This window comes from Nitrosopumilus ureiphilus (assembly GCF_013407185.1).
GTDB classification, from domain to species: domain Archaea; phylum Thermoproteota; class Nitrososphaeria; order Nitrososphaerales; family Nitrosopumilaceae; genus Nitrosopumilus; species Nitrosopumilus ureiphilus.
Genome location: NZ_CP026995.1, coordinates 968,831 through 1,078,111, shown reverse-complemented (window position 1 = coordinate 1,078,111; position 109,281 = coordinate 968,831). Strand labels below are relative to the sequence as shown.

Here is a 109,281-nt window from a genome sequence, read left to right as displayed (position 1 = left end):
TGTCATTAAGCTCTATGGAATCTACAAAATTAGCAGGGAATGCAGCATTAAAAATGGCAAACCGAACCATTACAGATGTTGATGTTGCAGAAATTCATGATGCTTTTTCTGTTTGCGAGCCTATGGCATTAGAGTCATTGGGCTTTTCTAATTTAGGGAATGGTATCAATACAATAAAAGAACTACATGAGACAAATAATTTTAAAATAAATCCGAGAGGGGGATTACTTGGGTCAGGACACCCTCTTGGAGCCACTGGCATAGCTCAAACTATTGAAATCACTCAACAAATACAATCAAAAGCAAATAATCGACAGGTAGACAATGTCAATATAGGATTAGTTCACAATATGTCTGCTGCTGCTACATCCTCAACAGTGTTGGTTTTAGAAAAATGAATTTCGAATCAGAATTATCTCAAGGTGATTTTTACATTCCTGAATGTACTGAATGTATGAAAATTGTTTGGCCACCATCAGAATTTTGTAATCATTGTTTTGGAGAAGTGTTACTAAAAAAGAAGGTAATTGAAGGCAAAATTATTGAATTTTCAAGACAAGGTGATGCATATTTTTGCTTAGTTGAATTTGAAAAAGAGATTAGAGTAATGGCAAAAATATTAAAAATGCCAAAGATTGGTCAAAAGGTAAAAATTTCAGAATGTGGATTGATTAACAGAAATTATTTTTTTCATGTTGTTTGAATTTTGTATAGATGTAAGGAGTTTCAATTTTTTGATCAAAGGTCCAAACAGTTGGAAGTGAAACAGTATCTACCACATCAAGATTATGTTTTTCAATAAGCGTACTCCATCCGCCATTCCTTAGATTGCCAGACAGTTGTCTTTTGGAATGTGTGCCGGCAAATACTAAACCTGTGTTGTTTTTTAGATCAGAGATAGAGTTAATTTTATCAATGATATTGGTAGCTAAAACATCACCCCCCATTTGAGGTAGACCTCCAATGAAAAATATTGGATGGGTTAATTTGAATTGGGAATAATCAAAATCCAATGCATCTTCACATGTTGGATCAAAATTTTGATTTGTTGATTTACAGATAGTCTCTTGTAATTTTACTAATACATCATCAATTTCAATGCTGTGTGAAATTAATCCTAAAATATTTCCACAAAAAGCAATTCTGCCATCTCCTGAACCAATATCTATCAATTCCACATAGCCTAATTGTTTTGCAAAAAAAGACATTACATATGCAGACATTATCCATGTTGGATAAAATGGTTGACAACTTGTACCATGCTTGATGCTGTTTAACCAGTATTCGTTAATGTCTCCTTCATAAATAATGCATGATACCCCTCCAATTTCTTGTTCAAATGAATTAAAGTAAATTGGATTTTTTTTTGCAAAATTATGAAGTAAATTCAAATGATTGTCATCTATTGGGAATTCAGTAGACGATGATGAAGGGATTACCTCCTGAATGTGAGCGCTGCCGTTGTAATTTTTTGCAAACTCTTGTTTTATTAGAATCAAATTTGATACTATTTCACCTAACATTATTTTTGTAAAATTAAGGGGACAGATAAACTCATTGTAGCTTAGGAAGTTTTTTTTAGATAAAATTAATCGAATTTCATCTTCTACTTTTTTAATTCATTAATTGTGGTAATTTTCAATTTTTTATTTTGTTGAATTTCCTCATAAGTAGGATCCATTATTAATTGAAATTCTAAATGCTTGATGGTGTTTAAGTGAACTACCACCCAACAAGTTGGGTGGTCTCTTCCTGCTTCATCGAGCCTCAAAGTTACTTTCGCAGACATTTGTGGTTGTGGCTCTCACATCCCTTGGTCGGGAACTGCTGTTCTCACAGCTCAGGCCTTTGTATTTGATGGTTCCCGCAGTTCCTGCGGTACCACATGTCATTATACAATGTATGGCTTTACTCATATTTGAGAATGTGGTTAGTTTGCGATTCATCCACCGTACAAGTACGGTGGTCTTCTCACCATGTGATTATAAATCTAAAAAATACGTCTATTTATTGATTAGATGGTGTTTGATGACTTCAGAATCATCGAATTGACAATAGCCACCAAAATTCATTTCTGAATCATTCCTAATTATTCAATATTTTTTAAAAATGTTGATATGAAAATAACCTTGATCTGATATTTTATTGAGTTATTATGTAATTACCTTCTTTTCTATATCTATATTCAGAATCAAATGTCAATGAGAAGAAAAGTATCATCATTTACAATTACAAAGCAAAAAACTAATAGAAATACGATAACGAATAATCAAAAAGCTGCTAGAACACGAAGACAAAGAGGCTATCAATGGGAAGACACCATTGTAAAACGATTTAACAATACTGACAAATGGAAAGCCTTTCGACTTGGTTCTCCAAGTATTGCATTACCTGACGTATTAGCAGTAAATACTGATATCAGTACAATTTTCACAATAGAGGCAAAATCTGGAACTAGTACATCGCTTCCAGTACCTGCAGATCAAATTGAAAGATGCTTATCATGGATTAAAACTTTTGATATTTATGAAAAAAGGAATGTGCTTTTAGCATTCAAATTTCTATCAAAAAAAAGGATCGATATCGGCAAATATGAGAGTCGAGAATTAAGAGAGTTTTTCAAGATCTGGGATGAATCCTTAGAGATCACAGATTGTGTTTGTACTTATGATGGCAAATTTTTTGCAAAAATAGAGGGTAAAAGAAAAGAAGTATTCCTAAAAGAATGTCCTATGCCTTTTAAGACAAAACAAAGAACTAATGCCTAATTTCACATAATTACAAATCGTTTTTTAAGGATAAGATACAATTACACATGTTGACTGAAGAAAAAACTAATGTTGAATCAAAGGAGATTAGCTCAGAGGCATTACTTGAGACAGTATCTGATGCAGAAGTGAATTCACGTATTAGTTTTGAGGAGTTCACAGATGAGAGGACATTGATTAGTCATGATGCATTTGGAAATAAACAAATGAAAATAAAAGTTCTAGAAGTATCTGATGAGAATCCCCCATCAAAATGGAAATTCGGAGATCGTGTCAAAGTAACAAAAATTCTTGTTACTATCAAACATCTCACTACGCAACAAGTTGAAGAAGGAGAATTCGATATTGAGGCTATTGAAAGAGAATTAGCAGAAAAGAGACATTATTCTTCTACAAATAGATGGATACCTGCAAGTGATGTAAAAAATGGCTACGTGGTAGGATCAAAACACACTAGATTAATCAGTGATGCGGCAGCACTAGATTATATTGTATTTTGAATTTGAAATTTAATAAGAGATTAAGTTATTGATGTAAAATTCAAATGTGTGATTTACTATTTTAATTTATAATGAACACTTCGGATGTTTTTCGTAAACGAAATCTTACAAAAGTAAATTTTGATTATGAGGATTTGATTGGAAGAAACTTGTCTGATTCCAACATGAGTGGGGTTAATCTCAAAAATCGAGACATCCATAATGCGGACTTGAGTTGTACAGACCTTAGAGAATCTGACCTAAGTGAGTCCATTTTATTTTATGTAAAATTAAGAGGAGCAGACATGAGAGGTGTGAATCTTTCTAATGCAAAACTATGGGATGCAGAAATGTATGGAGTTGATCTTCGAGGCGCAGACATTAATGGTGCAGATTTGTTTTATACAGATTTAAGAAATGCAGATTTGAGTGATACGAATCTAAGCGGAGTAAATCTCAGACATACAAACTTCGAAGGGGCAATTTTTACATCAGCTGATTTCACTAATGCAAATTATGATGTACATACACTAGATACTATTTCAGGTAATGCAAAATCCGCATTAAAAAAGAAAGGCAGATTGTGGTAAAAATCATTTCAGAGTTATATCGTAATAGTATTTTCAGAATATTCAGGGGCATTGTTAGGTATATCAAAGATTTCTAGAGATTCCAAATGTTTTAGATGTTTTGAGATGGACTCTTCATTTCCAAGAGATATTAGAATTCGATCATTGTGTTGAAAGACATATTGAGTGATGTCAGAGGGATATTCCTCACCATTGACATAAAAAACCAACGATTGGTCTTGTTCAGCACAGAATTTTTTATTTTTGATACTAGATTCATTATTGTTTAAAATGATACAATCCGAAGTGAATTCCATTCCAAATGATGAAAAAAGCATATCTAGTGGAACATTTGTTGCATGTTTATGAATGAGATAGGAGTTATCATTTTCAAAGTGAATGTATTTGCTTGAGAGTTGAAACTGCGGAAGCCCAAAATTTAGTTTCGTGTTATCTACAATCACTGCAATTGCTGCATGTGCATGTTCACTTCCATAATCCCCCACACCATATTGATTTGCCAGTATTTGTTCAGGAGTCAAATTCAGAGTATTTTCAATAATTTGTGAATCAATATCAGTTTGATTCAAAAAATAAAACGAGTAGAATCCTGATGAAACAACGATAGAGAGCACCATAATTGATAAAAATACCCGAGTATGAGATTTTGGTTTGACAGATTCTGAATCACAAGTATCAGAATTGCTTTCCTCTAGGCGACCAGGTAAACTATAATCAGAATCAATATCTTTTGGAAGAATTTTGTCGTTATTATCAGTCAATTATTTATGATATGAATTAATTCTATAAATTTCCTAGACATTCCTATTTTTAGAATCTAACCATAATCAAAAAGTCTTGAGGAAAATTCAGAATCTTCATCTAGAATTTGAAGATGATGTAATATGGAATTTTTACAGGTCATCATCTTAATGATTTTAACTAATTTTTGTATTAATGGTGTTGTTTGTTCAAAAATTACTGATAATAGAAAGACGGATGTTTAAAGTTGATTTTTTTTGGCATTTTGTGTAAAATTTACAATGCAAGAGTGTAATGAACCAAAAAGTTCATAAAAAATATGGATGGTTCTGGATGCAATCATTATTGGACACCAATGGAACTTACTTTTGCATCCATTGTGGGAAAGATATACAAGAAAATAGATCATAATATTGATTCCAATCATAATTTTCAGTTTTGATCATCTGAAAAACATTATAAACAAAAGAATTTGAAAAACAGTATGAGTTCAAAAGAATTCGATGTGAATGGAACTGATTACAGAATTGTATTAACAGAACAAGTAATTGGCCATGTAAATAACCTCAAATCACTATATAATGCAGCATATGAAGATCCCGAAAGTTTTGAGGATGTAAGTGCTGAAATTTCAAGTACCATTAACGAGATTGCAAGTACTGTTGAACCACCAGCAGAAGACAGTGATCTTGATGGTCTTATTCAGGAGATCATCAAAGCCGTAGATAGTAAAGCAGATGAAATTAAAAAAGAATTAGAAGGTAAAGAAAAACCTGTAAAAAAATCAAAATCTAAAAAATAGTCTCATTTGACTATAAACTCATAAAAATTTGGGGGATAAATTATATTCTAAATGGGATAATTACTAGCATGTCAAAAAGTTGTGAATGTGGGATTTGTGATCATCATAGTGAATCAGAATGTCTTGAAAAAGAATGCAAGTGTTGTTTAAATTTTCATGAAAGATCAGGCCCTAAAAGAAAATAGCTTTTAAGACTAATTGATTTCTTTGTAACAACTACATTTTTTTGAAATGTGTCTTGAGCATCCAAACAATTTGTGATCTTTGCATCCACACAAGATGCATTTCTTTTCATCCATCATATTTTCTCAATTAAACTCTCCACGTCATATAGCATTTTTTTATCTTCCAACGCTTCCAATATTTTCAGTCTCATATTTTTTATTCTATGTGTATCATCAGAATATAATGGAATCATCGTTTCAATTTCTTGCTCAAAGGAATAATTTTGTAAATACTGCTGAAATTTGGATTTTAATGGTTTAAAATTAGATGATGGAATCTTCTCAACATCGATTTTATTTGTAATAACTTTTAGAAATCCGTTAATTTTTAGCATCTCTTTTTTGATATTAGCAAGATCCCCGGGTTTATCTTTAACTTCTTTGAGACAATTATAAGATTCAAGTATCTGAACTAGGATGTTTCTCAGATGATCGTTATAGGTTACCACGATTATTTTCTTGTTGTATCTAATCTAAAGTTTAGGAAAAATAGCTTGACCTAGTCTGAAAGTTACACATTTGCTTTAAATTATCATCTATTATTTGAAAGGACAATGCAAGGAGATGCATATCTAAAATGTATTGACCCACAATGTGGTTTAGAATATCCTATTGAGAGTAGAAATGTGCAGTGTACAGAGGGACATCTATTAGATGTAAAATACAAAAACAAACCTTCAACAGGTTTGAAAGAGGTATTTTACAAAAGACGTAATTCCGAAGGCAGTATCTTTAATGAAAGTGGAGTTTGGAGATTTAGAGAATTACTAAATTTTTGTCAGATAGATACTGAAAATCTCGAGGAATGTTCAAAATATTTAGTATCATTAGATGGCGCAGAAGGAAGACAATCAAAACCATATCAAATGTCAAAAGCTGCGGAATTCATAGGAATTTCAAATAAAAATTTGTGGTTGCAACCTGAAGGATACAATCCTAGTGGCTCTTTCAAAGATAACGGGATGGCAACAGCTGTTACACATGCAAAGATGGTAGGTGCAAAAAAAATCGTCTGTGCATCAACTGGGAACACATCTGCATCTGCAGGAATGTTTGCAGCAAATGAAGGGATTAATTGTGATGTATACATCCCTGCAGGACAAATAGCCCCAGGAAAACTAAGTCAGGCATATCAATTTGGAGCTCAAATTTTAGAAGTTGATGGAAATTTTGATGATGCATTAAAACAATCACTAGAAGATGCACAAAATCATGAAGGGTACACAGTAAACTCTGTAAATCCATTTAGAATTGAAGGACAAAAAACAATTCCATTTAGAGCATTAGAATATCTTAACTGGGAATCTCCTGATTGGATTGTTTATCCTGGGGGAGCTTTGGGAAATACTTCAAGTTGTGGAAAGGCACTCATGGAATTGTACGAATGGGGATGGATTAAAAAAATTCCAAGAATTGCTGTGATAAATTCTGAAGGTGCAAGCACATTATCGGATTTGTATAATGGAAAATTCGAGGGGGAAGAGCTCAGATGGAATAAAGGAAGTCCCAATACCGAACTAATTTCCAGATATTATGATCATTTAGATAAAGAAGGGATAAGACCAAAAACTAAAGCAACTGCAATTCAAATTGGCAGACCTGCAAATATTTTGAAAGGCTTACGTGCATTAGAATTCACAAATGGTGTGGCAACTACCGTTTCAGACTCTGAAATGCTTGATGGAATGTCAGTTGTTGGACTAAATGGATTTGATTGCGAGATGGCATCTGGAGCATCAGTTGTTGGAATAAAGAAGTTAATCAGTGAAGAAATTATCAAGAAAGACGATGTCGTTGTAGGAATTCTTACAGGCAGACAAAAAGATGCAATGTTGCCAGTTGAATATCATCAGAATCCCAAAAACATTTTTGCAATACCCCCAAAAAATTAAGCCTATTTTTAGGCTTAAAGATTAAGAATATTCTATAATATCTCAAGAGTTAAATCCATGCTTTGCAGAATTATTACAACCAAAAGATGGTGCAAAATAACTAAATGAGTAATAGAGGTATTTTTAACAAGTTTATGGAGTTGGTATCTTGGTAGAACTTTGGTTAGAGATTGCTGCATTAGCAGGATTAATTGGATTATCTGGGTTTTTTAGCGGATTAGAAGTATCATTGGTAGGTACAAGTCAGGCTACTGTAGAGCAACTAGTAAAAGAGAAAAGACGAGGTTCTAAAGCACTTCAAAAACTCAAATCAAATCCAGGTTGGATGATGTCAGCTGTGAACCTCGGGAATAATGTAGTGAATGTAGGTTCATCTGCGTTGGCAACGGTAGTTGCAATAAAATTATTTGGAGATAGTGGACTTGGAATTGCTATAGGAATTATGACTTTTTTAATTATTATTTTTGGGGAAGTCACCCCAAAAACATATTGTAATGCAAATGCCACTAAAGTTGCACTTGGTTCAAGTGGAATTCTACTAATGTTTAGTTATGCCACATATCCAGTAGTCTGGACATTGGAGAGAATTACTCGTGTAATGATCAAAATTACTGGAAGTGACTATCATCCACCAGCACTAACTGAAAAAGAGATCAAAGGAATTATTGATCAAGGTCATAGAGATGAAGCGTTAGAAAGTCAAGAGCGGGATTTAGTGCACAGAGCATTAGAATTTGACGACACAGTAATTCGTGCTGTTATGACCCCCAGAATGAAAATGCAAACACTTCCTGCAAAAATGTTGCTTTTTGAGGCACTTCCAATAATTAATCAAAACTCCCATTCCAGAATCCCTATTTATGGTGAAACACATGACGATATAGTAGGATTCGTTCATGTAAGAGATGTGCTAAGAGAGCTTGAATCAGATAACAAAATGAAGACGTTAGAACAAATTTCAAGAACTCCTGTTTTTGTATCTCAAGAAAAAATGGTTACTGCATTGCTAAGAGAGATGAAGGGTAGAAAAACACACATGGCAATTGTGATAGATGAACATGGTGGAGTTGAAGGATTAGTAACGTTAGAAGATCTAATTGAAGAAATTCTTGGAGAAATTGAAGATGAAACAGATTCTCCCCAATCAATCAAGTACCACTCCATAGATAAAGATACGATTGTTGCAACAGGGGATATCGAAATTGAAAAAATTAATGAAATTTTTAAATCAGAATTACCAGAAGGGGATGATTATAGTACACTTAATGGATTATTACATGAAAGGTTACAAGACATCCCACAAGAAGGCGATAAATTAGAATTAGGAAAAGTAAGAATAGTTGTTGAGAAAGTCGTAAAGAACCTCCCTGTGAAAATAAGAATAGAACGGATTAAAAAATAAAATTACTTTTTAGCAAAATATTCTTGTAGTTTTTCCTTTTTTTCTTTCATATGGAAAATTGATTCAGTGTGAGTAAATGCTTCTTCGTATGATTTTTCAAACAACATTGCTTGTAAAAGCATATGATTTTCAGGAATAACAATGCCTGTTTGGTCATCAGAATACATCATTTGAACGGTGTCACCAATTGATGTAGTCATGTTTGCATGAATGTGAATCATGTTTGTATCAGTAAAATTGAAGCCCATATTTTGTGCATAATCTCGAATATCTTTAGTTCCTTTAGCAGTCCAAACCTTTGCAACACCAAACTCATCTGTAAAAAGTTCGTGAATTTCAGATGGTTTTGGTGCAATACCTTTGAATCGTATATCCATAATATGCAAGTGCATTTGTCTTGTTGGTACTTTGATTGCTCTAACATAAAGTGGAGCATCCTTTCCAAAATACATCTTGACATCATCACCATGATGAGGCTTTTCAGACATTTCTATAGTATCAACAAGTTTTTTTTCCGTTTGCTCAATATCTGCCCATCTTCTAACAAGTGTGACATCAAAACGAATCAATTCATCACCAAACTTGTCACGTAATGGTTCTAAAATCCTGCCCATTCCAGTAACATTGCAGCTTCCTTGCATTACATGTCGTTTACCTAAGGCTTGAGCATAATTTGCTCGTGAATTAAACAATAAATCAGAAACAGCTTCAGACCCAATAACTGATTCGCCCCCTTGATAAATTGCAGGGATGTTTTTCGGTTCATATAGACTTACTTTGTTTTTATAACCATGACCGCCAGGAGCGGCATCAATCACTAAATCACAATTGTCAAGTGCAGATTCAATGGAACCGGCAATTTTGTAATTTGAAAAATCACCAATCTTTTTTTCTGGAACATATACGTCCAAACCTCGTGAATTTGCAATCTCTACTTTTTCATCAGGAGAATATTTGCCTATACCAATGACTGTTAGTTCAGGATCATCTTTTAGAAAAGAAGTAATTCTACTGCCAATGGAACCATATCCATTAACAAAGATTTTCTTCATAAATCCGGTATGTTTGACCCTTTTATTTAGATTAGTTCAGTTGAGAATTCCAATTATTTTCTAGGCCTTCTGCGTGGATTTTTTTCATAAAAACTTTCTATATTCTCATTCCATTGTTTAGTTTCAGGTAAGCGTGAACTAGGATGAGGTCTTTTCCCATTATTTGATAGAATTTCACTATGAGCTACATAGAATTTATCAATTTCATCAATCAAAACATCAAGGAATTTTAAAGCTTCTTTTGCCTCAATGCCTTTAGGATCTGTATGGCTGAGAATAGAATTAGATAATGTGTCAATTTTTGCTTTTTTTATTTTATATTCACTAAGAATTCGATATTCAAAAGAAATCATTACAAATTATAGTGTATTGCACTAGTGTATGTTCATTGCGGTTTGCAAGAATTATGGACATATTGAAAATACAAACATTGGTGTTTTAGTAATTAATGAAGACAATCAAGAGTTTTTCTTATGGCATTACAAATAAAAACGGTCTATTTGAAACAGAATTTTTGATTACAGAGAATTCCAAAAAAGAAACACTAACAGTTACAATAACTGCAGAAAATGAAAAATCAGAATCATCAAAAACATTACAAATATTTTATTTATGAGAATAATCAGATGATAGAAAGTCATCCCCATAATAGCACAAAAGACTAAATGTGTCAGAAAATTAATTTTATTATTGATACATGGACCATCACTTGGAATAGGTGCTGCTATTGCATCTATAGTCATAATAGTGGTATTTTTAGGATTTCAGGGAATCACTAATCAGTCAGAATTAACAATAGAGCCAATTCCTCAAATTCAAGAAACAGGGCCACCAAAAATTACCATGAACACATTTTTGGAAAATGGCTCACCTTTACTTGGAAATCCAAATGCACCGGTTACACTAGTAGAGTTTGGAGATTATCAATGTCATTTCTGTAACGTATTTTTTCACACAACTGAAGACAATATATTAAAAAATTATGTAGAAACGGGAAAAGTACGAATGATTTTCAAAGATTACAACATTATCGGTCCTGATTCAGTAACTGCATCACATGGTGCTCATTGTGCAGATGATCAAAAATTATTTTGGGAGTATCATGATATTTTGTATTCAAATTGGACTGGGGAAAATAATGGATGGGCATCATCAGAGAATCTTGTAAAGTTTGCACAAGAAATAGGATTAGATATGAATGAGTGGTCAGAATGCATGAATAGTCAAAAGCATTCACAAGTTATTCTTGCAAGTAATGAAGATGCAAGATCTCTTGAAATAACAGGCACTCCTGCATTTTTTGTCATTGGGCCTGATGGAAAAACCACTCGAATTTTTGGAGCTCAGCCTTTTGAAGTATTTGAAAATATTTTTGAAATAGAACTTGAAAAATCAAATTAGCGATCAAATTATTAATAAATAATTTAAAAAAATTAGGAAAATTTCCTTCCTAGTTAGTCAGAATTTACACAATAACCTTATTAATGAAATATCGGAGCGAAGCTTATGGTAGCTGGTATTGACGACATTGCAATATACATCCCACGATTGTATATTGATGCAGCTGATTTTGCAAAAGCTAGAGGCTTAGACCCAGTAAAATTACAAAAAGGTCTTGGCGTATCTCAGATGGCAATTGTTGATGCCAATCAAGACCCAGCATGTCTTGCAGCAAATGCATGTTTGAGAATCATGCAAAAAAACAAACTCTCTCCAGAAGACATTGGAAGATTGTATGTTTCAACAGAATCGGCATTTGATGAATCAAAGGCAATGAACTCATACGTTGTTGGAATGCTTGAACAAGTTTACGGTCAAGGTGCTTTTGAGCATTGTGGAGGAGTTGAAACTAAATTTGCATGTGTCAGTGGTTCATATGCGCTTTATGACAATACAAATTGGATTAGAGCAGGAGAAGCAGAGGGCAAACATGCCCTAGTTGTAGTATCAGACATTGCAAAATACGACATGGGTTCTAGTGGAGAGATGACTCAGGGTGCAGGAGCAGTAGTAATGTTGCTTAACGATAATCCACGGTTACTGGCATTTGATCCTAAAGTCACTGCTACATCAATTAAAGACGAATATGATTTTTACAGACCATTTGGAAAAGAAACGCCAATTGTACATGGACAATATTCTAATTTACTATACATGATTCAAGTTAGAAAGGCACTGGAATCATATAAGAAAAAAGTAATTGCATCAGGATTAATCAAAATAGAGCCGGGAGAAACAATTTTAGATCATATGGATTACATCAACATGCACTTACCTTATAGTAATATGGGAAAGAAAGCATTGGCATATTTAGTAAGACATGAATGGCGTCAGCTACCAAGATGGAAGAGAATTTTACAAGAGATAGGAGTTGAAGAACCTAGACCAAAAGATCCACGTGGAACAATTGAATCAGTATTGGGTGATGAAGAATTTATGGCAAAAGATCATGAATTTACCAAGCTTTTTACCAAAACTCGTGAGTATCAAGAAGTGTATGAATCAAAACTTTCAAGTTCATTAATTGCATCCAGTATGATTGGAAATTTGTATACCGCATCATTGTATTTAGGATTTAGAAGTAGCTTAGAGTATGAATTTCAAAAAGGAATTGAATTAGAAGCAAAAAGAGTAGGATTCGGGTCTTATGGAAGTGGAAGTAGCGCAATGGTATTCAGTGGAGTAATTCAGCCGGAATACAAAGAGATTGTAAAAGATATGAATTTAGAAGCTGAAATTGGGGACAGAAGGAAATTGACATGGGAAGAATATGAAGAATTACACGAAAACAAACTACTACCAGAAGAGTCCATGGTTCATTCAAAGAAAGAATTTGTATTAGTTAATGTAAATACAGATAGAGAGTCTAGAGGCGAAAGACGCTACATCTTTAACGAATAGGTTTTCTAAAAAGGGTTTCAAATTATCCATTATTGATTTTATCAAAGGATCCAACAAACAGGATAAAAGATAGAGCCACTGTAGATAAAAAAAGTAACTAGCCTATTTGACTAGGGGTTTTTTGACACCCCATTTTTGATCAAATTCTTCTTTGGTGATGGGAATTCTAGATTTACATTTTACACATCTACGCATTTTAGTGTGCTTTGAAAATCTCCAAACGTGGGCCTCACTTTTTTGATGACAGTTCATAACTATCTGAATTTTGTATGGACTTAAGCGTGTTGTTACTTGAACAATTCCAATTCTTGCAAAATTTTACTCATAGAATGTTTCCATCCCCTCATTGCATCAACATCATGTGGGCGGTTCTTTTCTAGTTCTTCTTTTTGTTTCAGGAGTTCTTGATGTCTTTTATACTCAATTCTAACCAATACTCATGTCTAATTTGGGTCTTAAATTAAGCCTGTCTTTAATTAGAAAAAAAGAATTTTCCAGCATAATACGATATTAAATTTGTTTTATTGTACACACTTCATTATTATAACAAAAGTCATAGTTAAATTATGAATTCTATAGCATGGAAATGTTATAGATGTGATTTGACTTTCAAAGAAAAGCCATAATACATAATGATCTTTCAAAGCACCCAATAGGGAAAATAGAATTGATTCTAGGGTAAATCCAAATACAAGTGGGCATCTCATCAAAACAATACATTGTCAGACGAATCAAACCGCATAAAAGATTACATATTTGATTATATTGAAAAATCACAATTAATCCCTAAATTAATTTCTGAGAAAAAATTTGATCAGATAATTGAGAATGTTACCAACAATTGTTATGATGAAATAATTTCAATGGCTGAAAAAGATCAAGCAGTGGGAGTTTTGGCAACAGGGTTACTCCATTATTTGTTAACAAATGCATTGATTTCAAGTCAAAGAAAAATAGATTATCAAGGAATTGAATTAGACATAGTAATTCCAGATATCAAAACGTTGGAAAAGGATCAAAAAAAGTCATTATTAATTTGCATACCAAAATCATCAGATATCAACATAGTTAATGAAAAAATAGCATTATTAGAAAAAATTCAACATGAAAAAGAAAACATTTGGTTGGTGTTATCAAAAAACATACCAGTTGCAAAAAAATCATTCATTTTATCTAAAGAAAATAACTCTTTTTCAAAAATTATATTTGAGATTGCACAATTTAGCAATGTAGGTGGCACAAATAAATTCAAAATTTTACGAATTTAAAGTTGAATTTTATTTTAATAAAGATTTGATGTCAAGATTTTTTTTAAATATTCTATTCAATGAAGTATCACTCATATCTTTAATGAATGGAATTGAACCTAAAACTTTAACACCTGTCAAGTCTTCCAAGTCTCGTTTTAATTGAGGAGTTGGATAACCATTTTCAAAATCATTGATTATGATTCCTTGAATTGGGATTTTATATTTTTTGCACATCATGCAAGTCATCAAAGTATGATTTATGGTGCCAATCCTACTACTTGTAACAATCACACTTGGAATTTTCATATCTTTTATTAAACTAGCAATATGATAATTTTTCTGAATCGGAGTCATTAATCCACCCATTCCCTCAACCAGAATCAAATCATGAAGTTTTGATAGTTTTTTGAAATTTGTAAGCACTGTTGAAATTTTTGGCTTTATTTTCAATTTCTTTGAAGCAGTGTAAGGGGATGCCGGAATTGGAAAAAACTGGGGATTTACTAAACTTTCAGGATCATTTACTTGTGCAGCATTGGATAAAATTTCTATATCTTCGGATTTGAATCCCTTTTTCTGAGCTGTTCCTGCCGCAAAAGGCTTCATCACACCAACATCAATACCCATTTTTCTTAGAGTTACTGCCAATCCGGCAGTGACGTATGTTTTACCTACATCAGTATCAGTTCCAGTAATGAAGAAAGAATCCATCAAATATCATCTAAAATAATAATTGATTAATCTTATCGTTTAACGATTTACAACTCCAAACTCATCAATATGCTTAAGTTCATAATTATTGTAGAAAATTTATGACTTGTTTTAGATGTGATGGGAAAGGCAAGTTCAAGAATGAATTTGGTATAATGGAGAGATGTGAGTCATGTCAAGGATTGGAAATGACTTTTGAAAAAATAGATAATGATCCAGATGAAGATTAGATTCTAAACTCCAAAATTCTTAAATTCATACAAAATTCATGTGATCATAATGGGTATTGAATTCAAAAAAGAAGGTAATGTCTGTGAAAGATGCCATAAATTGGATACGGATGTCGGTAAGATGACTCATTACAAAAACCATGAATTGGATAAATTACTTTGCCAAGATTGTATCAAAGAAATCGAGGATTATTACTCTCTCAAGTGTTCAAAGTGTGGTAAACCAGCACACCTAAGAGGAAACTTGATTGAATATGAACATGAAAAAATTTGTACAATTTGTATGGATGAAATTAAAATGAAAAAAATAATCAAAGAAGAACAAAAAGAAGTAAGGAAGAATTTCATAAAATCAAATTGGGCAAAATGGATTACTTTTGGTCTTACGATTACTGGAATCATAGTGGCATTATTGGCGATAGGAATTTAAGAATAATTTACAAATAAAATAATTCTTAGATTCTTGTTCTCCTGGGATGTCATGTCTGCCATTTTTTAGAATGATTTTAGAATTTTTGAGGGAGATTGAAATTCCATAACCTCGAAGTAGTTTTACGTTGTAATGATTTCTTTTCACTTTGTTAATTAGAACTTTTTTTGACCCATTCGTGATACCTCACCACTCTTAATTTTATTAAAAGCATCAATCACTTCATCCTCAATTGATTCCATATCTAGAGAGCTCATTGCTTTCACATCTAGTTCAGGTTGAATAACTTTCTCAAAAATCTTATCATCGGTAATCCAAATACAAGGATAATTGTTATCAGTACATGCTTGACCTAAATCACCATCTTTGGTAATGATAGTCATTTCGTGTTCTTTTGCATATTCGATTAAATTGTAATCATTTCTGTATTTTGGATCTTCGGCTCTCAGTTTTTTTGCAGATTCCGTTTCATGGTTTTGATGTTCTAATTCTTTTTGATAATATTCTGCATGTTCATCAAGAAGAAACTTCATACAATATGAATAAATCTTGTTTTCTTAAGGATTACGACAACACAGTATGTTTTCCCTCACAAAACGGGGGGATACCATTTTTACTCTTTGTCAATAAACTCGTTAACACATCAAAATTTCATTTTAATACTTCACAAAATTACTAAAAATTAAGTGTAGAATTATTAATTTCGTTTGATTATTAAGAAGATCCGAGATAATAGATTTGTTTGAAGAAAACTAGTTTTGTTTGGCATCCAAATACACAGATGAGAGAATGGGATTCTTTTGACGAAATAAAGAGTGCAAAAGGAGTATGGCTAACAGATTCAAAAGGAAACAAAATACTAGATGCAGTAGGTTCAATGTGGTGCAATGTTTGGGGACACTCAAATCCCGAACTAGTCAACGCTATAACAACTCAAAGCAAAAAACTACAGCATTCATCTATGTTTAATCTAACTAACGAACCAGCAGAAAAACTAGCTGAGCATCTTGTGAAAATATCTCCAAAAATGCATAGGGTCTTTTATTCAGATAATGGCTCATCTGCAATGGAAATAGCCATCAAATTAGCACTACAGTATTGGAAAAACATTGGGGAGAAAAAGAAAACAAGAATTGCAACATTAGAAAATGGATATCATGGAGATACATTTGGGGCAATGTCGGTAGGATACGTGCCAGAGTTTTTTGGCAAATTTAAAAAACAGTTATTTACAACATTGCAATTTCCGGTACCAAATGAATACAGAGTTCCAAATGGATTTACTTTCTTAGATCATCAGAATTATTGTTTAGAAAAAATTGAAAAAGAGTTTTCAAAAAAAACCAACATTGCAGCATTTATCATGGAAAGTGGGGCACAAGTTGCTGGAGGCGTAATTATTTACCCAAAAGGATTTCAGAAAAAAATAAGTCAACTATGTAAAAAATATGATGTGCTTTTTGTTTTAGATGAAATTGCAACAGGTTTTGGAAGACTAGGATCCATGTTTCAATATGAAGAACAGAAAAGTATTCCAGATATAGTAGCATATGGAAAAATGCTAACTGGAGGATATCTAACGATGGCAGCTACTTTAACAAATAAGAAAGTGTATGATTCATTTTTAGGTGAATTTAATGATTGGAAACATTTGTTTCATGGACACACATACACAGGAAATCCTATTGCAGCAGCTGTCGCATTAGAAAGTCTCAAGATGTATAAAAAATATAATCTTATTAAAAAAATCTACAATACATCCAAAATTTTTGAAAAGTATTATCAAAAGATTTCAGAAATTGACATTGTGGGAGACATCAGGCACAAAGGAATGCTAATGGGTATAGAGATAGTATCAAACAAAAAGAGAAAAACACCAATTCGCCCTAAAAAGTCAATTAACAAAATATTTTTTGAAGAGGGTAAAAAGAACGGAATCTACCTTAGGACTCTTGGAAACATTGTCATGTTAGTTCCTCCTCTAATAATTACAGAATCAGAACTAAATTTACTCTTAGACAAGACCATTTTAACCATCAAATCCGCAATGCCAAAAGTGCTTTGACTGTTAACCCCTATGACAGAATTAGGTTAACCAATCCATTATTGTTATAAATAGAGTATTTATTATTCTCATTATGAATACTCTGGAATTTATCAAAGAGTGTCAAGAAAAAGTATTTTCTGGAATTGGTGTTTCTTCAGATGATGCAAAAAAATTATTGAACATTCCAGAAAAGAATTTAAAAGAATTAACATCATGTGCAAATGAAATTACCCATGAATATAATGGAAGAAAAGTCGATGTGGAGCAATTAAACAACATTAAAAAAAATGCATGTAGTGAAGATTGTACATTTTGTGGACAATCAGCATTTTTTGATACCGGAATAGAGACATATCAATTACCATCACCAGAAGATGTGGTAAGCAAAGCACAAAAAGCAAAAGACGATGGTGCAGAATCATATTGTCTTGTTGCTGCGTGGAGAGAACCATCATCAAAAGATTTTGAAAAAGTTTGTAAAATCATTACTGAGATTAATGACAAAGTAGGAATTAGCGTTGAGTGTAGTTTAGGTTTTTTGACTCCAGAACAAGCAAGAAAATTAAAAGAGATTAAAGTTAAAAGATATAATCATAATCTAGAAACTGCAAAATCTAAATTTCCAGAAATTTGTACAACACATACTTACGAAGATAGATTAAAGACATTAAGTATTGCAAGAGAAGCAGGGTTAGAATTGTGTACTGGCGGAATAATTGGGTTAGGAGAAACAAGAGAGCAAAGATTAGAATTAGCACTTGAATTAGGAAGATTATATCCAGAAGAAGTAACAATTAACATTTTAGTTCCAATGCCAGGAACACCACTTGAATTACAAACAGATCTTCCAAATTCAGAAATAGTAAGAATTTTTTCAGTCATACGATTTTTACTACCTGAATCAGTAATCAAAATTTCCGGAGGTCGGGAATCAAAACTAGATGATTCCGGAGAAGAACTATTACAAAGTGGTGCAAACGGAATAATTACTGAGGGGTATTTGACTATGGGTGGAAACGAGGCTAAAAAAGACCGTGAATTAATTGAGAGAATTGGTCTCCAATCATAAACTAGACTTTATTGATTCTGAATTAGAGAGTTTAAAGAAACAAAATCTCTATAGAAAATTGCAATATGGAAAATCCAAAGGTGCTCACATTACTATCAACAATAAAAAATTACTAAATCTATGCTCAAATGACTATTTGGGAATTCTTACAGAAGAAATTCAAACTAACCAACTTCAATCTAGCTCCAGACTTGTATCTGGCAATGATGAATCATATAACAAATTAGAAGAAATTCTGGCAAAACATAAATCACAACAAAAAAGTCTTGTTTATCCTACAGGATACATGGCAAATTTGGGGGCAATTACTACAATTGCAAAAAAGGGAGATGTGATTCTAAGCGATGAGTTAAACCATGCAAGCATAATTGAATCATGTAAATTATCAGATGCAAAAATAATTGTGTATAAACACAACAACATTCAAGATTTAGAAAAGAAATTAAAATTAAAAGGGAAAAACAAATTTGTGATTACTGAAGGGATATTCAGTATGGACGGGGATTTTTCACCATTAAAAGAAATTACAGAGTTATCTGAAAAACAAAATGCAATTACAGTAGTAGATGACGCACATGGTGATTTTGTAGTTGGTAAAGATGGAAAAGGAACACCAAATTATTTTAATGTCGAAAAAAAAATTGATTTGTATATTAGTAGTCTAAGTAAAGGTCTAGGATCTTTTGGAGGATATGTTGCATCAAAAAACAATGTAATCGATTTATGCATTAATAAATCAAAATCGTTTATCTATACATCAGCACTTCCGTCAATTTTAATTGAATATTCTATAAGAAGATTCAAATCAAATAGAGAAAAACAAAAGAAAAAATTAGAAAAAAATACTAACCGATTAATCAAAGGATTAAAAGAGATTGGATTTGAAATTAATTCTACAACACATATTATTCCAATAGTCATAGGAAATGAAAAAAATGCAATGAAGTTTGGAGAATTTTTAATGGATAATGGAATATTTGCACAGCCAATCAGATATCCCACCGTTCCAAAAAATCAAGCAAGATTAAGAATTTCAGTCACAGCATGGTTATCAGATAGAGATATTGAGAGATCACTTGTAATTTTTGAGAAATCTTATAGGAAATTCAGATAACTAGCGCATAGAATCAAATCCACCAAGTGCGGGGGATCCAATAATTACTGCAAGGGCGATAACTATACCCAAGGCAATGCCTACTATGATGAATCGCTTATTCATGCTAAAAGATACACAATCCCAGATAAAAACGGATTGTAGGTTTTTGGAATAGATATGGAAGAATGCTTTAAAGGAAAAATTGTAAATTTAATGCGTGGCCGAGATCACTCTTGCAGTAGCTGCGCTGGCAGGATTAGGATCATTTGTAGCACCATGTATTTTACCAATGATTCCAGCATTTCTTGCATATATTTCAGGAACTACACTTACTGAATTAAATCAAAAAGGAAATTCCAAGACACTGTCGATAAACAGAACAAACATTGTATTAAATTCAATATTTTTTGTTTTAGGATTTTCAGTAGTATTTTCTATATTAGGAGTAATAATTAATAGCGTACTTGGAACTGCAGCTGGAGAATTTGTAGATACATTAAATCAAGTGGGAGGGATAATCATCATAGGTTTTGGAATTTTCTTACTTCTGTCCACAAAGATCAACAAACTAAATATGGAAAAGAGATTCTTTCCTAAAAGAAATAAAGCAAGTTATCCAATGTCATTTGTTTTTGGACTGGCATTTGCAGTAGGGTGGACACCATGTGTAGGACCAATACTTGGAACAATACTCACGCTAGCTGCAACAACACCTTCTGTTGCATTTAATTTACTATTGGTTTACTCACTAGGATTGGGAATCCCATTTATTTTGATAGGAGTGTTTTATTCTAGAGCAAACAGAGTTATTCGCTCTATGAGTAAACATCTAAAATATTATAACATCATTTTAGGAGGATTTATTGTAGTTTTAGGAGTTTTAGTATTTACAAATCAATTAGCATATATTGCAAATTTTCCACTTCTCAACGAATTAATATTTTTAGGGTGAATAAATGAAATCAGAAATTAAAATTGCATTAATCTTAGGAATTGTGATTGCAGTAGGCATAGGAATTACAAGCATTACGCTCTCAACTCTAGATGAGAAATCTGAAACAGTAATCATTCAGGATGTAAATTCGAATACTAAAATTGACAAATCAGGGTTTAAAATTGCACCAGATTTAGTAGGAATAGCATATTATCTTAATACAACACCTGAAGAATTGAAAAAACAAATCAAAGACAAAGTAGTCCTTTATGATATCTGGACATATAGTTGCATTAATTGTATCAGAACACTTCCATACATTACTGCATGGGATGACAAATATGGAGATCAGGGATTGTTAGTTGTGGGAATACATTCGCCTGAATTTGAATTTGAAAAAAATCCAGAAAATGTTAAAATGGCAATTGACAAACATGGAATAGAGTATCCTGTTGTAATGGACAATGACATGAAAACATGGAAAGCGTTTGAGAACAGATACTGGCCAAGAAAATACATTGCAGATCATGAAGGATATATCAGATATGATCACATCGGTGAAGGCGGATATCAAGAAACTGAAAAAATTATCCAACAACTTTTAGAAGAAAGAGCATCATCGCTTGGAATTCAGATGTCATCAGATGCATCACTTGTTGAAATAGAAGAGTTTGAACATACAATGTTTAGAACGCCTGAATTGTATTTTGGTCACCAATTTGCTCAGAATAGAAATCAACTAGGCAGTGATGAGGGATTTCAACCAGGGAAAATTGTAACATATTCAGAACCCAATAAAATTGATTTGCATAAGTTTTACCTAATAGGCAATTGGAAAAATTATGATGACAGTATGGAATTAGTATCTGAAAAAGGTTCTATCAAACTATCGTACAATGCAAAAGAAGTAAACATTGTAACAGAAAATAATGCAGAATTAGAAATATTTCTAGATGGAGAACCACTTCCATCAGAATATGCAGGAAAAGACATCACATCTAAAAATATTTTGACAGTTTCAGAAGCAGGATTATACAATATTATTAACAGTGAAACTAGTGCTTCCCACACTATAGAAATCAAGGTAGAAGGTAAAGGCTTTCAAATATTTACATTCACATTCGGATAGTGTAACCAAAGCCTGTTGTCACTTCAGTTACACTAGCTGGGGCGACAAATCTCTTTAAAACAAATATTTTCAATCATATTGAGGAAATTAAGGTTTGTTCAGCAATTCTTGGAATAAAGTAGAAGGAGAGAGTATTTCTCAAAAAGTAATGGGAAGGGTAAGGCCAGATGAACCATTAAAGAACAAAATCGACTTTGCACAGAAAAAATTACAATTTCAGATCTCAAAATTAGAATCAATTAATGAAAAATTACAGAAAAAACACGATGTTATCTTTGAAAAGATTGTAAATGCACAAAGAAACAACAAACCCAGTTATGCCCAGGCATATGCGGGGGAATTATCTCAAGTAAGAAAAATGAAAAACATGGTAAGCGGGGCCAAACTTTCAATGGAACAAGTCAAGCTTAGATTAGATACTGTTTCAGAATTAGGAGACGTGGTAGTAACTCTTAGTCCATGTATGTCAATCATTAAAGGTCTTAGTCCATCACTTAGTGGAATAATGCCAGAAGCAAATGCTTCAATGCAAGATTTGTCACAAATACTAGGCGATGTCATGTCAGGTTCATCAGTAAACATGGGAGAGACCATGAATGTTGGTGCTGAAACAAATGCAGACACATTAGCAATTCTTGAAGAAGCCCACAATGTCATTGCGGGCCAGACAAAATCGTCTATTCCAGACGTTCCAGAGAGTCTTAAAAAACAGATAGTTGAGAGAAAGTCAGACATATTCATCTAGTATTTTTTGAAATTAATATAATTAAACAGTTAGGAAATCATTCTAAGAAAGTAGAATAACTTTAAAGAACATGCCAATGACTTAAAACAAAATATTTTTTTAATTAATCCAATGACTAAATCAAGAACATCTCTTATGCTGATTGCATTGTCAGTAACACTTCTTGGATCCTTATCTGTAGGTTTGATTCAAGAAAGCGAAGCTGCTAAAGGTCAAGGAGTAGGATTACCTCAAATTGGTTCTAACAAAGTTTGTGGGGATAGACTATGTTCTGAACCTGCAATTAGTCATTCTTCCCAAAAAGAATATCAAATTGACACCACTTCCCAAACTGGTGAATGTAAAAGTAATGAAGGAACTACTCGTACTTTTTACATTGCAGCAGACGAAGTAGAATGGGACTATGCCCCTTTAGGACTTAATCAGATGAAAGCACATGAGTTTAATGAAGATGAAAATGTGTTTGTTGAAAATACTCCAGATAGAATTGGCAGTAAATACATCAAGGCATTATACCGTGAATACACGGATGAAACATTTTCAAAACTTAAACCTCGAACATCTGAATGGCAACATCTTGGAACACTAGGACCAATCATTCATGCAGAAGTTTGCGATGCAATCAAAGTTGTATTCAAAAATAATTCTGATGAACTAAATTATTCTGTTCATCCACATGGTGTCTTTTATGACAAAGATTCCGAGGGTTCTGAATATAATGATGGAACTTCTGTCAATAACAGATCTGATGGAATAGTTGCTCCAGGACAAATTCATACCTATAATTGGTCTGTACCACAACGTGCAGGACCAGGACCAAATGACCCAAGTTCAATCGTCTGGATGTATCATTCACATGTTGATTCTCCAATGGATACAAATTCAGGACTTGTTGGTCCAATCGTTATAACATCAAAAGGAATGGCCGATTCTACTGGCAGGCCAATGGATGTTGACAGAGAAATGGTAAGTCTGTTTACAGTTTCTGATGAAAATTCTAGTCACTATTTGTGTGAGAATCTAGAAAAATTTACAGATGAAACTTGTGATAATGAGAAATTAATAGAAGATGATGATTTTGCCGAAAGCAATCTAATGCATGGTATTAACGGATATGTTTATGGTAATTTGCCAGGACAAACTGTTCAAAAAGGCGAACATGTGCGTTGGTATCTAATAGGTATGGGAACAGAAGTAGATTTGCATACACCGCATTGGCATGGAAACACTGTCTTGTGGAATGGTATGAGAGTCGATGTGATGGAATTAATGCCAGCTAGCCTAAAGACAGTTGATTTTATTCCGGACAATGTAGGAACATGGATGTTCCACTGTCACGTCAATGACCATATTTCAGCAGGAATGATGTCACTTTTCAAAGTGATTTAATTTCATTTTTTTATTTTGATTTCTTTTTACTTTTCTGAACAAGTATTTTCTTTATTCTAGAAATTGTGGGGTAACTATACCCGCGTCGACGATAATTTGCAATCATCATCTTCCAATTTTTTAATCTCCATTGAGCTTGTTCTGCAGTAACAGAGTGTACCTCTTTTTGAATAATGCTTTTTCTGCCAACCTTAAGAGTTCCAGCATCTTTTGCAGACCACCTGTTTTTTGCAAATTTTAAACCTGTAAGAATTTCAGTCACAGGCATTTCTTTGAAATATTCTTTAAGTTTTTTTAATTCTGCATCAGATGGTTTATCAGAAATGGATAATTCAATGGTGGTTTTAACCATGTATGCTCTACTTTCTAATGCTTTAAGAGAATCTTGCTAAATCAGAATTAACTAAAATAGAGAATTATTAGAATTCTTTGGACATCAAATTAGCAATTCAGAGGAATATTGGCATTTTTACACAATGTATTGTACATACCAAACCCGAAAATGATGGCAGCAAAGACCACTAATGGAATCAAAATGAAAATTTTAGTTTTAAGACCCATATTCAAAATTAAACTAATGCATATAAAATTGTGACAGTTTTAATCAACACTAATAGCGAAGATTCCTTTCGTTTTAGGATCTTGTAACAATGCCACCATGTCTCTAGGTAGTAGATCAGATGATTTATCACATTTAATTGCCAAAGTTCTTGGACAAATAAAGTCACTTTTTCTAATTACAATGTCTTCGGTATGAGAAAGAATCAATTCAGGATGGCCTTGTCCCTCTAAAAGAAATTCATAATCACCAACACGAATAGAAAATTTAATTTTTGAGTCAGGATTTTTTAATTTCTCTTTTAGTTCTAAAGGTAAATCAGAACAACTGGAAGTTGCATTAATACCAACAATACAGTCACCTTGTAGTGTTAAATGAGAGTCTTTTGTAATCTCAATTGTTTTTTGATGATTTGATCTAATATTTTCATGACCTGAGAATTGAATTTCAAATTTCATAATCTATGAAGATTAAAAACTCAAATTAAACTTTAACAAATAATGTTTTCCAATTAAAAACTCATTAGTTCCGTTTTTGTGTTTCAATAATACATTTATCATAAAAATCAGCACTCATATAATTACAAACTCTATCTTGAAATTTTTGAAATAATTTATTTAGACACTCATATTGATTTTCTTCATCTTCCATATATGGCAAACATGCCTGAGGATTTCTTTTCACATATGTAAAATTACCAATACATTCTTGTGGATTATCAAATTTTGTACACATTTTTGGCTCATCCATATTTAATGCAGAATTTACTTCTTTGACCAAAGATTTTTTAGAAGATATAGAAGTAAATGAACCAATTATAGAAAACGTAATAACCATAATTACTGCCATCATCAAATCGCCAATAATAAAACCAAACATTGGGTTCATTTTCTAGATCTGTAATATGACAATAATAGTAATAAAAGACAGGATATTTTATTTTGATAAACAGGATTATATGTAAAAATCAATTTTTTTCAAAAATAAAACATACGATCAGCATTTTATCGAGCCTGTTTAAAATGGAGAAATGGTTCTCAAAGAGAGTACGGTTTAAATTGTACATTCAAAGCATTGGAATCAAATGCTTCCTGCACAACAAGGTTACGATAGAGCAATCACAGTGTTTTCCCCGGATGGTAGATTATATCAAGTAGAGTACGCAATAGAAACAGTACGAAGAGGAACAATAGCTGTTGGTGTAAAATGCAAAGATGGAATTATCATTGCAGTTGAAGAAAAACCGAGAAAATTACAAATCTCAAATACCGCTCAAAAGATTTTCCAAATTGATGATCATGTAGGAGTCGCAGCAGCAGGATATATTCCAGATGCAAGAAGTCAGGTAGACAATGCACGATTCTTTTCTCAAAGTAACAAAATGATTTACGATGAACCAGTAGAAGTTGAAACAATTGCAAAACACTTGGCGGATCAATGTCAGCAATATACACAATATGCAGGAGTGAGACCGTATGGTGTCGCATTGATTCTTGGCGGAGTAGTAAATGATACACCACAGTTGTATCTAACAGATCCAAGTGGAACGTACATATCATATGATGCAATTGCAATTGGTTCAGGTTCAGATCAAGTTACAGACTTTTTAGAAAAAACATACAAAGATGATCTATCATTAGATGATGCTGCCATATTATCTGCTGCTGGAATTTATCTATCAAGTGAAGATAAGGAAGGCACAAGTCACATCAGAATGGCACATATTAAAACAGAAACTGGTTTGTACGAATTAGTTTCAGATGAGCAGATTGCAAATTATGCAAAAACTGCTAAAGAGAAATACCCACACGACCAGAAATAATCACATAAAGTGGGCCTGGGAGATTAAATTACATTGAAATTATCTGTTGCCATTCCAGAATCGGCATTATCTGATGAATCACTTAAGATAGACAAAACAAGAAAAATTTCAGTTCTAGCAAGAGCTTGTGCAATTTTTAAAATTGATACAATATATGTTTACCAAGAAGGTAACAACAGGACAGACGGAAGTCTAATGGTAATGATTTTAAAATATTTAGAGACGCCGCAATTTTTGAGAAGACGATTGTTTCCAAAAATGAATGATCTAAAATTTGCAGGTGTTCTACAACCACTTAAAATTCCAAGCCACATTACTCCAGTGAATGCTAAAAAGATCAATCCTGGAGATGTACGAGAAGGGATTGTAATCAGTGTGAAAGGTAAACGATTTGTAGACGTAGGGATAAATCAATTAATTCCATTTTTTGGTAAGACATCGATTGGTAAAAGAGTCACAGTGCAATTCAAAGAAGGTTATCCAAAATTATCTGTAAAAGAGATAGACAAAAGTGAGGTTCAGTCCTATTGGGGATACTCTGTAAAAGAGAGAGCAAATTTATTTTCAGTATTGGCAGAATGGAAAGGAAGCATAATCATTACATCCAGAAAAGGTAAAACAGCAACAAAAGAACAAATTTCCAAATATGTCAAATCAGATCAGCCTACACTCATAGTTTTTGGATCTCCAGAAAAAGGTATTCATGAAATCCTGGGAGGCAAAATGAAAAATGTTCAAAATGCAAAATCATTGAACTTTTTTCCCAATCAAGCTACTGAAACGGTACGGTTGGAGGAAGCATTACTTGGGACATTGGCAATAATTAATGCGCAAAGTACATCATAATATGCCAGAAAGAAAAAATTTTCTTTTATTTGCTATTGCGCTAGGAATTGCAGGAATTATTATTGGCGGAATAACAATTTGGAACATGGCATCAGATTTGTTAAAGCCATAACAATTTAGGCTCATATGGTTAACCACTATTTTTTTCATGGTTAACGATGTCTCACATGGTTTAATAGAGGGAAATCGAGACGCGTTTTATCCATGGGCGCTAGAAAAAACCATCAGCCACGTAGAGGAAGTCTTGCATATTCACCAAGAGTACGTGCAAAAAGTATGGAGGCACGCATTAGAGCATGGCCAAAATTAAATTCAGAAGAGCCAAAGATTTTAGCTCATTGTGGTTTCAAGGCAGGGTGTGTTCAGATAGTAAGTATTGACGATAGAGAAAAAGTTCCAAATGCAGGAAAACAACTCGTAAGTCTTGGAACAGTCCTAGTTACCCCTCCAGTATTGATTTTAGGAATTAGAGGGTATTCAAAAGATCATGATGGAATGCATGCAGAATTTGATGTATATGCAGATGATATTCCAAAATACATATCAAAAGAAATTACAGTAAAAAACAAAGAGGGTGCATTAGAGAATGCAGAGAAATCCCTTCGAAGAATAAAAGAAATTTTTGCAATAGTTGCAGTTTCGCCTCGTGCAGCAGGATTGGAACAGAAAAAACCTTACATTTTTGAAGCTTCGGTTAGTGGAGGAGACATACAAAAACAATTTGCTCATGTTAAAGAACTACTTGGAAAAGAAATTAAGATTGATCAAATTTTTGAAACAGGTGCAAGTGTAGATGTTGCTGCAATTACTAAAGGCAAAGGATGGCAAGGTGTAATTCAAAGATGGGGAGTAAAAAAGAAACAACATAAATCAAGAAAAACAGTTAGAGAAGTGGGTTCACTCGGTCCAATTTCTCCACAAAGTGTCATGTATACAGTACCAAGAGCAGGACAAATGGGATTCCATCAAAGAATAGAATATGATAAACGAATTATGATTATGGGAAACACAGATGATGAACAAATTAAAATCAATCCAGATGGAGGATACAAACACTTTGGATTGGTAAAAGGAGATTTCATCATCCTAAAAGGATCAGTTCCGGGAACATATAGAAGATTAATCAAACTAAGAAGTCAAATCAGAAACGTTCCAACTAAAATCAACAAACCAAACATTTTGGAGGTAGTAATCTAATGAAAACAACAGCATATACTACAACTGGAACAAAAGATAAAGAAGTAGAACTGCCACTAGTGTTTTCAACTCCATTTAGACGAGAATTGATCCACAAAGCTTTCACTAATTTAACTTCTCATAAATTCCAACCACAAGGAAGACATCCATCTGCAGGTCAAGATGTAGTTGCAGATTCCAATGATCCTCCAACAGGTCAAGGTGTTTCACGTGTTGCAAGAAGTACTGGCGGTGGTGGCGGAAGACAAGGTCAAGGTGCAGAAGTTGCATCTACTAGAGGCGGAAGGCAAGCACACCCACCAATTGTAGGTAAAGTAATTTACAAAAAATTAAACAAAAAGGAAAACAAATTGGCACTATGTTCTGCAATTGCAGCAACAGCGTCAAAAGAACTTGTAGAGCTACGAGGTCACAAAATAGAAGGCATTGAATCATTCCCAATTATCGTATCAGATGACATTGAATCAATTTCAAAAACAAATGAAATCACCAAAGTACTGGATGCGCTAAAACTAACACAGGACGTTGAAAGATTAAAAGCAAGAAAACCACGTTCCGGTCAATCAAGACTCAGAGGAAGAAGTAAAAAAATTGGAAAGAGTGTTTTGTTTGTTATCAAAGATGATTCAAAGATTAAAAAAGCAATAGGAGCATTACCTGGAGTAGAAGCAAAAAGTGTTAAAGATTTGAGTGTATTAGATTTAGCACCAGGTTCAGATCCAATTAGATTAACTGTATATTCCAAATCCGCAATTGAGGAAATTGGAAAAATCAAATCAACTCATCTCGAGGTTATGGTGAAAACACAATGAATGTAGATCAAGCAAACAAAATTATTCTCAAACCATACATTACAGAAAAAACATTTGCAATGGTAGAAAATGAAAGTAAAATTTGCTTTATCGTAGAACGATCAGCAAGTAAACCCGAAATTGCCGAAGCTGTAAAAGCACTTTACAAAGAAAATGTCACTAACGTAAACACTGCAAGAACAATTTATGGTAAAAAAGCATTTGTTCAATTTGAAAATACTGCAAAAGCCAGAGATTTGGCAACAAAGATAGGAATGCTATAATATGGACCATAAAACTCGAAGTACATTAACAGAGGAGAAGAAGAATGGTTAAAGAATTTCTATACAGAGGTATTCCAAAAGAGGAGCTTGACAGTTTGTCCTTAGAAAAATTATTCTTGCTATTCAACTCTAGACAAAGAAGATCCCTCACAAGAGGAATTACTGATGGAAAGAGAAAATTGATTGAAGAAATTAAAGCTGCAAAAGCAGGTAAAGTAAAAAATCCTATCAAAACTCACGTTAGAGATTTGATTGTTTTGCCATACATGGTAGGCGTTACAGTAAATGTATTTTCAGGAAAAGAATTTCGTCCAGTAAGTATTACATCAGAAATGATTGGACATTATTTAGGAGAATATGTAATAACAAATAAGAGAGTTTCACACGGTGCCCCAGGTGTGGGTGCATCAAGATCCAGTCTCTACGTGCCACTAAAGTGATCATTATGGGTAGATTCAATTATGCTTTCCAAAAATATGATGCAACAAAACATGTGCGTTCATCATTAAGAGAAAAAGATATCTCACACAAACATGCACGTGAAGTAGCTGTTTCTATCAAAGGATTGTCAATTGAAAAAGCAAGAGACTATCTTCTTGCAGTAATTAGCAAAAAAAGAGCTGTCGCATTTAGAAGATATAAAAATCAAGTTGGACATAAAGCAGATCCTGGAATGATGGCAGGACGTTATCCACAAAAAACAGCAAAAGAATTCATCAAAGTTTTAGATAATTTAGAATCAAATGCAGAATACAAAGGAATGGATTTAGATAGATTAAGAATAGTAAATGCCACTGTTCACAAAGGAGTTATTGTAAAAAGATTCATCCCAAGAGCTATGGGAAGAGCAACTCCCAAAAACAATGTATTAACTCATGTAGAATTGGTGGCACAGGAGATTTAGATATGTCAGCAGTCAAAAATGTAATCAAAGATAACTACAACATGATGCTTCTCAAAGATTATCTTAGAGAAGCAATTAAAGATGCAGGATTTTCACATGCAGAAATTTCAAAGACCCCCGTAGGAACAAGAGTTGCACTACATGTTACTAGACCAGGCATCGTTATTGGAAGAAAAGGTTCTGGAATCAGAGCACTTACAGACAAACTTGCATCAGACTTTGGATTAAAAAATCCACAAATTTCAGTAGTGGAAATTGAAAAACCAGAATTAGCTCCAAGTGTAATGTGTAATAGAATGGCAGCCCATCTAGAAAGAGGAACTGCTTTTAGAAGAGCAACAATGTGGACATTAAAACAAATTATGGAAAATGGCGCAATGGGAGTCCAAATTACTATCTCAGGCAAACTCAGAGGCGATCGTTCTGCATTTGAAAAACACACAGCAGGAATATTGCCCAGAGCAGGCCACCATGCAGAAGTCATTGTTGCAGAAGACATTGCACATGTGAAAACAGCGATGGGACTAATTGGAATTAGAATAAGAATTGCCAATAAAGCTAAACTCATTCCAGAATTTGAAATGAAAACTGAAAAAGCTATGAAAACAAAACAAATCAAAGATGAAGGAACAGGAAAGATGAGAGATGAGACTGCAGCAGAAACAAAAGCAAGAACAGAATCAGAACAAATTGCACTTGAAGAAGAAAGAATGAAAGAACTTGAAACATTAGAAGAAGAAGAGGACAGATTAAAATGACCAGAATAAGCATGAAAACAATTAATCAACTAAATGAAAAAGATCTTAAAAGTAAGATTCAAGAGGCACGCAGTGAACTTGCAAAACTCAGAGTCGACGCTTCTAAAGGTACACTAAGAAAAGAAAGCGGTAAACTAAAACCACTACGTCATGACATCGCAAGAATGCTAACTAGAATAAACGAGATGAAGAAACAGAAATGATTACAGCAGACAACATCACATCACATGAATTCATAGGATTGAACACAGAGATAGTCAAATCTACCAATCCTCAAGTTATAGGATTAAATGGAAGAATCATAAATGAAACAAAATCGATGTTTACAATAAATACAGAAAATGGATCTAAATTAATTGCAAAATCTACAAACAGTTGGAAATTCTCAATTGAGAACAATGATGTGATTGTTGAAGGATCCAAAATTGCAAAAAGACCATTTGACAGATTAGGAGTAAAAGTATGACACGCAATATAGGATTAAAAATAAAAGAACCAAAAGAACAATGCACTGACAAGCATTGTCCATTCCACGGAAATTTATCGATTAGGGGAAAACTCTTTGATGGTAAAGTAACTGGAAGTAAAGCAAAACAGACAATCACATTACAAAAAGATGCACCAATTTACTTTAGTAAATTTAAGAGATATGCAAGAGGAACAAGTACTATTCATGCACATGTTCCAGAATGTATTGATGTTGAAACAGGAAATCATGTTTTGACTGCAGAATGCAGACCCATCTCAAAATCAGTATCATATGTTGTAGTAGAGGTTAAAGCATAATGGCAAAACAGGCAGGTAAAGGAGTAGAAGAGTTCCGCCCATATGTTACTCGTTCAATTCCTGTAGGTGCAAATATTGTATGTGCAGATAACTCTGGTGCTAAAATTTTAGAAATTATCAATGTTCCAAGACACAAGACAAGAGTATCAAGACTACCTGCTGCAGCAGTAGGAGATTTTTGTAACGTAGTAGTAAAGAAAGGACCCGCAGAATTAAGAAAACAAGTCTATGGTGCAGTGATTGTTAGACAAAAATATGCAGTTCGTAGATTAAACGGTGTAAGAGTTTGTTTTGAAGATAACGCAGCCGTGCTGATTACTCCTGAAGGAGAAACAAAAGGAACAGACATCAAAGGACCAGTAGCAGCAGAAGCTTCAGAGAAATGGCCAAGAGTAGCTAACTTGGCATCAATGGTGGTATAAGAAAATGAAACCAACAAAAATGCGCAACAATATGATTTATCGTGCAACATTCCAAACTAGAAGTAAGCAACTTGGAAGTGCGCTATCAAAAGATCTTCGCAAAAAATATGGAAAAAGAAGTGTCCGCGCAATTGAAGGTGATAGTGTAACTATACTTAGAGGAGAATTCAAAGGAGTTGAAGGAAAAATATCCAAAGTATCTACTCAAAAAAGCAGTGTTGCAATTGAAGGAGTAAAAAAAGAAAAGACAAAAGGGGATAAATTCGATGTCTACATTCATACATCTAATCTTTTAGTAACTTCACTTAGTACTGATGACAAGTGGAGAATTTCAAAACTTGAGGGCAAGAATCCCAGTAAACAGCCTAAAGAAACACCTGTAAAAGAAGAGCCTAAAGAAACAAAAGTGACAGAAAAAATTGAAAAAAAGGAAGATGAGAATTAATGGTAAGCATAGCAGGTAGTAAAAAACTCAAACGTCAAATGGCCCCACAATTTTGGGGAATTAATAGAAAAAATAAAAGATTTGTAATTACTGTAAAACCAGGCCCACATAAAAAAAGTCATGCTGTTCCAACGGCAGTATTTCTAAGAGACATGTTAAAGATAGTAACAAGTCTTAGAGAAGCAAAAACTTCAATTTATTCTGGAAAAGTAAAAGTTGACGGAGTTGTAAGAAAATCACTTCATCATGCAATTGGATTGATGGATGTAGTTGAATTGGAAAATGTTTCTGACATTTATCGTCTAGTTCCAACTGAAGAAAAATTACTACAACCAATAAAGATTAACGAATCAGAAAAATCAAAAAAACTAGTAAGAGTTACTAGCAAAACTACAATCAACAATGGACAAACACAGATAGGATTCCATGATGGACGTTCAATTATTTTAGATAGCAAAGTAAATGTTGGAGATACTTGTTTAATTCAGATTCCAGAAGTGAAAATTCTTGAAATAATAAAATTAGAAGAAGGCAGTCAAGGATTAGTAACACGTGGAAACAATACAGGTCGAATAGGAAAGATTGAAACGATAGAAGAAGGAACATTCATTCTTCCAAAAAGAGTCATCTTATCACTTGACGACAGAAAAATCGAGATTCCAGCAGACATCATAATGTCAATTGGTAAAGGAGAGCCAGTTATTCAAATAAAGTGATCATATGTCTCAAACAACAGAATCAATAATGAAAAAAATCTCCCTTGAGAAAGTAGTTCTCAATATGGGAGTTGGAAAATCAGGAGATGTAATCAATATTGCAAAAAAAGCACTGGATCAAATATCAGGAAAAAGATCATCATCAAGAGCTGCAAAAGAAACTCAAAGAGATTGGGGAGTTAGAAAAGGAGAACCAATAGGTGCAGCAGTGACAATTCGCGGTAATGATGCAAAAGAATTACTAAAAAGATTGCTAGAAGCAAAAGGAAATGTAGTTAACGGAAAATCATTTGATAATTTTGGAAATTATTCATTTGGAATTAAAGAGCACATAGACATTCCAGGAGTAAAATATGATCCACAAATAGGAATTTTAGGTTTAGGAATTTCTATTACACTTACAAGACCAGGATACGGAATTAGAAATAGAAGTAAACATAAAGCAAGTGTTGGAAAAAAACACATCATTAGCAGTCAAGAAGCAAAGGATTATCTAGTAAGAGAATTTGGAGTGACAGTAACATAATGGCAAAAGACAGATCATACGAAACCACTGGAAGAAAAAAGCATGACTTTGGAAGAGGTTCACGATGGTGTAAAAGATGCGGAGATTATACAGCTGTTATTCAAAAATATGATTTAATGTTATGCAGACGATGCTTCAGAGAAGTCGCAACATCTTTAGGGTTTAGGAAAAATAAGTGATATAACATGCCAGCAACTAACATTTTAGCAAATCTATTTGTCACATTATACAACAATGAAACAAGAAGGAAGGGCGATTGTGTTATTCTTCCAACATCAAAACTAGCAATTGAAGTTCTAAAAACACTTCAAAAAGACGGATACATTGGAGAGTTTGAACACATTGATGATAAAAGAGGAGGTAAGTTCAAAATCAGATTATTGGCCAAAATTACAAAATGTGGAGCAATTTCCCCAAGATTTAAGGTAAAAAATGACGAATATAATAATTGGGAACAGCAATACTTACCTGCATATGATAGAGGAATGTTGCTAGTTACAACAAATCAAGGAGTAATGTCGCATCATGATGCATTAGAGAAAGGAATTGGAGGATTTTTGATAGGATATGTCTACTAAACAAATGGAAAAATTTCAGGATGAGGTAATCATTCCAGAGGGAGTTAAACTCACACTAAACAAACACATGTTATCATTTGTAGGACCACTAGGTAAAACCTTCAAGAGTTTCAGAAGCATTCCAGTAAATATTGAGATTACAGATAACAAAGTTATCCTAAATGCAATTGGGAGTAGAAAGAAAGATTATGCCATTTTACATACTGCAAGATCCATTATCAGAAATATCTGTGAAGGTTTAGTAGATGGATATACAATTAAGATGAAAATTGTATATGCACACTTTCCAATTACATTAAAAGTTGATGGTAAAAAAATTCTAATTGAAAATTTCCAAGGAGAAAGAGCGCCAAGAGTTACAAAAATTGTAGGTAATACAAAAGTAATTCCAAAAGGAGAAGATGTAATTTTAACGGGTGAAGTATGGACAGACATTACTCAAACAGCAGCTAATATAGAACTTAAAACCAAAGTAAAAAACAAAGACCACAGAGTTTTTCTTGATGGCATATATTCATTTGAGAAAAAGAAAGGCATAGAAAAATAAAATCCTAATTTTTCTAATGACCCTTGATCCTGAATTTTTAAAACAAACAACAGATTTGATTGAGCAGACACTTGAATTATACAAATCAGCAGGTGCATCTCCCAGAATTGGAGAAACGTGGGATTGTGCAAACATAGGGGATTTTTTGTGTGGGTTTTTTGTAGGAGAGATGGTAGGTTCAGCACTTAGTGCATTTCAAATTGTACATCAAAGAGAACCAACACCTGATGAACATCTAGAAATTATTGAACTAGTTGAAAGCCATGCAAAAGAAATCAAAGAATTTTTTGCCAAATTCAATTAAGTTTTCTAACGTATTTCACTCCAAAGTGTATAGTCGGAAAGATTAAATCACTTTTACCAAGGTACAAACTTGTGCCTCCCTAGCTCAGCGTGGTAGAGCATCCGACTGTTAATCGGATGGTCATCAGTTCAAGTCTGATGGGAGGCGCGTATTATTTCTAAACTCGAGTTTTGAAACATTATTTTTCACATATAGTGAAACTAACATTCTAAATGAATCATATTTCTAAATTCGAATTTCGAAATATTGATCGGTTGATAGTAATTAGTTGAGACTATTAGACAACATAGATCTAATAGATGATCGCATATCTAGAATAATGCAGGAGGCTTACATTGGTCAGAACTAGAAGGGCCAACAGATATTGTGTTGATTGTGGCGCTAGGCTAGTGTATTACCCAAGATTATCTAACCCTAAAGCACCAAATGAACACAGAGTTTTAGTTTATGCGTGTCCTGATTGTACTGATGACTTTGAAAAACCGAAAATGTTTTCAATTAGACGAAATCAAGTTGAGGATCCACTAGAGACAGTTGAAATAGAGATTACACAGTTACAGAAAAAATCAATAGCTACAAAATAATTAAAAAAAGCATGGAATATACAAAAAAACCAAGGAGTAATGCCTGGTTTTTGTTACCTGTTTTTTTAGGAATTATTGGAGGAATTATTGCGTTCTTTATTTTACGTCACGATGATCCGCGTAAAGCAAAGAATTGTTTGTATCTAGGCCTTGTTTTAATGGTAATCGGAATCATATTCAACATTTTGGTAGCTTCATCATTTCCAGGCATAGATTCTGGGTTTAATGTTAATATCTGAGCATGAGCAATATTGTTTTACAAGGAGCGATTTCAAATATTTCTAAATTCGAATTTAGAAACATAGTAAATTCAGAGTAATAAACCATAGAATTTAGAATCATATAGAACTAGGTTTGATTGTTTTTACATGAGTGTGTCTAGACTGAGAGATAGTGTTGAAAGATGGTTAATTCATGAAGGACTTTCTTTTGAAGCAATTAAAAGTACAGAAAATACTTTTCAAATTTTAGTAAAGCATGCAGGTCAGACAGGTATTCCTGTAGAAATATTTGAGCCAAAAGGTCAGCCAGGTATTCTGGTAATAGGAGCCAAAGTTGTTATGAAAAATAACCAAATTGCACGTTATTTGGGATTTAATCAACAAGAAAAAGAAAACTTTGAAAAAAAAGTCACTAATTTTTGTCACTCAATTCAGGTAATTAACAAAAACATTGCTGAGGATGGAAAACAGAAGATTGGAGTATATGTTGTTCTAGATGACAAAGAAAATATCAACCAACAAACAGTTTTTGATGCAATAGAGAGTGTATCTGAAAAACATGAAAAAACATCGAGATTTTTGTTAAAGACATTCTAAAAATAGACGATTTATCAGTTCTACGCGTGCCTTATATCAAAAAAGCAATATTTCAAAATATGAAAAGCAAAACTTCAAAATCAAAACCAAGAGAATTAACTCTATCTACAGCTGAGCTGTCAAGATTTGGTATGGGAGTAATGAGTAGAGCACTCAAAGTTGTCAATACTGCCAAAAAAGGAAAAATTACTATCAGAGTAGAAAGAGAATAATTTTCGGGTTTTTTGTTTCAATGTCGGGGTAAATCCCCCCCCTTTTTTTTAGAATAAAGGTGTGTTCAAAAAAGCACGTATGGGTGATAAAATAAGAATCATTTCAGACAATATGTAAAAGGATTCATTTTACAAATTAGTAAATCACCAATAGTAGAATCATTCTACAACATATTTGAAAAGTTTGGAATAATTCTCATCATGCTATTTTTCAAATTATAGATATGATCACTCCAATGCTTCAAAATTTTGTAAAATGACTAACTAATTGAAATTATGCCTAGGCGTTAAACCCCCCCTGAAAAATGGTGTATTTAGTCACAAGATGATTTTTTCAAAAACAGTCGTTTTGAGGGGGGGTGTAACACTTGTGCCTGAATATGAAATGCAACCATTAATCCACCAAGCTCTGCCATCTAATCATGCCTCAAGTTTTATTGTTGTGCGTAAAAGCTAAACCCCCTATTTTTTGTGCAAAATATACCCAAAAAAATGCGTTTCAACTATATACCAAAAAATTTCAGTCAATTTATGGCTGGAATGGGAGTAATAATTGTGGTTGGGGCCATAATAGCATCCATAATCTTTGCAAATTACATGTATACACAATACACAACAAACTACATTGAGGCAGTTGGAGGAAAAGCAACCATTGTTGGTCCAGTAGAATACATTATTACTTTTGAAGGAACACATGAGGGAAGTAAAGAAGTCGTACCAGAAAACACATTTGTAAAAATAGGAATCACTGCAAAAAACATCACCGATAAGAAAACAATCATTTCAGGAGGACAATTTTACATTGTTGATGATAAAGAACAAAAACACGAAGCAGTTTATGGAGAATTTTCATCAAAAGATTTATTTTTAGAAACTCTAGAACCAAACAAACCAATTGAAAGAACAACACAGTTTGACATTCCATTTGATGAAGAAAAACAATACAAAATAATTATCAGACCGCAAAAAGATCAGTCAACAGTTGATACAGCTGTTGTTTGTATTACAAATTGTTGATCGTAAAGCAAAAATTGTGTCAAATTTTTCTATAGTTTGTGTAGTAATGTATGACTTTTACCATATAACACACATGATTTTTGCAAAATGTTATGGCAGTATCCAAAGCCAAAAGAGCCGAAGCAGCTAAAAAAGCAGCAAGAACTCGAAAGAGAAATGCAGCTAAAAAAGCAGCTGAAGCACTAAAAGCAGCAGCAGCTCGTAAGAGAAGGGCAACAGCATCTCGAAGGAAAAGTGCAGGTAAAGCAGCACCAAAGAGAAAGGCAGCAGCAAAACGCAGAGCCGCTCCAAAGAGAAAGGCAGCACCTAAGAGACGAACTGCAGCTAAAAAAGCAGCTCCAAAGAGAAAGGCAGCAGCAAAACGCAGAGCCGCTCCTAAGAGACGAACTGCAGCTAAAAAAGCAGCTCCAAAGAGAAAGGCAGCAGCAAAACGCAGAGCCGCTCCAAAGAGAAAGGCAGCTAAACGTCGACGTTAAGCTGTCTATACTATCTTTTTTCTTATTTTACATACTTAGTTTATGATGTTTCTAAATTCGAATTTAGAAACATTGAAATTGCTACTCATTCATCTTTAATTCTGGCAAAACAAAAACGTTGTTTGGTTTGATTTTTAGGATGACTCTTTTTTCATCATCGCGTTTGAATGGATAATGTTCTCGTCCCAGGTATTGTTGTGTAAGTTTGTCTGCATGTTTGTATTCATAATCCGGAATTAATTCTTCAACAGTTCCACGAATTGCAGTCATGTCAAGTGGATTGTCTTTGGATACAACAGAAACTGCAACGCGAGGATCACGTAAAACATTTTTGTGTTTGATTCTTCCTTCTGCAGTATTTACTAAAACATAACCATTTTCATAATTTGCCCAAACCGGAGATACTTGAGGAGAACCATCTTCCATTACAGTTGCAATGAAAACAAGATTTTTTTCAGAAAATAGATTTACAACTTTTTCGTCAATCATTTTTTCATTACACCAGATCTGTGAGATTGATTTTGCAATATTAACAATGTGTCTTGTTTTTTATCGATTTTTTCATGAAAATGTTCAGAAAAATCAAATGTGTCTTTGATCGCATTTAATGATTCATTAGAATCAAATTGCACATAATGTCTATTTGTTGTGAGATTTTTCAAGTACATTAGTCATCGCTCTATTCATTATTTCCATTACCAAATACTGTGAATAATCTTCAGATTTTTTCCCTTTTGATTTTGTTTTTGGTGTCAATCCTTTGAGGATTTTTTCAATTTTTGTAGATGTGTTGTTAATGACTTTGGAATATGTAGAGTCAAAATCTTCAGGTGTTTGAAAATCCAACAATTTAGTTGATGTACTATAATATTTTGTAATAGCACCTCGTGATTCCTCAATTCGTGCAATTTCAACTAATCCGGATTCTTTTAGAATTTCCAGATGATGCCGTACTGTAGTCAAAGCTTTTTTGTATCCAGTCTTTTTTAGAGCAGTTGAAATTTGGTCTGCAGATAATGCTTGACGGTATAAAATTTCCACAATTTTTGCCCGTGCAGGGTCTTCAATTGCACGTGCGTGTTCAATACTTGTCGTAACAATACGATTAACTTTGATTTGCTTTTCTAACAATGTAGACATACAGAATTACCTTCAAATCCGATCTAAAAGATCCGCGTATCATATTTTTTTGTCTAATCGCATCAATTTTTGTTTACTTTAATTAATATTGGATTGCTATCAATTTTATCATTACCACTACAAGAAATACTATAATGCAACATAGTATTATGATACCACTGTAATTATTATGATACCACTATAATTATTGTAACATCAGTAAAAGAATTTTTGTAATGGTTTTAAAATTTTCAAAAAGTACCAAAAAAATAAAAATCAGAAAAGATATGTCAGAAAATTGCCATCAAGACATTATTTTGTGAATCATCAAAAACACAATTCGAGTTGAAAGAAAGATGCTAGGCGCAGATTAAGAATTTAATGCAGAAACAATTTCTTGTTTGATATCTGCCAATCGGTCATTGAAGACTTCAGATATCAAATTCATCATTTGAAAAGTTGATTCTGCATTAGTCTCTTGTTCAGTATCCGTAAGTTTGTTATTTAGATAGTTAGTTGCTTTTGCAACAAATGAGTGATAAACCATTCCAAAAATACAATCATCCAGATTCATATCCCAATGTTCAGAGTTTACCATGTTGGTGTAAGATGGGATTTGATTAATTACAATATTCAACAATGTTTCAATTTCTTTTTTATCTTCTATTGTTCCCATAGTATTTCAATTCATCAAGGGTTAAAGAGTATTTCCAGTTAATTTTTCATATGCTATCACGTAGCGCTCAGTCATTTTTTGAATAATTTCATTTGGAATCTCAGGTGCAACAGGATCTCTTCCTGCATCACGTTCATCATCAAATTGTTTTTGATATCCATTTGCAGTTAACCAGTCTCGCAATAGTTGTTTGTCATATGCCTCTTGTATTTCTCCAACAGTATAGGAGTCCTTTGGCCATAAACGATACTCATCAGGGCCAATAGAATCACCCAGCGTAATTTTGCCATCTAGAATTCCAAACTCTAATTTCAAATCAGCCAAAATAAAACCAGCACCATCTGCAATTGTAGACATTTTTTTGTAAATTTCAACAGATGTTTTCTCTAACCATCGGTATTGTTCCTCAGTTACTAAATTCATCTCCAACGTTTTTTCTTTGTTGATTGGAATATCGTGTTCTGATTTTGTAGTAGGATCAAAAAGAGGTTCTGGGAGTTTTGCAGCCAAGGTTGTGTCTGTTCCTTCAGGAACTATGACCTCACCTTTTTTCCATCGATTTACTAGACTACCGTAAAAATAGCCTCTCACAACACACTCTATTGGCAACATCTTCATCTTTTTTACAATAATTTCAGTGTCAGATTCTCGTCTGACAAAATGATTAGGCACAGATAATTCATTAAACCAAAATTCAGCAAATTTGCACAGTACTTCTCCCTTTCTAGGAATATCTTGTTTGAATTTTACATCATATGCTGAAACTCTATCTGAGAACTTGAAGAGCAGGGTATTTTCATCCACATCATAAAGATCCTTTACTTTACCACTTGTTAGAAACTTCAAACAACCATATCATAATTTTATGGGATTTAACTGCTAGGAAAAATCAGGAACCCATCATTCCTACCATCTTTGGCATTTCCCGGTATGCTTTGTTTACAAAAACATCATTGTCAGCAGTGATCATTACAAACTCCATTGGATTGTCAGAAGGTGGAGAAACAATGATTTTTTTACCTACATCAATAGTTCCCAATTCCAAGGTATCTCCTGCCCCAAAATTAACATGAACATTAGTTAATGGTTGAAACCCTGTATTTTGAATCGTTACACGTCCCATAACAAACAGACTTTGTTTATCCAAAACAGGATCAACAAAAATATCATAATCCTGTGTAGATACAGATAATTTCAAAACATCCATTCCAAAGATTACTGCCATGATTACAATAGCACCAATTCCCGTACCAATAATTGCAGTATACTGTTTCACGCATAATTCATGGTTTTTCTAATAATTAAAACTAGTCAAAATATTTGTGGCAGTTGAAACTAAAATATTGAAAATTCCAGGTTCTAGGCACATCTTTATTCAAAAGTTGTATTTTTTAAACAAGTAGGGATAAAATAATTTTTCAATAAAATAGAAATTATGAAATTGATGCATATTGATGACAATAAACAGATTTTGGAGCCATTTGAGTTTTATTTTGAAGTAAATTATGATTTTATACTCTATCCTGTTTCGGGATCACAGCATCATAGAATTAACAAACTAGAAACAAATCACTTTATTTTAACACCATTCCAAAACGCTACCATTCCTTTAATCTTCTTGGCAGCGTCATTTGGCTCTTCATAATACCATGCACAGTCTTTGTTGGTTTTGCCATTTACTGTAACTGAATAATAATTTGCCATACCTTTCCAACCGCAAAAAGATGTAAAATCAGTCTTTGCAAAATATTCTTTTTTTATAGAATCGATTGGAAAATAGTGATTTCCTTCAACAACTACGGTGTCATCACTGTCGGCAATTACCACACCATTCCATACTGCTTGCATATTTTTTAATTCAATTTACCATATTTAAAAAAATACCCTATTCTCCTTTCATTTCTTTTCTACTTCGAAATTCAGGAGTAATACCAAGTGATTCATAATCACCTGAAGAACATGTGAAACACATCGAATCTTTTGGAATTCCAACTGCTGCTGCAAGATTTTCAGCATCATTGTATCCCAAAAAGTCAGCGCCAATACTTTGTCTTACCATTTCAGTAATTTCTTCTTGAGTCATCTCTTTGCCGTCAGAAAATGTTGCAAGTTCTTCTTGAGATGGAAAATCAATTCCGGCATAACATGGGAATTTAATTGGAGGATATGTAATGACCATACTAATTTTTTTAGCTCCTGCCCTACGTAGTGCTTTAATTATTGCTTTTGAGCTTGTGCCCCTAACTAAACTATCATCAATTACAACAACATGTTTTCCCTCAATAATTTCCCTGATTGGGATAATCCATCGGTTAATTTCTATTCGGTCTGATTGATGCGGTTCAATGAAACTTCGCAATGGACCTTTCTTGCTATATCTATCCTTTAGAAGTCCTTCATCAAAAGAGACACCAAGTTCTTGTGCATATCCCAATGCAGCTGGCCTTGCAGAATCAGGTACAGGAATTACTAAATCAGCATCATTAATTGGAAATTTCTTTGCCAAAAATCTTCCAATATTCTTTCTTGCAACATAGATGTTAGTTCCTTCCATGTTACTTGAGGGATGTGCAAAGTAAGTAAATTCAAAAGAACAATGTGCACGTGCAGGATCATCAGAGAAACGTTCAGTTTCCAAACCATTGTTACTTAATTTTATTAATTCGCCAGGGTTTACATTTCGTTGTAGTTTTGCACCAACTGCAGATACTGCAGAAGATTCCGATGCAACAATGTAAGTATTATCAGATTCCTTGTACCCTAAAACCATTGGACGGAATCCCTTTGGATCACGTGCTGCATAAACAGAATTATCATCAGAGATAAAGGTAAAACAATAAGAGCCAATCATTTCATTTTTGAGAATTGAAAGTGCTTTTCCCATTTGACCATTCTCAGAAATTAGTGCAACTAGTCTCTGAGCCGCTACAAGTGTGTCACTTGCATTTTGCGGAGTAAAAGAACATCCACCAACTAGATTTGATAATTCTTGTACATTTGCTATGGTTCCATTATGTGCAATACAGAGATCTTTTACCTTGAGGGGTTGTGCATTTTCTAATGAACTTCTTCCCATTGTAGAATATCTAACATGCCCAATTACTGCTGGGGAAGAATATTCTTCGGTGATTTTTTTAAATTCGGATGATGCTCCAGATACTAATCCTAATCGTTTAAGTGGAGGCTTGTTTGGAATTGCAAGACCCCAGGCTTCTTGTCCTCTGTGTTGAAGTGCTCTTAATGCATCAATTACCATAGGAACTACATTAGTTCCACTCAGGCTAAAGATTCCAACAACGCCACAATTTTCCTTAACCAAAGCTATTTTGACTCCTTATTAGTGCGTAAATTTTAAACCGCAAATCAGATACTGAAAATCCAGTAACCATCATTATGGTTATTAGTTATGACAATAAAAACGCTAATCAGTTATGCGATCAAAATCATAAAATTCCGTGATTGGGTTGTTTAGCACATTTTAGTAGATTCCTTTATGAACTTCCCATTATTCTGTTAGTCATATTATGAAATATTTTGTAATTTTTTTGATTCTAATTGGGTTCCTGACGTCAACAGTATTTGGAGAACCCCTTGATTTTACGGTTGCCGAAGTTTACTGGAAACAGGCCAGTTTCCCAAGTCATGATGGAACCAAAGCCACCATAATTGTGACTGATCCTGACATGAATCGACATCCAAATGTAATAGACTATGTGTGGATTGCAATTCATTCGGATACTGATCATTCTGGTTTTAGAATGACACTTTTTGAAACCGATTTTGATTCGGGCATATTTGAAGGAGATGTTGTATTTGTAGAAAAACCACCTTCGGGGACAGGATTTTTACATACTGTTGAAGGGGATACAATAACTGCAGAGTATGTGGATACTCTATTTCCTGTAAATCATACACCTACTAGAAATGCTATAATCACAGAAAATGGAATAGAGATGTTTTCAACTGCCATAGTTGGGGGAAGTTCACCTCCGATGGAGAGAGCTCCTGTATCAAACTTTATGGTGCTAGATACAGAAAAAATACCTATAGATGACAATTTAATTTCTGTAGACCAACAAATTAGACTAGTTTCTGACTTAGAAAACCAAATGGACAGAATTCAGCCATTTGCATATTTAGTTCAAATACAAAACAGTCAAAACCAAGTAGAATCTTTATCTTGGCTTACTGGAAATCTTACATCTTTTCAGAAAATAAATCCTGAGGTGACATGGATTCCTTTCAAAGAAGGCAAATACACTGCAACTGTATTTGTTTGGGAATCTGTTAACAATCCTACTGCCCTGTCTCCTCCAGTAAACATTAACTTGTTTGTCAAGTAATTGTGAAAGAAAATGATAAGAAAATTGGAGATCATGAAAGAGCAATTAACGAAAAAGTGGATGTCAGTGAAAATGTTGGGGTTGTAAAGAAAAGTGTACGGCATCTTAAGGAAGATGTATCCGTAGGAGATAGCGTAGGTGTGCAAGTTACGAAGGCCAAAGATAAAAACCTGCAAGAAGATTGAAACAATAAATCCTCATAAAACAAAAAGGAATTATGGAAATCAGTCAGGAAGATTGATGGATATTCCTCTCTAAAATATAGAATAGATAAAGAAACACTCAAGCAGTTTCTTTAAAAATTAAGAAGAAATGATAAGAAAACCCCTATCTGAACAATTCATGATGCTGTAAAATCTGGAACACTTCCAAGCAAATTTTCTGCAAAAGATGTGAAGAAAAAAATCAAAGGATTTGCAGATTCTACATACAGTACATTTTTGCCAAAGCACAGGAAAGGAAATCCATGAAAATACACAGAATACTTCAAAAGAGTATCTTCTGGCACATATTCTATTATCTGAATTTGTCAGATTCTAATTTATTTTATATTTTACACAACATACATTGCTTTATTGGAAGTTGTGGATTAGCATCATGTATTGACTTCGTAAATAACATTGTATCATCTTTATTGCTGAAGAATGTCCAAGCATCTACAGGAGAATCAAAAACACGTTCACCTTTGAACAGTTTGTGTACTCCTATTTGATGAATTAGGATACGTGGATTTCGTTTATCATAATAAACTGCATATTTGATCAATTTTCCAATTTTATCTAGTTCATCAGGCATGGCAAAATTATATTTTTAATGATTAATAATTGGTCTGATCAATACATGTTAAAATATTCCATACACATTTTCACGTAAGGATCTGTAATGTCTAAAAAAACTTCTTCATCACATGGTTCAGATTAATCTCATAGTTTTCTTCTCTGCCTGTATAGATCACTTGCTTTGCTCTTTTTTTGATCTGAGCCTTTGTGATCTTGAATTTTTTGATGCACATTGCAATGTCTTCCTTGTCTCTTTCATTTAGCCTGCCGATTTTTGTCACGATGATGTCAAGTGGATCTAGAGTCTTGAGTTTCATGTTTTTCATCTTTGTTCTGACATTTCTGCTGTTTTTCAAATAGTCATCAGGCAGGTCTTGGCTGAAGACCATTCCGTTGTTCCACGTGTCGACTTTGAACCCGTGAGGAACCAGATTCAAAACCCTGTGAAACTCTGCATAATCTTCTGCTGGAATCGTGAAATTGACGTCAATTGTAGATTCTTTGGCGTTGTGAAGTGTCATCGCAGTACCACCTACGGCCACAACTGTTATCTTGCGTTCAAGTTCCTTGTCTAGTTCCTCTAGAAAGTCCAAAAGTACCTGCTTATTCAATGACATCGTACAGCCTCATCTTTTTTTCCATGTCTTTCAGGCTCAGTTCTATTACCTGTTGGTCTGTCTTTACCTTCTGTTTTACTGCACCAGTAATCTCTCTCATGATTTGTTTGACCTCTTCTGTGGGAGTTATCTCATCTAAAACTTTCAAAATATTGTATAGTTGTCGTATCATCTTGAATTTTGTTACCAGAAAAACTAGAAGAGAATAGTTGATCTTTTCTTTGTTTTTTGCAAGGATTATTGGTATTGCCTCTAACCTACGAACATTGTCTTTTTTTACCAAAATCGAAGTTACTAGATATTCAATTCCTATTGCTTTTCCCTGGGTAATTTTTGTACCCATCTCTTTGTATCCAAATCTTGCAAGATTAAAAACAATATCTTGCTCTGAAATCTTTGCAAGTGAAATTGATTCTTCTTCTACTTTAATTCTTATTCCTTTGTCAAGAAGGTTTTTGATCATAAGCCAAAAAGCCTGAGGATAAAATATTGCAATTTTGTCTGACATTACTTCTTTTATTGGATTGGCATCTTCATATCTCATCAAATTCTCAAAGCTTGTCTCATCTAACATCAAATAATCTATTCTGATGTTGTGCACTCGTTGAAGTAATTCCATATTACTACGAATGTCTTTGAATTCTTCTTTATTCTCTTCTTTGCGCAATAAGATAAGAAATTCAATTCTGTTTAACTTTGCATTTGTTTCAGGATTTATAATTAAAATAGATCTTATTATGCTAAATTCTCTCAGATATGAATTAATTTGTAGAAATAGTATTTGCCAATCTTTTCTTTTTTCTAAAAATTGAACCTTGTTGATGAGTTCAACCTGTGCTAGATTATCAATTAACAAAGGGTTATCAAAGTTTGGCGATGCAATAGATGACTTTCCAATTTTTTCAATCGTGATAAGATTTGACTTTTCCATTTCATGGATGGACATGTGAATATTTTTGTAATCTGCAGATCCATAGATGCATTCGATTTTATTTTTTATTTCGTTAATTGACATTGGGTTGCCAATCTCTCTGGCCAATATATCCAGTATTTTGTACATGTTTTCTTTCATATTTAGGCACCTATTATGGTTTATTACCATAATATTATGGTAAAAGTACTATAAATACATAGTACATGGTTAGTACATCAGAAAGTAAAGTAGATTAGCTAAAACGTTTCTTTTTAACAAATAATTTCACTGAAACAAAATATTCTAATCCCAACTAATACCATCCAACAACGAATTATTGACATAGATCTTCTTTGTATCCGATGTCCCACATCCTTCGCAGAATAATTCAAATCGTAAAGTGTGGATTAGTTTGAGTTTATGTTCATTTTTGGATTCTTTGTAAAATGTCAAATTTACTATGCGCACTTCACGTTCACATTTTTCACAATAAAATGCTGCATGATCAGTATCATCTATTCTGGCATCAAATGCACAGACATGAAAAGAGGATGTTCATCAGATGTCCAAAAAGGATTCCACTATACACATTTCCGTGATAGATTATGCTAGGTGCACTAAATTCATTTGAAAACCCTTGTTTTTTGGCATTGGTCAGCCTTTCCTCATAGTACTCATTTAGTTTCATAAAATAGTCTTCTCTTGTTCCACCATACTTTTCAATCATTTTGTCTGCTAGAAAAAATTCATACACTACAAAATCAACTACATCAAAATATACATTGAACTATAGTTTAAACTCTAATTTTAATTACATAAAATACGTCATTTTGGAATTATTTTAAAATTTAAAATAAATAAAATCTTGCGGGGAACCGTCATACAAAACCAAAATTATTACTGCAAACAATGTCATGACTAATGTCCATTTTTTCAGAGACAAATTCGATGCAATTTGATGGATGTTTTTCTTGTATGATATAATGCAGGTTATGATAAAAACAACAATCAAGAAAACTGAAATCTTGTTTGAGGATATTAGTTCCAGCGTTTTCTCTGTTGCAAAATCTATTAGGACATATTTTTGCATAGAGTACAACATAAAATCAAAATTTTGAACTCTGAATGGAATCCATGCTAAAAATACAAAGTACTGTACCGTTAAAATTGAAATAATTTTACCAATTCTGGTACTAAAAAATGGATGCAAAGTAAATTGAGGAAATTTCTTTCCAAAGAATCGAGTTACTGCTAGATACGCTCCGTGAAGAAGTCCCCATACTACAAAATTCCATGCAGCGCCATGCCAGATTCCACCTAAAATCATCACTGCAAACAAATTGCCATATGTCCCAACAGATGATTTTTTGCTACCACCAAGTGGTATGTACAGATAATCCCTCAACCATGTTGACAAAGAAATGTGCCATCTCTTCCAGAAATCTCTAGGAGATGTGGCAAAATAAGGACGATTAAAGTTGATTGGAATCTTAAAACCCAAAACTGTAGCTATACCTATTGCAATATCAGAGTACCCTGAAAAATCAGCATAAATCTGAATTCCAAAGCCAATTGCTCCCAAAATGATGGAAAATGACTCTAATCCCATAGGATTTGAAAATATTTCATCTACCAGAGGCGCAATATTGTCTGCAAAAAACATCTTTTTTACAAAACCAAAACCCATTATCGTGATTCCCAGTTTGAGGTTGCTGCTATTTATTGAGATTTTAGACAGTTGTATTTTTTTGCCTAACTTTATGGTAGATGATGAAACAGTTTCCAAACTCTTGATTTTCTCTCTTAGTTGAGGTAGAAAGTCACTTGCACGTAAAATTGGGCCTGCAACTAGCTGTGGGAAAAATGCTACAAAAAGTGCAAACTCCTTTAGAGATTTTGATGGTTCTAGTTTTTCTCGATAAACATCTACGGTATAACTAATTGTTTGAAATGTGTAAAATGAAATTCCAATGGGCAACGCAATGTACAGAAATGGTATTTCATCAGCCAGATTAAAGTAACTTCCAAAAAAGTTGAATTGCGCAATTGCAAAATCGGCATACTTGAAAAATCCTAGCAACCCTAAATTCCCAACCAAACTTGTTATAAGCAGAATCTTTTTCTGAGCAGGGTTATTTTTTTGCTGATGTATTTTTTTTGCAACATAGAAATCAAGAACTGTAGAAAAAATCAACAGGCTGATCAAATAGTTTGATGAATAATAAAAAAAGAAATAACTTGCAATTAATAAAAACAAGTGTTGGTAATTGCGATTTTTAACAATGACTATTGTAGTTACAACTAGGATGAAAAATACAATAAAATCAATTGTGTTGAAAAGCATTTTACTCCCTCAAACTATTGCATATGGTATGATCGAGACACCGCAGATTAGCATTATCCAGAATGGCTCCTGTAAAATTGGCAAACTTTAGTTGGGTTCCTGTAAGATTTGCCCCAGTTAAATTAGTATTTACAAACCGTGCGCCAAGAAAATCTGCAAAAGACAAGTCTGCACCAATCAAATTTGCATTGGCAAAATTTGCATGCTTTGCATTAATCTGTGAGAATTGTGCATTTGGAATATTTGTAAAACTCAAATCAGATGCTAAAAGTGTCACCCCATTCATATCTGATGTAGAAAGATCAACTCCGGACAGATCAGAGAAAATAAATTCTGACCCTCTAAATGAGGTATTTGTAAGATTTGCCCCAGACAGAACAACTCCGGACAGATCCAAATATGACATGTCAAAATTACTGAGATTCGATTCGATCAGTTTTGTGCCTGAGAATCTCGTTTTATTATCCCTTTGAGCACCGCTAAAATCGGTCTGAGATAAGTCTACACTTGAAAAATCCACATTTGTCATGTGGGAATCTCTAAAATTTGATTTCAACATATTTGATCCTGAAAAATCAATGTTCGTCATGTTCAGATTTGAGAAATTCACCCCCATAACCAGAGAGTACCTCAAATCAATATCGGACAATATTGCATTTGTTACATCTGCAAACAACAAATTTGCACCGTTCATGGATGTGTGTGTAATTTCTGCATTAGAGAGATTTGCATAATACATGTTGGCTCCATTCAAAACTGAATCACTCATAATGATGCGTGAAAAATCAACAGATTCCAGATTTGCTTGAGTCAAGTCTGTATTTGCAATTTTCTTTCCGGACAAATCTTCATTTGCTAGAACAATACCTGAAAGATTGAGATTTTCAAATGAATGCAGTTTACGTATTTGTTTACTGTTCAAATTTTCACTTGATGATTTTCCGTATTGAAATTCTAATAGATTCTGTGATTCGTAGTTTCTCTCTCTGCTGTCTATGATGTTTAGTGTAAAAAATGCAAAATCTTTGCTAAACACAGATGATTTTGCATTAGCTGCTACATGAGTGGCATCATGAAATATGTCCAGTTCTTTGTATCTGTCCAAAAATGAATAGAGTTTCACATTAGCATTGTTTGTAATCTTGTGTAATCCTACAAAATAATGTTGGATTGAAAGATCTGACAATACATCTAGATATGGCCCGCTGTACGGGGCAACAAAAACTGCCACGTCGATATTTTTTTCATGTAATCTGTCTAGAATTATCCCAAGATGTGCCAATTCATCCTTGTTCATTTCTTCGCAGTATCCAAAAACCATGTTTTTCAATTTTTCTTTTAACTTGCTGTTTGGAACAATCTCTTTTACCCCTCCCTGTTTTTTTAATTCCGTATAATTTTTATCAAGAAATGACTCTGTCTGAACTTCTTTTTGATACAAAATGTTATTCAAAAATGAAACAGTCGCAAATTTGGGCTCTACAAAATCTGGGAATCCTGGCACAGTTTGCTTTTTGATCTCATTTTTTATGATTGCCAGAGGCTCAAAAACATTTGAATCCTGAGGGATATCTGTAATTTTTTCTTTGTCTGGTATTTCTTTACGCATCTCCCAAAATGCACCATAATTCAGAGGCAAACATTTTGTTAGGCCTGGGGAAAAATCATCATATCCAAATTCCCTCATTCCCAGTCCGTATAAAACCAAATCAGGCTCCATGTCAATTATCTTGTCAATCTGTGCAATTCTTTCTGAAGGTCTGTCTCCATCTTCGGTAAGATTGTACACTTCGTAATCTTTCTTGCCATGATTAGCCAAATATTCATCAATGCTAGTAAAATTTAGAACGTCAACTGAACTTGCACCCAATACAAAAATTCGCTTTTTGGTAAAATCAACTCCGTCAAAATTACCCTCAACACTTGAAGTTTGTGTTGCATAGATGTCAAAAAATGTCAAGTATGCAAATAGAATTAAAAATGAAATGCCCAGTATTAAAAAACATGCAATTCCAAGACCAGTATTTGGTTTTACCATTGTTTTTGATTTTCATACTCGGTATTAGAAGTTATAACAGAACAAAAAATAACAAAGTCGGAGTTTCATTTTCTGAAAATAAAATTCAAAATAAATTTATTCGGATTTAGGTTCTTGTTTTGTCTTTGTTGGAATAATAGTATCAGTTGTTTCATTGAGAACTATTGTTGGAGAAATACCTTTTTCAGTCAATACGATTTTGGAATTTGTTTCAAGACTTGCTTGGGTTACCTCTAATTTCTTTAGCTCCTTGGCATTTCCAACAAAATATTTTTCAGCTGCTTCATTAACAAGTTGAATTTCTTTTGCTCGGGCTTCTGCCACTCTTTCAATTGCTTGGGATTTGCCTTCTGCCTCCAATATCAAAGATTGACGTATACCTTCTGCTTCTTTGATGCTGGCTCTTCGCTCACCATCAGCTTTAGTTTCACGAGCATTTGCAAAATCAATGGCTGACTGTTTGTCATTTTCAGCCTTGATGACCATATTCATGGTTTCTTGAACATCATCAGGTGGCTCTATCTCTTTTAATTCAACTCTTACAATTGTGATTCCCCAGTCCTTTGTTTCAACTGCCATTGTTTCAAACACTTCATTGTTGAGTTTTCCACGTTGAGAGTTTACATCTTTGAACATGTTGTCTCCAATTACATTTCTCAGGGTAGTTCTAGCAAGCTGAACAATTTGAACATCATAGTTGTTTACTTGGTATAGTGCACTTTTGAGTTCACGCTCACTTGCACCAACCTTAAAGTAAACTTGGGCATCAACTGTACAGTTTAGATTGTCCTTTGTGATTACCTCCTGACGCATGACATCAACTAGTTGTTCTGTGATGTTTATGGAGTAAATTTTTTGAAAAAACGGTACAATGAATGTTATTCCCGAATTTTGAAACCTAGTATATTTTCCAAGTGTCTCAACTGCTGCCCTATGAGTAGGTCTGATTATTCGTATTCCGGAAAGAAGAATTCCAATAATGATCAATCCAACTATTATTTGTACGATAAGTATGCCAAGATCTAATTCTGCCATTGTATTTATCTAAAAAATATTCAAGTTATGATACTCATAAACGCTTCTAATCATTTGCAACAAGTTAATACAAACGTGTTATTAAGGAAAAACTGAATTTTCCAACTCATTTTTGTTTGTAATGTTTGTTTTTCAAGTATGATCTTTTACGTAATCTTCTTTCAGCCTAATTTCCTCGGTAAATGACAGGACATATTTGAATAATTCAGTTATCGTTTTGTCATCCTCCAAATGACAGCACCAACACTACTAATAATTATCCCTCCAAAAAATACAGAATAGTAAATGTAGATCATAATTGAGATGGAGTTATGAAAGTTGTTTATTTCATCATATTTTGCATCTTTGATATCTATTGTTAGATACAGTTCCTCATCACCCAGATTTGCAAAGTCAAAGTCATATGTACCGTATCTGACATGTTTTATTCTATGTTGTGCAGAATCTGATTCCACTACGTTTAGAACTTCCTCGGACCACTCATAATTTGTAATCATTACACTGTAAGGTATTTTTTGTGGATTAACATCAAAGATGACTAAAACTGGATTGTGACTGCGAAAAGTATGCTTGATATTTTTTGGTTCATCAGGATAGATCACTATTCCATCAATAGTGGATGATTGCTGCAATGACTGAAAATGTTATTTTATAATCCAATTGATTCACTTTCAGATATTATGATATCCTAAAAACAAGTGTGGATGTATTGTGCATTTGTGTTGATACTGATAATATTTTGTTTATAACGTTTGATGAAATCTGAATTTTACCAAATCCATACAGGTTTGAACAATGTTGCGTTAATCCTAAAAGGTTATTCCATCAGGTATTCTCAGAAAATTCTTTTGATTTATACAAACAATAAAATATATTTTTTCGGAAAAAAAACAGTAGTAAACTAGAAGAAATAATCATGATATAGTAATTTATTGGAGGGGAAAAAATTTTAATAAACATGCCGATTTTTGGGAGTACAATAATTACTTTACCAACATAATTACTTTCTTTTATGGGATAATCCAAACCTTCTAGTGAAGAAGGATTATAATCCCCTTTGGTTTTAACATACCTTTCATCATCATCCATGATTTCTACTATTCTGTGTACATATGTACGATCTAAATTATTGTAATTGCTCTTAAAAACAATTATGTCACCTACTTTTAGATCAAAAAAAGATTCATCAGATGTAATAACCATATCTTCTTGAACAAGTGTTGGCAACATACTTCCACTCGTAATAATGTAAAAAGGATTGAAAAGAAGTTGAAGAGAAAATAAAAAAACAAAACATAAAATAACAATCATTATCAAAATAATTCCAAAATTTCTTTTTGATGAGAGTTGATGTATTTTATTGTCCAGGAATATTCTTAATTGTTTTAATAAATAAATTTTTTCTTTCTAATCGAACTAATTTTGATTTTTGATTTATCATAATATGAGAATAATATATTATCATATTTTTAATATATTAAAATTAGTTTATCATAAAAAATAAAGGGGGTGTGATTATCACCAAGGTATAGAGGTACAATTTGCCATTGTATCACCATCTGATGAGTTCCAATGACATGTATCTGAACCAGAATCACCATCAAGTGAATCGGCGAATCCATCTGAACCTGATGCTGAACCGGAATGATATAGATTATCATTTCCAGCACCGCCACTAATGGTATCTTTTCCTGCTTCACCATAGATGTTATCATCTCCACCATTGCCAAAGATCGTGTCATCACCAGCACCAGCAAGAATGATATCCCTGTTTGCACTTCCATAGATCGTGTCGTTACCAGATGTTCCGTAACATGCACCGCCTCCTGATGGACAATTGATTGCTGCAGTAGCTTCTTGTTGACCTAATGAAGGAACAACAGACATTCCAGCAATGATTGCTACCAACCCAAACGCTAGGGGGATGATCTTTGTCAGTTTTCTATTATTTTTTGTAGTCATTGTGATTCTCACAAACTAATAATAATTAAACAACATGAACTGCAGCAGTTCATAATTCTTAAATATTAGCATATGATAATATCATATTAACATTATTTCAAACATCGGAAAATAAATTTTGAACCGCTTTCGGTCAAAAATATATTTGACTCATCAATTTTTATAAAATCAATCAGTTCTAACCATTTTAAATATGCGTTTAGACGTAAATAATTCATATTTGCCTTTTCCATAAGAGGAGTCTTTCGTATTGATCTGTTTTCATAAATTAATTTCATAATATTTTGGATTATCAAAGGATCCATTCTTTTTAAGATATTGTTCATCAGTGTTACATTATGAGGATAATATTTTCAAGCATTTAACGATTACTACAATTCAAATTGATGCAAAGGTTATAACAAAAATCCCAACATTACTCAGACGGGATTTGAGCAACCACGTTTCATCTTTGCCAGTCGTATCTGCTCATCCGTTGGTTTGTTTGGAGTAAACACATCCTGATCAACCATAGTCGATTCCCATTCATTCTCAGGTTTTGTCTGCTGTGTCAATAGCCATGTGGTCAAAATTGTAGGCACACCATCAACATTCATCAGCTGCCCTGACCACGACGTCACGGAATTAGTCTTCTTGTGCGAGTTTACCCATTGGACCGTCCAACCTACTGTGGGCGGGGATTGTGCAGGATTGTAACGACCCACCAAGGCATACTCGTCTTGAGCTGAACCTACTGCCGATACATACGTGCCAGTCAGTCCCCCTTTACCGTCTGCATCAAGGGCCATCTTTGAGCCTAGCTCGTTGTACCATATGCTTTGAGATTCAGGCATGAGCATGTTATTTAATGAGTTTCACATATTAATAAAAATATCGCATATATCAAAAGCATTTTCAAATCATTCAGATCATAGTTCACAAAGAGTAAGAGAATCATAGAATAACACTTTTAACATAGTATCCACACCCAAACACAATAAGCAGACTACTTTTAGATATCATGTTTAGCATGCTAATAGCAGGGACTACATCTCTGTTCTATGCACAGCAAGAAGAGACACTCGAAAGTCAATCAGACAACGTACTAGTAGTCATTGTAATAATAGGCACAATCATAATTATTGTGATAGTAGTTTTTGGAACTGTTATCATAATCATAGTGGGCAGCCACAGAAAAAAAAGAAAGAAGAAGAGTGGGATTTTTCAGCCAAGTTTGAATTTTTAGAGCAGGCAACTGAGGCGTTGTTGCCTGAAGAAGTTGAAGGAAAAAATGTGGCCTAGTAAAGAAAAAAGTGGGCAACAGGTGACTACCATACTGCGCATGCAAATGTGAAAGACACTTGCTGTCATATTAAAATGAAGATGGATAATGACAACATAGTTCACTACAAATGTGTATGTGAATGACCATTATGTTTTATTTATCATTTAATTTACCAGAAAATATTGTAGAGACATTCAGATCTTGTTTGTTGTGAATAATAATTAAGAACCATACGGATTGATTAACTCTCTACAATCTCGCAGAATTTTACAATTGGAAGTATTCGAAAGTTTTCATATTGACTTTGGGTTAACCAAACGTGTGTGATTTCTTCATCATCATTGAATTGATAGCGCACCAAAAGGTTTGGTTTTTGCAATGATGTCAGTTCATTCATTTTGCAAAATTCAGATACTTGTGTACACTATCAAACCAATATTTTTTAGAAGGATTTACTATCAAATATTTTCACTCAGAGTTTTTGCATGTGTTTTGCTGTTTCTGAAAACTTTTTCTAGTCTGCTATCCAATTCCATTTCTTGTTTTACTTGATCAATCCATCTGTCTAGCTTTTCTTTAATCTGATCTTCGGTAAATATTTTTGATGATTTTATGCCCTTTCTAAAGTCTAACTCTTTTCTTACAGCATATCCGATAAACTGTGTTGGGTTTGCAAAATCACAGCCGTTGTCTTTGCAATAATTTTCCACTTCGTTGAGCACTGAGCCCAAAATGATACAGTTACGCCATTTTTTCTGCTTGCCCAATATTACTTTCATATGTTACATTTATCAGATAGCATTATTAAATATTTCTGATACATGTATCAGAGATTAGTATTAAACAAAGCATATTATACATATATCATATGGATAAGACAAAGTGGAAGTCAATAATGCTTCCAAAGGAGCTAATTGACCAGCTTGAAAAGTTCTCAGAGTCAAATGTGTCAAGGAATCTAGGGTTTACTAACAAATCACAGATGGCAGCATATGCTGTAAGGGATTTTCTAAAGCACTACTCTAGCTTTATGGCATATCTTGAACTGATGGATGTAGAGTCAGATTTTGTCATTCTAATGGATTACAAGATTGGAACAACTGTAAAGGTGAAAGATAAGAACGGGAAATTGACGTGCAGCAAACACAAAGATCAATGCGAGCATATGGATTTTGTCAGCATGATTCCCAGGGTTCAGAATTTAGTAAAATAGTTCCTAGTTCAAACCTTAACAGATTTGGACAAAACTGATAGTCCATGATTAAATTTCATTATTGTATTTTTTATTCAGGTCCACCTAAGTAATTATCCTCAATTGGGTAAATTCCATAATAACAATCCATGAGATATTCAATGGGTTTGTTTTCTTCAATGTCTGGAAAAGGCAAACTCTTTTTTAAAAATCTAGGAATACCTCCATCTTTTTCACACATCTCATATAATCCATAACAACCTCTTGCAGTGTCATTCCAATTACCGCCTTGATCTTTACAATAATCTGGATCGCCTAACCATTTTACACCATTCCAATTTCCCAATCCTGTTTTTGTGTCTACGATAATTCCATTTTCATCTACGGCTTCACACTGACCTGGAGTTTGAAACAATCGTATTTCGCACTCCACTTCATACCCATCAGGATGATAATACCAATGTTCGTTGTTTTCCCAAGTTTTGTAATGTGTGTATTGAATGTAAGACACATAGATAAATCCGCCAGCTAGAATTACAGTAATTCCAATAATTATCAAAAAACTAGTTTTCATTTTTCAATTTCCGGCAATGAGTGTTTTAAGCCGATTATTATTATATCAGAAACATAATTGCGCATGGATAGTTTTTTAACACTGGTTTCTTTGATGCAGACTGGATTGTCATTAGAATTTTTTAATGTGAGTTGTAATCCCTCATTGCATTGCATTTCATATATTGGAATTCCGGATTTGAGTTGTTTTAGGGGATTTGCAAGATTCTTTACTGCGTTTATCGCTTCTTGTATTTTATCTGACTTGGAATAGAAATTTTCAAACAAATTTTGTTTTATCTCAGATAAAGAATTATCATGATTTACAGAATATCCATATACGGGATAACAAACCCCGCTTTCATCATATGACAAAACAAGAACTCTGAGAAGAAATGAGCCAAAACGAAATTCCGAATAAGTACGTGGATTACCAGGCTCATCATATGTTTTAAAATGCTCAAAAGTAGATGAAGTGTACAATTCTAGGAATTTTTGCACCACTGGGTCTTTTTCAAGTTCCTTTCTTACTTGTGTTTCATCATTTACATCACACATTTGCCCTATTCTTGGAGTTGGATTTGGAATTATGTTAAGATACACATTTCCAACTTGTTTGTAAAGTATTTTTTTGTAAAGTTCAATAGTAAAAAAAGCATGTTTTCGGTCATCAATCCCCACAGTTATTATCGAATTTTTTGGATTTACAGAAAGTGACGTAATTGGAATTTTGGAATTCTTGTCGTTCATTATTCCTTGCAAAATATCAATTGTTTTATCGGTTGCAGGAAAAATATCTGATGACACATGAATTGTTCCTACAACAGGAGTCGTGCTCAATCTGTGCTCTGCTAAAAAATACTGGTATTCTCCTGGCTCCAAGAACAGAAATGAGAATGTTTCATTTGGGCCAAAACTTCCTGAAAATCTTTTATCATAACTCCAACCAATTCCATTATCTTCTTCTTGATAGGTCCCAGTTGAAATACTATGATCATCATTAGAATCATTTACCCATTCTACAATGGTTCCAACACTGACAGTTTTCTCTGAAGGCTTCGTGCATGCAAACGAGCAGTCACTATCAGAAGAATTAGAATACAGATGGATTGTTTCTTTTTTGTAATTTTTAGCACCATCTAATGCTGGAAAGGATATTGAATCTGCGGCAAGATATTCCTCAGAAAACACACTTGTAATGTAATTTCCTTCATTTATTGGAACAAATTGATAGGGCATGATTTTTGTTTCACCTGGCCCCAAGTGAATCCGTTGTATTTGTTGATCTAGTGTTTTATCGTCTGGCGTGAATGTGGAAAATACGATTTCAAAATCTACTGCGCTAAGTTCACCATTTGAAACGGTATGTTGAAAAATAATTGGTTTGCCAACTATTCCATTAGATATATTCACTCCATCTGCATCTTTGGCTACAAGTGGTTTGAATTCTATGGCATATGCATTGTATGTTAATGAAAAAACAAGCACCAAAAACAAAATGGCAATACAACACTTCACAAATGGTCAGGATACATGCAAGAACATAAAGTGTTCTGATGATCAGTAACAAATCCATACAGGTTTGAACTAGATTGTTTGGAACCTAATAGGTTTGAACTGTGTGGATTTTTGTGGGTTTGAACTTTAGTTTTCATTTCCTGTTTCTTCCATTGAGGGATTAAAGCAATTCACATTTTTTAGATAATCCAGTACGTTTTCAGTGATTACTTCTTGATTTCTCCAGTCCATATGATTGCAAGTCAATGTGGCAGTCACTTTATCATCTAAGGACTGTATAACAAGAGACACTGTCTTGCCTCCGATATGTGTAGCGTTCAGTAATACGTTTGAACCAGCAAATGATATTTTAGATGTGTGGTATCTGTTTTCAAACAAGTCTATCATTGATTGTATCTCCACATTATCAATTTCGGGCAATCCGAGCAATGGAATACGGGGTATTGATTCATCTGATGGAATTTCCACTCCAGATGAGCCAAAACTATGATAAATGTAATTACGTGATGTTAGCTTCTCCATACTTGAATTTTTGACACAAACCCAATTTTCTTTCCAATTTTTCTTGACAAGATGTAATTCTTCCTTACAAATCACATCTTTTGCTGCAATTCCAGATTTGATTTGTTTTAGTGGGGGCAGAAAAATAAAATCGTGGTTTACAGTGTATTTTGGGTCGTTTTTCATATCCAATAATTCCACAGTGCAAGGCTCATATACATAATAGAAACCCGATATTCCGTCAGAATTCTTTTTCTCTATTGGTTTTACATCTCTTACAATTATAGAACTTGTAATGTCCAAACTTGAATCCAAGTAAGATAAAGGCAGTGTATGATCAGTATACTTTGCAGTAACTGTAACGTTATCCCAGATTGGCACTCTATGTCCGATTCCCTCGTCACCTGGATCTCCCCAAAATACCACCGTCTCAAATACCCCTGTTGAATCACCAGTTTCAATTACTGTGTAAACGGGATTGACATATTTTTGAATATTATTCTCATTATAATCAGACAGAACCTCAATGTCAAATCTGTCAGGCACATCATCATCAATGTTCATGTCAGGATCAGTGATTCTGATCAGACCCGTATTGAATACAAGTGGATGACAGTCATACTGCCATTCTACTATTCCCAATGCATACTCATCAGATGATTCACCAAATGAAAGTGCAGTTGTAGAAGCCAACAAGGATAATGCAAGCATTGGAATCAAAACTCTAGTTTTCATTTTCGTATCTTGAATCCTACAATTATCCCAATTGCTATGACAAATAACCAGAATACATACATCTCTGGAAACAACATTTCTTTTACAATAGTTATTTTTCCTGCATCATCTGTTTGTTTTAATGGAGAGACTATCTCCAATATTTGAGAATGCATGAAAAATCCGTCAGAATAATCAAAATTAGCATCAAGATTATCTTCTAGAGATACAGGATATGAATACCCGTGGCCTCTTGGAAATGGTCCTCCCATAATTCCTATTGAACTAATATATTTCTCAAGGATTGGATCGTATATCTCTCTGAGTTTTTGGCCTTTTTCTTTTTGTTCTTCTCTTGTTAATTCTGTTCGTTTTTCAGGGACATCTTTACAGATTTCATCACATCCCTCAAGTATTTCCCAAGCACATGAATCCCAACATGTCAAGTGTTGATAATTTGATAATAGTCCACCATATCCAAATGTAACTGTAAGTAACGCAAATACTATAGTGGTAGTTAGCAGAATAAAGTTGGTTTTCATTTTCTTTTTCTCCAAATAATCACTACACCACTAATGATTCCAATGGGTATCAACACAAAAGGGAAATGTAGAATAAGAATTGGAAATGCAAATGGAAAAGGTGTTGGCGCTATGCATTCATAGACTTCATTTGCAGGATCATATGCATATACAAAATAAGTCTGACCTTCTTCAAATCCCTCATATCCTGTAGAACTCCTAGGATTTGTTCTCACTTGGCCTTCAATTAGGCTACCTTTGAAAAGATAATGCACATCAAATGTAGTATATTCTGAAAATGCTGTGCCAGAATCTGAATTTTGTTGTTCATGTGCTTTAATGACGGTTCCTAAAAACACAGTAGATGCTTCATCATAAGCCTTGATGTTGTCTATTCCTGGAATAAATGTGGCACATGAAGCATATACATCTGATAAAGGAATCAAAAATACAATCAACCCCACAATTACCAAAAGTTTAGTTTTCATTTCAAATCAACCATTCCAAGAGGATATTTTATACCGTAGATATTCAAAAAAGTCCAAATCTAATGGTCTTTCAGTACAAAAAGGATTTGGGAATTGATCACAATATTCCTCTATCGGAATTCCGTTAATCGGAGTTGTTAGTTTTGAATAGTCAAAATATGTCATCAATCCAACAATTATAAAAAAAATTACAATAGGTATCAAGATATGTCTAGTTTTCATTTTCTCATTGTTGTTTGACAATTGCAGATTCATCAAAAGTAAAAGATATTGGGTTGTCATTTATTGCACATAGTTTGGGTCGTCCATCCGATTCGTCCCCAATCAGATATCTTTGTGTCATTAATTGAGCCTGTAAAATGCCAGTATTGTTTTCCCTGAAATTGTCCACAAAACAAAGTGATGTCAGAATCCAAATCCATGTTGTATTTTCCAATGATAAATGAGTTTGGGGCATTTGCAATCTTTCCCCCTTCATTAAGATAATCCCGAAACATATTCCCTACATGCTTTTCTTGAGATTCATCAAAGTATGATAATTCTGTTAATTCATTTTCTTTTAGTTGTGTTTGAATTGAACATTCACATGTAAAACTCATCGCACTGATACATGGATTTGGATTTTCATCATAAAGATTGGAACTCAACAAAGTGTCAAAATGATAGGAGCTAGAAAACCAATAGTCTTCGGGGGTTTTATCTAGAACATATCCGCAATAGCCACTTGTTGGCGGAAGTGAAAGTTGAGCAAATCCTGAGACCAATAGTAATTCTTCTCGATCATACTCGATATTGTTTTCATCCAACATTTTTATGAATTGATTTTCTGAAACCGCAAAACCAATTCGATCATAATCAATCACATCAGGAATGATGATGTCCCTTTGTCTAAATTCTATTAATGTATCAAGGGTCACACAAACAGGAAGTCCTGAGGATTTTAGTGCAAGGTATAATTCATCTTTACAAAATATCTCTTTTGGATCAATACCCATACGGAATTGTTGTCTTGGGCTTTGGTTCTCAAGTAATACAGGATTTGTCTTGTGAATTTTTTTAAAATCGTTATTTTCAGGCACTGCAAAAATATGTTTTGTGTATTTGTAATGATTCTCAGTCACATCTACAAGATAAAGACCAGAAGTTTCTGGCGTAAATTTCCAAATAATATCAATAAATTTACCTGATGGAATTTCATATTGGTACTGTTTAGAGTGAACCTGTTTTTTCTCATCAAGATTTGTAATTGAAATCATAACATCATAGCTTTGATTTTTTGGAGCATGGTTTACAACTTGATAGAATAGTTCTACTGGTTTTCCAAGGGATGGAGTCTTCTTGTTTTGATATGGGGAATTTTCATAGTCAAGATCATGAATCTCAAAACCTAATACAGGAGCAATTGTGCCTACAAACATCATCAATACCAAGAAAATTACAAAATATTTCATAATATGACTAGATGGATAATGGGATATTCATAAAGTGTTTGAATGATCAGTGAGTCCATACAGGTTTGAACAATTAAAGTCATGTTTTTGTGTACAAAATAAATTTAAACTTAAGAGAGTGATAATAACTGTTGATTATAGATTGTGCTTTTGATGAAAAGCTATCTGATGAGATTGCATCCTATCTAAAAGAAAAAAGGTTTGATATTGTCAAAGAAAAAGACAGCATCATTACAACGAGTGATCCCAGGGTAACAAAAGATGAATTAGAATATTATCTAAAAAAGACGGGAAAGATAAAGGAGTTACAGATTATTCCATCAGATTCAGACACAGTAATCATTGCAAAAAAAGTGATGATTGAGCATTTTGGTCTTTCACGATGTACGATTTGTGGGTTTGTTACATACAAAGAAGATCTAATATCTCATGAGAGATCACACGGAATTCAGATTATGTGAGTGTAAAACAAGGATCAGTAACCTAACTATGATGTAAATCCTAATGGATTTGGTTACATGAGTTGTTTTGTGGTTCAAATTGGTTCCACCGGAAATGGTACAGGGAGTATAATCAGTGACATAGATTTTGCACTTTAGCGAATTTCGTTCTAGGAATAGACAGATGTAAAATAATTTACGATAAAGATATTTCTGCTTCAAAGACAGGATTCTGTGAATTCCATATTATTCTCATTTCAGAATCAGATTCGTAGTTTTTTACAAAATTATTGATGCTTGTCTGATGTTGATTCTCTAGAATTTCCAGAATGCGAGACTGTTCATCCACAACAGTTTCCTCTAGTTGCTTGTATTTTTCTCGAATATCAGAAATTTGCTGACTAAACGTTTTTTTAGACATAGAACCAGAGTTGTTGAATTTCTCAATTACTTTTTTTTCCTCTTCATTTTGTTCTGTTTCCATGTTCACAAAAATAGAAGTGTATTTCTTTTTTGTATCAGATATTTTTAACTCATTATGTTTTTGCATAGATTCAATTTTTGAATTGAGGTTTTTTACTTTTTCAAAAATTCTGTCTTGTTGGAATTTTTTTACATCTACAGGATCTTTTGTTTCTAAAAATGTATCAGTTACCACAGTTCCCATTTTATGGTGTACCCACATTTCAGCAGTGTATTCTGTTGTACATACATAATCATCTGCATGTGTTCTATACACCAATACTTGATCCTGTCTGCATTCAGTATCTGGGTTATTCTTGCCAAGATCTTCCCAAGATATTTTGTCAAATGGATTTGCTTGTAGATAGCCAGGGTTTGTTCTATAATCTTGATAATATTTTCTTAGTTGTTCTCCAGAAATAATCTCCTCAAAGTTACCATCAGAACTAAAGAGAATCTGCTGGTTATAGTATGCATTATTATTAATAACATTAAAGAGACTATTGGCAGCAAGCATCTCTGCTCTTGTTATTTTGGCTGCAATAACAAAAGCCTCTCTTGCTTTTTCTGGTCCTCCACCTTCAAGAATGACTTTGTGTAATGCATCACGTCCCGCATTAATCTTTGATGCAGTAAATTTTAGCGGATGATCATATGTGCTGGAAGTATATTTTGCAGGACTATTTTCAAGTGCACTTTCAAGCATTTTATCAAAGGTATAGTATTCCCAAAGATCTTCCCATTTTTTTAGTTTTTTCTCTAGAATTTGTATAGCCTCTGCTCTTTTTTTCTCTAGTTCTTTTTGTTTTTCCAGGGCTTCAAAATTTCTTTGTTCTATTTGTGCAATCCATTTCTTGCTTTTTTCAATTTTTTTTAGAATGTCTTGCGCAACAGAATTATTTTCAAGATCTTTTGAAAGAGTGATTTGTTCACTTGTATCAACTGAATCGGCAAAAACAGAATTTGTGGCAAAAAACAGTGCTAAAACAACACTGATTCCAAGAATTATCATACCTGCCATAGACGATGGATCGAATTTTTCTATATAATAAGCACTGATGATTCATTAGTAAAAATACAAATTTTAGGAATAGATAAAATACGAAATAGCATTTTATGAAAATTATGTATCAAATAGACATAATTATTAAATGTCTAGTTTCATTTTCTCCAATTATTCCAAAAACACATGCAGTTGTATTGATCCTCGTTTCCAATACAATTCTTCAAAGGAGTTTCCATCTTTATGTTCAATGTCAATAAAGTATCTTCCTTTCATTGCATCGTCTTTGATATGTACGGGAACTTCAAATGATACGGTTTTGTCAGAGATTGCCGTTATTTGAGGTATGTTTAATAATATTCCAAATTCCTCTAGTTTGCTTGGGTCTTCATATAATTTTCCGTTACCTGAAGAATCATAGATGCTGAACCCAGATATCCTCAGAGGAACATCTTCATTATATCCAAAAAAAGAGTCAAGACATAAAACAAACTTTGCAGATTGTCCCTGTTCCATCACTAGTCTTTTTTCCATGGCTCTTACCTCTATTCCTTTTATCAAATCCTTTCCAGACATGGAATCCTCTGGAATTCTGACAGAGTATGGTATTATCTTGAATTTGTTCTCTATATCAGGTCCATTTAGAAACAAAAGTGCATTTTCATTTGGAGAAAAATGCTTCTCATTAGAGTTGATTATATTTGAAGGAGGATATGACAAATCCAATATCAACATATTTTCTTGTCGAGGATTTTTGACATATTCAGAGACATTTACCAGAAAATTAGATCCATTACTTGGGGTTTGGATGGTTCCAACTACTATGACATTAGCAGAAAGGTAAACATCGTTTATGGAACTGTATATCAATGAAGCATGTGCTTTTGGCAAATATCCAACATCACATTGTATACTTTGTGATGGGGATTGGAAAATAAAGAGTCCCCCTACAATAACAGAAATAGTAATTATAATGCCCAAAATAATTATCACAAGATTAGTTTTCATTCTGTTTTTCTAAAATTCATGTATTCATAAAACATTCTATTGTATGTGTAAATCCATACAGGTTTGAACTCTAGTTTTCGTTCTCTAATTCAACTCTCTCAGATATTTGGTTTGTATCCTTTGAAATCCTCAGGGGTTTTTGACCATGAAGTTCCAACACCAGTAAACTCACAATTTTTTTGGTTATATTGATTATTTGTATTTCCACCATCAATACAACTATCAATGCATTGTTGTTCTGTGGAATGAACATTGCTACTTGTGGTTATAACTCCCTGATAATTGTTAATAATTGTACAACTTCCTGTAGACTCTAGGGATAATAGCCCACTAGGTAACATAGATAAAATTATAATCACACAAATTATTGCAGTAATAACTTTCTTTGAGATATATGAAGGGACAAGTGATGGTTTTACCCATGCTAATGCTCCATACAACAATATCATCAACACAGAAATCTGAATTGTATGCATCACAATCCCTGCAAGGGGGAAAGATGGAGAATAAAGAAATGAAAGCATCGACAAGCTGATTGGAATTGGAACAAAAATGTATGCTACAACTGCGACAATTACAAGTATGATTCTTTTTTTGATGTTTTCAGTATAATTCATTTTCTTATTTTCCTAGATGAGGATAGTTTTCAGACATGTAAAAAGACGTAATCTATATGCGATTTTCCTTAACCATGAAGCACCAAGTCCCTTAACGAATTTAACCAAATTTTTTGTGCTCTATCAACTCTTAGATCTATGATCGTTTTTGTTCCTTTTACGAATCGAATTTCATCTCCTCCAAATTGCCCAATTAGTTTGAATGAAACATTATTCTTTTTTAGCAAATCTTCTAGTTTTTTTAGATTTTTCTTATCAAAAACCAAGAGATAACGAGAATGACTTTCAGAAAAGAGGACTCTATCAACATCAAGACTCTCCCCAGGAACCGTTTCCAGAGATATTTTACAGCCGATCATGTTTTTCATGCATAATTCAGATATTGCTACTGCAAGCCCTCCCTTGGAGCAGTCATGGGCAGATTTTAGAATTTCATTATCAATGACATCAAGTACAGTTTTCATGTTTTTCTTGGATTCTGAAAAATTCACAACAGGGCATTTTCCTCCAATGAATTTGTGAACATATTCAAAGTATTCAGAACCACCCATTTCATTTTTAGTGTCGCCGATAATTACAAGGCAGTCACTTTCAGAAATCCTTTGAGGGATTAGTGGTTTTTTATCAATTAGTCCCAAAACACCAATCACAGGTGTCGGTTTTATTGGTCCAGCAGGAGTTTCATTGTAGAGACTCACTTTACCACCAACACAGGGAATCTTAAACTCTTTAGCAAAATCAGTTAATCCTTTTAATGATTCTAAAAAGGTCCAAAAGATTTCAGGATCTTTGGGATTTCCAAATTGAAGATGGTCAAGCATTCCAATTGGTTTTGCTCCAGTGCATACAACATTTCTACATGCCTCTTCAAAGCAGCCTATTGCGCCTTCTCTAGGATTAATGTAACATTGTTTTGGATTTCCATCAATCTTTGCTGAAAGAAATTTTCCATTGTCTAATCTTAAAACGGATGCATCGCCTCCAGGTTTTATTACAGTTCTAATTCCAACTTCATGATCATATTGTCCATAAACCCAAATCTTACTTGCTATGTTTGATGAAGCAAGTAATTTCAAAAGAGTTTTAGAATAATTAGAAATTGTTTTGAGTTTTTTTTCTGTTTCAATTGCTTTTAGATATTCAGGTTTTTTTGATGGCAAATCAAGTAACGTGGCATTTGCAACAACATCAGTTGGAAGATTTGCAAAAGTCTTTTTACCTTTTTTTACATGCATCTGATTATCTGATGTGACATGACCAATCACAGAACATTCGAGATGAAATTTCTTGCAGATGATCTCCAGTTTTTTTAATTTTGTTTTATCTGTAATAATTAACATTCTTTCTTGAGATTCAGAAACCATGATTTCATCAGGACGCATGTCAGACTCACGAGTGTGAACTTTTTGAACATCCATCTCAATTCCTATGTCTAATGCATCTGCAGTCTCAGAAACTGCACAGGAGAGTCCACCGCCACCAAGGTCTTTCATGGCATGAATTAGTTTCTCGTTTCTTGCCTCCAAAACTGCCTCAATGATTAATTTCTCAATAAAAGGATCAGGAATTTGTACTGCAGAACGATCCTCAGACTCTAGCGAATCAGAAGCAAATTGAGAACCACCTATTCCATCCCTACCAGTAGAACCACCTAGCAACACAACAAGATCACCCTTCTGTGCATGATTTTTTATCAAATTCTCTTTTTTACCAAACCCGATGGCTGCAACATCAACTAGTGCATAGTTTTGATAACAATCATCAAATTCAACTTCTCCGCCAATTGTAGGAATTCCCAAACAATTGCCATATGCTGCAACGCCGCTAACAGCATTCTTGAAAAGCCATCTTGCTTGTTGATCTTTTTCAATATTGCCAAAACGCAAACCATCAAAGATTGCAATAGGCCTTGTTCCTGCAGATAAAATATCTCTAATCACTCCACCAACACCAGTTGCTGCCCCTCCAAACGGTTCAACAGCAGATGGGTGGTTATGACTTTCAATATGTGCAGTTACAACATAACCTCCACCAACATCTAGGACACCAGAATCATACCCTTTTTCATTAATCACTAGAGATCCTGTCATTGGTAGCATTTTGAGATGTTTTTTTGATGATTTGTATGAGCAATGCTCTGACCATTCTGCAGCCACAATTTGTAATTCAGTTGAAGTTGGGTCCCTGCCAATTTTAGATTTTAATTCTGATAGTTCATGAGATTCTAAACTCAATTACTAACACCCATTTTTACTAAAAGTGATTCGAAAATTAGTGAAGAAGGTTTGTTATCAACGGGATTAATTTCGGGTTCAACTGCTCTTTCAGGATGAGGCATCATGCCAACAACATTTCCTGCTTCATTACATACTCCTGCAATTCTATCTGTAGAACCATTTACAATTTGGCTGTATCTAAAAACAATTTGATTTTTTTTCTTTAATTGTTTTAGGACATCACCATCTGCATAATATCTTCCTTCTCCATTAGCTATAGGGATTGGAATTTTTTGATGAAGTTTAAACTGATTTGTAAACGGAGTTTTGTTATTTTCAACAATCAGATTTGTCCACTCACACATAAAATTAAGGGACTTGTTTTTCAGTAAAACTCCAGGTAATAATCCAGACTCTACTAGAATTTGAAATCCATTACATACACCTAAAATTGGAACACCCTTTTCTGCCAGTTTTTGAACATCCTTGATGATTGGACTATGAGCAGCAATTACGCCTGCCCGAAGCCTATCTCCATAAGAGAATCCACCTGGGAGAATAACAGCATCAATATTTTTTGGAAGTGATTTCTCATGCCAATAATATTGTGCGTCAAGATTAAAGACATCAGTTAGTACATGGTACATGTCACGATCACAATTACTTCCTGGAAAAACTATAATTCCAACCTTCACAATTGTTTTTAGAATGACAGATATTTAATTTGAAGTGAGTCGGAGAAAATTTTTATGTGAACAAATGGCTTGATCGCCATGACTCAAGTCAGAGACATCATGGAGAAAAACGTAATCACTGTAGAATCTGACAAAACAGTACTTGATGCATCAATTATTCTAAGAGAAAAAGAGATCAGTTTTCTTGTGATCACAGAAGGAAATAAACCGACAGGAGTAGTTTCAGAAAGAGACATTGTAAGAAAAATTGCAGCTGAAGATCTTGTAGCATCATCAGTATCCTTGGAGAAAATTATGTCAAAAAAATTCAGATGGGTTTCCCCAGATTCTGCAATTGAAGATGCAGTTCAAAAGATGCTAAACAATAACATCAGAAGGCTCATAGTACTTGAAAATGAAAAATTAGTAGGAGTCGTAACCCAGACAAATTTGGCAGAATTTTTACGAAGTAAACTTTTGATAAATGGAACTATTGAGAAATTAGAATCTGAAAAAACTTAGGCATCAAAGACATCTATTGTTACTTTGCTAACCATTGGATTGTAGATGCGCAATTCATCACAGATTTCTTGTACCTTTGATTGAGCAGATTTTTTGTCTTTTTCTTTGATGGTGAACTTTAGCATCTTTGCAGTTTTTATTTTTGAAACTGATTTGTGAGTTCCTTTAAGAACCAGATCATTTAGAATTGTATCACCTTCAGGGTCACTTATGCCCGGTTTGTTTTCAATTGTTACATGAACATTAAAAATTGCCATTAATAATTTGGAAACTAAAATTGAGGTTAATCTATCTTCCGAAAAAATTTGTGCTTTTATACTTATTTTGAGATAATTGGCAGGTATCCGGTTCTGAGGACTTGTATTGTTGCAGATACAACCAGCCCAGGATCGGTACTTGGAATTCAAATTTCTTAACATACTCTATGTATTTTCTATAAAGACCAGGTCGATATGGAGGATTAATTATAATTAGTGAGTTACTTTACAAATTTTCTTTTGATTGATACATGTCTTTTTCAAAAATTCCTTTTTCATCTTAGAGTGATGCCAGGTATCATGCCATGAAAACACTTCATCGGTATTTCTGTTTGCAGTTGCATAATACACATAGAATAATCTTAGTGTATTGTATTATTCACATAGTCATATCTTTGCCCAAAATGTAATTTCTTTTCAAAGTATGAAAATAGAGCAAAAAACCGTTTGCACAGAGAACACAATCAAAAAGTTTTGGATAATCATCAATCTCAATTGGATAAAGGAGGTTTGTTTTATCAGATTCCATTCAATTAGAAACAGAGTTAATCTATGACAATAATTATTTAGATCATATTTTGTATGTCTTAAGTCCTTGACTTACTACCAAGTTTAGCACATGGGAAAAGATGACAGATTTTGATGTGCTCTTTATCATCTTAGATTGTATGCTTAAGTTTTTCTGCGTTTGATGGATTCAATACAACAGTGATTCTATTGCTCACGCAAAATTTGCTTTGATTTCGTATAAAAACAAGTCATATTTTGCCAATCTTGTAGATATTGGAATTTATACCAGAATAATTTACAATATTGCATAATGGCAAAAGGCAGAATGAGATATTGGAAGATCACACCAGAAGAATTAGGCGGATATGCATATGATGAAAATAATTTACTTAATTGGGAAATCAAATGTGTTAGAGAGCCAGAAGATGAGGCTCAATTTATTGGTGTTTTCATGTATAAAAAAGGCACTGCTTATGACTATGAGTCAGTAAAAGGAATTTGTTATTTTCACAACAATATAGACCGAAAAGAACTCCCTTCAATCACCAGTTTTCTTCAAGGAAAATTCAACGGTAAAGAGATGGAAAAAGGAGACAGAATATTCCTCAAAGATTCAAAAGAAATCTATTCTGCTAAAGACATCAGCGATTTAGCAAAAGAGATGCAATCAAAATTTAACACCAAAGCCATTATTTCTTTAGAGTTTGAGGGAATTACCGCAGAACAACTCAAAGAGGCAGGGCTTCCAGAAGCAAAATTGTTGCCCATTCCCACTTAATTGATATAGTTTAGAAAACAAAGTCATCCAGTGTCCGAATTGGATGGTATCAATCAGCACTTGGAAGAACTAAGGAAAAGATTACTTCGAATTGTATTAGTTATTGGAATAATTACTGCATTTGTTTTGACTTTTCATGCAGAGCCCATCCAAGTAGGAGGGATTACAGTCTACTACCCTTTACCAGAACCACTAAACAACATTGCAGCACAAATTACCAATCATATGAAAATCAATCTTGTTCCAGAAGATGTCAAGTTAATTCAGACAGCGCCAGGACAGGCTTTCTTTGCACAAGTGTACATTGCAGCACTAGTGGGAATTGTTGTTGGAATGCCAGTAATTGTAAAAGAGATGGTAGGATTTATCAAGCCAGCATTAAAAGAAAATGAAATTCACGTTAGCAGAAACATCACACTTCCAGCTTTAGGATTATTCATTACAGGTTGTATATTTTCGTATAGTTTGGTAATTCCATACATTTTGGATTTTTTATACAGATATGGTGAATCCGCAGGCCTGATAACTTTTCTTAATGTCATAGAATTTGTTACATTTGTATTGCAATTTTTACTGGCGTTTGGTTTTTCATTTCAGCTTCCGCTGGTAATGTATGCAATTTCGGTTTCAGGTATGGTAGATTCAGATTTTTGGAGAAAGAATATCAGATATGCAGTTGTAGTAATCGTGATCTTCGGAGCTGTTATCACTCCTGATGGAAGCGGTGTTACAATGTGGTTCATTGCTGGTCCAATGATTGCGCTTTATGGTGTAGGCATGGCGATTATTGAGCGTAAAGAACGCAAAAAGTTGAACACTTAAATCCAAATTTAATCAAATAAGATCACAATGTTAGGAATGGGACTGTCAAATTTTATTGCAGGACAAGAATGGATCTTTATCATCATTATTGCAATAGTATTCATTTTTGGCGCAAAGAAGATTCCAGAACTTGCAAAAACCTTCGGTAAAGCTAAAGGTGAATTTGAGAAAGGAAAGATCGAAGGAGAAAAGGAACTCAAAGACTTTAAAGATAAAGAATCAAAAACAGACTAGTTTTCAACAATTTTTACAAAATCATCTAAAATTTTGCCATAATCTTGCTCATAGTTATTTTTCCCAAATAAGCTTGAAATTTTTAATTTTCCTTTTATTTTTAAATCAACTTCAACAATAATTTTTGTTCCATTCTCAAGTTCAAGAAATTTTTCTTTGAAGACGCTTCCTTTTGCATCGCCTCCAATCACAAAAACATCATGAGATGTTGGGGCATCAGATACATGTTTTGCCATGATTAGGAATTCCTTATCACCAAGATTCAGATATTCTTCTACTACTGAGACATTATTACGAACTGAGCGAACACGAATTGATGGAAAGTGTTGTGGAAATAATTTTGAATAATTCTCAAAATTGGAAAAAGTTTCAAAAACAGTTTCTCTTTTTGCATCAACGATTCTTTGTAAAGAAAATTTGGGCAACGGTAATTCAAAATGTACCCCATCGAGGGTATAAATTGTGCTCTATGTCAAATTGGTCTAGACATTTTCCAACCCCATGATTTACAATGTCATCAATTGATTTGGGTTTTGTGTAAAATTCAGTTACAGGAGGTAAAATTACAATTCCCAATCTGGAAAGTTTTAACATATTTTCTAAATGTATTGCAGACAAAGGAGTCTCCCTTACCATTAAAATTAATTTTCTTGATTCCTTTATTGTGACACCAGCAGCTCTTGCAATTAACGTGTCATCATATCCATTTGCAATTGCAGCCAAAGTCTTCATACTGCAAGGGGCCACAATCATGCCATCAATCTTATGGGTTCCACTAGAAACACTAGATGCCATATTTTTTTCATCAGAAATATTAGATGCAAGTGATTGTACATAATCAATAGAATGATCAGTCTCCATTGAGATGCATTTTTCAGCCCACTTAGACATTATCAAGTGTGTTTCAATATTTAATTTCTTGAGGGTTTCAAGCATTCTTATTCCATAGATAACACCAGTACTGCCAGTAATCCCAATAACTAATTTCAATAAAGTATCTTCTAAAGCACAGTATTTTATGTATTAGATATGCATGAATGCATGGCACTAGATATTTTGAGGAGTATCAGAGTCTGTTAATTCTTGTAAGTCCTTATTACTTCGTCGTTTAAGCCATAATGAAATTCCACCTATGGCCATTGCAGTAAATAGAATAACTCCCGCCATTTGGAGTTCAAAATGATATAACACATTTAAAATGAGACACCAGTTTGGGAAAAATCTTGTGATTTTGTCCGATCTTGGAAATTAGCTATATTACCTCCTCCTAACTAGGCATAATGTGATTAAAAGTTCTGAGATTAAGAAAATAGTTAATGACTACTCAGATGTCAAAATAGGAGTTCTAGGAAGCCATTCGGCATTGGAGATAATGGATGGTGCAAAAGATGAAGATTTTCAAACGAAAGTTTTCTGCCAGAAAGGTAGAGAGGGACCATATCAGAGATTTGGCAGGATTGCAGATGAGATAATTATTTTAGATAAATTCAAGGATATGGCTTCGGCCAAAAATCAGAAAATGTTACGGGATTCAAACACAATCATTGTCCCACATAGATCACTTACTGTTTACCTAGGTTACAAAACAATTGAAAATTCATTCAAAGTGCCTATTTTTGGAAATAGAAAATTATTCCAAGCAGAAGAAAGAACTGCAAAGAAGGGACAGTACTACCTATTAGAAAAAGCCAGAATAAAATATCCTAAATTATTCAAAGATCCAAAAAAAATTAACAAACCATGCATAGTCAAAGTTCAAGAAAAAAATAGACCTCTAGAAAGAGCATTCTTTACAGTTTCATCATACAAAGATTTTGTAGAAAAATCAGAAGCAAAAATTAAACAGGGAGTTATCTCAAGAAAAGATCTTGAGAAATCAAGTATAGAAGAATTAGCAATTGGAACATACATGAATTTCAATTTCTTTCATACTCCAATTTCAGATCAAGTTGATTTTATCGGAATTGAACGAAGATTACAGACGAACATTCATGATTATAATGCACTACCTGCAAAACAACAAATGGACATTGATGTAGATTTACAAAATATTGAAGTTGGTCACACACCAGCAAGCATCAGAGAATCTCTACTTGAAAAAGTCATAAAGATGGGAGACAAATTTGTGGCAGCTGTAAAAAGAGAATACGCACCAGGGATTATTGGGCCATTTTCACTTCAAAGTGTAATTACAAAAGATTTAGAATTAGTTGTATACGATGTATCCTTAAGAGTGCCAGGAAATCCAATAGTTGCAACAACAAGTCCTTATACAAAATATCAATATGGCACAACATTTGGAGTCGGCAGAAGAATTGCAATGGAGATAAAACGAGCTCAAGAAGAAGGCAGGCTAGACGAGATAGTAACCTAGTCTTTTTCATCATTCAAAGTTAAGATGTTTTATTTTAGAATTACAAAAATTCCATACTGTAATTTCTGAAATGAAAATCATGAAATTAATATCAAAGAAAAATTGAAGGCGCAAACCCCTAACTGCAGAACACTGAGAGATTCCCTCTCGTGGTCAAACGTCTAAACGTCTGATTGCCTTTTTTCGTTCTGCGGGGCAGCGCAGTCTAATCGCCAGGTTTTACAACTAACGACATCAACTAGTATAAGACAAATAACTATTTAACATTTAGTGTGATTTTTTTGAATAAAAGTAATGAAATATTGTAAATTCTAACTAGGCATAAAAAATTTTCACAACCCCGTATCCAAAGTTGCTAGCACATGAAATAACTTAGGAGTGCCTCAAATAGTACAATTTACAAAAAATGCATTGCCAAAAAGTAGAACAATAATGGTACAAGATCACCTAGACAAAAAAATCAGAATAATTCAAGCAAAGAAGATCAAAGATGACGCCACAGCATGCAGTTATTCAAAAGCAGTAAATGATATTTTAGAAAAATGTCTTTAAAAATTACAAAAATATATTTTCAGTAAAAACTGTACAACTTTGTTAATTGGTTAGATTGGGAATATACTGAATACCATTCGTTCTAATTTTGAATGATTAAAGCGGTTTGACATTCAAAATGGAATTGCTGATGCCAATTAACAATACAAACTCTTTAGTGGTCATTTATCAGCAATACAATATGGGAAAAACTATTTTCATCAAAGAGATAATCACCATACTAAAAGAACCAAGACTTTGTCCAACCTGCCAAAAAGAAGACAGATTGGAAAAGGACGTGGTTAGAGAGGAAAGATCAAACGGAAAGACTATTTTATGTTCTAGATGCGAGGCATTAATTGTAATTACAAATCACAATCTAAAAAAAGTAGAATTATCATCAACTAAAGATGACATAATTATGCTAAAAGAGCCTCATCTGATTAGAAAAGTAGGATACTAGTTTTTTGATTTTCCAAGTAATTCTTGAATGACATAATTTCGAACATTTGCAAATTCCCATTCCTTGAGATTTGCATTTCTGCATTCTTCTTTAATTATAAGACCTGCTAAACCATGACTCCAGATATGACGCTTGGTATCATAAACTTCGATGATTTTTCCATGTTTTGTAATTTTGATTGCACCATGGCATCTTTGAATTACTTTGGACGCTACTCTTTGGTAGATTTTTTCAAAATTAACCATATGATTAACTCATTGAATCACATCAAAAAGGTTCTGATTTTTTAGATGGGATAATAATATACCATGGAAATTACAAGAAAGATTGCTGATGATTAACCAACAAACTAAGCTATAACTGATAGATGATGAGTTTGCCGAATTATGAAGCATTTTGGAATAAAATCAAGATTGCATATCAACAACACTGACAGTCATAGAGAATGAGGGAGACAAAGATTCAGGATTGTCAATGCTTGCACCAAAGCCAAATATTATCAAGAATGATGAAAACATCAAAATTTTCATAACCAGTATTAGTGGGATGCATGTTTAATCTAGCTAATGGGAGAACTGCCTAAAAAATTTCCAGAGTACGCCATCATGTACAAAACATTATCAAACCAAATCAAAACATTGGAGAAAAGAAAAGAAAATGCACAAGAAAAGGAAAGGGATGAAATAGAACTAAAAATTCAAAACTACCACTTGAAATTATCAAAAATTAAGAAAACGTTTCCAGAGAATTTTTTTGATGAAAATTAATTATTCATGGGTGTGGTCATGCCCGCAATCACATTGATGGTCATCGCCTTGTGTAGACATTAGCTTTTGTACCATTTCATCACGGATTTTAAGTAAATCTCCAACTTGATCTTTTAATGAATCAGAATCCCAATTTCCTTGACTAAGTTCCCTTACAACATCAATGATTTCAAGATCTACATTCAGTAAATTGTCCATTAGTTGCTCTTGCTCATTCATATAATTTTACAAATACGCTATGAATAAAACTATTCTAATTATGGGAAAATTACAGAATTTATGCTTCCATGCTTTCTTTTAGGAGATTTTTTCTAACAAGTATAGGAATGTTGTAAAATGCTCCTAGGGCCATGGCATCAGATGCTCGATAATTTCGTAATACAAGATCTTTTTTGCCTGTAAAATACAGGTTTGCACGTAAAACTTCGCCGCTTTCATAAATTTTTACTTTAACTAAAACCAATTCATTTTCTTCACAGATCTCCTCAATCATCTTGTAGATTGATGGTGCAGATTCTCCATCAGTGTCACTAAAACTTGAGATATGTCTAGCAACTTCGCCAGAAAATGCCCTCATATGAAATTCTTTTCCACTATCAGCTTTTAGAACAACCATTCCTTCAACGGCATATGGGTCAACGAATCCAACATAATCAATTTTCACAGATTCATAATCAGGCTCTTGTGCTTGATCAATTTCCATCGTATTACGCATAAACTACCGATTTAGTGCTTATAAAGATAGCAAATTTTTCAGATCAAGAATCAAGAAGATCAATTACAAATTATTTTTATACGATCAAGAATCGTGCCTAACCCCAAATTATTTAAAATCAACAGCAGTGGATAAGCTTAATGTCGACAAATCCAGAGCGTGCTGTATCGTATGTTCTAAGCAAGTCTGTTACAAAATACATGGACCAGGATGTCCTCATACTCAGTATGAATACTCAAACTAGAGAAGCAGCTAGGATGTTACGACATTACGAAACAGATGACATTATTGTTACTGATGAAAATAATCTTCCAGTGGGAATTGTGACGGATGAAGACATTCTAAAAAAAGTCAGCGATGTCACAGTTTACGCCGAGGCCACCAGACTAAAAGACATCATGACAACCCCACTGATTACAATTAATGAAAAATCAACATTGCAGGATGCACTGCACAAAATGCGAGATAATGGCATTAGAAAATTGCCGGTTCTATCAAAGAAAAACATGGTAATTGGCATGATCTTTCAGACAGCGATTGCAAATGTAATTCGAGATGCCACAGCTACACCACCTCGTCTTTTGAGTCCCCCAGTAAAAGCAATTCTTGGGAATCTGGGTTTTGTGTTACAATTTGCCGGAGTGTTATTACTTGTACCAGCTATCCTTGCAACAGTTTTAGAAGATACAGTGATTGCTACTGGGATTTATCTGACCACAGTTCTTTTGCTTGTAACAGGATTCTTTCTGAACTCTTATGGAGAAAAGTCAAGTCTTAATCTTCAGCAGGCATCAATTCTGGTATTTGCTAGCCTATTTCTATTAACTTTGTTTGGCACAGTTCCATATCTGTATGTACTACCAAGTCATGAAACTAGTATTGAAGCATTTTCAAATGCATTCTTTTCAAGTGCGGCAGGATTTACAACTGGGGGGATATCATTGTTTCAAGAACCAGAAAACTTGTCTCAGAGCTTTACATTTTTCCGTAGCTACACACAGCTTGTGGGAGGAATGAGTTTCATATATTTGGTAATTACAGCATTTTATCCAGAGTCAAAATTACAGTCGATGCGGGGTTTTATTTCAGGTAGAACACTTCATATGAAAGAACTATTTCTTACCATCACAGTCATATTTTCTATTTACATTGTTATTGTTGCAACACTATTGTATGTTTTTGGAGAAGGGGACATTATTGATAATTTCTCATTGGCGATGAGTACACTTGCAACTGGAGGATTTTTACCAACATCTACAATTCTTGACGGTTTACTTTGGCAAGAACATCTAATTCTAATGGGTGGAATGATTCTAGGAGCATTACCATTTACATTTCACTATGCATTTGTTAGAAAAAAATTCTTGTCCCCAAAACTTGGAAAAGAAGTACTAACATATTTTGCAATTTTAGGTAGTGCCACAATCTTATTCATTTCAATAAGTGGATTAGATCCATTACAAAGTGCATTTTATTCTGTTTCAGCCAGTACTACTGCAGGACTTCAACAAGAGAGCCTTGCAGGACTTAATGGAGGAGCACACACCATATTGATAATTTTGATGTTCATTGGAGGATGTGGATTTTCAACAGCAGGAGGTCTGAAGATTTTTAGATTATTGCATTTGAGACACATCAGATCTTTGCTAAACAAAGTAAAAAGAGCAGAATTAACAACAGAGACAAAAAAAGAAATCATATCAACTCTGATCATATTAGCGTTATTTCCAATAATTTCTGCAATTACAGGAATACATCTTGCTGAAAGTGAACAAGTATCATATCAGGATGCATTCTTTGAAGCTGCAGGAGTAATTACTACAGGAGGATTATCAGCAGGAGTTATTGATTTGGATACAGATCCTGCAACAAAAATCGTCCTTGGATTTTTAATGATATTTGGAAGATTGGAAATCATTGCAATAATTTACATATTTGTGCCTAAACTTAGTTAAAAAATTATTATTTTTGGTTTATCGGAGATTGTTTTTCGCCATCAATTGTAATTGCTTTTCCATCATGAACAAATATTTTTTGATTGGGTTTATTTCAAACTTGTTCACATTAGAATAGATATTCAAGATGGGAATAACATCTAATCTTAATATTGAACTGCTTTAGGGATTAGCATATGGATCTTAACAGAATTCTAGTACCACTAGATGGTTCAAAAAAATCCTTCGAAGCCCTAGACAGAGCAATTACTCTAGCAGGATTTACACATGGACAAATAACATGCATTCATGTAATCCCACACGTAATAGAAGGAGGTCCCAGAACAAAAGCATTTGATAAACAACTTGTAGAAGATGCAAAAATTCTTTTGAGAAAAGCAGAAAAGCGTGCAGGAAACAAGAATGTAAAATTCATCACAAAGATTCTCAGAGGATCACCAAGTTATGTTACATTACATACAGCAAAGGCTGGAAAATTTGATCATATTGTAATGAGTACTACAGGTTCAGGTTCGGCATCAAAAGACATGATTGGAAGTGTATCAAATCATGTACTTCAAAAATCCAAAATTCCCGTATATCTAATTAAATAATTGAGAGGGAATTAATTGTCTGATTTGATTTTGATTGCGAAAAATCCACACAATTGAAGCAAATGTATTATTATCCTATGTTATTTCAGTACTAATCAAAAATAACACAAGTAGACTAATTGTAACGGATGAAAATTTTCCAGTAGAGATGGGAACTGAAAAAGACATTGGTTTGCCTCATCATTTGTAGAAACTCCAGGGCATAGTTGGAATAATAACAAAAACAAACATTGCAGAGCATTATATTAAAAAAAATTCCTGGAAAACATAGGGTTGAGAAGATTATGACAATTTCATACATTCAATGAACTCCGATGATTCTCTAAGAAATAGTGTCAAAAATGATTGAAAACAAGATTTCAAGAGTATTCTTAAAAAACAAGAATAATGAGCTAGAAGAGATTCGGACATTTCTGGATTTATTTCATGTTGTATTAGAACAAGGAAACTCTGATGCGGTTCTAGATAATTCAGATGGCGCAGTATCTATTGTCTTTACAAGAAAGAGATTTTTTCTGAATCAGGCTTTGAAAACACTGTTCAAGCAAAGGATGTAATGACTAAACCTTTTGAATCTGTTAATTTTGAGGAAGATCTTATTGTAGCATGCGAGACAATGGTATAAAATAGAATCAATGGCATAGATGTTAGAATTAATGGGAAATTAGGTGTTGGGGCATAATTAGCAAAACAAATGTCTTAAAAGCAATTTACATTGAAAACGAACCAAAATAATTTTCATAGATATTTGGATTGAAGCAACCCATATTTCGTGACTACATACCAAAGACAAATCAAAGATTCAGTAAGAAAACAAATTGGATAGGATTTAATTTCATTAAATCTGATCAGAGATTATGGATGAGCAGCTAGAAAAAAGTGTGAATAAGGGGAAAAAGCTAATCACATTAGGATTTGTAACAATAGCCATACTGTTTTTGATCTATTCAAGATATCAAGATCCAGAATTACTTACTCCTGCTGCAATTGATTCAATACAAAGAATAGCTTATGGGTTTTACATTACTTTAGTTACTGCATTTGGTGCCATTGCTTTTGGATTGTATCGATATCATAAAGGAAAAGTCAATGCAAATCAAAAAGATCTATCAACAATTATCGCATTAACCACCTGGAATTCAAAATCACGTAGAATTTTTGTTGCCATATTTATCGGATACGGCATATTCTTCTCACTAGTTTCAGGAACGCTGGTATATCAACCAGAGGTTAATTTTGCAATTCATTATGGCGCAACAATTCCATCAGGGTTTATTGCACCATGCTGTGATGGTCCAGGATACATGCCAAAAATTATAGTGTATTTAACAGAACATGTAGGATTACAAATTATTCCAATAAATTTAGTTTTACAGGTGATTGTATCATATCTAGTTGGATTGAATGGAGCAATTGCTGTAAGCGCATACAACATTTCAAAGAAAGGTAGAGGAATGAGCACCATAGGGGCAGCAACGGGATTATTCATTGCGTGTCCAACATGTGCAGGAACGTTTTTGTCAATTTTTGTTGGAACCGCAAGTGGAATAGCACTATCAATCGCGTTAACTCAAATGCAGACATTTTTCATTGCAATTTCAATTCCAGTTTTAATCATCACGCCATATGTAATGGCAAAAAAATTACAAAATCCAGATGGCAGTTGTAAAATGGATCCTAAGAAATGAATTTCTTGACTTCAGGGATTTTGTGATTTCCAATATCATAGCCGTCACGTCTTAGAAACTTTAGTGTGAGTTTGTATAATAGCTCATCATGATCCACTTTTTCTAAAATTTCAGTCCACAAAACTCGTCCTTTTTCTTCAATGTATTTTTTGAAATCAGGATTCATGGATTCTGCTATCTCTTTGCACTCATCAAATATTTTTCCATTTTTATAAGCACGAACGCGGCGATCACAACTATCCATACCCAGTAGATGTGAAAATTCTAAATAAACCTAGTTTGCCTGAATTCAAACAAATACTAGATGAAGAATCAGGAAATATGGGAATAGAGTCACCTTCAGAATATGTTGATTTTTTTATAAATCTCAACATGGGGGGAAATGTTAGTTTGTTGAGTTTTATTAATAATGAAAAAAATGTACTCAAAAAAAATTTAGAATTGAAAAGTATTGACAAAGAACCAATCAAAAAAGGAATAGAAATTTTGGAATTATTAATAAGAGAGATTAATGAGATTGGGGAAAAATCAGTGCTAGGAAAATATCAAAAATAATCCTGGGAGAAATTATGGATAAAGATTCACAGATTATCAGAACAGAGATCATCAGAATTCTCAATGAAAACGGGAAAATTCGAGGCACTGAACTTGCCAAGAGGGTAATTGAGAAGATGGGAAATGAGAAAATTGTTTACAGAGAAATCAGTGCACTAGTAGAAGCAGGAGAAATAGAGAAAAAAGTCCATAGTAGATCTCACATAGAATATGAATTGATAAATCTATACGAATCAGTAAACAATCAACTGAAAAGTTTACATAAAGAAATTGAAACAGTTTTTGAAGAAATAAAAAATTTCAACACCATTAGTAATGAAGAAAAATTTTCATTCCATGAACGACTGAGGGCCATCATCCACTTGATACACATTGTGCAATCAACAGATGGAATAATGAAGTTACTATCATACTATCCAGCATTTAAAAAAGATAAGATGTTCTCGCAGGTAAACAGAAAGATTGAGGATTGTTGGAAAATAATTATGGACGATATTGCACATCAGCCAGAGGATGATTTTCTAAATGAGATTCTTGCAAACTTGAGAATATCACAAATGGATTCAAATAATGTCAACTGAAATTTTTTAGTTTTTCTATGATTACTTTGAGAATCTCATCATCATCAAGGAGAATCAATGGAAAATCGTTTTCCTCACTTGCCTTACGAAATTCTGTATCTTTTGTTACTATGATCATGTCATTTTCACGAGCATAGTTAATTATGGAATAATCAGAGCCAAGTTTTTTTCCTGTAATCTGCAGTTTTCGCACACTTTGAACATCATACCCCAAATCTTTTAGTCGTTCATCCATGCCATCTAGATTTTCATCAACTAGAATTTTCATATTATTTGATAATTTAAATTCAATATTAGTGTAAATGTGAATTAAATGATCAAGTACTTATTTTCAATTAAACCAATAATTTTTCATGGATGTAAAAAAAGAGGACAGATCAGAGGAGTCAAAGAAAAACCATATTGCATATTACAGATCTTTGACTGAAGTTATTTCAAATATTCAAAAAGAAAAAGAGCAAGAGAGAGAGCAGGCCATCAAAGAACACCTAGATAATAGAATTGACGCAATGGAAAAAGACAGAAAGCGAATAAGAGAGATGTTTCCAGAGATTAAAGAAGAGGAATGGGATGGTAACGCCAACTGAAAAAAACCACAACAAGCACTTAGACTTGCTCCAGGACTATAAAATACACCTAATAAAATACATTGAAGAATTAGAAAAATTAGACAAACAGTCAGAATTTGCAAAAAAATGGAATGAGACTACCATAAAAGAAAGAAGGCAGGAAGTTCAGGTTGTTGACAAAATTTTAAAAAATTTGATTAGATTCTAGCATGATATTTTTGAGTTAAATCATAAAGACAGTTACAAAAATCATCTACATGTTCAGGAGATACACCATCAAACCATGCTAGTTCTTTATCTATACTGAAATTTAGAATATTCGGTGAGGATTTTATAAAAATCATTTCATTTTTGAATAGTTGTACGATTTCTTCTTGTTCTTTTTTTGTCAGTTCATAGTTGCAAGTAATCAAATCAATTTGAACATAATAATTTCCATGATTAGGATTTGTTCTTGCCTTGATGAAAGGTTTGTTTAGTTGCCGGCATTCTTTGTAATGTTTGTCATATTCAAACATTTTAGAATCGCCAAGATATTTGTGAAAGGTCATAGTTTTTGAGATGGAATGCAGAGTTAACTCTAAAGATCTGCAGTGATTTTCTTTATTCGTGTAATTAATCTAATTTTTGTATCTATTGGCATTTCAGGTTCCATTGTAAAATATACAATATTTCTTTTTGTGTAAATAACCATTTGAGATACTTTTTCTCTTTCAACATGGACGTATCTCACTTTACCAAGAGAACGATCAAACTCTTTTCTCATTGATCTTCTTTGGGCAACTTGTTTGCAGAAATGTTCTTCCTCGTGTTGGGTTTTAAGACTAGTTTTTCCTGTTTTCATAATTGCCTCTCTGATGTTACCCTTTGGATCAATTATAGCAGCAAACCTCATTTTGGAATCTAAATTAAGAATTTTCTGAACAACATCTAAAAGATCAGGTTTTTTTGCAGATACCATATAAAATGAAAAATATTTTTACTAAATATAAGCTATCAAAACGTTTCAGGAAAGACAATACACAAAATCATAGTTATATTCATTTGAGAATATGTCAATACATGAAGGATTCTATTCTTAATGTTCTTAATGAATTAGAAGTACAATCATCGCTTGAAAAATCAAGAAAAGTCAATGTTTTGCCAGAAAATAGGATGCTTGCAATAACAAAAGAAACAGGGGAACTATTAAACATGATTTTACGCCTAAAAAAGGCAAAAAATATGCTTGAAATAGGCACATCAGTAGGCTATTCTACAATATGGTGTGCTGAAGCGATTTTAGAACAATCAGGAAAAATCATAACAGTAGAGCACAATCCAACCAAAATTAAGAGAGCAAAAGAAAATTTTCTAAAGGTAGAGATTCAAGATACAATCCTCATTAAAGAAGGAAATGCAATAGACATCATAAAGGAGTTTAGCAAACAAGAAAAATATAGAAATTTTTTTGATTTTGTTTTAATTGACGCAGATAAGGAAAATATCATTGAATATTTTGATTTAATTTTTCCAATGGTTTCTATTCAAGGAGTCATCATCACAGACAATATGTTGTATCCGGAAAAATATAGGGAGAATATGAAGGAATTTTCAAATTATTTGAAAGCAAATCCAGATCTTCAGACCATTACATCAAATATTGGAAATGGTGAAGAGATCACAATTAAAATAAAATAACTATTTTTTCTCTTTTTTAAGTTTCTTTGTTACAGATTTTTTTGTAGAAGTTTTGCCATATTAGGGAGTTTCAAGAGATTTTAGTTTTTTGTTTTTATCACTAATTTGTTTTTTAATTTTTTCTTGTTGTTTTAATTTTTGATTTTTAATTTTTTGCACAATTTTTTGTTTAGATTCTGCAGAAATTTCTTTTGGAGGGAAACAATATTTGGTAGTGTCCCTATTGCTTTTTAGGTTTAATTTGTTGGATTTGAGTTGAGAAATTTAATGCAGATTCTAAATACACAATGCCCAAATGATAGAAAGATTTGTTATTTTTAATCACATCACAGAGGAGTCATAATCTTTCAAGATCCCCCCCCCCCCGTTCCCAGAATCAATTATCTGTTTAATTTTAGTGAGCAGTTCATTTTCTCCAGTAGTAACATCATCTTCAAGTGAAAATGATGAATTTAACTTGCTTTCCAGACATACTTGATCTGAGGAGTATAGAGATCGATTATTTTTTAGATATTCAAGTATGTGGTTAGCCTACCGACATCACCATTATCAGTGTCAGTTAGAAATTCTACTTTTTCAATTGTTTCTGTCAAGGTCAATTGTTTCAAATTATCTGGTACCTTTTTGATTATTTTTGACATACTTTGGCAAAGATGACTGTAAAAAAATCACACGTACAGGAATTTTAGATGATTTAGATCAAAACAAAGAACAGGCAATAATAATCATTAATGATGAGAAATCCAATTTAAAAGAGCAGCACTGTAACTATTTCCGTTTATTAATTAGAAAAAAACACTTTAGATATGAAAACAGGATTTCCAGTAATAATTATTGGAATAGTCATGTTTGCTTCTGGACTAGTAATGTTTTACTCTATAGAATTAGGTCAGACTGATCCTTTTTTGAGATTGATTAAAAATATTGGAACATTTATTGGACTTGCAGGAATGGGCGTAACTTTAGCTGGTATTTTGCTAAACTTGATCAGTAAAAGTAAACAACCCATACAAGAGAATTTTGATGTTTAAACAACAAATAATTTCTCCTAATCATCATAACTAAAAAATGACATATATCTAAATTCCACAACTAAATTATAATATTCAAAATTCAGAATATTGAGAAATGTCAGGAAAATTTTGGATTGGTGCCATCTATTTGAAAGATGAAGGAGGTTATGAAATAATTATTAAGTCATTGAAACATTATAGAAACAGGCTAAAAACCATCGGCAATAGTCCGGAGCTAAAAGATGCCGCTGCAATGTTTTCATCAGTCCTAAATCAGCAAGCAATGAAAACAATTCCCATAATTGATGAAACAATACAAAAAATTCAAAATAATTTATCAGACATTCAATCAATTACAAAATTAAAGGAAGGTATCCCATTTTTAGAAAAAGCATTGTCTTGCTATGAGACAGATATAAAAAAAGCACAAGATACAGGACACGAATATTTCGTCAAACTTGTAGGAAATATGGTTGAAGCAAGAGACGATCTAAATACCATTAAAATTGCATTACGTAAAATAAAACAGTTTGAGTAAACTATCCATCCTCAAATATGCCTATAGCAATTATTTGTCATTTATTATACGACAACATGTCAAAGGATAATCTAAAATGCCTGAAACATGGTAAGTCATAAAGAAGTTTGACGAGAACCGTTCAATGAAAAATTCAAAACAAGATTAAAAAAAATTCTCGTCTCATTTGAAGTAGGGCACACATTTAGACTTTCTGCATATGCCAAAGATCACATTAACGAACTTGTCAAAAATTCCAATGATTATCAAAATTCCAGTTTTGATTTTCATCTCAAGGTTCTACTATGCAAACACCATTTCCAATATCTCGTGTTCCAGGTCCACAATCGGTAGTTTGGGGATATGAAAATACATCAATGCCATTAAGACAATCAACTTTTGCAATAAAATCTACTGCACCTGATCCTTGAACACCTCTGTGAATGTCACGATCACTGCCAGGATTTGTAATTTGACAATTAACATTCACATTTACTTTGGAACGATAATTATCATAGTCGATATTTAATCGAATTTCATTAAAGTTTGTGTAATTATACATGACTAATTCCAGCCTACCTTCACCCTTGTTCCAACTCTCAAAACTCTCAGTGGCATCTGGATATTTTTCTTTAAAGACGACATAAGCAGGATCTGTGTAAAACATTTCCTTGAGTTCTTCTTCTGTCAAGCTATTGCCTAATGCCCTATCCCAATCTCGTGCAGAATTTTCAATGATGTGTGGAAGTATTGAATACAAAAATAGTGCAAAGATAGTCACACCTATTCCAATTGCTAGGTAAATTGCTATCTTTGGTAGTTTTTCCATGCTTGTAATAATGCACAGAATAAGAAGCCCTTAAAGTATTCGAATCTATGATATGTGCAAGTCCATACAGATTTGATCTGATCATGTTTGGGCATATTTTCACGAAATATTATTTCAGGATCAGGTTTTTTTACAAGTTTACTTACAAATGAACCACTAAACATATACGAATGAAGAATCGTATAAGATTTGATTAAGAAATTTTGTTATTTTTCTTTATTTTTTTCGCTGTAATCTTTTACAAAATCACAATTTGAGATTTTTTCAGTGAACCCTGTTCATAGAAAACTAGCAACATTTTTTCTACCACTTGTCAGATTACAGCATCTATTTATTTTATATCACTAATTTTGCTCTTCATTTATTGACCTCATAACTTATTATTTTCTAATTTTTGACCATTTAAAACAGTACTGATGTGTTCTATGAATAACATGGATCAGTGCATAGTACAATTTTTGTTATAATGTACTGGTAATGCTACAATCAAATGAGGTTATGAATCTATGAAGATGTTTCCTTTAACTCATTCAGGGCATACTCAAAACCATGGGATCTACTGGCATATTTTTTCTTCTTAATTTGGGAATCTAACCACACCAGTAAATCATTATCAATTGTAACACTGACCTTCTCTTTTCCCAATTTTAACACCTGTTTTGACCATTTTTTAGAGCATATAGGTCATAATCAATAATCATACCTAGTCGGATATAGTAAGATACTTAAACAAGAACGGGATAATATCCTATAGAGTAGTATTATGGAGTATTTAACAAGACAAAAAATATTTAAAAACTATGTCAGAGTGCGGTATGTGCGACAGCAAGGATCCAGTAAAAAGTCTCAAAAACCACATCATTTTAAATCATTTTCAAATGGAACGATCCCAATAATTATTAACAGATCATAATATGAGAATAATACTTTGGCAAGAATAAGATGCAAAATTTGCGGCGTAACATTGAAGGGCGAAGGTTTCTTGGCAAGGCATTACAAGACCGTGCATAAAAATGAGAAGATAAATTTGCTAGAGTGACTTTGTTAGCACCAAATTAATTACTTTTGAGAAACTGACATTAGCATTTTTATTTTTTATTATCTTTGCCTGCAAGAGTCGGAGTTTTTTCAATGTGTCATCATCAAGAACAACTGTAATTCTTTTTGCCATCACAAATAATACATCTTTTCTGAATTTACACCATCTGTGAATTCAGAGTTTTATTTGTTTAGGTGCAGCGTCTAGTCAAAATAGATACAGCGATCAAAAATTAATTTTCACTCACAGGGATAAATCAAAACTACTAATTATAAAACATGAAAAAATCAACACAGCAAACAATAGAAAGCCCAATACCAGAAAAACCAATACAGTATAGATTGAGACAAGCAAGCTGCATCACAGTAGAGTCTGCAATCAGAAACAAGGTAAATCTGAACATATCGTGGTATGATGTTCACGGTGAAGAGCAGAGTCAAAAATATTCCATATCAGCAGGTTCAGTAATAGAATTATAAAATCAAACTTTTTTTCTTTTTTTATTATACTCACACAGCTTATCATATTAGACAAAAATTGTAACAATCCACAAATATCTCAAAATAATTCAAAGCGCGATAATTCATGCCACAGACAAAACCAATGGCAAGTATTGAAAACGTTGTGGCATCAGCTACAATTGGACAGGAATTGGATCTTGATGACATTCAAAAGAAATTTCCCAAGGTAGAGTACAACCCACAAACCCCCCCCCCCCAATTCAAACCTGTATGGATTCATTAAAGATTAGTATACTTTATGAACTCCACACTAATTAATTTCAATTACTCATGGTTTGGTATCTCATAATAATCCCTATTGCTGTAGCACTAATCGTCAAATTGGTAATTCCATACATCAAAAAAAACTATATTGAGGATACCAAGATTTGTGGGATTTGCAGTACTAAATATAACAAAAAATTAAGCGGATGTCCTCGATGTGGTGTTGGCAACAAATAGAAACATAGAGAAAAAATGATTGATTTTAAAACAAATCTGCGTAAAAGAATAATTTACATCATTATCGGCATTGTCGTATCATATCTTGGTGTTATTCCGTTGAGTTTGCTTTTCTATCAATTACAATCTAGAGAATTATCTGATCCTGTAGCTACCTATCTATTCTATGAGAGTTTTAGAATTGGAATTATGATTTTATTTTTGTATTTTGCATTTGTCCATGTCAAACCATCATTTATTCCCACATAAAAAAGATACAAGAAACTGATCATATTTGTGATATTGCTAATTGCAACTTTGACTGTTTTATTGCCTAGCGGGTATGTGGTCCCTCAATTGGAACAAGGTGCGTGCATTACAAAATCTGGAAGTTACAATGATGAGGGTAATTTTAGGGGTTCATCTTCGCAAGAAATGAGTAATGAATTGAATTGTGTTGAAAGTTGTATTTTTTCAGGCAAGTTTAACACTCGAGAAGATAAATTCTGTGAGTTTAAAGGAATGTTTGGAAAAACATATTGGTTAAAAACGCCTGATGATTTTGATACTCCTGTATTTGGAGAAATTATAAAATGAAAAGTAGACTTTTGTTTTATATTATAAGAGTAAAAATCCAATTTTTTGTCTAAAAATTGCCATTAGGGGCATTTCACGTAGTATGTTGTCTAAATTATTTACAAATACTTTAGGTCAAATAGTTCCCTCAAACAAAACAATTTTCAGAATAATATTACAATCCCTGCAAATACCAATCCAAATAGGGCATTAATGCTTTGCACTGTTTCTTTTTTTCAGATTCAACATCCAGTTCCAAAATCTTTTGAATTTTACCCTGGAGATATTCAGTTGTTAAATTACTTTTAAATTCAGGCATTATTTTATCTAGAATTTCAAGAATTTGCTCAGTAGATGCATTCTCAAAATCATTAATCACCCTAGTGACTTGTTCTTTTAATGTCATAAAATTATTTTAAAAATCCCATTATTATTTTATACATCTAGAGTATATCTTCATCATCCCAAGTAAGACGAAATCTTCCAGTTACTCTAAACATATGGAGTTTCCCCCCTTCCTTAAAATTTAGTTTGTATGATTTATGCGATGAATCCTCAATATCTAAACTTACACTATCTTTGAGAGTCTGAAAAATAATAGGGTTGTTAGAAATTTGCTTCCATTCATTTTCGTCAAAATCAAGATAGAATTTAGTGTAGAGCAATCCCATAATGACTATGTCATCTACCCGAATAAATAACTAGATGAAATTCTATTTATTCAATGAATTTTGAGGTAACATAAATCCCAAATAACTCACCATTGCAGGAAAAATGATCTCAGAATCACGGTCATTTCTCACTATTTCAAATACCTTGTGAATTAATTGTTGTATTGCCAGATGCTCATCCTTGTACAATGTTTTGTTAGGATTTTTACCAGCATCCAAAATTGTGAATCCATTGTCAGTTTGCAGCAGATTTCTCAATAGAGAATTGGCGATGTTTATTTTTTCATCAATGTCTTTATGAAGATAATCCGTATCTAATCTCTTAATTTGAGACTTTATATCATGAAAATAGTTGGTCGTATTTCTCTCAACTTGATGTTGTGATTTTGATTCATAATTATTTGAAGGGTGATAAAATTTCATGTTTGCTTTTGTCAGAACTGTAATGATTGCTTTATCAATTAGTGAATCACGTGTTTTCTCAAATGTTGTTTTTGCCATAAATTCTGGAACAATTAACTTCATCAAGGCATTATGATGTAAATCAGGATAATTCCTGATGGTCTCAAGAACTATCCTCTCACGCTCATATGTTTTTAGATTAGGCTCATATTGACTCATTTTATCTAGGTCGACCTATATTATACAGGTCATCTATTAATCAGTATCGATTTTGATTTTACGGCAGAATCATCCATCACCATTAAATACAAATTTTGAGAGATAAATCACCTAACATATGTGGGATTTGATGAGAAATCATCAATATTCCACAATAATCACATGTTGGAAGATTTAACAATCACTTACCTCAACTCTTTGCAGACATGAGTTCAGGTAAAAAAATAGGAATTGGCATTGTGGGAATTTTAATTGTAATCAGTATCGTTTATGGGGTATTAGGAACAGATTCAGGAAATGCACCATCAGATACAACAGAGCAGACATCTGTGGATGTAGACACAGTTGGCTTGTCAGGGGAAGTAACAATTGGATTAATTCTTCCACTTACAGGGGATTTGGCAACTCATGGTGAAGAAAATTGGGAGGGTTCAAAGCTCGGAGTGGTTGATTTCAATAAACACTTGGAAGAAATTGGAGCGCCATGGCATCTCAAAATGGTATCAGAGGATTCAGCAACCAATCCAGTTATCGCATTAGAAAAATTATCATCATTAAATGCTAAAGGAATAGGAATTGTAGTTGGACCTGAAACAAGTTCAAACATTAGAAACATCAAAGGATATTCAGATTCCAATAATATGTTACTTGTTAGTTGTTGTTCTTCTGCTCCAGCATTAGCTATACCAAATGACAGTGTATTTCGTTTAGTTCCTGATGACTCAAATCAAGGTACAGCGCTTGGAAAGTTAATCCAACATGAAGAAATTCAAATGTTGATTCCGGTTTGGAGAGGAGATACTTGGGGAGATGGTCTAAAAGAAGCTACAGCAAATTCATTTACTAAAAGAGGAGGCCAAGTAGATGAAGGAATACGTTATAATCCTGAATCACCGGAATTTTCAGCATCTACTTCATTGTTAGCTAAAAAAGTCCAAGAATATGTAGATGAGTATGGGGAAGACAAAGTTGGAATTTTATTTTTAGGATTTGCAGAAATTTTACAGTTTACCCAATCAGCATCAGAACATGAAATCTTGGATAAAGTTAGATGGTTTGGACCCGGTGCCAATACAAAAGAACACAAATTAATTGACGATCCAATAGGATTAGAGTTTTCAACTAACGTACAATTTACAACAGTTCAAGTTGCAGCATCGAAAAATCCCACATATGAGAGGGTGCAAGCACATCTGACAGAAACACTAGGTAAAACACCTAACACATTTGTTCACTCCTCCTATGACGCAGTATGGATAATTGGGTTAGCAATGCTTGAAACTCAAAGTACTGATGTCAGCACCATTAAATCCAAAATCCCAGAAATTGCAGAAAATTATAGTGGGGCAATAGGTTCCACAAAATTAAATGCTGCAGGAGATTTAGCTCAAGCAAATTATGAAATATGGGGGATCAGAGGAGGAGAATGGATTCTGTTAGGACAGTATACTCAAAGTGAGGATTCAATTTCATTTAATTAATTCCCAAGTATAATTTACCTAGTTCAGGATGAGAAAGTAGTTCTTCGGATTTTCCTTTAAAGACACCTTTACCATTTGCTAAAAGATAGACATAATCACCCATCTTTAATGCTCGTTTAACGTTTTGCTCAACAAGAATGATAGTAATTCCAAAATCATCTCTCATCTGTTTTATTTTAGACAATACTTCATCGGCTAGTTTTGGAGAAAGGCTAGCTGTGGGTTCATCAAAGAGCATGACTTTGGGTTGCCTGATTAACGCCATTGCCATTGCAAGCATCTGACGTTCACCTCCACTAAGAGTATCCGCTTTTGATTTTTCATATTTTTTTAAAATAGGAAACATCTCAAAAATTTCAGGCAGTCTTGTTGATTGTTGTTTTGCATCAAGAGTATAGCTTGCCATTGTAAGATTTTCCTTTATGGTGAGATTTTTGAATACATTGTTTACTTGAGGGAGATACGCAATTTTTTTCCTGGCTACTTCATGTGGTGAAAGTCCGGCGATACTGATTCCTTGATAATTAATTTCTCCAGAATAAACATTGCACAAACCAAAAATACTTTTTAGCAAAGTACTTTTTCCGCTACCATTAGGACCAACAATTACTGTAATTTCTTTCTCTTTTGCTTCAAAGTCTACTCCAAAAAGAATATGACTATTTACATATCCTGAATTCAAGGCATTCACATGAATTGTTGAGTGGATTTGCTTTTGGGACATTTATTCTCCTAGATACGATTCGATAACTTCGGGATGTTTAATTACATCATCAGGATTTCCTTTTGCTATAATTTTGCCCCTATTCATTGCAAAGATATAATCTGCATACTGTAATGCTATGTCTAGTCGGTGCTCTACGATCAAAAAGGTAATTTTTTGTTTCTTACAAATTTTTGAAATTTTATCAAAAATCTCATGGGCCAATGTTGGATTTACACCTGCAATTGGTTCATCCATCAGTATCATTTGTACACCAGACATCATGGCACGACCTAATTCGAGAAGCTTTTGCTGACCGCCACTAAGATTCTGACTAAGGGTGTCTTTTTGAGACAATAGATTAACCAATTCCATTATCTCTAGTGCCTCATCGGTGATTTTTTCTTCATCATTTCTCCATTTAGATTTTAGTGCAGCATAAAGAAAAGATTCGCCAGAATTATTACTACTTGAGATAAGAAAATTTTCCAGAGTTGTAAGATTTGCAAATGGTTGTGGGACTTGCCAAGTTCTAACCAGGCCAGTCTTGAAAGTATCATAGAGTCCTTTTGATGTAATGTCATTTCCTTCAAAGACTATTTTACCAGAGTCGGGTTTCAATAATCCAGATATTACATTAATCAGGGTAGTTTTTCCACTACCGTTTGGTCCAATTAGTTGGTACAGTTTTCCTCGTTCTAATTCCATATCAATTCCATGAAGAACTGTTAGACCTCCAAAATTTTTTCTAATATCAGAAATTGATAAAATTATCATCAAAACAACAAAGGTATAAAGAAATTAAGGGTTTTCGATGTCATAGTGATGGTTTGACTATTGATCCTATATTCTCTGATGCAATAATATTTTCAAGTCTTTTAACTCTACTTGGTATTGGTCTCACACTAACATACATCACAACAAGAGTGCCTAATTTTGCTCATGCTTCATTTGCAACAATTGGAGTCTATATTGCACTTATTGTAACTCATGTTTGGGGTCTTGTACCATACATTGCAATACCAATATCTTTTGCAATATCTGGAATTGTGGCAGTTTTACTATATACATTCATTTTAAAACCATTGATTCGAAAAGGATCTTCTCAAGCAATTCAGATGATTGCCACACTAGCGTTTGATTTAGTGATGATTGCATTACTAAATATCACAGCAGATTACATAGTGAAAACATATCAGATTACATCCAGGGAATTTTCTCTACGTAGTTACGATATTGAGTTTATGGGATTGCCATTGATAGTTATTGTAGCTCCAATAACTATTGCAATTTTGGCAATAACACTACACATTATGTTAAGAAAAACAAAATTTGGCATTGCAATGAGAGCAGCAACTGAGAATTCAGATTTGGCAGAAACAGTTGGGATTAATGTAAAATTGATTTATGGAGTCTCATGGTTATTGGGAGGAGGTTTTGCAGGAATTGCAGGAGCTTTGATGTCATTGTGGTTTCAAGGAGATCCGAACCTTGGCCCACAGTTAATTCCTAGTGTATTTGCTGCAAGTATTTCAGGAGGATTTCTTTCCATTTATGGCGCAATAGCAGGAGGCATACTTGTAGGATTAACAGAGGTTCTAGGAACTAGATTTTTGGCGGGAGAATTTGGCGCATGGTTAATTGCATATCGTCCTTTAATTCCATTGATATTCATTGTAGTTACATTATTTTTGGCACCAAAGGGATTAGCTGGGATTAATTGGTCAAAGTTGAGGAGACATGGTTTTAGAAGCTGAAACTATTTTCATTGTAGATTTACTTGCAATTTTTGCAATCTATGTAATTGTAAATCTTAGTTTGAATATGGAATTTGGGTATACTGGAATTCCAAATTTTGGCAAAGTGTTAGCAGTGGGTGCAGGAGCATTTGTTGCAGCGTCAATTCCAGGCAGGATTTTTGCCAGTATTGCAGGAATAGAAGGAGATTACATTACAGATAATTTGTTAATAGTATCTCAGATCAATCTATGGTTAGTAGATAATGTTGGAATTGGTTTTGTAGTTTTCTTTTTAACATTAGGAATTGCTGCAGGTGTTGGAGGAGGAATCGGTTTACTTACATCATATCCTGCAATAAGATTACGTGGAGATTATTTGGCAATAACGCTATTAGCGTTTGGAGAAAGTATTAGAATCATTGGAAATAATTACACACCGTTAGTTGGTGGAACCCTAGGAGTACAAGTACCTGATCCTCTGTCATTTTTACCTAATGAACTGCGTTTTCCTATAGCAACAATTGGTTTGGTAGCAATTGCAGCAGTCATTTATGTGTATAGTGAAAGGATGATTCGCTCACCATTAGGAAGAATGCTTCGAGCAGTTAGAGATAATGAAGTGGCAGCAGAAGCTCTTGGAAAAAATTCCATGCAGATTAGAATTAAAGTAATAATGATCTCAGCTGCACTTGCTGCAATTGGCGGTGCATTATACGCGTTTTACGTTGGTGGTACAATTGCATTTGCGTATGACAGAGCAAGCTGGACGTTTTGGCCGTTTCTAATGATATTGATTGGAGGACTTGCAAACAACAAGGGTGTGTTGATTGGAACACTAGTTTTTGTAACACTACGAAAGTTCATCATTTTTTTCAAGGATTCTTTGGAAGGATTTGTGCCATTTGATGTTATTTGGCTTGACTTTTTGTTATTAGGGGCAATTTTACTTGCAATTTTGTTGTATCGCCCACAAGGAATTTTTGTAGAAAAACCAACTCCCACATTAGCAAATAAAACAGATGAGGAGCAATCTAAAATGAGGAAAATATTCAATTTATTTTTCAAATAATTAATTTATCAATTTTCAAATCATGCCTCAAAATAAAATCTAGATATTAGAATTCAGGTAATTTTTGTATCATTTTGGGCGATTATCAATTATTCATCACCAATGCATAATCGAGGAATAATGAGAATTTATTCTGGCATAAGTTGAAACGTATCTTGACCTAAAAGAACTATTTTCTCACAAGGCATATTTTTGACAAACCATTCTTCGGATTCTTGATTTCCAGTGATATCATGTCTGCCATTTTTTAGAATGATCTTGGAGTCTTTGAGAGAGTGATGCCCCATAACCTTGAAGCAGTTTTACGTTGTAATGATTTCTCTTTTCCTTTTGTGTCAAAATCAATCTAACTGGTGTTCTCGTACTATTTTCCATTCTTCAATACGTTCAGAAAATACCTGAATTCCAACCCCAGTTATTTTAAAACTATTTTTTATTTCAATGGTATCGGCTAGTCTTTGTTTTTCCCTAGTAGTCATTTCTTTGTAAATCAAGCTTGCATGAGGTTTGAGATCATACTTGGCAAATTGTGACAGATATTTTGTCAAGTTTTTGTTTATTTTTAGCATATTTTCATTGGAATTAAACTCAATAAACAAAGTCTTCCAGAAGTCATCTGAAAAAGAAATGGTATTTTTTTCAATGTTAAATGACTTGATACCCTTGATGCTATCCAAAATGATCTTGTCTAATTCTTCAAGTGAAGTATCAACTAATCCGTATACAGTTACATGAGGAGTAAAAAATGGTGATTTGTATTGGTTTGATAGTTTGGAAATGATTTGTGATAGGTATTCTTTGTCATTTTTTTCAAATAGAAGTAAAACTGCATACATAATTTTACAAATGATCTTTAATCAAAAAAGCATTACGACAACACAATCGGTTTTCCCTCACAAAACGTGGAACGCCATTTTTACTCTTTATCGATAAACTCGTTAACGCCTGGTGGATCTGGCGCCAATCCTTTTCTCTTTCTAATATCAGCTACTGCTGGTCCTAACATTGATTTTGGAACTTCAGTCCATTCCTTAAAGGAAGTATTCCATGTTGCACGTCCTGCTGTTTGACCTCTCATCTCTTCAGATAGTGTGAATGTCTCAGAAGCTGGAATCTCGCCTGTAATGATACTTGATGCGCCTTTTTGTGACATGTCAAGTACTTTGCCTCTCTTTCCAGAAAGAACTGTTGCTACATTTCCAACCAAATCAGTAGGAACACGAACTTCAATGGCCAATGTGGGTTCTAAAACTGCAGTTCCTGCAGTTAACAAAGCACCCATACAGGCTCTACGAGAAGCAGGGCCAAGTTGAGAGAGCCCTCTATGTGCTGTATCTTCATGAGGAACAAAGTGAGTAAAGATAAACTTGCAATCCCTCATCTGCTCTTTACATAGAGGTCCTTCTTTCATAACGTCTTCAAATCCAGAATTAATAGAATCAGTGGATTCTTGTACAAACTGCACACCTTTTGTTCCGTTAATCAAAACATTGCCACGAGAATCAAATTTCATAACTCTCTTAATTGTATCAGTATCCCATCCAGCTTTCTTTAGTAGTTCTGCAACAATCTTCTTGTCTTTCATATCGCTGATTTCTCCGGTTCTTAGCATGTGGGCAATTTCAGGTTCTAGTGGTTCTACTTTCATGAAAATTTTATTGTGTCTGTTTGGAGATTTTGCCATAATTGGTTCACAGCCTCCCTTTACTGTTTCCCTATAGTTAATCAAAGGCTCAGATGTTACGATTTCACATTTTGCATCTTGGATTCTGTGTGTTGCCACATCAAGATGTAAAACTCCCATTCCGGCAACAATTGTTTCCCCACTTTCCTCATCAATTTTTACAATAAGATTTGGATCCTCAATTGTTAGTTGTTTGAGAATTTCAACTAGTTTAGGTAAATCTTTAGGATGTTTTGGTTCTATTGCAATTTGAACGACAGGTTCTGAAACATAATGAACGCCTTCAAACATTGGAATGTCTTTGATTGAAGATAACGTGTTTCCTGCTCTAGCTTCAGTCAATCCAAGTAATGCAGGAATGTTTCCAGCCCCGAGTTCACCTACCTGTTCTCTTTGATTTCCCATAAAGAAATTGACAGACTGTACACGTCCCTCTCTTTTTGCATCAATAATGTTAATCGTTTGTCCGTCTTTGATTTTACCAGAAAACAACCTACCAATTGCCACAGGTCCTGCTGCGGGATCCAATACCATGTTTACAATCATCATAATTGTTGGACCATCATCACTACATGCAAGTAATGCTTTTCCAACATCTGAATCTAAATCACCTTTCCAAATTTGTGGAATTCTATACTTTACTGCTTCATGTGGTGCCGGATGATGTTTTACAACCATTCCAAGAACCGCATCAGCTAGGGGTGCTTTTTCTACAAGCTCATCAACTTTTTCGTTCTGGTATGCATCAATTACATCTTTAAATGAAATTCCTCGCTCTTTCATCAAATCAAGGTTAATTGCCCACCTATCCTTTGCAGAGCCAAATGTTACGCTAGCATCCTGAATTGACACTTTCCATTTTTCTTTGTATTCAGGTTCTGCATATGTGTCAATTAATTGATTAAAGTTGGATACGACATCTGCCAATTGTTGTTGCATTTTTTCAGGAGTTAATCTTAGTTCCTTGATGAGCCTATCAACTTTATTGATAAACAAAACTGGTTTTACACGCTCTTCTAGCGCCATTCTAGTTACAGTTTCTGTTTGAGTCATAATACCTTCTACTGCATCACAAACTACTACTGCACCATCAATTGCCCGAAGGCTTCGAATTACCCTTCCACTAAAGTCTACGTGTCCAGGTGTGTCAATCATGTTTATGACATATTCTTTATCATTTTTTATAAAGTGTAAAGTAACGTTTGCTTGATAAATTGTAATTCCTCTTGCTTGTTCTTCTTTGTCAAAGTCCATTGCCAAAGCTTTTCCAGCAGCAGACGGTGCAATAATTCCAGAGTTTGCCAAAAGACTGTCACTCATTGTAGTCTTTCCATGGTCAACGTGAGCAATAACACCAAAGTTACGGATTTGGTCTTTGTTCTTGATAATTTTTAGAACTTCCCCTGTTGACTTGAATTTTACCATATTCGCAGACCCTAGTATTCAGGTATTAAACCTTAGCCTTGTAAAAGATCAATAGATCATTTGGTTTGAAACATTTCGAATTTTATCTGCCGTAACAAAATAGCAATCATTTTTCTTTTTCTTTTTTCCCTCGTTTAGAGAAAGGAGTTGAGAGAAAAATGTAAAGTAAATCATTTGAGATATCTTTTCAGATGGCACGTCAGGATGGATTACATTTATGCCAATTTTTTGGAGGTGTTTTACTAGTTGTTTATTGTGAGAGTTTTTCTCCTCAAAAATCATTACAGTGTCTCCCTTTTTTGAAGAAAATAATTCCATGTGAGAGAACTGCTCTATCCTACAATAATGAGCATCATAACCTAAAATTTCATAGAATTTTGCAGCACAGTACATTGCCAATGGGTAGGTATGCATATTTCCCAAAATAAACAATCTTTTTGAAATTTTTGCTTTGTTTGCATCAGATTTTGCTTTAAAAAATAATTTGTCATTTTTTGGAATCGTTATCTTTCTGACCAAAGAAATACACGTTAGTGCACTTTCTAAAAACGAGATACTTCCAGCAGTAAATATATCATTATTTGGAGAGACAAGTAAAATTACTTCATCAGACACCCTTGCCAATTTACTGTTGGGATTGGATGTTATTGCAGTTGCTTTTTTTGCAATCTTGGCAACCTTGATGTTAGTAATAGTATTTCCAGATATTGATACAAAATAAACATGCTTAGATTTTACAAGTTTCTTATTTGAATACAAATCTAGTGGATCCATCGCTTTTACAATTCCATTTGAAAACGATTCGGCCAGCATTGAAGATACAAGGGAATCGCCACTACCAGTAAACAAAATATTTTTTTGAAGATTTGGAGAAAGTGGTTTTTGATTTTTAAAAGATTTTAAAAAACTCAATTGAAACTCTATGTCTTTTTCATATGCTTCAATGGAATTCATGATAACAAGTTATTTCAGACATATATTAGAAAAACGATTCAAGACAGGTTTTGGTATTTATTACGAGAATTTAGGAAATAAACATGGAAATTTCTGTAGGCCACACTCCTGATTCAGATGATGCATTCATGTTTTATGGGATGTTTACAGGCAAAGTGCCATCACCAGACTTTAAAGTCAATCACGTCATTGAAGATATTGAGAAATTAAATCGCAAGGCAACAGACCCAGAACTTGACGTTACTGCAGTTTCAGTTCATGCATGTGCATATATTCCAGGATATACAATACTGAGAAGTGGCGGAAGTTTTGGAATAGGTTATGGGCCAATTGTTACAGCAAGAGAGCAAAAATCAATTGATGAATTGAAAAAATGTAAAATTGCAATACCTGGAAAAATGACATCTGCATTTTTGCTACTTCAGTTAATGATTGGAAAGTTTGATTATGTTGAGATGAATTTTAGCGACATTCCAGAAGCAGTAAAGTCTGGCAAGGTTGACGCAGGGCTCGTAATTCATGAAACTCAATTATCATATGAACAAGAAGGCAACGTCAAAATTTTAGATGTTGGGGAATGGTGGGACAAGACAACAAATGGTCTTCCAGTTCCACTTGGAATCAATGTCATCAGAACAGACCTAGGCATGCAAACAATTGCAAAGTTTGACAAATATCTCCAATCATCAATAGAGTTTGGTTTAGAGAATTTTGATGACGCGATAGAATATGCAATGCAGCATTCCAGAGGAAAGCCGCGAGACTTGATTGAAAAGTTTGTCAAAATGTATGTCAATCAGGTAACAGTCAATATGGGAGATCCAGGTGAGGAGTCAATCAAGAAACTCTTTGAGATGGCAAAAGAGAAAAAATTAGTTCCAGATTTTGAACTTAGCATAGCCACCAAGTAATTATAGAACAGAAAAATTTTAAAAATATGGGAGACGGAATTGGTGGAGCCGTAATTGGAATCTTAACAAACAACGTATTTGAATTACTTGTTAGTCACACACGAAAAGATAATCAGGAGGAGTACGGCAAAACTGAAAAAATAATGATTGGAAAAATAGATGATCCTGATCAACCACAATATGGAGAAACTACAAAAGAAGATCTAGAGCGCGCATTGAAAGGAAAGTTTGTATCATGCAATGTCCAATACAGAGATTCAAAAACAGATGTACTTGTATGCAATGTTTTTGTTCAAAAACCACCTGAAGGATTCTAGAGTAAGAAAATACCTAATATATGGTAAAACAACAACTAGTGTTATCAATGGTTCTAGTTGATAAAAGAATACTGGCAGGAGGTCTTGCAATGATTATTGTCGGGACGATTTTGGTGATAAATATCAGTGCAACAATGCCTGCAGGTCAGACAGGAATGACTGAAGAAGAGGCAGTTGATTTGCTAATTGCACAGCAAGAAAATCAAGACTATAACACATTAGCTGGAATGCTAATTGGCATTGGATTTTTGTTAGTATTGATTAGTTTTGGTGCAAGAAGGAAAAAAGACAGTGCTAAAAGAAAAGAAAAAAAGCCTGCCGAATAATCTAAAAAACATTACTTTCTGTATAATTCAAATTTCTTTTTGCAATTACCACAAAATCTTTGTTTGGTTTTTCTGCTTTCAGTTCCTAATGGTGAACCGCATCTATCACATTTTTCTTTAATCATTTTCGGTTTTTAAGTCCCAGTAGGATATTCTCATCTTTTCATTAAAGGGGGACAGTAGTATAAGTAACTAATCATTTGCCAAGATCATATTATTGGGACTAGTAGTAGATTAATTATTTTTGAGATTAGATAAAAAATTAGAGGGTTATTCCGTATAGTGGACTAACAAGGCACTCTCCATAATAGGCAGAACGGCAATTATGTTATCACCTTTTGTGGATAGAAAGTCATTAACGACATCTTGAAGATAAACGCCTTCAGATAGATGCTTGGATTCAAAATAACGAATTTTATGAATCATCAATGTTTAGAGAGAATCCATCGGTATTAACAATTTAACAAAAGTCATTAGAATTCAGAATTAGTTTCCTAATATACTGGATTGATCTAACAATAAACATGAAGTATTGCCATGATTGTTTAACCCCAATTAGTAGAAATTCATCAGAGGAGTATTGTAGTTTTTGTAAACGCGATAGAGAATCCAAAGTTATCAAACCAACGCCATAATCAATTTCTAATCATTAATCACATAGAAGATATAATTATGAAAATAACAGTATAAAATCAATCTTGATCCAAGCTGAAATTTCCATATATCCCATGGCAACAAAGACTACCAGTGCCAGTTTTTACATTGCAAAGGCAATAGAATCAATTCAAAAAATTGAGAATTTGAGATATCAAATTAATCCTATGGGAACAATTTTGGAGTCAGACAATATCGATGTAATTAATAGCGCAACAAAAATAATGATGGAAGTGGTCCACAATCTTGGAATTGCCAGAGTTGAAGTTGTAATAAAAATTGATTCAAGAAGAGACAAACATCTCAAGATGGAAGAGAAACTAGACTCTATGAAAAAACACATGGAAAAATAATTTTGGCATTATTTAGGTAGTAGAATTTACAAAATAATAGACATCTATCTTTTTGTATCATTACTTGGCGTAAATTTTTTTAGATTTCATCATAGTTTGATGAATTTGCAAAGAACAATCTTTGCAAAGTCAGTTGCAAAAAAATACATTAATGAATAACCCCACACAAATATTGTCGTCCCACACTATTGACAATTCCACAAAACCTAATCTCGTTGTTTAAGATATTCTCACATGTCTCATCTAATAATTAGAATCTATCATGTTAGAATATCAAAATGCTTACGAATTAAATATTGTGAATGAGCTTTATGTAAACAATATTTTATTGAATTCATACATCATCATACGATAGGTTTATTTTTCATCAAAATATTTTTTTTATATTGGTAAATGAAAAAATTCAAAAACTTGCAAGTCAAATCTTCAAAGTAGATCCTTTGATTCAACATCTTGGCTTAATTGATTTGGAAGGCCATTTGTTAACTGATCAATCATCAGCTTCTTCAATTCCAAATGAACCAGATGAAGATAGAGTGATGTTTTACTATCAAGTTGGTTTGCGTAGAGGTAGACGTGAACATTTCAATGATGTGTATGGTATGACAGAACATGTGCACATAATCCGAGAAAAAATGCAGCAACTTATTTTGTATTTGCCAATGATTACAGTATATCTCACATTGGATAGAAGTATGGCTCCAGAATATGTTGCACAACTTGCAGAAAAAATAAGAAACTTAGATTCAAAACTACTAAGTGATGCAGTTCAGAGTACTTTCTACGCTTAGATAATAAATCTTAGATATTATTTTACTCAGTTTGTAGAATTTACAAAATCTACAATAGACATTATCTTTCCCATTTCAACTAAATGTCCATAGCTTTTCTTCTTTGAATCCTTTAACGGGACATTATCCACGCTGATAAACAAGATATGTTTACTGTCTAAGGGGATAGTAATTCGCTTTAATTTTTCATATGCTGCAATCACATAGATTCCTTTTCCAACCAAATCGGTGATTTTTGAACGTTCATCCCAAGCACCCAATGCTCTTTGAAGGGTCTTTTTTGTATCTTCCATTGGAACCATGTTTTTTACACCAGTACGTTTACTGTTCCATAGAATTTCACCTTGTTTATCACAAACTGCTGCAAATCTAATATCACTATTAAAATCCATTAACATATTTAGTAATTTTTCATATTTTTCCATACTTAAAATCGGCAATGACCATATCTAAATACTTTTGGAACATTGTCAAAAATGATTTTTCAAATTATGACCTTCATAAAACTAAAAATCACAGTGATATTGGAATATACCAAACAGATCGCTAAAAAACAAGGATTAATCAATTTGAATTTTTAATATTAGTCTAAAACTAGAATTGTTTTAAGATTCCAAAGTGAGTATTTCTCTGTGCAGGAGAACGTCCAATTTCTTTAACCATTGTAGCCAATTCTTCCACGGATGATGCAGTAGGTTTTCCTGCTGCACGATAAATTTCCTCAGAAAATGCAGTTCCAACTAAATCACTTCCGCCATTTGATAATGCAACTTGTGCAAGTTTCTTACCATATGCAACCCAATAAACAGAGATGTTGTTTACAACGTTTGCAAGCATTAGTCTTGAAAGCGCAATTATCTTCAAATCATATAATGATGAGCATTCATTATTCACTAAATGTTGTTGCTCCAATTCGGTATTATCCAAACTGAACTTTAACGGAATTAACGTAATGAAGCCATTGGTCTTTTTTTGCAATTCACGAATTTTAATCAAATGATCAATGATGTGTTCTGGTTTTTCAATATGCCCATATAGCATTGTAACATTACTTTGTATTCCCATATTATGCGCCTCTTCAATTACATCTAGCCATTGCTGGCCTGTACATTTTCCCCTTACAATCTTATCACGAATTTCTGGATGAAACAATTCAGCGCCTCCACCTGGCATTGAATCTAGTCCTGCATCTTTAAGACGAGACAGAATTTCTTTTGTGGAATTTTTTGTTAATTTTGATAAAAAATAAATCTCAGCTGCAGTAAGTGCTTTAATGTTTAGTTTAGGATGATTCTTTTTGATTACTTTCATCATATCTTCATAATATTCCAACGGCAGTGTTGGATGGAATCCTCCCACTATGTGAACTTCGGTTGCACCCATCTGTTCTGCAATTCCAACTCTTTGTTCAATTTCTTGTGGAGTCAAAGTATATGCGTCATCTGCGCCTTCTTTTCGATAAAAGGCACACATTTGACAACTTGCAGCGCAAACATTTGTGTAGTTCATGTAGTAGGAAGCTGCAAAAGTGACTGTATCTCCAACTAGTTTTTTCCGGGCATTATCTGCAACTGCTGCAAGAATGTGTTGATTATCATAATTCATCAATTCAAGACCATCATTGTATGATAGTTCCTCCCCTGCAATTGCACGATCTAACGCTTGAGAATCTCCAACTAGTTGCTCTAACACGACATATCATGTCACCATCAGGATATATTCCTTATAGATGTGAGCGGAAAAACCCAACATCATTTAGGGTTGGGATGAAAGCAAACACACCACAACTCAAAACAAAACACAATCAAATATTCAAACACATTACATGTGTAATCAACTGCATGTTAGAGTTAGGCAAATACGGTCGTATGAATAATATGAACATGTGCCATTTGTTACGTAAAGCCGAAAACGGATTGTGTTCAGACATACTACTGCGGGAACCGCAGGAATGCACGCCTGTGGAGATCAGAAACTCGGTCGTTGAAGTAGGAAGAAGTCAATTGACTTTAGTCATTGGCAAGTTCACAGTCTCAAGAAATAAGTAAGCCAAAAATTCAATAGCATCATGGTACTTCCACTAGTTGATGAACACAAACCAAAATGTTACTTGTGTCATGAGGGTTTTGAAAATATCGAGAGATTAAGGGAGCATCAAAAATCAAAACATAAAGAATTCTTAGAATCACATGAAAAAGACATCAAAAGGCAGCCCGCTCCAGGCGATGTTACTGTGTTTTAGATTTCTTTTCTTTAATGGATTTTAGTAGATCTTGTGCAATCTCCTTTGAGATATTTGCCAAATCATAATGTTTGTCAATAGAGAGTGCTTTTTTGAAATGTTTTAGGGCATCTTGTAGTTTTCCCATTTCGCCTAACGAAAGTCCTTTGTAAGCAAGTGCCATAGCACATTTTTTGTCAATCTTTAATGCCGCATCATAGCATTCTATTGCCTCAGGATATTTTTGATCGGAATGTAATGCAGCACCCTTATTCAATAAGGCATCAAGAAAATAGGGAGAGATTAAAAGTGCCTCATCATATGACTTAATCGCTTGTTTAATTCGTCCCATGTTTTGTAGGGTCACACCTTTGTCTACCAGTGCGTTAATGTTTTCAGGTTCTTTTTTTAGGGCTAAATCATAAAGTCTGAGGGCATCATCAAATTTTTCCTCTTCTGCATACTCAAAAGCTTGTCTCAGCACCTTATCTATTTCATTACTCACAGTGTTTGATAATATCTTGTTAATAATATAGTCTTATTTTACAAGAGTTTTACAGGACATTACCATAATTTTAGGTATATTTAATCATCATGAGCAAGTTCTTCTAAAAGGTCAGAATGTTTCTCAATTAATTCATCTGTGGATTTTTCTTGTTCTTTACTCATAATGATACAATCCTTTTGGAAATATAAAAAGAAATCTGTTCAAGTGTCTCTTTATGAAGTCCACTCATATGCATCTTGATCTCCTTTAACATCTTTCTAATATCCAGATTCGCTTGTCCTGATTCTATTTCTAATTCATAACCATTATCACGTAAAAACTGCATTGTAGAGATTATCCCTGTTCTTCTATTACCATCTTCAAATGGTTGAGCGTGAGTGATTTTAGCCATCAAATGTGTTGCTTTTTCAACTACATCTTCTCTCTTATTTCCAGAGTTTCCAACACTGTTCACATGTGGGAGTATGTCATCAATTGTTTTTGTAGTACCAATCCATACCCTTTCACCAGTCAGTCTGCGATGCCTCTCAAGAATTTTCTTATTGGTGTCAATCAGGTATTGTTTATCAAACATAGTGATACTTGGTTCTTCTTTGCTCATTTCTGATGTTTTCCTATGTTTAATAATATAGATTAACTAAAAGGAATCTAAATTTCCACTTTGTCAATTAAACGATTCAAATTTTCTCTGAGATTAATTATTTTGAATGAAGGTTTTTCTTTCCGTATGTGATTGAACAACTAGGTTATGCCTACAAACCTTGTAACGGCAAAATTCGGTTAAAATTTATGAATATAAAGTTGATGAACAATTTGTCAGAACAAAATCATGAGGCATGTTTATCTCGAGGATCAATTTCAAGTGATTTGTTAAAGCATTCCATTGCTTCCTCGTACCTTCCTAAACTGCGAAGTGCCACTCCTTTGTAATTCCAAAGGTCAGGATCGTTTTGATTCAAAAAAAGTGCTTGCTCAAAAAAGCCCAAAGCTTCATCAAATTTTCCATCATCCATAAAAGATCGGCCCTTTTTCACAAGATCTTGAATTTGACTCATAAATTACAAGAAACCCCAATTCTATTAAATTTGAAACAAATTTTATCAAAACAAAGTAAAAAAAACTGAACAAATTTACAAGCATTTAGTCAAAATTTAAATAAATTTTTCGCCATAGAAAGTTATGAATCTAGACGATACGGATGAAAAGGTTCTCAAAAATTTAATGATGGATGCCAGGCAATCAGCTAGGCAATTAGCACTGAAACTTGGGATGTCAACTGTCACAGTATTATCGAGAATTAAAAAATTAGAAAAGGAGAAGATCATTAAAGGATATACAGCAATTATTGATCATGAAAAAATAGGATATTCATTAACAGCAATTATTGAGATAATCGCAAAAAATGACAAAATTCTGAGCATTGAAGAGGAAATATCAAAATTTGAAAATGTGTGTGGAGTTTATGATATTACAGGTTCTACAGACACAATAGTGATAGCAAAATTCAAGGAAAGAAACGAATTAAGCAAGTTTGTAAAGGGTCTTGCAGTCATTCCAAATGTGGAAAATACAATTACACATGTTGTTCTAAATACAGCAAAAGAAGATTTTCGATTGACATAAGGTAGCAAAATGAAACGATTCAGTATTTTTATAATTTCATTAATTATTTTTGGGACGTCCCAACTAGGTTATGCACAATCAAATAATATAGACATGGAGCTTGAAGTAACAGATGAAGAGAAAATCATTCTTTTTTCAGGTTTTGCAATTGCAGTGATTGCAATCTTTCTGTTTTTAGCCAGAGACATCATACTTCGTAAAAAAACATCTTATGATAAAGAAGAACATGAATCAAAAAAGGAAAAGACATATGAAAAATATCATTCAGATTGGGGAGACGATTATGAGGAATTAGGAACAAGAAAGAATACCAAAGAAGACAAAGAATTTCGAGAGGCTGCTTTGAATAATGAACTTCCAAACTATTATGAGGTATTGGATATTTCAAGAGATGCAACACAAGACGAGATTAAGAAAAAGTTTCGAGAGTTGGCAAAAAAAACTCATCCAGATAAAACAAAAAAAGATTCAGAAGGAGAGATGATTAAATTAAACAAGGCATATGAAGTACTTTCAGATAAAGAAAGTAGAGAAAAATATGACAAATATCTTAAAGTCAATTAAACAGAATTCAGTTTAACAATTATCATGCTAAGTTCAATCGAGTTTGGGGTTTGAACACTATTCGTAAGATTTGTAAAGATTTCAAGATTCACAGATTTTCCTTCGGATTCTATTTGAGTGGTAATTTTTAATTCACCAAATTCAGTGTTTGGCCCTAGCATCTTCTTTGTCAATAATGGAACAATCGATAGATCTTCAATTACCCCTTTCATTTTGTAGGCAAAGGTATCAGAAAAGTAGACCCCTCCACGAGTAGTAGGCTCATTTACAGGAATAGGAGAATTGGTTATGGAGACACCAATTATTGGATATGAGGCATTATTTAATGCAAGATTGAATTTTAGAGGATCTTTCTCATTATGAGACATTAGAGTTTCAAGCAAATCAGGGTTTACAGACATTAGAAAATAATCAATTCATAATTCTATTGAGTGTTACTCAAAAACAATTAACATTCAAGGATATTCTAGGTATAAATTAAAAAAATAAAACATAGTTTTAGAAACTAGAATGGCAATACTGATTGAGCTATCTCAATACATCCTTGTATTATTTCTGAATCGTTCGTAATAGCAGATAGTCCTTCTTTGGCAGAGTCAACTACCCAATAGATGCCAATTGTAGCACCAATTCCACCTGCTGGGAGATGATGTTTGATACTATGTATTACAATGTGATCTTTTTTTGTCATAATTATGTAAAAGTTATACTTTGTATATTAGAATTGGTGTAACAAGTTTAGAATCTAAGTTTTTAAATTTTAGTTGGCTCTATAAATTTTAGACAATCTACGGGAGCATCTTTGCCAAATGCGGTATGATAATCACATTCTTTATGAAAAGCAAATGCTTTACCACAATCTACGCAGAGTCGATTATCGCCTTCTTTTACTAATAATGCACCAAAAGTAAATCCTTTGATAGCCTGAACAAAAGATTTTGCAAGGGGTTTGAGTTTATTGATATCATTATCATCAAAAACATTTTTTAAAGCTATTCCAAGTTCAGGTATTTTTGACATAGGTACATCTTGAATATCTTCATTAAATTTCACCACCAAATCATAAATATCCTGTATGTCTTTAACAGCATTATCAATAGTCATAATCAAACAAATCTGAAAGATCTTTATAAGAAATTCGGATGTTGGTACTGTCAAATCTACGGTGGGTAAAATGAGTGTAAAAAGTCGGTTGATGGCTAAATTACACGTAATGAACGATCACAGTTTACACATT

162 protein-coding genes and 1 tRNA gene (2 of these 163 only partly in view) are annotated in these 109,281 nt (G+C 33.4%); 87 read left to right on the top strand and 76 right to left on the bottom strand.

The genetic code is table 11. From position 1 onward, the window contains the following. Positions 1-398: the 3' end of a thiolase family protein gene (locus tag C5F50_RS06455; RefSeq protein WP_179372937.1), read on the top strand. Its footprint begins 712 nt before the window's first position; only the last 398 of its 1,110 coding nucleotides appear in the window; its start codon lies beyond the left edge, outside the window; its stop codon occupies positions 396-398. Next, positions 395-703 (top strand): zinc ribbon domain-containing protein, encoded by a 309-nt coding sequence (locus tag C5F50_RS06450; protein ID WP_179372833.1) that lies wholly within the window; start codon positions 395-397, stop codon positions 701-703. The genes C5F50_RS06455 and C5F50_RS06450 overlap by 4 nt, the downstream gene beginning before the upstream one ends. Here the strand turns inward: C5F50_RS06450 and C5F50_RS06445 are convergent. Further along, complete coding sequence (locus tag C5F50_RS06445) at positions 672-1,523, bottom strand: hypothetical protein (RefSeq protein WP_179372832.1); 852 nt, start codon at positions 1,521-1,523, stop codon at positions 672-674. The genes C5F50_RS06450 and C5F50_RS06445 overlap by 32 nt on opposite strands. 83 nt (positions 1,524-1,606) lie before the next feature. Further along, positions 1,607-1,789, bottom strand: coding sequence for a hypothetical protein (locus tag C5F50_RS06440; protein WP_179372831.1), 183 nt, complete (start codon positions 1,787-1,789; stop codon positions 1,607-1,609). Positions 1,790-2,195: 406 nt separating this feature from the next. Here C5F50_RS06440 and C5F50_RS06435 point away from each other — a divergent pair, with 406 nt between their 5' ends. From C5F50_RS06435 to C5F50_RS06425, 3 genes are all read left to right on the top strand, one after another. After that, a complete protein-coding gene (locus C5F50_RS06435; protein ID WP_179372830.1) occupies positions 2,196-2,768 on the top strand; it encodes a resolvase in 573 nt (190 codons plus the stop codon). A 47-nt stretch (positions 2,769-2,815) separates the two neighbouring features. Then, positions 2,816-3,268 (top strand): hypothetical protein, encoded by a 453-nt coding sequence (locus C5F50_RS06430; protein WP_246282187.1) that lies wholly within the window; start codon positions 2,816-2,818, stop codon positions 3,266-3,268. Positions 3,269-3,339: 71 nt separating this feature from the next. Then, positions 3,340-3,837, top strand: a complete 498-nt coding sequence (locus C5F50_RS06425; protein WP_179372829.1) for a pentapeptide repeat-containing protein — start codon at positions 3,340-3,342, stop codon at positions 3,835-3,837. A gap of 14 nt (positions 3,838-3,851) precedes the next feature. On the opposite strand, the gene C5F50_RS06420 is transcribed toward C5F50_RS06425, so the two are convergent. Continuing rightward, positions 3,852-4,598 carry a hypothetical protein gene (locus C5F50_RS06420; protein ID WP_179372828.1) on the bottom strand — a complete coding sequence of 249 codons (747 nt, stop codon included), beginning with the start codon at positions 4,596-4,598 and terminating at the stop codon, positions 3,852-3,854. A gap of 464 nt (positions 4,599-5,062) precedes the next feature. On the opposite strand from C5F50_RS06420, the gene C5F50_RS06415 reads away from it, so the two are divergent. Beyond that, complete coding sequence (locus tag C5F50_RS06415) at positions 5,063-5,380, top strand: hypothetical protein (protein WP_179372827.1); 318 nt, start codon at positions 5,063-5,065, stop codon at positions 5,378-5,380. A 298-nt stretch (positions 5,381-5,678) separates the two neighbouring features. Here C5F50_RS06415 and C5F50_RS06410 read toward each other — a convergent pair whose 3' ends face one another. Next, positions 5,679-6,053 carry a hypothetical protein gene (locus C5F50_RS06410; RefSeq protein ID WP_179372826.1) on the bottom strand — a complete coding sequence of 125 codons (375 nt, stop codon included), beginning with the start codon at positions 6,051-6,053 and terminating at the stop codon, positions 5,679-5,681. 105 nt (positions 6,054-6,158) lie between these two features. Here C5F50_RS06410 and thrC point away from each other — a divergent pair, with 105 nt between their 5' ends. Together thrC and C5F50_RS06400 are read left to right on the top strand one after the other, a co-directional pair. After that, positions 6,159-7,496 carry a threonine synthase gene (gene thrC, locus C5F50_RS06405; RefSeq protein WP_179372825.1) on the top strand — a complete coding sequence of 446 codons (1,338 nt, stop codon included), beginning with the start codon at positions 6,159-6,161 and terminating at the stop codon, positions 7,494-7,496. A 148-nt stretch (positions 7,497-7,644) separates the two neighbouring features. Beyond that, on the top strand, positions 7,645-8,898 hold the full coding sequence (locus C5F50_RS06400; RefSeq protein WP_179372824.1) for a hemolysin family protein: 1,254 nt from the start codon (positions 7,645-7,647) through the stop codon (positions 8,896-8,898). Between the two features lie 2 nt (positions 8,899-8,900). Here the strand turns inward: C5F50_RS06400 and C5F50_RS06395 are convergent, their stop codons facing one another. Both C5F50_RS06395 and C5F50_RS06390 read right to left on the bottom strand, forming a co-directional pair. Further along, the gene (locus C5F50_RS06395) at positions 8,901-9,950 is read right to left on the bottom strand and encodes a type II glyceraldehyde-3-phosphate dehydrogenase (protein ID WP_179372823.1); all 1,050 of its coding nucleotides are present in this window, start codon (positions 9,948-9,950) and stop codon (positions 8,901-8,903) included. 53 nt (positions 9,951-10,003) lie between these two features. Beyond that, positions 10,004-10,303, bottom strand: a complete 300-nt coding sequence (locus tag C5F50_RS06390; protein ID WP_179372822.1) for a hypothetical protein — start codon at positions 10,301-10,303, stop codon at positions 10,004-10,006. A gap of 95 nt (positions 10,304-10,398) precedes the next feature. On the opposite strand from C5F50_RS06390, the gene C5F50_RS06385 reads away from it, so the two are divergent. The 3 genes from C5F50_RS06385 (at position 10,399) to C5F50_RS06375 (ending at position 12,851) form a co-directional block, all read left to right on the top strand. Then, the gene (locus C5F50_RS06385) at positions 10,399-10,566 is read left to right on the top strand and encodes a hypothetical protein (RefSeq protein WP_179372821.1); all 168 of its coding nucleotides are present in this window, start codon (positions 10,399-10,401) and stop codon (positions 10,564-10,566) included. A gap of 74 nt (positions 10,567-10,640) precedes the next feature. Continuing rightward, positions 10,641-11,351, top strand: coding sequence for a DsbA family protein (locus C5F50_RS06380; protein WP_179372820.1), 711 nt, complete (start codon positions 10,641-10,643; stop codon positions 11,349-11,351). Positions 11,352-11,456: 105 nt separating this feature from the next. After that, positions 11,457-12,851 (top strand): hydroxymethylglutaryl-CoA synthase family protein, encoded by a 1,395-nt coding sequence (locus C5F50_RS06375; protein ID WP_179372819.1) that lies wholly within the window; start codon positions 11,457-11,459, stop codon positions 12,849-12,851. 287 nt (positions 12,852-13,138) lie between these two features. Here the strand turns inward: C5F50_RS06375 and C5F50_RS06370 are convergent, their stop codons facing one another. Continuing rightward, entirely contained in the window at positions 13,139-13,285 is a 147-nt protein-coding gene (locus C5F50_RS06370) for a hypothetical protein (RefSeq protein ID WP_179372818.1), read from the bottom strand. 285 nt (positions 13,286-13,570) lie between these two features. Between C5F50_RS06370 and C5F50_RS06365 the strand changes: the two genes are divergently transcribed. Continuing rightward, positions 13,571-14,119 carry a hypothetical protein gene (locus C5F50_RS06365; RefSeq protein ID WP_179372817.1) on the top strand — a complete coding sequence of 183 codons (549 nt, stop codon included), beginning with the start codon at positions 13,571-13,573 and terminating at the stop codon, positions 14,117-14,119. Between the two features lie 9 nt (positions 14,120-14,128). Here the strand turns inward: C5F50_RS06365 and bioD are convergent, their stop codons facing one another. After that, positions 14,129-14,812: a dethiobiotin synthase gene (bioD, locus tag C5F50_RS06360; protein ID WP_179372816.1), complete on the bottom strand. Its 684-nt coding sequence runs from the start codon at positions 14,810-14,812 to the stop codon at positions 14,129-14,131. Between the two features lie 101 nt (positions 14,813-14,913). Here bioD and C5F50_RS13230 point away from each other — a divergent pair, with 101 nt between their 5' ends. Both C5F50_RS13230 and C5F50_RS06355 read left to right on the top strand, forming a co-directional pair. After that, entirely contained in the window at positions 14,914-15,042 is a 129-nt protein-coding gene (locus C5F50_RS13230) for a hypothetical protein (protein ID WP_280924478.1), read from the top strand. A gap of 49 nt (positions 15,043-15,091) precedes the next feature. Continuing rightward, the gene (locus C5F50_RS06355; protein WP_179372815.1) at positions 15,092-15,472 is read left to right on the top strand and encodes a hypothetical protein; all 381 of its coding nucleotides are present in this window, start codon (positions 15,092-15,094) and stop codon (positions 15,470-15,472) included. Positions 15,473-15,627: 155 nt separating this feature from the next. On the opposite strand, the gene C5F50_RS06350 is transcribed toward C5F50_RS06355, so the two are convergent. Beyond that, positions 15,628-16,005 carry a DUF5615 family PIN-like protein gene (locus tag C5F50_RS06350; RefSeq protein WP_179372814.1) on the bottom strand — a complete coding sequence of 126 codons (378 nt, stop codon included), beginning with the start codon at positions 16,003-16,005 and terminating at the stop codon, positions 15,628-15,630. 209 nt (positions 16,006-16,214) lie between these two features. Here C5F50_RS06350 and bioA point away from each other — a divergent pair, with 209 nt between their 5' ends. The 7 genes from bioA (at position 16,215) to C5F50_RS06315 (ending at position 23,881) form a co-directional block, all read left to right on the top strand. After that, the gene (gene bioA, locus C5F50_RS06345) at positions 16,215-17,537 is read left to right on the top strand and encodes an adenosylmethionine--8-amino-7-oxononanoate transaminase (protein ID WP_179372813.1); all 1,323 of its coding nucleotides are present in this window, start codon (positions 16,215-16,217) and stop codon (positions 17,535-17,537) included. A 73-nt stretch (positions 17,538-17,610) separates the two neighbouring features. Next, positions 17,611-18,588 carry a biotin synthase BioB gene (gene bioB / locus C5F50_RS06340; protein WP_179372812.1) on the top strand — a complete coding sequence of 326 codons (978 nt, stop codon included), beginning with the start codon at positions 17,611-17,613 and terminating at the stop codon, positions 18,586-18,588. Further along, positions 18,572-19,702: an aminotransferase class I/II-fold pyridoxal phosphate-dependent enzyme gene (locus C5F50_RS06335; RefSeq protein WP_425340050.1), complete on the top strand. Its 1,131-nt coding sequence runs from the start codon at positions 18,572-18,574 to the stop codon at positions 19,700-19,702. Before bioB ends, C5F50_RS06335 begins: the two co-directional genes overlap by 17 nt. Positions 19,703-19,901: 199 nt before the next feature. Beyond that, positions 19,902-20,636, top strand: coding sequence for a cytochrome c biogenesis CcdA family protein (locus C5F50_RS06330; protein WP_179372810.1), 735 nt, complete (start codon positions 19,902-19,904; stop codon positions 20,634-20,636). Positions 20,637-20,640: 4 nt separating this feature from the next. Further along, positions 20,641-21,747: a redoxin family protein gene (locus C5F50_RS06325; RefSeq protein ID WP_179372809.1), complete on the top strand. Its 1,107-nt coding sequence runs from the start codon at positions 20,641-20,643 to the stop codon at positions 21,745-21,747. A gap of 94 nt (positions 21,748-21,841) precedes the next feature. After that, entirely contained in the window at positions 21,842-22,492 is a 651-nt protein-coding gene (locus C5F50_RS06320) for a Snf7 family protein (protein WP_179372808.1), read from the top strand. Between the two features lie 111 nt (positions 22,493-22,603). After that, positions 22,604-23,881 carry a multicopper oxidase domain-containing protein gene (locus tag C5F50_RS06315; protein ID WP_218843338.1) on the top strand — a complete coding sequence of 426 codons (1,278 nt, stop codon included), beginning with the start codon at positions 22,604-22,606 and terminating at the stop codon, positions 23,879-23,881. Between the two features lie 10 nt (positions 23,882-23,891). Here C5F50_RS06315 and C5F50_RS06310 read toward each other — a convergent pair whose 3' ends face one another. The 3 genes from C5F50_RS06310 to C5F50_RS06300 form a co-directional block, all read right to left on the bottom strand. After that, complete coding sequence (locus tag C5F50_RS06310; RefSeq protein WP_179372807.1) at positions 23,892-24,233, bottom strand: hypothetical protein; 342 nt, start codon at positions 24,231-24,233, stop codon at positions 23,892-23,894. Between the two features lie 248 nt (positions 24,234-24,481). After that, complete coding sequence (locus tag C5F50_RS06305) at positions 24,482-24,898, bottom strand: DUF371 domain-containing protein (RefSeq protein ID WP_179372806.1); 417 nt, start codon at positions 24,896-24,898, stop codon at positions 24,482-24,484. 64 nt (positions 24,899-24,962) lie between these two features. Further along, positions 24,963-25,328, bottom strand: coding sequence for a hypothetical protein (locus C5F50_RS06300; protein ID WP_179372805.1), 366 nt, complete (start codon positions 25,326-25,328; stop codon positions 24,963-24,965). Positions 25,329-25,524: 196 nt separating this feature from the next. On the opposite strand from C5F50_RS06300, the gene C5F50_RS06295 reads away from it, so the two are divergent. The 26 genes from C5F50_RS06295 (at position 25,525) to C5F50_RS06170 (ending at position 38,473) form a co-directional block, all read left to right on the top strand. Continuing rightward, positions 25,525-26,262, top strand: a complete 738-nt coding sequence (locus C5F50_RS06295) for an archaeal proteasome endopeptidase complex subunit alpha (RefSeq protein WP_179372804.1) — start codon at positions 25,525-25,527, stop codon at positions 26,260-26,262. Between the two features lie 33 nt (positions 26,263-26,295). Further along, on the top strand, positions 26,296-27,108 hold the full coding sequence (locus C5F50_RS06290) for a putative RNA uridine N3 methyltransferase (RefSeq protein ID WP_179372803.1): 813 nt from the start codon (positions 26,296-26,298) through the stop codon (positions 27,106-27,108). A gap of 204 nt (positions 27,109-27,312) precedes the next feature. Beyond that, on the top strand, positions 27,313-28,305 hold the full coding sequence (locus tag C5F50_RS06285; protein WP_179372802.1) for a 50S ribosomal protein L3: 993 nt from the start codon (positions 27,313-27,315) through the stop codon (positions 28,303-28,305). Further along, positions 28,305-29,117, top strand: a complete 813-nt coding sequence (gene rplD / locus C5F50_RS06280; protein WP_179372801.1) for a 50S ribosomal protein L4 — start codon at positions 28,305-28,307, stop codon at positions 29,115-29,117. Before C5F50_RS06285 ends, rplD begins: the two co-directional genes overlap by 1 nt. Then, positions 29,114-29,380, top strand: coding sequence for a 50S ribosomal protein L23 (locus C5F50_RS06275; RefSeq protein ID WP_179372800.1), 267 nt, complete (start codon positions 29,114-29,116; stop codon positions 29,378-29,380). The genes rplD and C5F50_RS06275 overlap by 4 nt, the downstream gene beginning before the upstream one ends. A gap of 44 nt (positions 29,381-29,424) precedes the next feature. After that, the gene (locus C5F50_RS06270; RefSeq protein WP_179372799.1) at positions 29,425-29,820 is read left to right on the top strand and encodes a 30S ribosomal protein S19; all 396 of its coding nucleotides are present in this window, start codon (positions 29,425-29,427) and stop codon (positions 29,818-29,820) included. A gap of 5 nt (positions 29,821-29,825) precedes the next feature. Then, on the top strand, positions 29,826-30,284 hold the full coding sequence (locus C5F50_RS06265) for a 50S ribosomal protein L22 (RefSeq protein ID WP_179372798.1): 459 nt from the start codon (positions 29,826-29,828) through the stop codon (positions 30,282-30,284). A gap of 2 nt (positions 30,285-30,286) precedes the next feature. Further along, positions 30,287-31,042, top strand: a complete 756-nt coding sequence (locus tag C5F50_RS06260; RefSeq protein WP_179372797.1) for a 30S ribosomal protein S3 — start codon at positions 30,287-30,289, stop codon at positions 31,040-31,042. Further along, positions 31,039-31,245, top strand: a complete 207-nt coding sequence (gene rpmC, locus C5F50_RS06255; RefSeq protein ID WP_179372796.1) for a 50S ribosomal protein L29 — start codon at positions 31,039-31,041, stop codon at positions 31,243-31,245. The genes C5F50_RS06260 and rpmC overlap by 4 nt, the downstream gene beginning before the upstream one ends. After that, on the top strand, positions 31,242-31,508 hold the full coding sequence (locus C5F50_RS06250; protein WP_179372795.1) for a ribonuclease P protein component 1: 267 nt from the start codon (positions 31,242-31,244) through the stop codon (positions 31,506-31,508). Before rpmC ends, C5F50_RS06250 begins: the two co-directional genes overlap by 4 nt. After that, positions 31,505-31,828 (top strand): 30S ribosomal protein S17, encoded by a 324-nt coding sequence (locus C5F50_RS06245; protein ID WP_179372794.1) that lies wholly within the window; start codon positions 31,505-31,507, stop codon positions 31,826-31,828. Before C5F50_RS06250 ends, C5F50_RS06245 begins: the two co-directional genes overlap by 4 nt. Beyond that, positions 31,828-32,250 carry a 50S ribosomal protein L14 gene (locus C5F50_RS06240; RefSeq protein WP_109875912.1) on the top strand — a complete coding sequence of 141 codons (423 nt, stop codon included), beginning with the start codon at positions 31,828-31,830 and terminating at the stop codon, positions 32,248-32,250. Before C5F50_RS06245 ends, C5F50_RS06240 begins: the two co-directional genes overlap by 1 nt. Before the next feature lie 4 nt (positions 32,251-32,254). Next, on the top strand, positions 32,255-32,695 hold the full coding sequence (gene rplX / locus C5F50_RS06235) for a 50S ribosomal protein L24 (RefSeq protein ID WP_179372793.1): 441 nt from the start codon (positions 32,255-32,257) through the stop codon (positions 32,693-32,695). Then, on the top strand, positions 32,695-33,411 hold the full coding sequence (locus C5F50_RS06230) for a 30S ribosomal protein S4e (RefSeq protein ID WP_179372792.1): 717 nt from the start codon (positions 32,695-32,697) through the stop codon (positions 33,409-33,411). Before rplX ends, C5F50_RS06230 begins: the two co-directional genes overlap by 1 nt. A 4-nt stretch (positions 33,412-33,415) precedes the next feature. Continuing rightward, positions 33,416-33,937, top strand: coding sequence for a 50S ribosomal protein L5 (locus tag C5F50_RS06225; protein WP_179372791.1), 522 nt, complete (start codon positions 33,416-33,418; stop codon positions 33,935-33,937). Next, positions 33,937-34,116: a 30S ribosomal protein S14 gene (locus C5F50_RS06220; protein WP_109875916.1), complete on the top strand. Its 180-nt coding sequence runs from the start codon at positions 33,937-33,939 to the stop codon at positions 34,114-34,116. Before C5F50_RS06225 ends, C5F50_RS06220 begins: the two co-directional genes overlap by 1 nt. Before the next feature lie 6 nt (positions 34,117-34,122). Next, positions 34,123-34,515, top strand: a complete 393-nt coding sequence (locus C5F50_RS06215; protein ID WP_179372790.1) for a 30S ribosomal protein S8 — start codon at positions 34,123-34,125, stop codon at positions 34,513-34,515. Then, positions 34,505-35,062 carry a 50S ribosomal protein L6 gene (locus C5F50_RS06210; protein WP_179372789.1) on the top strand — a complete coding sequence of 186 codons (558 nt, stop codon included), beginning with the start codon at positions 34,505-34,507 and terminating at the stop codon, positions 35,060-35,062. Before C5F50_RS06215 ends, C5F50_RS06210 begins: the two co-directional genes overlap by 11 nt. A 16-nt stretch (positions 35,063-35,078) precedes the next feature. Next, positions 35,079-35,366 (top strand): hypothetical protein, encoded by a 288-nt coding sequence (locus C5F50_RS06205; RefSeq protein WP_179372788.1) that lies wholly within the window; start codon positions 35,079-35,081, stop codon positions 35,364-35,366. A gap of 73 nt (positions 35,367-35,439) precedes the next feature. Next, positions 35,440-35,513, top strand: a tRNA-Asn gene (locus tag C5F50_RS06200). Positions 35,514-35,701: 188 nt separating this feature from the next. Beyond that, a complete protein-coding gene (locus C5F50_RS06195) occupies positions 35,702-35,950 on the top strand; it encodes a hypothetical protein (protein ID WP_179372787.1) in 249 nt (82 codons plus the stop codon). 11 nt (positions 35,951-35,961) lie between these two features. Beyond that, positions 35,962-36,189 carry a hypothetical protein gene (locus tag C5F50_RS06190; protein WP_179372786.1) on the top strand — a complete coding sequence of 76 codons (228 nt, stop codon included), beginning with the start codon at positions 35,962-35,964 and terminating at the stop codon, positions 36,187-36,189. Between the two features lie 129 nt (positions 36,190-36,318). Continuing rightward, positions 36,319-36,768 (top strand): DUF2299 family protein, encoded by a 450-nt coding sequence (locus tag C5F50_RS06185; protein ID WP_179372785.1) that lies wholly within the window; start codon positions 36,319-36,321, stop codon positions 36,766-36,768. Positions 36,769-36,827: 59 nt separating this feature from the next. Beyond that, positions 36,828-36,980, top strand: a complete 153-nt coding sequence (locus C5F50_RS06180; RefSeq protein WP_179372784.1) for a hypothetical protein — start codon at positions 36,828-36,830, stop codon at positions 36,978-36,980. Positions 36,981-37,511: 531 nt separating this feature from the next. Next, complete coding sequence (locus tag C5F50_RS06175; RefSeq protein ID WP_179372783.1) at positions 37,512-37,997, top strand: DUF4352 domain-containing protein; 486 nt, start codon at positions 37,512-37,514, stop codon at positions 37,995-37,997. A gap of 92 nt (positions 37,998-38,089) precedes the next feature. After that, the gene (locus C5F50_RS06170; RefSeq protein WP_179372782.1) at positions 38,090-38,473 is read left to right on the top strand and encodes a hypothetical protein; all 384 of its coding nucleotides are present in this window, start codon (positions 38,090-38,092) and stop codon (positions 38,471-38,473) included. Between the two features lie 81 nt (positions 38,474-38,554). Here the strand turns inward: C5F50_RS06170 and C5F50_RS06165 are convergent, their stop codons facing one another. The 7 genes from C5F50_RS06165 to C5F50_RS06135 form a co-directional block, all read right to left on the bottom strand. Beyond that, positions 38,555-38,959 carry a PPOX class F420-dependent oxidoreductase gene (locus tag C5F50_RS06165; protein ID WP_179372934.1) on the bottom strand — a complete coding sequence of 135 codons (405 nt, stop codon included), beginning with the start codon at positions 38,957-38,959 and terminating at the stop codon, positions 38,555-38,557. A gap of 153 nt (positions 38,960-39,112) precedes the next feature. Further along, positions 39,113-39,613 carry a winged helix-turn-helix domain-containing protein gene (locus tag C5F50_RS06160; RefSeq protein ID WP_179372781.1) on the bottom strand — a complete coding sequence of 167 codons (501 nt, stop codon included), beginning with the start codon at positions 39,611-39,613 and terminating at the stop codon, positions 39,113-39,115. A 349-nt stretch (positions 39,614-39,962) separates the two neighbouring features. Next, a complete protein-coding gene (locus C5F50_RS06155) occupies positions 39,963-40,268 on the bottom strand; it encodes a hypothetical protein (RefSeq protein WP_179372780.1) in 306 nt (101 codons plus the stop codon). Positions 40,269-40,289: 21 nt separating this feature from the next. Next, entirely contained in the window at positions 40,290-41,114 is an 825-nt protein-coding gene (gene purC, locus C5F50_RS06150; RefSeq protein ID WP_179372779.1) for a phosphoribosylaminoimidazolesuccinocarboxamide synthase, read from the bottom strand. 43 nt (positions 41,115-41,157) lie between these two features. Beyond that, a complete protein-coding gene (locus C5F50_RS06145; RefSeq protein ID WP_179372778.1) occupies positions 41,158-41,544 on the bottom strand; it encodes a hypothetical protein in 387 nt (128 codons plus the stop codon). A gap of 293 nt (positions 41,545-41,837) precedes the next feature. After that, entirely contained in the window at positions 41,838-42,116 is a 279-nt protein-coding gene (locus C5F50_RS06140) for a DUF427 domain-containing protein (RefSeq protein ID WP_179372777.1), read from the bottom strand. Positions 42,117-42,153: 37 nt separating this feature from the next. Continuing rightward, a complete protein-coding gene (locus tag C5F50_RS06135; RefSeq protein WP_179372776.1) occupies positions 42,154-43,587 on the bottom strand; it encodes an amidophosphoribosyltransferase in 1,434 nt (477 codons plus the stop codon). A 205-nt stretch (positions 43,588-43,792) separates the two neighbouring features. Here C5F50_RS06135 and C5F50_RS06130 point away from each other — a divergent pair, with 205 nt between their 5' ends. Both C5F50_RS06130 and C5F50_RS06125 read left to right on the top strand, forming a co-directional pair. Further along, positions 43,793-44,611, top strand: a complete 819-nt coding sequence (locus C5F50_RS06130) for a hypothetical protein (RefSeq protein ID WP_179372775.1) — start codon at positions 43,793-43,795, stop codon at positions 44,609-44,611. Positions 44,612-44,613: 2 nt separating this feature from the next. Continuing rightward, a complete protein-coding gene (locus C5F50_RS06125) occupies positions 44,614-44,796 on the top strand; it encodes a hypothetical protein (protein ID WP_179372774.1) in 183 nt (60 codons plus the stop codon). A 361-nt stretch (positions 44,797-45,157) separates the two neighbouring features. Here the strand turns inward: C5F50_RS06125 and C5F50_RS06120 are convergent, their stop codons facing one another. The 11 genes from C5F50_RS06120 to C5F50_RS06070 all read right to left on the bottom strand — a co-directional run bounded on the left by C5F50_RS06120 (position 45,158) and on the right by C5F50_RS06070 (position 55,132). Further along, positions 45,158-45,406 (bottom strand): hypothetical protein, encoded by a 249-nt coding sequence (locus C5F50_RS06120; RefSeq protein ID WP_179372773.1) that lies wholly within the window; start codon positions 45,404-45,406, stop codon positions 45,158-45,160. A gap of 91 nt (positions 45,407-45,497) precedes the next feature. After that, complete coding sequence (locus tag C5F50_RS06115) at positions 45,498-46,007, bottom strand: DUF6036 family nucleotidyltransferase (RefSeq protein WP_179372772.1); 510 nt, start codon at positions 46,005-46,007, stop codon at positions 45,498-45,500. Continuing rightward, positions 45,994-47,079, bottom strand: coding sequence for a hypothetical protein (locus C5F50_RS06110; RefSeq protein WP_179372771.1), 1,086 nt, complete (start codon positions 47,077-47,079; stop codon positions 45,994-45,996). Before C5F50_RS06110 ends, C5F50_RS06115 begins: the two co-directional genes overlap by 14 nt. A 682-nt stretch (positions 47,080-47,761) precedes the next feature. Then, positions 47,762-49,264 (bottom strand): MBOAT family O-acyltransferase, encoded by a 1,503-nt coding sequence (locus C5F50_RS06105; protein WP_179372770.1) that lies wholly within the window; start codon positions 49,262-49,264, stop codon positions 47,762-47,764. 1 nt (position 49,265) lies between these two features. Next, positions 49,266-51,302 carry a pentapeptide repeat-containing protein gene (locus C5F50_RS06100; protein WP_179372769.1) on the bottom strand — a complete coding sequence of 679 codons (2,037 nt, stop codon included), beginning with the start codon at positions 51,300-51,302 and terminating at the stop codon, positions 49,266-49,268. Between the two features lie 96 nt (positions 51,303-51,398). After that, a complete protein-coding gene (locus C5F50_RS06095) occupies positions 51,399-52,337 on the bottom strand; it encodes an SPFH domain-containing protein (RefSeq protein WP_179372768.1) in 939 nt (312 codons plus the stop codon). A 209-nt stretch (positions 52,338-52,546) separates the two neighbouring features. Continuing rightward, positions 52,547-52,969 carry a hypothetical protein gene (locus C5F50_RS06090; RefSeq protein ID WP_179372767.1) on the bottom strand — a complete coding sequence of 141 codons (423 nt, stop codon included), beginning with the start codon at positions 52,967-52,969 and terminating at the stop codon, positions 52,547-52,549. A 193-nt stretch (positions 52,970-53,162) separates the two neighbouring features. Then, entirely contained in the window at positions 53,163-53,648 is a 486-nt protein-coding gene (locus C5F50_RS06085; protein WP_246282209.1) for a signal peptidase I, read from the bottom strand. Positions 53,649-53,855: 207 nt separating this feature from the next. Next, positions 53,856-54,299: a calcium-binding protein gene (locus C5F50_RS06080; RefSeq protein ID WP_179372765.1), complete on the bottom strand. Its 444-nt coding sequence runs from the start codon at positions 54,297-54,299 to the stop codon at positions 53,856-53,858. 92 nt (positions 54,300-54,391) lie between these two features. Then, the gene (locus tag C5F50_RS13395; protein WP_425340053.1) at positions 54,392-54,604 is read right to left on the bottom strand and encodes a winged helix-turn-helix domain-containing protein; all 213 of its coding nucleotides are present in this window, start codon (positions 54,602-54,604) and stop codon (positions 54,392-54,394) included. Between the two features lie 114 nt (positions 54,605-54,718). Next, positions 54,719-55,132, bottom strand: a complete 414-nt coding sequence (locus C5F50_RS06070; protein ID WP_179372763.1) for an avidin/streptavidin family protein — start codon at positions 55,130-55,132, stop codon at positions 54,719-54,721. Between the two features lie 176 nt (positions 55,133-55,308). Between C5F50_RS06070 and C5F50_RS06065 the strand changes: the two genes are divergently transcribed. Beyond that, positions 55,309-55,524 (top strand): hypothetical protein, encoded by a 216-nt coding sequence (locus C5F50_RS06065; RefSeq protein WP_179372762.1) that lies wholly within the window; start codon positions 55,309-55,311, stop codon positions 55,522-55,524. Between the two features lie 280 nt (positions 55,525-55,804). Here the strand turns inward: C5F50_RS06065 and C5F50_RS13390 are convergent, their stop codons facing one another. Together C5F50_RS13390 and C5F50_RS06055 are read right to left on the bottom strand one after the other, a co-directional pair. Next, positions 55,805-55,960 (bottom strand): hypothetical protein, encoded by a 156-nt coding sequence (locus tag C5F50_RS13390; protein WP_179372761.1) that lies wholly within the window; start codon positions 55,958-55,960, stop codon positions 55,805-55,807. A gap of 61 nt (positions 55,961-56,021) precedes the next feature. Next, the gene (locus C5F50_RS06055; RefSeq protein ID WP_179372760.1) at positions 56,022-56,342 is read right to left on the bottom strand and encodes a hypothetical protein; all 321 of its coding nucleotides are present in this window, start codon (positions 56,340-56,342) and stop codon (positions 56,022-56,024) included. An 89-nt stretch (positions 56,343-56,431) separates the two neighbouring features. On the opposite strand from C5F50_RS06055, the gene C5F50_RS06050 reads away from it, so the two are divergent. Continuing rightward, positions 56,432-56,776, top strand: a complete 345-nt coding sequence (locus tag C5F50_RS06050; RefSeq protein ID WP_179372759.1) for a ribbon-helix-helix domain-containing protein — start codon at positions 56,432-56,434, stop codon at positions 56,774-56,776. 70 nt (positions 56,777-56,846) lie between these two features. Here C5F50_RS06050 and C5F50_RS06045 read toward each other — a convergent pair whose 3' ends face one another. From C5F50_RS06045 to C5F50_RS06015, 7 genes are all read right to left on the bottom strand, one after another. Next, positions 56,847-57,329: a hypothetical protein gene (locus C5F50_RS06045; protein ID WP_179372758.1), complete on the bottom strand. Its 483-nt coding sequence runs from the start codon at positions 57,327-57,329 to the stop codon at positions 56,847-56,849. Next, a complete protein-coding gene (locus C5F50_RS06040; protein ID WP_179372757.1) occupies positions 57,326-58,825 on the bottom strand; it encodes a cupredoxin domain-containing protein in 1,500 nt (499 codons plus the stop codon). Before C5F50_RS06040 ends, C5F50_RS06045 begins: the two co-directional genes overlap by 4 nt. A gap of 126 nt (positions 58,826-58,951) precedes the next feature. Next, positions 58,952-60,061, bottom strand: a complete 1,110-nt coding sequence (locus C5F50_RS06035; protein ID WP_179372756.1) for a hypothetical protein — start codon at positions 60,059-60,061, stop codon at positions 58,952-58,954. Then, complete coding sequence (locus tag C5F50_RS06030) at positions 60,058-60,582, bottom strand: hypothetical protein (protein WP_179372755.1); 525 nt, start codon at positions 60,580-60,582, stop codon at positions 60,058-60,060. The genes C5F50_RS06035 and C5F50_RS06030 overlap by 4 nt, the downstream gene beginning before the upstream one ends. Beyond that, positions 60,579-61,049, bottom strand: a complete 471-nt coding sequence (locus C5F50_RS06025; protein ID WP_179372754.1) for a hypothetical protein — start codon at positions 61,047-61,049, stop codon at positions 60,579-60,581. The genes C5F50_RS06030 and C5F50_RS06025 overlap by 4 nt, the downstream gene beginning before the upstream one ends. A gap of 6 nt (positions 61,050-61,055) precedes the next feature. Continuing rightward, positions 61,056-61,331, bottom strand: coding sequence for a hypothetical protein (locus C5F50_RS06020; RefSeq protein ID WP_179372753.1), 276 nt, complete (start codon positions 61,329-61,331; stop codon positions 61,056-61,058). Further along, entirely contained in the window at positions 61,328-62,500 is a 1,173-nt protein-coding gene (locus C5F50_RS06015) for a hypothetical protein (protein ID WP_179372752.1), read from the bottom strand. The genes C5F50_RS06020 and C5F50_RS06015 overlap by 4 nt, the downstream gene beginning before the upstream one ends. Positions 62,501-62,631: 131 nt before the next feature. Here C5F50_RS06015 and C5F50_RS06010 point away from each other — a divergent pair, with 131 nt between their 5' ends. Continuing rightward, positions 62,632-62,961 (top strand): hypothetical protein, encoded by a 330-nt coding sequence (locus C5F50_RS06010; protein WP_179372751.1) that lies wholly within the window; start codon positions 62,632-62,634, stop codon positions 62,959-62,961. 175 nt (positions 62,962-63,136) lie between these two features. On the opposite strand, the gene C5F50_RS06005 is transcribed toward C5F50_RS06010, so the two are convergent. From C5F50_RS06005 to purQ, 5 genes are all read right to left on the bottom strand, one after another. Next, a complete protein-coding gene (locus tag C5F50_RS06005; protein ID WP_179372750.1) occupies positions 63,137-64,423 on the bottom strand; it encodes a hypothetical protein in 1,287 nt (428 codons plus the stop codon). Between the two features lie 153 nt (positions 64,424-64,576). After that, the gene (locus C5F50_RS06000; RefSeq protein WP_179372749.1) at positions 64,577-65,413 is read right to left on the bottom strand and encodes a hypothetical protein; all 837 of its coding nucleotides are present in this window, start codon (positions 65,411-65,413) and stop codon (positions 64,577-64,579) included. Between the two features lie 98 nt (positions 65,414-65,511). Further along, positions 65,512-66,030: a hypothetical protein gene (locus tag C5F50_RS05995; RefSeq protein ID WP_179370590.1), complete on the bottom strand. Its 519-nt coding sequence runs from the start codon at positions 66,028-66,030 to the stop codon at positions 65,512-65,514. A gap of 68 nt (positions 66,031-66,098) precedes the next feature. Then, positions 66,099-68,264: a phosphoribosylformylglycinamidine synthase subunit PurL gene (gene purL / locus C5F50_RS05990; RefSeq protein ID WP_179372748.1), complete on the bottom strand. Its 2,166-nt coding sequence runs from the start codon at positions 68,262-68,264 to the stop codon at positions 66,099-66,101. Then, on the bottom strand, positions 68,261-68,941 hold the full coding sequence (gene purQ, locus C5F50_RS05985; protein WP_179372747.1) for a phosphoribosylformylglycinamidine synthase subunit PurQ: 681 nt from the start codon (positions 68,939-68,941) through the stop codon (positions 68,261-68,263). The genes purL and purQ overlap by 4 nt, the downstream gene beginning before the upstream one ends. A gap of 78 nt (positions 68,942-69,019) precedes the next feature. Here purQ and C5F50_RS05980 point away from each other — a divergent pair, with 78 nt between their 5' ends. Beyond that, entirely contained in the window at positions 69,020-69,442 is a 423-nt protein-coding gene (locus tag C5F50_RS05980) for a CBS domain-containing protein (RefSeq protein ID WP_179372746.1), read from the top strand. Here C5F50_RS05980 and purS read toward each other — a convergent pair. Further along, positions 69,439-69,699 carry a phosphoribosylformylglycinamidine synthase subunit PurS gene (gene purS / locus C5F50_RS05975; protein WP_179372745.1) on the bottom strand — a complete coding sequence of 87 codons (261 nt, stop codon included), beginning with the start codon at positions 69,697-69,699 and terminating at the stop codon, positions 69,439-69,441. The genes C5F50_RS05980 and purS overlap by 4 nt on opposite strands. 820 nt (positions 69,700-70,519) lie before the next feature. On the opposite strand from purS, the gene C5F50_RS05970 reads away from it, so the two are divergent. From C5F50_RS05970 to C5F50_RS05960, 3 genes are read left to right on the top strand one after another with little or no spacing between them, the layout of a single operon-like run. Beyond that, positions 70,520-70,987, top strand: coding sequence for a hypothetical protein (locus C5F50_RS05970; protein WP_179372744.1), 468 nt, complete (start codon positions 70,520-70,522; stop codon positions 70,985-70,987). 30 nt (positions 70,988-71,017) lie between these two features. After that, positions 71,018-71,809, top strand: coding sequence for a twin-arginine translocase subunit TatC (tatC, locus tag C5F50_RS05965; protein WP_179372743.1), 792 nt, complete (start codon positions 71,018-71,020; stop codon positions 71,807-71,809). 27 nt (positions 71,810-71,836) lie between these two features. Next, positions 71,837-72,043, top strand: coding sequence for a Sec-independent protein translocase subunit TatA/TatB (locus C5F50_RS05960; RefSeq protein ID WP_179372742.1), 207 nt, complete (start codon positions 71,837-71,839; stop codon positions 72,041-72,043). Here C5F50_RS05960 and C5F50_RS05955 read toward each other — a convergent pair. Next, positions 72,040-72,468 carry an SRPBCC family protein gene (locus C5F50_RS05955; protein WP_179372741.1) on the bottom strand — a complete coding sequence of 143 codons (429 nt, stop codon included), beginning with the start codon at positions 72,466-72,468 and terminating at the stop codon, positions 72,040-72,042. The two genes, C5F50_RS05960 and C5F50_RS05955, sit on opposite strands and share 4 nt — an antisense overlap. A 7-nt stretch (positions 72,469-72,475) precedes the next feature. Next, positions 72,476-73,033, bottom strand: coding sequence for a UbiX family flavin prenyltransferase (locus C5F50_RS05950; RefSeq protein WP_179372740.1), 558 nt, complete (start codon positions 73,031-73,033; stop codon positions 72,476-72,478). 292 nt (positions 73,034-73,325) lie between these two features. Between C5F50_RS05950 and C5F50_RS05945 the strand changes: the two genes are divergently transcribed. Both C5F50_RS05945 and C5F50_RS05940 read left to right on the top strand, forming a co-directional pair. Then, positions 73,326-74,417, top strand: coding sequence for a formate--phosphoribosylaminoimidazolecarboxamide ligase family protein (locus C5F50_RS05945; protein WP_179372739.1), 1,092 nt, complete (start codon positions 73,326-73,328; stop codon positions 74,415-74,417). A 733-nt stretch (positions 74,418-75,150) separates the two neighbouring features. Then, positions 75,151-75,411, top strand: coding sequence for a hypothetical protein (locus tag C5F50_RS05940; protein WP_179372738.1), 261 nt, complete (start codon positions 75,151-75,153; stop codon positions 75,409-75,411). Here the strand turns inward: C5F50_RS05940 and C5F50_RS05935 are convergent. Continuing rightward, positions 75,408-75,656 (bottom strand): hypothetical protein, encoded by a 249-nt coding sequence (locus C5F50_RS05935; RefSeq protein ID WP_179372737.1) that lies wholly within the window; start codon positions 75,654-75,656, stop codon positions 75,408-75,410. The two genes, C5F50_RS05940 and C5F50_RS05935, sit on opposite strands and share 4 nt — an antisense overlap. 321 nt (positions 75,657-75,977) lie before the next feature. Here C5F50_RS05935 and C5F50_RS05930 point away from each other — a divergent pair, with 321 nt between their 5' ends. Beyond that, positions 75,978-76,178, top strand: coding sequence for a hypothetical protein (locus C5F50_RS05930; RefSeq protein ID WP_179372736.1), 201 nt, complete (start codon positions 75,978-75,980; stop codon positions 76,176-76,178). Here the strand turns inward: C5F50_RS05930 and C5F50_RS05925 are convergent, their stop codons facing one another. Both C5F50_RS05925 and C5F50_RS05920 read right to left on the bottom strand, forming a co-directional pair. After that, positions 76,179-76,397 carry a hypothetical protein gene (locus C5F50_RS05925; RefSeq protein WP_179372735.1) on the bottom strand — a complete coding sequence of 73 codons (219 nt, stop codon included), beginning with the start codon at positions 76,395-76,397 and terminating at the stop codon, positions 76,179-76,181. Positions 76,398-76,455: 58 nt separating this feature from the next. Next, positions 76,456-76,881, bottom strand: coding sequence for a bifunctional nuclease family protein (locus C5F50_RS05920; protein ID WP_179372734.1), 426 nt, complete (start codon positions 76,879-76,881; stop codon positions 76,456-76,458). 152 nt (positions 76,882-77,033) lie between these two features. On the opposite strand from C5F50_RS05920, the gene C5F50_RS05915 reads away from it, so the two are divergent. From C5F50_RS05915 to C5F50_RS05895, 5 genes are all read left to right on the top strand, one after another. Then, a complete protein-coding gene (locus C5F50_RS05915; RefSeq protein WP_179372733.1) occupies positions 77,034-78,848 on the top strand; it encodes a potassium transporter TrkG in 1,815 nt (604 codons plus the stop codon). A gap of 176 nt (positions 78,849-79,024) precedes the next feature. Next, positions 79,025-79,441, top strand: a complete 417-nt coding sequence (locus tag C5F50_RS05910; protein ID WP_179372732.1) for a universal stress protein — start codon at positions 79,025-79,027, stop codon at positions 79,439-79,441. Between the two features lie 34 nt (positions 79,442-79,475). Then, positions 79,476-79,631 (top strand): hypothetical protein, encoded by a 156-nt coding sequence (locus C5F50_RS05905; protein ID WP_179372731.1) that lies wholly within the window; start codon positions 79,476-79,478, stop codon positions 79,629-79,631. Positions 79,632-79,782: 151 nt separating this feature from the next. Next, positions 79,783-79,998: a hypothetical protein gene (locus C5F50_RS05900; protein WP_179372730.1), complete on the top strand. Its 216-nt coding sequence runs from the start codon at positions 79,783-79,785 to the stop codon at positions 79,996-79,998. A gap of 300 nt (positions 79,999-80,298) precedes the next feature. Further along, complete coding sequence (locus C5F50_RS05895; RefSeq protein WP_179372729.1) at positions 80,299-81,129, top strand: hypothetical protein; 831 nt, start codon at positions 80,299-80,301, stop codon at positions 81,127-81,129. Here C5F50_RS05895 and C5F50_RS05890 read toward each other — a convergent pair. Next, positions 81,119-81,373, bottom strand: a complete 255-nt coding sequence (locus C5F50_RS05890; RefSeq protein WP_179372728.1) for a hypothetical protein — start codon at positions 81,371-81,373, stop codon at positions 81,119-81,121. The genes C5F50_RS05895 and C5F50_RS05890 overlap by 11 nt on opposite strands. A gap of 11 nt (positions 81,374-81,384) precedes the next feature. On the opposite strand from C5F50_RS05890, the gene C5F50_RS05885 reads away from it, so the two are divergent. Both C5F50_RS05885 and C5F50_RS05880 read left to right on the top strand, forming a co-directional pair. After that, positions 81,385-81,684, top strand: a complete 300-nt coding sequence (locus C5F50_RS05885; RefSeq protein WP_246282185.1) for a hypothetical protein — start codon at positions 81,385-81,387, stop codon at positions 81,682-81,684. 14 nt (positions 81,685-81,698) lie between these two features. Then, a complete protein-coding gene (locus C5F50_RS05880; protein ID WP_179372727.1) occupies positions 81,699-82,265 on the top strand; it encodes a hypothetical protein in 567 nt (188 codons plus the stop codon). Here C5F50_RS05880 and C5F50_RS05875 read toward each other — a convergent pair. Then, positions 82,258-82,533: a DUF5615 family PIN-like protein gene (locus C5F50_RS05875; RefSeq protein ID WP_179372726.1), complete on the bottom strand. Its 276-nt coding sequence runs from the start codon at positions 82,531-82,533 to the stop codon at positions 82,258-82,260. The two genes, C5F50_RS05880 and C5F50_RS05875, sit on opposite strands and share 8 nt — an antisense overlap. A gap of 85 nt (positions 82,534-82,618) precedes the next feature. On the opposite strand from C5F50_RS05875, the gene C5F50_RS05870 reads away from it, so the two are divergent. Together C5F50_RS05870 and C5F50_RS05865 are read left to right on the top strand one after the other, a co-directional pair. Further along, positions 82,619-82,852 carry a hypothetical protein gene (locus tag C5F50_RS05870; protein WP_179372725.1) on the top strand — a complete coding sequence of 78 codons (234 nt, stop codon included), beginning with the start codon at positions 82,619-82,621 and terminating at the stop codon, positions 82,850-82,852. Further along, a complete protein-coding gene (locus C5F50_RS05865) occupies positions 82,836-83,042 on the top strand; it encodes a hypothetical protein (RefSeq protein ID WP_179372724.1) in 207 nt (68 codons plus the stop codon). Before C5F50_RS05870 ends, C5F50_RS05865 begins: the two co-directional genes overlap by 17 nt. Here C5F50_RS05865 and C5F50_RS05860 read toward each other — a convergent pair. Both C5F50_RS05860 and C5F50_RS05855 read right to left on the bottom strand, forming a co-directional pair. Then, complete coding sequence (locus tag C5F50_RS05860; RefSeq protein WP_179372723.1) at positions 83,032-83,385, bottom strand: hypothetical protein; 354 nt, start codon at positions 83,383-83,385, stop codon at positions 83,032-83,034. The two genes, C5F50_RS05865 and C5F50_RS05860, sit on opposite strands and share 11 nt — an antisense overlap. A gap of 29 nt (positions 83,386-83,414) precedes the next feature. Then, complete coding sequence (locus tag C5F50_RS05855; protein ID WP_179372722.1) at positions 83,415-83,795, bottom strand: DUF6659 family protein; 381 nt, start codon at positions 83,793-83,795, stop codon at positions 83,415-83,417. A gap of 101 nt (positions 83,796-83,896) precedes the next feature. Between C5F50_RS05855 and C5F50_RS05850 the strand changes: the two genes are divergently transcribed. Further along, on the top strand, positions 83,897-84,514 hold the full coding sequence (locus tag C5F50_RS05850; RefSeq protein WP_179372721.1) for an O-methyltransferase: 618 nt from the start codon (positions 83,897-83,899) through the stop codon (positions 84,512-84,514). Positions 84,515-85,020: 506 nt separating this feature from the next. Here the strand turns inward: C5F50_RS05850 and C5F50_RS13225 are convergent. After that, positions 85,021-85,155 carry a hypothetical protein gene (locus C5F50_RS13225; protein WP_280924477.1) on the bottom strand — a complete coding sequence of 45 codons (135 nt, stop codon included), beginning with the start codon at positions 85,153-85,155 and terminating at the stop codon, positions 85,021-85,023. A gap of 165 nt (positions 85,156-85,320) precedes the next feature. Between C5F50_RS13225 and C5F50_RS05845 the strand changes: the two genes are divergently transcribed. Both C5F50_RS05845 and C5F50_RS05840 read left to right on the top strand, forming a co-directional pair. After that, on the top strand, positions 85,321-85,545 hold the full coding sequence (locus tag C5F50_RS05845; RefSeq protein ID WP_179372720.1) for a hypothetical protein: 225 nt from the start codon (positions 85,321-85,323) through the stop codon (positions 85,543-85,545). A 97-nt stretch (positions 85,546-85,642) separates the two neighbouring features. Continuing rightward, complete coding sequence (locus C5F50_RS05840) at positions 85,643-86,065, top strand: hypothetical protein (protein WP_179372719.1); 423 nt, start codon at positions 85,643-85,645, stop codon at positions 86,063-86,065. Between the two features lie 271 nt (positions 86,066-86,336). Here C5F50_RS05840 and C5F50_RS05835 read toward each other — a convergent pair whose 3' ends face one another. From C5F50_RS05835 to C5F50_RS05825, 3 genes are all read right to left on the bottom strand, one after another. Next, entirely contained in the window at positions 86,337-86,873 is a 537-nt protein-coding gene (locus C5F50_RS05835) for a hypothetical protein (RefSeq protein ID WP_179372718.1), read from the bottom strand. A gap of 504 nt (positions 86,874-87,377) precedes the next feature. Then, entirely contained in the window at positions 87,378-87,518 is a 141-nt protein-coding gene (locus tag C5F50_RS05830) for a ribbon-helix-helix domain-containing protein (RefSeq protein ID WP_179372717.1), read from the bottom strand. Between the two features lie 385 nt (positions 87,519-87,903). Then, on the bottom strand, positions 87,904-88,044 hold the full coding sequence (locus C5F50_RS05825; RefSeq protein ID WP_179372716.1) for a ribbon-helix-helix domain-containing protein: 141 nt from the start codon (positions 88,042-88,044) through the stop codon (positions 87,904-87,906). Between the two features lie 146 nt (positions 88,045-88,190). On the opposite strand from C5F50_RS05825, the gene C5F50_RS05820 reads away from it, so the two are divergent. The 4 genes from C5F50_RS05820 to C5F50_RS05805 all read left to right on the top strand — a co-directional run bounded on the left by C5F50_RS05820 (position 88,191) and on the right by C5F50_RS05805 (position 89,450). Continuing rightward, positions 88,191-88,391, top strand: coding sequence for a hypothetical protein (locus C5F50_RS05820; RefSeq protein ID WP_179372715.1), 201 nt, complete (start codon positions 88,191-88,193; stop codon positions 88,389-88,391). Between the two features lie 106 nt (positions 88,392-88,497). Then, positions 88,498-88,656, top strand: coding sequence for a hypothetical protein (locus tag C5F50_RS05815; protein ID WP_179372714.1), 159 nt, complete (start codon positions 88,498-88,500; stop codon positions 88,654-88,656). A 233-nt stretch (positions 88,657-88,889) separates the two neighbouring features. Continuing rightward, positions 88,890-89,123 (top strand): hypothetical protein, encoded by a 234-nt coding sequence (locus C5F50_RS05810; RefSeq protein WP_179372713.1) that lies wholly within the window; start codon positions 88,890-88,892, stop codon positions 89,121-89,123. A 27-nt stretch (positions 89,124-89,150) separates the two neighbouring features. Continuing rightward, on the top strand, positions 89,151-89,450 hold the full coding sequence (locus tag C5F50_RS05805; RefSeq protein ID WP_179372712.1) for a hypothetical protein: 300 nt from the start codon (positions 89,151-89,153) through the stop codon (positions 89,448-89,450). A 154-nt stretch (positions 89,451-89,604) separates the two neighbouring features. Here the strand turns inward: C5F50_RS05805 and C5F50_RS05800 are convergent, their stop codons facing one another. From C5F50_RS05800 to C5F50_RS05790, 3 genes are read right to left on the bottom strand one after another with little or no spacing between them, the layout of a single operon-like run. Beyond that, a complete protein-coding gene (locus C5F50_RS05800; protein WP_179372711.1) occupies positions 89,605-89,835 on the bottom strand; it encodes a hypothetical protein in 231 nt (76 codons plus the stop codon). Between the two features lie 37 nt (positions 89,836-89,872). Then, the gene (locus C5F50_RS05795; protein WP_179372710.1) at positions 89,873-90,100 is read right to left on the bottom strand and encodes a hypothetical protein; all 228 of its coding nucleotides are present in this window, start codon (positions 90,098-90,100) and stop codon (positions 89,873-89,875) included. A gap of 42 nt (positions 90,101-90,142) precedes the next feature. Then, the gene (locus C5F50_RS05790) at positions 90,143-90,721 is read right to left on the bottom strand and encodes a hypothetical protein (protein ID WP_179372709.1); all 579 of its coding nucleotides are present in this window, start codon (positions 90,719-90,721) and stop codon (positions 90,143-90,145) included. A gap of 206 nt (positions 90,722-90,927) precedes the next feature. Here C5F50_RS05790 and C5F50_RS05785 point away from each other — a divergent pair, with 206 nt between their 5' ends. Next, positions 90,928-92,202, top strand: a complete 1,275-nt coding sequence (locus C5F50_RS05785; RefSeq protein WP_179372708.1) for an ABC transporter substrate-binding protein — start codon at positions 90,928-90,930, stop codon at positions 92,200-92,202. On the opposite strand, the gene C5F50_RS05780 is transcribed toward C5F50_RS05785, so the two are convergent. Further along, positions 92,195-92,926 (bottom strand): ABC transporter ATP-binding protein, encoded by a 732-nt coding sequence (locus C5F50_RS05780; protein WP_179372707.1) that lies wholly within the window; start codon positions 92,924-92,926, stop codon positions 92,195-92,197. The genes C5F50_RS05785 and C5F50_RS05780 overlap by 8 nt on opposite strands. Then, on the bottom strand, positions 92,927-93,682 hold the full coding sequence (locus tag C5F50_RS05775) for an ABC transporter ATP-binding protein (protein ID WP_179372706.1): 756 nt from the start codon (positions 93,680-93,682) through the stop codon (positions 92,927-92,929). It abuts the gene before it with no gap. Between the two features lie 53 nt (positions 93,683-93,735). Here C5F50_RS05775 and C5F50_RS05770 point away from each other — a divergent pair, with 53 nt between their 5' ends. Continuing rightward, complete coding sequence (locus tag C5F50_RS05770; protein WP_179372705.1) at positions 93,736-94,662, top strand: branched-chain amino acid ABC transporter permease; 927 nt, start codon at positions 93,736-93,738, stop codon at positions 94,660-94,662. Beyond that, positions 94,646-95,713: a branched-chain amino acid ABC transporter permease gene (locus tag C5F50_RS05765; RefSeq protein ID WP_179372704.1), complete on the top strand. Its 1,068-nt coding sequence runs from the start codon at positions 94,646-94,648 to the stop codon at positions 95,711-95,713. The genes C5F50_RS05770 and C5F50_RS05765 overlap by 17 nt, the downstream gene beginning before the upstream one ends. 128 nt (positions 95,714-95,841) lie before the next feature. Here the strand turns inward: C5F50_RS05765 and C5F50_RS05760 are convergent, their stop codons facing one another. The 4 genes from C5F50_RS05760 to C5F50_RS05745 all read right to left on the bottom strand — a co-directional run bounded on the left by C5F50_RS05760 (position 95,842) and on the right by C5F50_RS05745 (position 99,776). Next, positions 95,842-96,000 (bottom strand): hypothetical protein, encoded by a 159-nt coding sequence (locus tag C5F50_RS05760; RefSeq protein WP_179372703.1) that lies wholly within the window; start codon positions 95,998-96,000, stop codon positions 95,842-95,844. Between the two features lie 54 nt (positions 96,001-96,054). Beyond that, positions 96,055-96,549, bottom strand: coding sequence for a hydrolase (locus C5F50_RS05755; protein ID WP_179372702.1), 495 nt, complete (start codon positions 96,547-96,549; stop codon positions 96,055-96,057). Between the two features lie 80 nt (positions 96,550-96,629). Then, positions 96,630-98,822, bottom strand: coding sequence for an elongation factor EF-2 (locus tag C5F50_RS05750; protein ID WP_179372701.1), 2,193 nt, complete (start codon positions 98,820-98,822; stop codon positions 96,630-96,632). A 48-nt stretch (positions 98,823-98,870) separates the two neighbouring features. Then, entirely contained in the window at positions 98,871-99,776 is a 906-nt protein-coding gene (locus C5F50_RS05745; protein WP_179372700.1) for a sugar isomerase, read from the bottom strand. Positions 99,777-99,859: 83 nt separating this feature from the next. On the opposite strand from C5F50_RS05745, the gene C5F50_RS05740 reads away from it, so the two are divergent. The 5 genes from C5F50_RS05740 to C5F50_RS05720 all read left to right on the top strand — a co-directional run bounded on the left by C5F50_RS05740 (position 99,860) and on the right by C5F50_RS05720 (position 103,128). After that, positions 99,860-100,687, top strand: a complete 828-nt coding sequence (locus C5F50_RS05740) for an MqnA/MqnD/SBP family protein (RefSeq protein ID WP_179372699.1) — start codon at positions 99,860-99,862, stop codon at positions 100,685-100,687. A 26-nt stretch (positions 100,688-100,713) separates the two neighbouring features. After that, a complete protein-coding gene (locus tag C5F50_RS05735; RefSeq protein ID WP_179372698.1) occupies positions 100,714-101,004 on the top strand; it encodes a hypothetical protein in 291 nt (96 codons plus the stop codon). Positions 101,005-101,024: 20 nt separating this feature from the next. Continuing rightward, positions 101,025-101,330: a hypothetical protein gene (locus tag C5F50_RS05730; protein ID WP_246282183.1), complete on the top strand. Its 306-nt coding sequence runs from the start codon at positions 101,025-101,027 to the stop codon at positions 101,328-101,330. A gap of 698 nt (positions 101,331-102,028) precedes the next feature. Continuing rightward, a complete protein-coding gene (locus C5F50_RS05725) occupies positions 102,029-102,337 on the top strand; it encodes an MTH1187 family thiamine-binding protein (RefSeq protein ID WP_179372697.1) in 309 nt (102 codons plus the stop codon). A gap of 386 nt (positions 102,338-102,723) precedes the next feature. Next, positions 102,724-103,128, top strand: a complete 405-nt coding sequence (locus C5F50_RS05720; RefSeq protein ID WP_179372696.1) for a hypothetical protein — start codon at positions 102,724-102,726, stop codon at positions 103,126-103,128. Positions 103,129-103,154: 26 nt separating this feature from the next. Here the strand turns inward: C5F50_RS05720 and C5F50_RS05715 are convergent, their stop codons facing one another. Further along, the gene (locus tag C5F50_RS05715; protein WP_246282179.1) at positions 103,155-103,553 is read right to left on the bottom strand and encodes a hypothetical protein; all 399 of its coding nucleotides are present in this window, start codon (positions 103,551-103,553) and stop codon (positions 103,155-103,157) included. A 169-nt stretch (positions 103,554-103,722) separates the two neighbouring features. Further along, on the bottom strand, positions 103,723-104,820 hold the full coding sequence (locus C5F50_RS05710; RefSeq protein WP_179372695.1) for a radical SAM protein: 1,098 nt from the start codon (positions 104,818-104,820) through the stop codon (positions 103,723-103,725). Positions 104,821-104,828: 8 nt separating this feature from the next. Here C5F50_RS05710 and C5F50_RS05705 point away from each other — a divergent pair, with 8 nt between their 5' ends. Both C5F50_RS05705 and C5F50_RS05700 read left to right on the top strand, forming a co-directional pair. Continuing rightward, on the top strand, positions 104,829-105,176 hold the full coding sequence (locus C5F50_RS05705; RefSeq protein ID WP_179372694.1) for a hypothetical protein: 348 nt from the start codon (positions 104,829-104,831) through the stop codon (positions 105,174-105,176). A 20-nt stretch (positions 105,177-105,196) separates the two neighbouring features. Further along, a complete protein-coding gene (locus C5F50_RS05700) occupies positions 105,197-105,370 on the top strand; it encodes a hypothetical protein (RefSeq protein ID WP_179372693.1) in 174 nt (57 codons plus the stop codon). On the opposite strand, the gene C5F50_RS05695 is transcribed toward C5F50_RS05700, so the two are convergent. From C5F50_RS05695 to C5F50_RS05685, 3 genes are all read right to left on the bottom strand, one after another. Continuing rightward, positions 105,357-105,854 (bottom strand): tetratricopeptide repeat protein, encoded by a 498-nt coding sequence (locus C5F50_RS05695; RefSeq protein ID WP_179372692.1) that lies wholly within the window; start codon positions 105,852-105,854, stop codon positions 105,357-105,359. The genes C5F50_RS05700 and C5F50_RS05695 overlap by 14 nt on opposite strands. A gap of 160 nt (positions 105,855-106,014) precedes the next feature. Next, entirely contained in the window at positions 106,015-106,458 is a 444-nt protein-coding gene (locus C5F50_RS05690; RefSeq protein ID WP_179372691.1) for a Fic family protein, read from the bottom strand. Positions 106,459-106,684: 226 nt separating this feature from the next. Further along, the gene (locus C5F50_RS05685) at positions 106,685-106,912 is read right to left on the bottom strand and encodes a tetratricopeptide repeat protein (protein ID WP_179372690.1); all 228 of its coding nucleotides are present in this window, start codon (positions 106,910-106,912) and stop codon (positions 106,685-106,687) included. A 124-nt stretch (positions 106,913-107,036) separates the two neighbouring features. Here C5F50_RS05685 and C5F50_RS05680 point away from each other — a divergent pair, with 124 nt between their 5' ends. Continuing rightward, positions 107,037-107,480, top strand: coding sequence for an Lrp/AsnC family transcriptional regulator (locus tag C5F50_RS05680; RefSeq protein WP_179372689.1), 444 nt, complete (start codon positions 107,037-107,039; stop codon positions 107,478-107,480). Between the two features lie 9 nt (positions 107,481-107,489). Further along, positions 107,490-108,044, top strand: coding sequence for a DnaJ domain-containing protein (locus C5F50_RS05675; RefSeq protein WP_179372688.1), 555 nt, complete (start codon positions 107,490-107,492; stop codon positions 108,042-108,044). Here C5F50_RS05675 and C5F50_RS05670 read toward each other — a convergent pair. The 4 genes from C5F50_RS05670 to C5F50_RS13220 all read right to left on the bottom strand — a co-directional run. Then, on the bottom strand, positions 108,041-108,445 hold the full coding sequence (locus tag C5F50_RS05670) for a hypothetical protein (protein ID WP_179372687.1): 405 nt from the start codon (positions 108,443-108,445) through the stop codon (positions 108,041-108,043). The two genes, C5F50_RS05675 and C5F50_RS05670, sit on opposite strands and share 4 nt — an antisense overlap. Before the next feature lie 104 nt (positions 108,446-108,549). Then, the gene (locus C5F50_RS05665) at positions 108,550-108,735 is read right to left on the bottom strand and encodes a hypothetical protein (protein WP_179372686.1); all 186 of its coding nucleotides are present in this window, start codon (positions 108,733-108,735) and stop codon (positions 108,550-108,552) included. Positions 108,736-108,797: 62 nt separating this feature from the next. Next, complete coding sequence (locus C5F50_RS05660; protein ID WP_179372685.1) at positions 108,798-109,148, bottom strand: hypothetical protein; 351 nt, start codon at positions 109,146-109,148, stop codon at positions 108,798-108,800. Positions 109,149-109,243: 95 nt separating this feature from the next. Then, positions 109,244-109,281, bottom strand: the final stretch of a protein-coding gene (locus C5F50_RS13220) for a hypothetical protein (RefSeq protein ID WP_280924476.1). Its footprint extends 88 nt past the window's final position; only the last 38 of its 126 coding nucleotides appear in the window; its start codon lies beyond the right edge, outside the window — the gene reads right to left on this strand; the stop codon is at positions 109,244-109,246.

Coding starts and splice junctions, on each gene's coding strand:
- C5F50_RS06450 (WP_179372833.1), top strand. CDS start 395: ATGAATTTCGAATCAGAATTATCTCAAGGTGATTTTTACATTCCTGAA.
- C5F50_RS06445 (WP_179372832.1), bottom strand. CDS start 1,523: ATGTTAGGTGAAATAGTATCAAATTTGATTCTAATAAAACAAGAGTTT.
- C5F50_RS06440 (WP_179372831.1), bottom strand. CDS start 1,789: ATGTCTGCGAAAGTAACTTTGAGGCTCGATGAAGCAGGAAGAGACCAC.
- C5F50_RS06435 (WP_179372830.1), top strand. CDS start 2,196: ATGTCAATGAGAAGAAAAGTATCATCATTTACAATTACAAAGCAAAAA.
- C5F50_RS06430 (WP_246282187.1), top strand. CDS start 2,816: ATGTTGACTGAAGAAAAAACTAATGTTGAATCAAAGGAGATTAGCTCA.
- C5F50_RS06425 (WP_179372829.1), top strand. CDS start 3,340: ATGAACACTTCGGATGTTTTTCGTAAACGAAATCTTACAAAAGTAAAT.
- C5F50_RS06415 (WP_179372827.1), top strand. CDS start 5,063: ATGAGTTCAAAAGAATTCGATGTGAATGGAACTGATTACAGAATTGTA.
- thrC (WP_179372825.1), top strand. CDS start 6,159: ATGCAAGGAGATGCATATCTAAAATGTATTGACCCACAATGTGGTTTA.
- C5F50_RS06395 (WP_179372823.1), bottom strand. CDS start 9,950: ATGAAGAAAATCTTTGTTAATGGATATGGTTCCATTGGCAGTAGAATT.
- C5F50_RS06390 (WP_179372822.1), bottom strand. CDS start 10,303: ATGATTTCTTTTGAATATCGAATTCTTAGTGAATATAAAATAAAAAAA.
- C5F50_RS06385 (WP_179372821.1), top strand. CDS start 10,399: ATGAAGACAATCAAGAGTTTTTCTTATGGCATTACAAATAAAAACGGT.
- C5F50_RS06375 (WP_179372819.1), top strand. CDS start 11,457: ATGGTAGCTGGTATTGACGACATTGCAATATACATCCCACGATTGTAT.
- bioD (WP_179372816.1), bottom strand. CDS start 14,812: ATGGATTCTTTCTTCATTACTGGAACTGATACTGATGTAGGTAAAACA.
- C5F50_RS13230 (WP_280924478.1), top strand. CDS start 14,914: ATGACTTGTTTTAGATGTGATGGGAAAGGCAAGTTCAAGAATGAATTT.
- C5F50_RS06355 (WP_179372815.1), top strand. CDS start 15,092: ATGGGTATTGAATTCAAAAAAGAAGGTAATGTCTGTGAAAGATGCCAT.
- C5F50_RS06350 (WP_179372814.1), bottom strand. CDS start 16,005: ATGAAGTTTCTTCTTGATGAACATGCAGAATATTATCAAAAAGAATTA.
- bioB (WP_179372812.1), top strand. CDS start 17,611: ATGAATACTCTGGAATTTATCAAAGAGTGTCAAGAAAAAGTATTTTCT.
- C5F50_RS06325 (WP_179372809.1), top strand. CDS start 20,641: ATGAAATCAGAAATTAAAATTGCATTAATCTTAGGAATTGTGATTGCA.
- C5F50_RS06315 (WP_218843338.1), top strand. CDS start 22,604: ATGACTAAATCAAGAACATCTCTTATGCTGATTGCATTGTCAGTAACA.
- C5F50_RS06310 (WP_179372807.1), bottom strand. CDS start 24,233: ATGGTTAAAACCACCATTGAATTATCCATTTCTGATAAACCATCTGAT.
- C5F50_RS06305 (WP_179372806.1), bottom strand. CDS start 24,898: ATGAAATTTGAAATTCAATTCTCAGGTCATGAAAATATTAGATCAAAT.
- C5F50_RS06300 (WP_179372805.1), bottom strand. CDS start 25,328: ATGAACCCAATGTTTGGTTTTATTATTGGCGATTTGATGATGGCAGTA.
- C5F50_RS06295 (WP_179372804.1), top strand. CDS start 25,525: ATGCTTCCTGCACAACAAGGTTACGATAGAGCAATCACAGTGTTTTCC.
- C5F50_RS06285 (WP_179372802.1), top strand. CDS start 27,313: ATGGGCGCTAGAAAAAACCATCAGCCACGTAGAGGAAGTCTTGCATAT.
- rplD (WP_179372801.1), top strand. CDS start 28,305: ATGAAAACAACAGCATATACTACAACTGGAACAAAAGATAAAGAAGTA.
- C5F50_RS06275 (WP_179372800.1), top strand. CDS start 29,114: ATGAATGTAGATCAAGCAAACAAAATTATTCTCAAACCATACATTACA.
- C5F50_RS06270 (WP_179372799.1), top strand. CDS start 29,425: ATGGTTAAAGAATTTCTATACAGAGGTATTCCAAAAGAGGAGCTTGAC.
- C5F50_RS06265 (WP_179372798.1), top strand. CDS start 29,826: ATGGGTAGATTCAATTATGCTTTCCAAAAATATGATGCAACAAAACAT.
- C5F50_RS06260 (WP_179372797.1), top strand. CDS start 30,287: ATGTCAGCAGTCAAAAATGTAATCAAAGATAACTACAACATGATGCTT.
- rpmC (WP_179372796.1), top strand. CDS start 31,039: ATGACCAGAATAAGCATGAAAACAATTAATCAACTAAATGAAAAAGAT.
- C5F50_RS06250 (WP_179372795.1), top strand. CDS start 31,242: ATGATTACAGCAGACAACATCACATCACATGAATTCATAGGATTGAAC.
- C5F50_RS06245 (WP_179372794.1), top strand. CDS start 31,505: ATGACACGCAATATAGGATTAAAAATAAAAGAACCAAAAGAACAATGC.
- C5F50_RS06240 (WP_109875912.1), top strand. CDS start 31,828: ATGGCAAAACAGGCAGGTAAAGGAGTAGAAGAGTTCCGCCCATATGTT.
- rplX (WP_179372793.1), top strand. CDS start 32,255: ATGAAACCAACAAAAATGCGCAACAATATGATTTATCGTGCAACATTC.
- C5F50_RS06230 (WP_179372792.1), top strand. CDS start 32,695: ATGGTAAGCATAGCAGGTAGTAAAAAACTCAAACGTCAAATGGCCCCA.
- C5F50_RS06225 (WP_179372791.1), top strand. CDS start 33,416: ATGTCTCAAACAACAGAATCAATAATGAAAAAAATCTCCCTTGAGAAA.
- C5F50_RS06220 (WP_109875916.1), top strand. CDS start 33,937: ATGGCAAAAGACAGATCATACGAAACCACTGGAAGAAAAAAGCATGAC.
- C5F50_RS06215 (WP_179372790.1), top strand. CDS start 34,123: ATGCCAGCAACTAACATTTTAGCAAATCTATTTGTCACATTATACAAC.
- C5F50_RS06210 (WP_179372789.1), top strand. CDS start 34,505: ATGTCTACTAAACAAATGGAAAAATTTCAGGATGAGGTAATCATTCCA.
- C5F50_RS06205 (WP_179372788.1), top strand. CDS start 35,079: ATGACCCTTGATCCTGAATTTTTAAAACAAACAACAGATTTGATTGAG.
- C5F50_RS06190 (WP_179372786.1), top strand. CDS start 35,962: ATGGAATATACAAAAAAACCAAGGAGTAATGCCTGGTTTTTGTTACCT.
- C5F50_RS06185 (WP_179372785.1), top strand. CDS start 36,319: ATGAGTGTGTCTAGACTGAGAGATAGTGTTGAAAGATGGTTAATTCAT.
- C5F50_RS06180 (WP_179372784.1), top strand. CDS start 36,828: ATGAAAAGCAAAACTTCAAAATCAAAACCAAGAGAATTAACTCTATCT.
- C5F50_RS06175 (WP_179372783.1), top strand. CDS start 37,512: ATGGCTGGAATGGGAGTAATAATTGTGGTTGGGGCCATAATAGCATCC.
- C5F50_RS06170 (WP_179372782.1), top strand. CDS start 38,090: ATGGCAGTATCCAAAGCCAAAAGAGCCGAAGCAGCTAAAAAAGCAGCA.
- C5F50_RS06160 (WP_179372781.1), bottom strand. CDS start 39,613: ATGTCTACATTGTTAGAAAAGCAAATCAAAGTTAATCGTATTGTTACG.
- C5F50_RS06155 (WP_179372780.1), bottom strand. CDS start 40,268: ATGGGAACAATAGAAGATAAAAAAGAAATTGAAACATTGTTGAATATT.
- C5F50_RS06140 (WP_179372777.1), bottom strand. CDS start 42,116: ATGCAAGCAGTATGGAATGGTGTGGTAATTGCCGACAGTGATGACACC.
- C5F50_RS06130 (WP_179372775.1), top strand. CDS start 43,793: ATGAAATATTTTGTAATTTTTTTGATTCTAATTGGGTTCCTGACGTCA.
- C5F50_RS06120 (WP_179372773.1), bottom strand. CDS start 45,406: ATGCCTGATGAACTAGATAAAATTGGAAAATTGATCAAATATGCAGTT.
- C5F50_RS06115 (WP_179372772.1), bottom strand. CDS start 46,007: ATGTCATTGAATAAGCAGGTACTTTTGGACTTTCTAGAGGAACTAGAC.
- C5F50_RS06110 (WP_179372771.1), bottom strand. CDS start 47,079: ATGAAAGAAAACATGTACAAAATACTGGATATATTGGCCAGAGAGATT.
- C5F50_RS06105 (WP_179372770.1), bottom strand. CDS start 49,264: ATGCTTTTCAACACAATTGATTTTATTGTATTTTTCATCCTAGTTGTA.
- C5F50_RS06100 (WP_179372769.1), bottom strand. CDS start 51,302: ATGGTAAAACCAAATACTGGTCTTGGAATTGCATGTTTTTTAATACTG.
- C5F50_RS06095 (WP_179372768.1), bottom strand. CDS start 52,337: ATGGCAGAATTAGATCTTGGCATACTTATCGTACAAATAATAGTTGGA.
- C5F50_RS06085 (WP_246282209.1), bottom strand. CDS start 53,648: ATGATTGTTATTTTATGTTTTGTTTTTTTATTTTCTCTTCAACTTCTT.
- C5F50_RS06080 (WP_179372765.1), bottom strand. CDS start 54,299: ATGACTACAAAAAATAATAGAAAACTGACAAAGATCATCCCCCTAGCG.
- C5F50_RS13395 (WP_425340053.1), bottom strand. CDS start 54,604: ATGGATCCTTTGATAATCCAAAATATTATGAAATTAATTTATGAAAAC.
- C5F50_RS06070 (WP_179372763.1), bottom strand. CDS start 55,132: ATGCCTGAATCTCAAAGCATATGGTACAACGAGCTAGGCTCAAAGATG.
- C5F50_RS06065 (WP_179372762.1), top strand. CDS start 55,309: ATGCTAATAGCAGGGACTACATCTCTGTTCTATGCACAGCAAGAAGAG.
- C5F50_RS13390 (WP_179372761.1), bottom strand. CDS start 55,960: ATGAATGAACTGACATCATTGCAAAAACCAAACCTTTTGGTGCGCTAT.
- C5F50_RS06055 (WP_179372760.1), bottom strand. CDS start 56,342: ATGAAAGTAATATTGGGCAAGCAGAAAAAATGGCGTAACTGTATCATT.
- C5F50_RS06050 (WP_179372759.1), top strand. CDS start 56,432: ATGGATAAGACAAAGTGGAAGTCAATAATGCTTCCAAAGGAGCTAATT.
- C5F50_RS06045 (WP_179372758.1), bottom strand. CDS start 57,329: ATGAAAACTAGTTTTTTGATAATTATTGGAATTACTGTAATTCTAGCT.
- C5F50_RS06035 (WP_179372756.1), bottom strand. CDS start 60,061: ATGAAAACTAGAGTTTTGATTCCAATGCTTGCATTATCCTTGTTGGCT.
- C5F50_RS06030 (WP_179372755.1), bottom strand. CDS start 60,582: ATGAAAACCAACTTTATTCTGCTAACTACCACTATAGTATTTGCGTTA.
- C5F50_RS06025 (WP_179372754.1), bottom strand. CDS start 61,049: ATGAAAACTAAACTTTTGGTAATTGTGGGGTTGATTGTATTTTTGATT.
- C5F50_RS06020 (WP_179372753.1), bottom strand. CDS start 61,331: ATGACAACCCAATATCTTTTACTTTTGATGAATCTGCAATTGTCAAAC.
- C5F50_RS06015 (WP_179372752.1), bottom strand. CDS start 62,500: ATGAAATATTTTGTAATTTTCTTGGTATTGATGATGTTTGTAGGCACA.
- C5F50_RS06005 (WP_179372750.1), bottom strand. CDS start 64,423: ATGGCAGGTATGATAATTCTTGGAATCAGTGTTGTTTTAGCACTGTTT.
- C5F50_RS06000 (WP_179372749.1), bottom strand. CDS start 65,413: ATGAAAACTAATCTTGTGATAATTATTTTGGGCATTATAATTACTATT.
- C5F50_RS05995 (WP_179370590.1), bottom strand. CDS start 66,030: ATGAATTATACTGAAAACATCAAAAAAAGAATCATACTTGTAATTGTC.
- C5F50_RS05980 (WP_179372746.1), top strand. CDS start 69,020: ATGACTCAAGTCAGAGACATCATGGAGAAAAACGTAATCACTGTAGAA.
- purS (WP_179372745.1), bottom strand. CDS start 69,699: ATGGCAATTTTTAATGTTCATGTAACAATTGAAAACAAACCGGGCATA.
- C5F50_RS05970 (WP_179372744.1), top strand. CDS start 70,520: ATGGCAAAAGGCAGAATGAGATATTGGAAGATCACACCAGAAGAATTA.
- C5F50_RS05960 (WP_179372742.1), top strand. CDS start 71,837: ATGTTAGGAATGGGACTGTCAAATTTTATTGCAGGACAAGAATGGATC.
- C5F50_RS05940 (WP_179372738.1), top strand. CDS start 75,151: ATGGGAAAAACTATTTTCATCAAAGAGATAATCACCATACTAAAAGAA.
- C5F50_RS05935 (WP_179372737.1), bottom strand. CDS start 75,656: ATGGTTAATTTTGAAAAAATCTACCAAAGAGTAGCGTCCAAAGTAATT.
- C5F50_RS05930 (WP_179372736.1), top strand. CDS start 75,978: ATGGGAGAACTGCCTAAAAAATTTCCAGAGTACGCCATCATGTACAAA.
- C5F50_RS05925 (WP_179372735.1), bottom strand. CDS start 76,397: ATGAATGAGCAAGAGCAACTAATGGACAATTTACTGAATGTAGATCTT.
- C5F50_RS05920 (WP_179372734.1), bottom strand. CDS start 76,881: ATGGAAATTGATCAAGCACAAGAGCCTGATTATGAATCTGTGAAAATT.
- C5F50_RS05915 (WP_179372733.1), top strand. CDS start 77,034: ATGTCGACAAATCCAGAGCGTGCTGTATCGTATGTTCTAAGCAAGTCT.
- C5F50_RS05910 (WP_179372732.1), top strand. CDS start 79,025: ATGGATCTTAACAGAATTCTAGTACCACTAGATGGTTCAAAAAAATCC.
- C5F50_RS05900 (WP_179372730.1), top strand. CDS start 79,783: ATGATTGAAAACAAGATTTCAAGAGTATTCTTAAAAAACAAGAATAAT.
- C5F50_RS05895 (WP_179372729.1), top strand. CDS start 80,299: ATGGATGAGCAGCTAGAAAAAAGTGTGAATAAGGGGAAAAAGCTAATC.
- C5F50_RS05890 (WP_179372728.1), bottom strand. CDS start 81,373: ATGGATAGTTGTGATCGCCGCGTTCGTGCTTATAAAAATGGAAAAATA.
- C5F50_RS05880 (WP_179372727.1), top strand. CDS start 81,699: ATGGATAAAGATTCACAGATTATCAGAACAGAGATCATCAGAATTCTC.
- C5F50_RS05875 (WP_179372726.1), bottom strand. CDS start 82,533: ATGAAAATTCTAGTTGATGAAAATCTAGATGGCATGGATGAACGACTA.
- C5F50_RS05870 (WP_179372725.1), top strand. CDS start 82,619: ATGGATGTAAAAAAAGAGGACAGATCAGAGGAGTCAAAGAAAAACCAT.
- C5F50_RS05865 (WP_179372724.1), top strand. CDS start 82,836: ATGGTAACGCCAACTGAAAAAAACCACAACAAGCACTTAGACTTGCTC.
- C5F50_RS05860 (WP_179372723.1), bottom strand. CDS start 83,385: ATGACCTTTCACAAATATCTTGGCGATTCTAAAATGTTTGAATATGAC.
- C5F50_RS05855 (WP_179372722.1), bottom strand. CDS start 83,795: ATGGTATCTGCAAAAAAACCTGATCTTTTAGATGTTGTTCAGAAAATT.
- C5F50_RS05850 (WP_179372721.1), top strand. CDS start 83,897: ATGAAGGATTCTATTCTTAATGTTCTTAATGAATTAGAAGTACAATCA.
- C5F50_RS13225 (WP_280924477.1), bottom strand. CDS start 85,155: ATGTCAAAAATAATCAAAAAGGTACCAGATAATTTGAAACAATTGACC.
- C5F50_RS05845 (WP_179372720.1), top strand. CDS start 85,321: ATGAAAACAGGATTTCCAGTAATAATTATTGGAATAGTCATGTTTGCT.
- C5F50_RS05840 (WP_179372719.1), top strand. CDS start 85,643: ATGTCAGGAAAATTTTGGATTGGTGCCATCTATTTGAAAGATGAAGGA.
- C5F50_RS05835 (WP_179372718.1), bottom strand. CDS start 86,873: ATGGAAAAACTACCAAAGATAGCAATTTACCTAGCAATTGGAATAGGT.
- C5F50_RS05825 (WP_179372716.1), bottom strand. CDS start 88,044: ATGGCAAAAAGAATTACAGTTGTTCTTGATGATGACACATTGAAAAAA.
- C5F50_RS05820 (WP_179372715.1), top strand. CDS start 88,191: ATGAAAAAATCAACACAGCAAACAATAGAAAGCCCAATACCAGAAAAA.
- C5F50_RS05815 (WP_179372714.1), top strand. CDS start 88,498: ATGCCACAGACAAAACCAATGGCAAGTATTGAAAACGTTGTGGCATCA.
- C5F50_RS05810 (WP_179372713.1), top strand. CDS start 88,890: ATGATTGATTTTAAAACAAATCTGCGTAAAAGAATAATTTACATCATT.
- C5F50_RS05800 (WP_179372711.1), bottom strand. CDS start 89,835: ATGACATTAAAAGAACAAGTCACTAGGGTGATTAATGATTTTGAGAAT.
- C5F50_RS05795 (WP_179372710.1), bottom strand. CDS start 90,100: ATGGGATTGCTCTACACTAAATTCTATCTTGATTTTGACGAAAATGAA.
- C5F50_RS05790 (WP_179372709.1), bottom strand. CDS start 90,721: ATGAGTCAATATGAGCCTAATCTAAAAACATATGAGCGTGAGAGGATA.
- C5F50_RS05785 (WP_179372708.1), top strand. CDS start 90,928: ATGAGTTCAGGTAAAAAAATAGGAATTGGCATTGTGGGAATTTTAATT.
- C5F50_RS05780 (WP_179372707.1), bottom strand. CDS start 92,926: ATGTCCCAAAAGCAAATCCACTCAACAATTCATGTGAATGCCTTGAAT.
- C5F50_RS05775 (WP_179372706.1), bottom strand. CDS start 93,682: ATGATAATTTTATCAATTTCTGATATTAGAAAAAATTTTGGAGGTCTA.
- C5F50_RS05765 (WP_179372704.1), top strand. CDS start 94,646: ATGGTTTTAGAAGCTGAAACTATTTTCATTGTAGATTTACTTGCAATT.
- C5F50_RS05760 (WP_179372703.1), bottom strand. CDS start 96,000: ATGGGGCATCACTCTCTCAAAGACTCCAAGATCATTCTAAAAAATGGC.
- C5F50_RS05755 (WP_179372702.1), bottom strand. CDS start 96,549: ATGTATGCAGTTTTACTTCTATTTGAAAAAAATGACAAAGAATACCTA.
- C5F50_RS05750 (WP_179372701.1), bottom strand. CDS start 98,822: ATGGTAAAATTCAAGTCAACAGGGGAAGTTCTAAAAATTATCAAGAAC.
- C5F50_RS05745 (WP_179372700.1), bottom strand. CDS start 99,776: ATGAATTCCATTGAAGCATATGAAAAAGACATAGAGTTTCAATTGAGT.
- C5F50_RS05740 (WP_179372699.1), top strand. CDS start 99,860: ATGGAAATTTCTGTAGGCCACACTCCTGATTCAGATGATGCATTCATG.
- C5F50_RS05735 (WP_179372698.1), top strand. CDS start 100,714: ATGGGAGACGGAATTGGTGGAGCCGTAATTGGAATCTTAACAAACAAC.
- C5F50_RS05730 (WP_246282183.1), top strand. CDS start 101,025: ATGGTAAAACAACAACTAGTGTTATCAATGGTTCTAGTTGATAAAAGA.
- C5F50_RS05715 (WP_246282179.1), bottom strand. CDS start 103,553: ATGGAAAAATATGAAAAATTACTAAATATGTTAATGGATTTTAATAGT.
- C5F50_RS05705 (WP_179372694.1), top strand. CDS start 104,829: ATGTCACCATCAGGATATATTCCTTATAGATGTGAGCGGAAAAACCCA.
- C5F50_RS05700 (WP_179372693.1), top strand. CDS start 105,197: ATGGTACTTCCACTAGTTGATGAACACAAACCAAAATGTTACTTGTGT.
- C5F50_RS05690 (WP_179372691.1), bottom strand. CDS start 106,458: ATGAGCAAAGAAGAACCAAGTATCACTATGTTTGATAAACAATACCTG.
- C5F50_RS05685 (WP_179372690.1), bottom strand. CDS start 106,912: ATGAGTCAAATTCAAGATCTTGTGAAAAAGGGCCGATCTTTTATGGAT.
- C5F50_RS05680 (WP_179372689.1), top strand. CDS start 107,037: ATGAATCTAGACGATACGGATGAAAAGGTTCTCAAAAATTTAATGATG.
- C5F50_RS05675 (WP_179372688.1), top strand. CDS start 107,490: ATGAAACGATTCAGTATTTTTATAATTTCATTAATTATTTTTGGGACG.
- C5F50_RS05670 (WP_179372687.1), bottom strand. CDS start 108,445: ATGTCTGTAAACCCTGATTTGCTTGAAACTCTAATGTCTCATAATGAG.
- C5F50_RS05665 (WP_179372686.1), bottom strand. CDS start 108,735: ATGACAAAAAAAGATCACATTGTAATACATAGTATCAAACATCATCTC.
- C5F50_RS05660 (WP_179372685.1), bottom strand. CDS start 109,148: ATGACTATTGATAATGCTGTTAAAGACATACAGGATATTTATGATTTG.